This window comes from Microbacterium sp. AG157, assembly GCF_003385695.1.
Taxonomy (GTDB): Bacteria; Actinomycetota; Actinomycetes; order Actinomycetales; family Microbacteriaceae; genus Microbacterium; species Microbacterium testaceum.
Genome location: NZ_QRDK01000003.1, coordinates 629,803 through 721,273 on the forward strand (window position 1 = coordinate 629,803; position 91,471 = coordinate 721,273).

General features: G+C 68.2%; 86 protein-coding genes and 2 tRNA genes (1 of these 88 cut by a window edge). 49 read left to right on the forward strand and 39 right to left on the reverse strand.

Translation table 11 applies throughout. From position 1 onward, the window contains the following. A protein-coding gene (locus DEU35_RS12255) for a hypothetical protein (protein WP_056225083.1) crosses the window boundary here: on the forward strand, positions 1 to 283 show its final stretch. It extends 290 nt beyond the left edge of the window; only the last 283 of its 573 coding nucleotides appear in the window; its start codon lies beyond the left edge, outside the window; its stop codon occupies positions 281 to 283. After that, complete coding sequence (locus DEU35_RS12260) at positions 280 to 753, forward strand: aminoacyl-tRNA deacylase (RefSeq protein ID WP_103208536.1); 474 nt, start codon at positions 280 to 282, stop codon at positions 751 to 753. Before DEU35_RS12255 ends, DEU35_RS12260 begins: the two co-directional genes overlap by 4 nt. Positions 754 to 756: 3 nt before the next feature. Here DEU35_RS12260 and DEU35_RS12265 read toward each other — a convergent pair whose 3' ends face one another. Beyond that, positions 757 to 1,188 (reverse strand): NUDIX hydrolase, encoded by a 432-nt coding sequence (locus tag DEU35_RS12265; RefSeq protein WP_116239652.1) that lies wholly within the window; start codon positions 1,186 to 1,188, stop codon positions 757 to 759. Between the two features lie 76 nt (positions 1,189 to 1,264). Here DEU35_RS12265 and DEU35_RS12270 point away from each other — a divergent pair, with 76 nt between their 5' ends. After that, positions 1,265 to 2,527: an acyltransferase gene (locus DEU35_RS12270; RefSeq protein ID WP_116239653.1), complete on the forward strand. Its 1,263-nt coding sequence runs from the start codon at positions 1,265 to 1,267 to the stop codon at positions 2,525 to 2,527. Positions 2,528 to 2,587: 60 nt separating this feature from the next. Here DEU35_RS12270 and DEU35_RS12275 read toward each other — a convergent pair. The 9 genes from DEU35_RS12275 to dnaA all read right to left on the reverse strand — a co-directional run bounded on the left by DEU35_RS12275 (position 2,588) and on the right by dnaA (position 12,739). Next, a tRNA-Ala gene (locus DEU35_RS12275) sits at positions 2,588 to 2,660 on the reverse strand. Positions 2,661 to 2,672: 12 nt separating this feature from the next. After that, positions 2,673 to 2,746 (reverse strand) — tRNA-Ile (locus DEU35_RS12280). Positions 2,747 to 2,811: 65 nt separating this feature from the next. Further along, complete coding sequence (locus tag DEU35_RS12285) at positions 2,812 to 3,213, reverse strand: DUF3566 domain-containing protein (protein ID WP_103207439.1); 402 nt, start codon at positions 3,211 to 3,213, stop codon at positions 2,812 to 2,814. Then, positions 3,210 to 5,840 carry a DNA gyrase subunit A gene (gyrA, locus tag DEU35_RS12290; RefSeq protein WP_103207442.1) on the reverse strand — a complete coding sequence of 877 codons (2,631 nt, stop codon included), beginning with the start codon at positions 5,838 to 5,840 and terminating at the stop codon, positions 3,210 to 3,212. The genes DEU35_RS12285 and gyrA overlap by 4 nt, the downstream gene beginning before the upstream one ends. Positions 5,841 to 5,873: 33 nt before the next feature. After that, positions 5,874 to 7,913: a DNA topoisomerase (ATP-hydrolyzing) subunit B gene (gene gyrB, locus DEU35_RS12295; RefSeq protein WP_103207445.1), complete on the reverse strand. Its 2,040-nt coding sequence runs from the start codon at positions 7,911 to 7,913 to the stop codon at positions 5,874 to 5,876. Between the two features lie 119 nt (positions 7,914 to 8,032). Next, positions 8,033 to 8,521, reverse strand: coding sequence for a DUF721 domain-containing protein (locus DEU35_RS12300; protein ID WP_258873557.1), 489 nt, complete (start codon positions 8,519 to 8,521; stop codon positions 8,033 to 8,035). Then, a complete protein-coding gene (gene recF, locus DEU35_RS12305) occupies positions 8,514 to 9,668 on the reverse strand; it encodes a DNA replication/repair protein RecF (protein WP_103207450.1) in 1,155 nt (384 codons plus the stop codon). Before recF ends, DEU35_RS12300 begins: the two co-directional genes overlap by 8 nt. Before the next feature lie 47 nt (positions 9,669 to 9,715). Then, a complete protein-coding gene (dnaN, locus tag DEU35_RS12310; RefSeq protein ID WP_116239655.1) occupies positions 9,716 to 10,867 on the reverse strand; it encodes a DNA polymerase III subunit beta in 1,152 nt (383 codons plus the stop codon). A gap of 450 nt (positions 10,868 to 11,317) precedes the next feature. Beyond that, positions 11,318 to 12,739 carry a chromosomal replication initiator protein DnaA gene (dnaA, locus tag DEU35_RS12315; RefSeq protein ID WP_103207454.1) on the reverse strand — a complete coding sequence of 474 codons (1,422 nt, stop codon included), beginning with the start codon at positions 12,737 to 12,739 and terminating at the stop codon, positions 11,318 to 11,320. 295 nt (positions 12,740 to 13,034) lie between these two features. On the opposite strand from dnaA, the gene rpmH reads away from it, so the two are divergent. The 9 genes from rpmH to DEU35_RS12360 all read left to right on the forward strand — a co-directional run bounded on the left by rpmH (position 13,035) and on the right by DEU35_RS12360 (position 22,582). Then, on the forward strand, positions 13,035 to 13,172 hold the full coding sequence (rpmH, locus tag DEU35_RS12320; RefSeq protein WP_013584598.1) for a 50S ribosomal protein L34: 138 nt from the start codon (positions 13,035 to 13,037) through the stop codon (positions 13,170 to 13,172). An 8-nt stretch (positions 13,173 to 13,180) separates the two neighbouring features. Continuing rightward, a complete protein-coding gene (gene rnpA / locus DEU35_RS12325) occupies positions 13,181 to 13,519 on the forward strand; it encodes a ribonuclease P protein component (protein WP_116239656.1) in 339 nt (112 codons plus the stop codon). Next, positions 13,516 to 13,872 (forward strand): membrane protein insertion efficiency factor YidD, encoded by a 357-nt coding sequence (yidD, locus tag DEU35_RS12330; RefSeq protein WP_103207459.1) that lies wholly within the window; start codon positions 13,516 to 13,518, stop codon positions 13,870 to 13,872. The genes rnpA and yidD overlap by 4 nt, the downstream gene beginning before the upstream one ends. Before the next feature lie 2 nt (positions 13,873 to 13,874). Then, on the forward strand, positions 13,875 to 14,948 hold the full coding sequence (gene yidC, locus DEU35_RS12335) for a membrane protein insertase YidC (protein WP_180993417.1): 1,074 nt from the start codon (positions 13,875 to 13,877) through the stop codon (positions 14,946 to 14,948). A gap of 15 nt (positions 14,949 to 14,963) precedes the next feature. Beyond that, positions 14,964 to 15,467: a R3H domain-containing nucleic acid-binding protein gene (locus DEU35_RS12340; RefSeq protein WP_103207461.1), complete on the forward strand. Its 504-nt coding sequence runs from the start codon at positions 14,964 to 14,966 to the stop codon at positions 15,465 to 15,467. 8 nt (positions 15,468 to 15,475) lie between these two features. Further along, positions 15,476 to 16,105: a 16S rRNA (guanine(527)-N(7))-methyltransferase RsmG gene (gene rsmG, locus DEU35_RS12345; protein ID WP_103207464.1), complete on the forward strand. Its 630-nt coding sequence runs from the start codon at positions 15,476 to 15,478 to the stop codon at positions 16,103 to 16,105. Between the two features lie 4,158 nt (positions 16,106 to 20,263). Then, positions 20,264 to 21,181 (forward strand): ParA family protein, encoded by a 918-nt coding sequence (locus tag DEU35_RS12350; RefSeq protein ID WP_103207467.1) that lies wholly within the window; start codon positions 20,264 to 20,266, stop codon positions 21,179 to 21,181. Continuing rightward, on the forward strand, positions 21,181 to 22,152 hold the full coding sequence (locus tag DEU35_RS12355; protein WP_103207470.1) for a ParB/RepB/Spo0J family partition protein: 972 nt from the start codon (positions 21,181 to 21,183) through the stop codon (positions 22,150 to 22,152). The genes DEU35_RS12350 and DEU35_RS12355 overlap by 1 nt, the downstream gene beginning before the upstream one ends. 79 nt (positions 22,153 to 22,231) lie before the next feature. Next, complete coding sequence (locus tag DEU35_RS12360; RefSeq protein ID WP_103207473.1) at positions 22,232 to 22,582, forward strand: tryptophan synthase subunit alpha; 351 nt, start codon at positions 22,232 to 22,234, stop codon at positions 22,580 to 22,582. 267 nt (positions 22,583 to 22,849) lie between these two features. Here DEU35_RS12360 and trxA read toward each other — a convergent pair whose 3' ends face one another. The 4 genes from trxA to DEU35_RS12380 all read right to left on the reverse strand — a co-directional run bounded on the left by trxA (position 22,850) and on the right by DEU35_RS12380 (position 28,137). Then, a complete protein-coding gene (trxA, locus tag DEU35_RS12365) occupies positions 22,850 to 23,173 on the reverse strand; it encodes a thioredoxin (RefSeq protein ID WP_103207476.1) in 324 nt (107 codons plus the stop codon). A gap of 62 nt (positions 23,174 to 23,235) precedes the next feature. Continuing rightward, positions 23,236 to 24,222 carry a thioredoxin-disulfide reductase gene (gene trxB, locus DEU35_RS12370; protein WP_103207479.1) on the reverse strand — a complete coding sequence of 329 codons (987 nt, stop codon included), beginning with the start codon at positions 24,220 to 24,222 and terminating at the stop codon, positions 23,236 to 23,238. A gap of 73 nt (positions 24,223 to 24,295) precedes the next feature. After that, positions 24,296 to 25,894, reverse strand: a complete 1,599-nt coding sequence (murJ, locus tag DEU35_RS12375) for a murein biosynthesis integral membrane protein MurJ (RefSeq protein WP_116239657.1) — start codon at positions 25,892 to 25,894, stop codon at positions 24,296 to 24,298. Next, positions 25,891 to 28,137: a DUF6049 family protein gene (locus tag DEU35_RS12380; protein WP_141377068.1), complete on the reverse strand. Its 2,247-nt coding sequence runs from the start codon at positions 28,135 to 28,137 to the stop codon at positions 25,891 to 25,893. The genes murJ and DEU35_RS12380 overlap by 4 nt, the downstream gene beginning before the upstream one ends. 107 nt (positions 28,138 to 28,244) lie before the next feature. Here DEU35_RS12380 and DEU35_RS12385 point away from each other — a divergent pair, with 107 nt between their 5' ends. Both DEU35_RS12385 and DEU35_RS12390 read left to right on the forward strand, forming a co-directional pair. Then, positions 28,245 to 29,759 carry a methyltransferase gene (locus tag DEU35_RS12385; RefSeq protein WP_116239658.1) on the forward strand — a complete coding sequence of 505 codons (1,515 nt, stop codon included), beginning with the start codon at positions 28,245 to 28,247 and terminating at the stop codon, positions 29,757 to 29,759. A gap of 49 nt (positions 29,760 to 29,808) precedes the next feature. Then, a complete protein-coding gene (locus tag DEU35_RS12390) occupies positions 29,809 to 31,236 on the forward strand; it encodes a CCA tRNA nucleotidyltransferase (protein WP_103207491.1) in 1,428 nt (475 codons plus the stop codon). A gap of 262 nt (positions 31,237 to 31,498) precedes the next feature. On the opposite strand, the gene DEU35_RS12395 is transcribed toward DEU35_RS12390, so the two are convergent. After that, positions 31,499 to 32,533: an NAD(P)-dependent alcohol dehydrogenase gene (locus tag DEU35_RS12395; protein WP_103207494.1), complete on the reverse strand. Its 1,035-nt coding sequence runs from the start codon at positions 32,531 to 32,533 to the stop codon at positions 31,499 to 31,501. A gap of 112 nt (positions 32,534 to 32,645) precedes the next feature. Between DEU35_RS12395 and DEU35_RS12400 the strand changes: the two genes are divergently transcribed. The 5 genes from DEU35_RS12400 to DEU35_RS12420 all read left to right on the forward strand — a co-directional run bounded on the left by DEU35_RS12400 (position 32,646) and on the right by DEU35_RS12420 (position 37,553). Continuing rightward, complete coding sequence (locus DEU35_RS12400) at positions 32,646 to 33,206, forward strand: hypothetical protein (protein ID WP_116239659.1); 561 nt, start codon at positions 32,646 to 32,648, stop codon at positions 33,204 to 33,206. A gap of 137 nt (positions 33,207 to 33,343) precedes the next feature. Then, on the forward strand, positions 33,344 to 34,630 hold the full coding sequence (locus tag DEU35_RS12405) for a helix-turn-helix domain-containing protein (RefSeq protein WP_116239660.1): 1,287 nt from the start codon (positions 33,344 to 33,346) through the stop codon (positions 34,628 to 34,630). A 79-nt stretch (positions 34,631 to 34,709) separates the two neighbouring features. Beyond that, positions 34,710 to 35,234, forward strand: coding sequence for a hypothetical protein (locus DEU35_RS12410; protein WP_103207503.1), 525 nt, complete (start codon positions 34,710 to 34,712; stop codon positions 35,232 to 35,234). Between the two features lie 259 nt (positions 35,235 to 35,493). Then, positions 35,494 to 37,044 (forward strand): aldehyde dehydrogenase family protein, encoded by a 1,551-nt coding sequence (locus tag DEU35_RS12415; RefSeq protein ID WP_103207506.1) that lies wholly within the window; start codon positions 35,494 to 35,496, stop codon positions 37,042 to 37,044. A gap of 116 nt (positions 37,045 to 37,160) precedes the next feature. Further along, the gene (locus DEU35_RS12420; protein ID WP_116239661.1) at positions 37,161 to 37,553 is read left to right on the forward strand and encodes a DUF779 domain-containing protein; all 393 of its coding nucleotides are present in this window, start codon (positions 37,161 to 37,163) and stop codon (positions 37,551 to 37,553) included. A 352-nt stretch (positions 37,554 to 37,905) separates the two neighbouring features. Here DEU35_RS12420 and DEU35_RS12425 read toward each other — a convergent pair whose 3' ends face one another. From DEU35_RS12425 to DEU35_RS12440, 4 genes are read right to left on the reverse strand one after another with little or no spacing between them, the layout of a single operon-like run. Beyond that, entirely contained in the window at positions 37,906 to 38,511 is a 606-nt protein-coding gene (locus tag DEU35_RS12425) for a response regulator transcription factor (RefSeq protein WP_103208540.1), read from the reverse strand. Continuing rightward, positions 38,508 to 39,617, reverse strand: a complete 1,110-nt coding sequence (locus tag DEU35_RS12430; protein WP_116239732.1) for a sensor histidine kinase — start codon at positions 39,615 to 39,617, stop codon at positions 38,508 to 38,510. Before DEU35_RS12430 ends, DEU35_RS12425 begins: the two co-directional genes overlap by 4 nt. A gap of 19 nt (positions 39,618 to 39,636) precedes the next feature. Then, a complete protein-coding gene (locus tag DEU35_RS12435) occupies positions 39,637 to 40,434 on the reverse strand; it encodes an ABC transporter permease (RefSeq protein ID WP_116239662.1) in 798 nt (265 codons plus the stop codon). Further along, positions 40,431 to 41,366, reverse strand: a complete 936-nt coding sequence (locus DEU35_RS12440; protein ID WP_116239663.1) for an ABC transporter ATP-binding protein — start codon at positions 41,364 to 41,366, stop codon at positions 40,431 to 40,433. The genes DEU35_RS12435 and DEU35_RS12440 overlap by 4 nt, the downstream gene beginning before the upstream one ends. Before the next feature lie 164 nt (positions 41,367 to 41,530). Here DEU35_RS12440 and DEU35_RS12445 point away from each other — a divergent pair, with 164 nt between their 5' ends. Genes DEU35_RS12445 through DEU35_RS12455 form a run of 3 tightly spaced genes read left to right on the forward strand, consistent with a single transcriptional unit; the run spans position 41,531 to position 44,135 of the window. Beyond that, positions 41,531 to 41,821: a type VII secretion target gene (locus DEU35_RS12445; protein ID WP_116239664.1), complete on the forward strand. Its 291-nt coding sequence runs from the start codon at positions 41,531 to 41,533 to the stop codon at positions 41,819 to 41,821. Further along, entirely contained in the window at positions 41,818 to 43,581 is a 1,764-nt protein-coding gene (locus DEU35_RS12450; protein WP_147301869.1) for an alpha/beta hydrolase, read from the forward strand. The genes DEU35_RS12445 and DEU35_RS12450 overlap by 4 nt, the downstream gene beginning before the upstream one ends. A gap of 17 nt (positions 43,582 to 43,598) precedes the next feature. Further along, positions 43,599 to 44,135: a hypothetical protein gene (locus DEU35_RS12455; protein ID WP_103207520.1), complete on the forward strand. Its 537-nt coding sequence runs from the start codon at positions 43,599 to 43,601 to the stop codon at positions 44,133 to 44,135. Here the strand turns inward: DEU35_RS12455 and DEU35_RS12460 are convergent. After that, the gene (locus tag DEU35_RS12460; RefSeq protein WP_116239667.1) at positions 44,113 to 44,943 is read right to left on the reverse strand and encodes a bifunctional 2-polyprenyl-6-hydroxyphenol methylase/3-demethylubiquinol 3-O-methyltransferase UbiG; all 831 of its coding nucleotides are present in this window, start codon (positions 44,941 to 44,943) and stop codon (positions 44,113 to 44,115) included. The genes DEU35_RS12455 and DEU35_RS12460 overlap by 23 nt on opposite strands. 101 nt (positions 44,944 to 45,044) lie before the next feature. Here DEU35_RS12460 and DEU35_RS12465 point away from each other — a divergent pair, with 101 nt between their 5' ends. Both DEU35_RS12465 and DEU35_RS12470 read left to right on the forward strand, forming a co-directional pair. Further along, positions 45,045 to 45,986: a RimK family alpha-L-glutamate ligase gene (locus DEU35_RS12465; RefSeq protein WP_103207524.1), complete on the forward strand. Its 942-nt coding sequence runs from the start codon at positions 45,045 to 45,047 to the stop codon at positions 45,984 to 45,986. Beyond that, on the forward strand, positions 45,979 to 47,292 hold the full coding sequence (locus tag DEU35_RS12470) for an O-acetylhomoserine aminocarboxypropyltransferase/cysteine synthase family protein (RefSeq protein ID WP_103207527.1): 1,314 nt from the start codon (positions 45,979 to 45,981) through the stop codon (positions 47,290 to 47,292). The genes DEU35_RS12465 and DEU35_RS12470 overlap by 8 nt, the downstream gene beginning before the upstream one ends. A gap of 548 nt (positions 47,293 to 47,840) precedes the next feature. Here the strand turns inward: DEU35_RS12470 and DEU35_RS12475 are convergent. After that, the gene (locus tag DEU35_RS12475; RefSeq protein ID WP_220340852.1) at positions 47,841 to 48,902 is read right to left on the reverse strand and encodes an LLM class flavin-dependent oxidoreductase; all 1,062 of its coding nucleotides are present in this window, start codon (positions 48,900 to 48,902) and stop codon (positions 47,841 to 47,843) included. A gap of 123 nt (positions 48,903 to 49,025) precedes the next feature. On the opposite strand from DEU35_RS12475, the gene sfnG reads away from it, so the two are divergent. The 7 genes from sfnG (at position 49,026) to DEU35_RS12510 (ending at position 59,862) form a co-directional block, all read left to right on the forward strand. After that, a complete protein-coding gene (gene sfnG / locus DEU35_RS12480; RefSeq protein ID WP_116239668.1) occupies positions 49,026 to 50,159 on the forward strand; it encodes a dimethylsulfone monooxygenase SfnG in 1,134 nt (377 codons plus the stop codon). A 159-nt stretch (positions 50,160 to 50,318) separates the two neighbouring features. Further along, positions 50,319 to 53,423, forward strand: coding sequence for a M14 family zinc carboxypeptidase (locus tag DEU35_RS12485; protein WP_116239669.1), 3,105 nt, complete (start codon positions 50,319 to 50,321; stop codon positions 53,421 to 53,423). Positions 53,424 to 53,485: 62 nt separating this feature from the next. After that, a complete protein-coding gene (locus tag DEU35_RS12490; RefSeq protein WP_116239670.1) occupies positions 53,486 to 54,100 on the forward strand; it encodes a hypothetical protein in 615 nt (204 codons plus the stop codon). Between the two features lie 163 nt (positions 54,101 to 54,263). Beyond that, positions 54,264 to 55,895, forward strand: a complete 1,632-nt coding sequence (locus DEU35_RS12495; RefSeq protein ID WP_103207535.1) for an ABC transporter substrate-binding protein — start codon at positions 54,264 to 54,266, stop codon at positions 55,893 to 55,895. 121 nt (positions 55,896 to 56,016) lie between these two features. Beyond that, positions 56,017 to 57,090 carry an ABC transporter permease gene (locus DEU35_RS12500; RefSeq protein WP_103207537.1) on the forward strand — a complete coding sequence of 358 codons (1,074 nt, stop codon included), beginning with the start codon at positions 56,017 to 56,019 and terminating at the stop codon, positions 57,088 to 57,090. Position 57,091: 1 nt separating this feature from the next. After that, entirely contained in the window at positions 57,092 to 58,174 is a 1,083-nt protein-coding gene (locus DEU35_RS12505; protein WP_103207539.1) for an ABC transporter permease, read from the forward strand. Next, complete coding sequence (locus DEU35_RS12510; RefSeq protein ID WP_103207541.1) at positions 58,171 to 59,862, forward strand: ABC transporter ATP-binding protein; 1,692 nt, start codon at positions 58,171 to 58,173, stop codon at positions 59,860 to 59,862. Before DEU35_RS12505 ends, DEU35_RS12510 begins: the two co-directional genes overlap by 4 nt. A gap of 51 nt (positions 59,863 to 59,913) precedes the next feature. Here the strand turns inward: DEU35_RS12510 and DEU35_RS12515 are convergent, their stop codons facing one another. Both DEU35_RS12515 and DEU35_RS12520 read right to left on the reverse strand, forming a co-directional pair. After that, on the reverse strand, positions 59,914 to 61,014 hold the full coding sequence (locus DEU35_RS12515; protein WP_116239671.1) for a hypothetical protein: 1,101 nt from the start codon (positions 61,012 to 61,014) through the stop codon (positions 59,914 to 59,916). After that, positions 61,011 to 62,165 carry a hypothetical protein gene (locus DEU35_RS12520; RefSeq protein WP_116239672.1) on the reverse strand — a complete coding sequence of 385 codons (1,155 nt, stop codon included), beginning with the start codon at positions 62,163 to 62,165 and terminating at the stop codon, positions 61,011 to 61,013. Before DEU35_RS12520 ends, DEU35_RS12515 begins: the two co-directional genes overlap by 4 nt. Positions 62,166 to 62,355: 190 nt before the next feature. Here DEU35_RS12520 and rpsF point away from each other — a divergent pair, with 190 nt between their 5' ends. The 10 genes from rpsF to DEU35_RS12570 all read left to right on the forward strand — a co-directional run bounded on the left by rpsF (position 62,356) and on the right by DEU35_RS12570 (position 69,883). Next, positions 62,356 to 62,748 carry a 30S ribosomal protein S6 gene (gene rpsF / locus DEU35_RS12525; protein ID WP_058622540.1) on the forward strand — a complete coding sequence of 131 codons (393 nt, stop codon included), beginning with the start codon at positions 62,356 to 62,358 and terminating at the stop codon, positions 62,746 to 62,748. Positions 62,749 to 62,753: 5 nt separating this feature from the next. Further along, a complete protein-coding gene (locus DEU35_RS12530; protein WP_116239673.1) occupies positions 62,754 to 63,278 on the forward strand; it encodes a single-stranded DNA-binding protein in 525 nt (174 codons plus the stop codon). Between the two features lie 101 nt (positions 63,279 to 63,379). Continuing rightward, on the forward strand, positions 63,380 to 63,634 hold the full coding sequence (rpsR, locus tag DEU35_RS12535) for a 30S ribosomal protein S18 (RefSeq protein WP_055832386.1): 255 nt from the start codon (positions 63,380 to 63,382) through the stop codon (positions 63,632 to 63,634). 10 nt (positions 63,635 to 63,644) lie between these two features. Beyond that, the gene (gene rplI, locus DEU35_RS12540; RefSeq protein WP_103207550.1) at positions 63,645 to 64,097 is read left to right on the forward strand and encodes a 50S ribosomal protein L9; all 453 of its coding nucleotides are present in this window, start codon (positions 63,645 to 63,647) and stop codon (positions 64,095 to 64,097) included. 101 nt (positions 64,098 to 64,198) lie between these two features. After that, positions 64,199 to 65,569 carry an adenosylhomocysteinase gene (locus DEU35_RS12545; RefSeq protein WP_220340853.1) on the forward strand — a complete coding sequence of 457 codons (1,371 nt, stop codon included), beginning with the start codon at positions 64,199 to 64,201 and terminating at the stop codon, positions 65,567 to 65,569. Continuing rightward, positions 65,566 to 66,870, forward strand: a complete 1,305-nt coding sequence (locus DEU35_RS12550; RefSeq protein ID WP_371861610.1) for an amidohydrolase family protein — start codon at positions 65,566 to 65,568, stop codon at positions 66,868 to 66,870. The genes DEU35_RS12545 and DEU35_RS12550 overlap by 4 nt, the downstream gene beginning before the upstream one ends. Continuing rightward, positions 66,860 to 67,291 (forward strand): cupin domain-containing protein, encoded by a 432-nt coding sequence (locus DEU35_RS12555; RefSeq protein ID WP_103207552.1) that lies wholly within the window; start codon positions 66,860 to 66,862, stop codon positions 67,289 to 67,291. The genes DEU35_RS12550 and DEU35_RS12555 overlap by 11 nt, the downstream gene beginning before the upstream one ends. A 114-nt stretch (positions 67,292 to 67,405) precedes the next feature. After that, positions 67,406 to 68,272 carry an ABC transporter substrate-binding protein gene (locus DEU35_RS12560; protein WP_258873558.1) on the forward strand — a complete coding sequence of 289 codons (867 nt, stop codon included), beginning with the start codon at positions 67,406 to 67,408 and terminating at the stop codon, positions 68,270 to 68,272. Positions 68,273 to 68,276: 4 nt separating this feature from the next. Further along, entirely contained in the window at positions 68,277 to 69,143 is an 867-nt protein-coding gene (locus DEU35_RS12565; protein ID WP_116239675.1) for an amino acid ABC transporter permease, read from the forward strand. Then, complete coding sequence (locus tag DEU35_RS12570; RefSeq protein ID WP_103207558.1) at positions 69,140 to 69,883, forward strand: amino acid ABC transporter ATP-binding protein; 744 nt, start codon at positions 69,140 to 69,142, stop codon at positions 69,881 to 69,883. Before DEU35_RS12565 ends, DEU35_RS12570 begins: the two co-directional genes overlap by 4 nt. Before the next feature lie 146 nt (positions 69,884 to 70,029). Here DEU35_RS12570 and DEU35_RS12575 read toward each other — a convergent pair whose 3' ends face one another. Together DEU35_RS12575 and DEU35_RS12580 are read right to left on the reverse strand one after the other, a co-directional pair. Next, positions 70,030 to 71,736, reverse strand: a complete 1,707-nt coding sequence (locus DEU35_RS12575) for a chaplin family protein (protein WP_116239676.1) — start codon at positions 71,734 to 71,736, stop codon at positions 70,030 to 70,032. 78 nt (positions 71,737 to 71,814) lie between these two features. Next, complete coding sequence (locus DEU35_RS12580) at positions 71,815 to 72,834, reverse strand: hypothetical protein (RefSeq protein ID WP_116239677.1); 1,020 nt, start codon at positions 72,832 to 72,834, stop codon at positions 71,815 to 71,817. 624 nt (positions 72,835 to 73,458) lie between these two features. Between DEU35_RS12580 and dnaB the strand changes: the two genes are divergently transcribed. Beyond that, entirely contained in the window at positions 73,459 to 74,826 is a 1,368-nt protein-coding gene (dnaB, locus tag DEU35_RS12585; RefSeq protein ID WP_103207564.1) for a replicative DNA helicase, read from the forward strand. A 180-nt stretch (positions 74,827 to 75,006) separates the two neighbouring features. On the opposite strand, the gene DEU35_RS12590 is transcribed toward dnaB, so the two are convergent. The 5 genes from DEU35_RS12590 to DEU35_RS12605 all read right to left on the reverse strand — a co-directional run bounded on the left by DEU35_RS12590 (position 75,007) and on the right by DEU35_RS12605 (position 78,181). Further along, entirely contained in the window at positions 75,007 to 75,291 is a 285-nt protein-coding gene (locus tag DEU35_RS12590; protein ID WP_116239678.1) for a WXG100 family type VII secretion target, read from the reverse strand. Next, the gene (locus DEU35_RS12595; protein ID WP_116239679.1) at positions 75,288 to 75,776 is read right to left on the reverse strand and encodes a hypothetical protein; all 489 of its coding nucleotides are present in this window, start codon (positions 75,774 to 75,776) and stop codon (positions 75,288 to 75,290) included. Before DEU35_RS12595 ends, DEU35_RS12590 begins: the two co-directional genes overlap by 4 nt. Next, entirely contained in the window at positions 75,773 to 77,011 is a 1,239-nt protein-coding gene (locus DEU35_RS12600; protein ID WP_147301870.1) for a putative T7SS-secreted protein, read from the reverse strand. The genes DEU35_RS12595 and DEU35_RS12600 overlap by 4 nt, the downstream gene beginning before the upstream one ends. Then, positions 77,008 to 77,352: a hypothetical protein gene (locus DEU35_RS17320; RefSeq protein ID WP_147301871.1), complete on the reverse strand. Its 345-nt coding sequence runs from the start codon at positions 77,350 to 77,352 to the stop codon at positions 77,008 to 77,010. Before DEU35_RS17320 ends, DEU35_RS12600 begins: the two co-directional genes overlap by 4 nt. 373 nt (positions 77,353 to 77,725) lie before the next feature. Then, positions 77,726 to 78,181, reverse strand: coding sequence for a VOC family protein (locus DEU35_RS12605; protein WP_116239681.1), 456 nt, complete (start codon positions 78,179 to 78,181; stop codon positions 77,726 to 77,728). Between the two features lie 98 nt (positions 78,182 to 78,279). Between DEU35_RS12605 and DEU35_RS12610 the strand changes: the two genes are divergently transcribed. Genes DEU35_RS12610 through DEU35_RS12620 form a run of 3 tightly spaced genes read left to right on the forward strand, consistent with a single transcriptional unit; the run spans position 78,280 to position 80,207 of the window. After that, entirely contained in the window at positions 78,280 to 79,266 is a 987-nt protein-coding gene (locus tag DEU35_RS12610; RefSeq protein WP_116239682.1) for a YafY family protein, read from the forward strand. Between the two features lie 4 nt (positions 79,267 to 79,270). After that, complete coding sequence (locus tag DEU35_RS12615; RefSeq protein ID WP_115916530.1) at positions 79,271 to 79,834, forward strand: dihydrofolate reductase family protein; 564 nt, start codon at positions 79,271 to 79,273, stop codon at positions 79,832 to 79,834. 34 nt (positions 79,835 to 79,868) lie between these two features. After that, on the forward strand, positions 79,869 to 80,207 hold the full coding sequence (locus DEU35_RS12620) for a hypothetical protein (protein ID WP_147301872.1): 339 nt from the start codon (positions 79,869 to 79,871) through the stop codon (positions 80,205 to 80,207). Here DEU35_RS12620 and DEU35_RS12625 read toward each other — a convergent pair. After that, the gene (locus DEU35_RS12625) at positions 80,204 to 80,674 is read right to left on the reverse strand and encodes a hypothetical protein (protein WP_147301873.1); all 471 of its coding nucleotides are present in this window, start codon (positions 80,672 to 80,674) and stop codon (positions 80,204 to 80,206) included. The genes DEU35_RS12620 and DEU35_RS12625 overlap by 4 nt on opposite strands. Before the next feature lie 135 nt (positions 80,675 to 80,809). Beyond that, on the reverse strand, positions 80,810 to 81,886 hold the full coding sequence (locus tag DEU35_RS12630; protein WP_116239685.1) for an alkene reductase: 1,077 nt from the start codon (positions 81,884 to 81,886) through the stop codon (positions 80,810 to 80,812). A gap of 301 nt (positions 81,887 to 82,187) precedes the next feature. Here DEU35_RS12630 and DEU35_RS17460 point away from each other — a divergent pair, with 301 nt between their 5' ends. Both DEU35_RS17460 and DEU35_RS17465 read left to right on the forward strand, forming a co-directional pair. Then, positions 82,188 to 82,574, forward strand: a complete 387-nt coding sequence (locus tag DEU35_RS17460) for a hypothetical protein (RefSeq protein WP_258027899.1) — start codon at positions 82,188 to 82,190, stop codon at positions 82,572 to 82,574. Position 82,575: 1 nt separating this feature from the next. Beyond that, on the forward strand, positions 82,576 to 82,797 hold the full coding sequence (locus DEU35_RS17465) for a helix-turn-helix transcriptional regulator (protein ID WP_258027900.1): 222 nt from the start codon (positions 82,576 to 82,578) through the stop codon (positions 82,795 to 82,797). A 39-nt stretch (positions 82,798 to 82,836) separates the two neighbouring features. On the opposite strand, the gene DEU35_RS12640 is transcribed toward DEU35_RS17465, so the two are convergent. From DEU35_RS12640 to DEU35_RS12665, 6 genes are all read right to left on the reverse strand, one after another. Further along, entirely contained in the window at positions 82,837 to 83,451 is a 615-nt protein-coding gene (locus tag DEU35_RS12640; RefSeq protein WP_146035538.1) for a hypothetical protein, read from the reverse strand. A 280-nt stretch (positions 83,452 to 83,731) separates the two neighbouring features. Then, the gene (locus DEU35_RS12645; RefSeq protein ID WP_116239686.1) at positions 83,732 to 85,288 is read right to left on the reverse strand and encodes a gamma-glutamyltransferase family protein; all 1,557 of its coding nucleotides are present in this window, start codon (positions 85,286 to 85,288) and stop codon (positions 83,732 to 83,734) included. Between the two features lie 37 nt (positions 85,289 to 85,325). Then, a complete protein-coding gene (locus DEU35_RS12650; protein ID WP_116239687.1) occupies positions 85,326 to 86,093 on the reverse strand; it encodes an amino acid ABC transporter ATP-binding protein in 768 nt (255 codons plus the stop codon). Beyond that, positions 86,090 to 86,896: an amino acid ABC transporter permease gene (locus DEU35_RS12655; RefSeq protein ID WP_116239688.1), complete on the reverse strand. Its 807-nt coding sequence runs from the start codon at positions 86,894 to 86,896 to the stop codon at positions 86,090 to 86,092. The genes DEU35_RS12650 and DEU35_RS12655 overlap by 4 nt, the downstream gene beginning before the upstream one ends. 2 nt (positions 86,897 to 86,898) lie before the next feature. After that, on the reverse strand, positions 86,899 to 87,765 hold the full coding sequence (locus tag DEU35_RS12660) for an ABC transporter substrate-binding protein (RefSeq protein ID WP_116239689.1): 867 nt from the start codon (positions 87,763 to 87,765) through the stop codon (positions 86,899 to 86,901). Between the two features lie 162 nt (positions 87,766 to 87,927). Continuing rightward, positions 87,928 to 88,569, reverse strand: coding sequence for a TetR/AcrR family transcriptional regulator (locus DEU35_RS12665; protein WP_103207608.1), 642 nt, complete (start codon positions 88,567 to 88,569; stop codon positions 87,928 to 87,930). A 138-nt stretch (positions 88,570 to 88,707) separates the two neighbouring features. On the opposite strand from DEU35_RS12665, the gene pdxH reads away from it, so the two are divergent. Then, positions 88,708 to 89,349: a pyridoxamine 5'-phosphate oxidase gene (gene pdxH, locus DEU35_RS12670; RefSeq protein ID WP_103207610.1), complete on the forward strand. Its 642-nt coding sequence runs from the start codon at positions 88,708 to 88,710 to the stop codon at positions 89,347 to 89,349. A 122-nt stretch (positions 89,350 to 89,471) separates the two neighbouring features. Continuing rightward, on the forward strand, positions 89,472 to 90,632 hold the full coding sequence (locus DEU35_RS12675; protein ID WP_116239690.1) for a GTPase family protein: 1,161 nt from the start codon (positions 89,472 to 89,474) through the stop codon (positions 90,630 to 90,632). Between the two features lie 85 nt (positions 90,633 to 90,717). Here the strand turns inward: DEU35_RS12675 and DEU35_RS17205 are convergent. Next, the coding region (locus DEU35_RS17205) for an LPXTG cell wall anchor domain-containing protein (RefSeq protein ID WP_181904643.1) at positions 90,718 to 91,471 on the reverse strand (754 nt) is incomplete at its 5' end.

Here is a 91,471-nt window from a genome sequence, read left to right on the forward strand (position 1 = left end):
GGATGCCGCGGGCGACACCCGCGACCGTCTCGCGAAGGGTCGTGGCTTCGAGCTCGACACGCACAAGTACGCCAAGCGTGCCGAGAAGTACGGCAAGCAGGCGTCGAAGCGTCTCGCCAAGAAGCTTCCCTCGCAGCACGACGGCATCGGCGCCGGTGGCGTCATCGCCATCATCCTCGGCGTGGTCGCCGCTGCCGGCGTCGCGTACGCCGCGTGGCAGACACTGCGTGCCGACGATGAGCTGTGGGTGGCGGACGACCCGCTGCGCGCACCCGACGCGTGAGCGATCCCACCATCAGAGTCAGAGAGGCCGCGCGAGAGCGCGGCCTCTCCGTCGATATCCGCGAGCGTCCCCCCGCATCGAGCCTCGACGAGGCGGCCGAGCTGCTCGGCATCCCCTCTGCATCCATTGTGAAGACGCTGGTGGTCAAGCGGTCCGACGACACGTACCTGTTCGCTCTCGTGCCCGGTGACCGTGCCATCTCCTGGCCCAAGCTGCGTGCGGTGGTCGGGGTCAACAAGCTGCGCCTCCCGGAGCCCGAGCTGGCCCTCTCCGCCACCGGCTACGAGCGAGGCACCATCGTCCCCATCGGGAGCAGCACCGACTGGCCCGTGTACGCCGACGAGCGCATCGTCGGAACGCGGATCGCCATGGGAGCCGGCGCGCACGGCTACAGTCTGTTCGTCGATGCTGACGATCTCATCGCCGCGTACGACGCAACGGTCGCCGACATCACGGCAGAGCGAGCCTGACGTTCAGGAGCCGAGGAGGCCGGCCATCCGCAGGGCGACGTCGACCAGCTGAACGCGACGAAGTTTACGGGTCGCCCCGAGGGTGAACCACTCCGCTCGGTCGGTGGATCCGTCGGTCTCGAATCGCAGATGCCCGCCCACGACCCGGGCGCGGTAGACGATCCGCAATGCGTGGAGGGCACCCGTGGCCCCGTCGGCGAGCCGTGCCTGCGCGGGGATCACTCGGGAATGGATGCCGAGCAGCTCGTCGACGACGACGCGAAAGCCCGTCTCCTCGCGCACCTCGCGGCGTACCGCCTGCGCGGGGTCTTCACCGTCCTCGAGGCCGCCGCCGGGCAGGGTCCACGCTCCCCGTCGTCCGTCGATCCAGTGAGCGAGCAGCACACGGTCGTCGGCGTCGGTCACGACGGCGTACGCGGCCACGCGCATGTCCATGACCAGACTCTAGCGAGCGTGTTCATCCGCGTGTCGGAGGTGACGCGAAGCGCCCGGCACCCGCCACGATGGTGGCATGCGCACAGAGCTTCTTCCGACGACCTCCGACGTCTCGCGCCGCGATCTCACACTGGATCTCGCCCGCGTCACGGCGGTGTGTTTCGTCGTCATCGTTCACCTGCTGCAGGTGGGGGTGGGGTGGGGCCCCGACGGCTCCCTCATCACGTCTCGGCCCGCGGAGATGCAGCCCTGGTTCGACGCCGCCACCTGGTTCGGCCAGATCATGCCGTTGTTCTTCGTCGTCGGCGGATTCGCTTCTGCGGCCGGATGGGCGACGTGGCGGAGTCGTGGAGGTGACGCGCGCGGGTTCGTCCGCTCTCGCACGCTTCGGCTGGCGCAGCCGGCTCTGCCCCTGTTCGTCTTCGTCGCTGTCGTCCTGGTCGCCGCCGCCGCGATCGGGGTGGATCCGTCGCTGGTCGACGCCGCCGTGGTCGGCGTCGGGATGCCGCTGTGGTTCCTGGCGGCGTACCTCCTGTGCCAGGCGGTCGTGCCTCTCGCCGCTCGCTGGCACGAGAGGGCCCCTCGCGGCACTCTCGTGATGCTTCTGGCCGCAGTGGTTGCGGTCGACGCCGTGCGATTCCTGTCCGGGATCGAGGAACTGGGCTACCTCAACCTGCTCTTCGTCTGGCCGCTCATCCAGCAGCTGGGATTCTGGTACCGCGACGGGTGGTTCGATCGCCGCTCGGCTGTATCTCTCCTGGCCCTCGCGACCGCCTGTTACCTCGTGGTCGGCGCCGTGGTCGTGTGGGGGCCCTACTCCGACAACATGCTGGCGAATCTCAACCCGCCCACTCTTCCCCTCGTGCTGTTCGGTCTCGCTCAGGCGTGTCTGCTGCGTCTGGCGAAGCCCGCGCTCACCGTGCTCATGCGCACGCGCCTCGCGCAGGGGGTGGTGTTCGCGATCGGATCCCGCCTGATGACGGTGTACCTGTGGCACCTGCCCGTCATCCTCATCATCTCGGGGATCGCCCTGCTCATCCCCGGCGCAGCTCCCGCGCCCGCGAGCCCGCAGTGGTGGGCAACGCGCCCCCTGGTCTTCCTGGCGACGGCGATCGTGCTCGGATTGCTCTCGCTGATCCTGATCCGATTCGAGGCGCTGGGCGACCTTCCGCCGGCACCGGGATCGGTCATCCTGGCGATCGCGTGGTTCTGCGCATTCCTCCCGCCCTTCGCCGTGACGCTGCAGGGGATGAACACGGTGCTCGCGGTCGGCGGGGCGGTCCTGTACACGGCATCCGTCGTTCTGCTCCGAAGAGGGCGGCGGCGACGCGCCTCGTGAGAGCGACGGCGGAAAAGAAGAAGAGCCGGTCCCGATGGACCGGCTCTTCTTTCTCGATTGTGGAGCCTAGGAGATTCGAACTCCTGACATCCTGCTTGCAAAGCAGGCGCTCTACCAGCTGAGCTAAGGCCCCGCGAGGGAGGGGTGGGGCTACCAGGACTTGAACCTGGGACCTCTTCATTATCAGTGAAGCGCTCTAACCGCCTGAGCTATAGCCCCGTCTCGCTGACGTGATGTCAACCTCGAAGACTTTACCGGACTTGCAAGGTTTTGACGAATCGACGTCAGTTCGAGGTGAACCCGACGAGCAGGCCGCCGGTGACCTTGACCGCGAGGTTGTAGATACCCGCCATCACGGCGCCGAGCACCGTCACGATGACGAGGTTGAGGATCGCGATGATCGCCGCGAACGCCATGACCTGGGGCAGACCGACGTACTGCGAGAGGGTCGCGCCGCCGTCGGTGAAGCTGGTGAAGAACTCATCGAGCTTGGTCAGCAAGGTCGCCGACACCACCAGGTAGATCAGGAAGTACGACACGACCGTCACGATGGCCAGGGCCACCGCGGCAAGGAACGACAGCTTCACCGCCGACCAGAAGTCGATGTACACCAGTCGCAGGCGGACCTGCTTGGCGGGGGTCTTGTGAGTCGACTTCTTGGCGAGCTTGTCGGCTACCGTGCTCATGCGTCAGTACTTTCCTCGGGGGTCTCGGAAGAGGAGGCGTCGGCCTCGTCCGCGGGGGAAGCGGCGGGCTCCGTGGTCGTCTCCGTCGTCTCGGTCAGGTTCCGCTCTGCGTTTCGAGCGATGGCGATGATCCTGTCATCACCTCCGGCTCGTGCGAACACGACACCCATCGTGTCGCGTCCCTTGGCGGGTACCTCGGCCACGGCAGAGCGTACCACCTTGCCACTGGCAAGAACCACGAGGACCTCATCGCCTTCCGACACCATCATTCCGCCCGCGAGCACGCCGCGATCGTCGGTCAGGCGGGCCACCTTAATGCCCAGACCACCTCGGTTCTGCATCCGGTACTCGGTGACGGCGGTGCGCTTGGCGTAGCCGCCCTCGGTCACGACGAAGACGAACTCGTCGTCCTTGGCGACGGATGCCGAGAGCAGGCTGTCCCCCTCGCGGAAGTCCATGCCCTTCACGCCCGAGGTCGACCGCCCCATCGGGCGCAGCGCGCTGTCGGTGGCGGAGAAGCGCAGCGACTGTCCGAGCCGGCTGATGAGGAGGATGTCGTCACCCTCGTCGACCAGCATCGCGCTGACAAGCTCGTCGGCGCTGCCCTGCTCGGCCTCGTCGCCCTCCTCGGCGACCTGTCCGCGGAGCTTGATCGCGATCACCCCGCCCTGGCGGTTGGTGTCGTACTCGTCGAGACGGGTCTTCTTCACGAGACCGTTCCGGGTCGCGAGCACGAGGTAGGTCGCGACGCTGTAGTCGCGGATGTCGAGAATCTGCGCGATCTCTTCGTCGGGCTGGAGGGCGAGCAGGTTCGCGACGTGCTGACCCTTGGCATCGCGGCCCGCCTCGGGCACCTCATAGGCCTTCGAGCGGTAGACCCGGCCCTTGTTCGTGAAGAACAGCAGCCAGTGGTGCGTCGTGGTGACGAAGAAGTGCTCGACCACGTCGTCGGCGCGCAGCTGCGCACCCTTCACGCCTTTGCCACCGCGGTGCTGCGAACGGTAGTTGTCGCTGCGCGTGCGCTTGATGTAGCCGTCGCGGGTGACCGTGACCACCATCTCTTCTTCGGCGATGAGGTCCTCGATCGACACGTCGCCGTCGAATCCGTGGAGGATCTCGGTGCGACGGTCGTCACCGAAGCGGTCGGTGATGGCCGTGAGCTCGTCGCGGATGATGGTGCGCTGGCGAGCGGGGGTGGCGAGGATGTCGTTGTAGTCCGCGATACGGGCCTCGAGCTCGGTGGCCTCGTCGACGATCTTCTGGCGCTCGAGGGCCGCGAGTCGACGCAGCTGCATATCGAGAATGGCCTGCGCCTGGATGTCGTCGATGTCGAGGAGCTTCTGCAGTCCCTCGTTGGCATCCTGGGCCGTGGGCGAGCGACGGATGAGCGCGATGACCTCATCGAGGGCGTCGAGCGCCTTCAGGTAGCCGCGCAGGATGTGCATGCGCTCTTCGGCCTTGCGGAGGCGGTACTGCGTGCGCCGCACGATGACCTCGACCTGGTGGTCGATCCACAGGCTGATGAAACCGTCGAGAGACAGCGTGCGAGGCACCCCGTCGACGATCGCGAGCATGTTCGCGCCGAAGTTCTCCTGCAGCTGCGTGTGCTTGTACAGGTTGTTCAGCACGACCTTGGCGACGGCGTCGCGCTTGAGCACGACGACCAGACGCTGACCGGTGCGGCCCGAGCTCTCGTCGCGGATGTCGGCGACCCCGGTGATCTTGCCCTCGCGGGCGAGGTCGCCGATCTTGACGGCGACGTTGTCGGGATTCACCTGGTACGGCAGCTCGGTGATCACGAGGCACGTGCGGCCCTGGATCTCCTCGATGTTGACGACCGCCCGCATCGTGATGGAGCCTCGGCCGGTGCGGTACGCGTCCTTGATGCCGCGGGTGCCGAGGATCTGCGCGCGCGTCGGGAAGTCGGGGCCGGGAATGCGCTCCATGAGCGCTTCGAGCAGCTCCTCGCGCGTGGCATCGGGGTTCTCGAGGGCCCAGAGGGCACCGGACGAGACCTCGCGCAGGTTGTGCGGGGGGATGTTCGTGGCCATGCCGACCGCGATGCCGACCGAGCCGTTGACGAGCAGGTTCGGGAAGCGCGCGGGCAGGACCGTCGGCTCCTGGGTCTGACCGTCGTAGTTGTCCTGGAAGTCGACGGTCTCTTCCTCGATGTCGCGCACCATCTCGAGCGCGAGGGGAGCCATCTTCGTCTCGGTGTATCGCGGGGCTGCGGCGCCCTGATTGCCGGGCGAACCGAAGTTCCCCTGTCCGAGAGCGAGGGGGTAGCGCAGCGACCAAGGCTGCACGAGGCGCACGAGGGCGTCGTAGATGGGGGCGTCACCGTGCGGGTGGTAGTGACCCATCACCTCGCCGACGACACGGGCGCACTTCGAGAACGACTTGTCGGGGCGGAAGCCGCCGTCGTACATGCCGTAGATCACGCGGCGGTGCACGGGCTTGAGACCGTCGCGCACGTCGGGCAGAGCACGCCCGACGATGACGCTCATCGCGTAGTCGAGGTAGCTCCGCTGCATCTCGAGCTGGAGGTCGACCTGGTCGATCTTGCCGTGGTCGTGCGCCGGCTCGCCGCGGACGTCGTCGGATTCGGGCGTGATGTCGTCAGCCATGTCTTCTCAGTTCCGTGAATGCGTCGTGCGAGATCAGATGTCGAGGAAGCGGACGTCTTTGGCGTTGCGCTGGATGAAGCTGCGTCGCGACTCGACGTCTTCGCCCATGAGCACCGAGAAGATCTCGTCGGCCGCGGCGGCGTCGTCGATCGTGACCTGCTTCAGCGTGCGCGTCTGCGGGTCCATCGTGGTCTCCCACAGCTCGTGGTCGTTCATCTCGCCGAGACCCTTGTAGCGCTGGATGCCGTTGTCCTTGGGGATCCGGCGACCCGAGGCCTGACCATCGACGAGCATCGCGTCGCGCTCGCGGTCGCTGTACGCGTACTCGTGGGGGTGGTTCGACCACTTCAGGCGGTACAGGGGCGGCTGAGCGAGGTAGACGTACCCGGCCTCGATGAGCCCGCGCATGTAGCGGAACAGCAGCGTCAGCAGCAGTGTCGTGATGTGCTGACCGTCGACGTCGGCATCGGCCATCAGCACGATCTTGTGGTACCGCGCCTTGGCCATGTCGAAGTCTTCGCCGATACCCGTGCCGAAGGCCTGGATCATCGCCTGGACTTCTTTGTTCCCCAGAGCGCGGTCGAGACGCGCGCGCTCGACGTTCAGGATCTTGCCGCGCAGTGCCAGGATCGCCTGCGTGTGCGGATCGCGACCCTGCACCGCGGAGCCACCGGCGGAATCACCCTCGACGAGGAAGATCTCGCTGATCGAGGGATCCTTCGAGGTGCAGTCCTTCAGCTTGTCGGGCATCGCGGCCGACTCGAACACGCTCTTACGACGGGCGGTCTCGCGCGCCTTGCGCGCGGCGAGGCGCGCGGTCGCGGCGTCGATCGCCTTGCGGATGATGTTCTTGGCCTGACCCGGATTGCGGTCGAACCAATCGCCGAGCTTGTCGCCCACGACCTTCTGCACGTACGCGCGCGCCTCGGTGTTGCCGAGTTTGGTCTTGGTCTGCCCCTCGAACTGCGGCTCCGACAGCTTGACCGAGATGACCGCGGTGAGACCCTCGCGGATGTCGTCGCCGGTGAGGTTGTCGTCCTTCTCTTTGAGGAGGTTGTTCGCGCGGGCGTAACGGTTCACGAGCGTCGTCAGCGCGGCGCGGAAACCCTCTTCGTGCGTTCCGCCCTCGTGCGTGTTGATGGTGTTCGCATAGGTGAACACGTTCTCGGTGTAGGCCGTCGTCCACTGCATCGCGAGTTCGAGGGCGATCTTGCGATCGGTGTCCTCGGACTCGACCTCGATGATCTCGTCGTTGACCACGTCGGCCTTGCGCACACGGTTCAGGTGCTCGACATAGTCGACGAGACCTCGCTCGTAGAGGAACGTGTCGTGGCGGGCCTCGGTGACCTCTGCGCCCGGCTCACCCTCGGTGACCACGGACTGGGCGCGTTCGTCGCGGAGGCCGATGCGCAGACCCTTGTTGAGGAACGCCATCTGCTGGAAGCGCGTACGCAGCGTGTCGTAGTCGAAGTCGATGGTGTCGAAGATCGTGGCATCCGGCCAGAACGTGATCGTCGTTCCCGTCGCGTCGCTCTCCTCGTCTTTCGAGAGAGGAGCGAGCGGCACGCCGCCGTCGCGGAACGATTGACGCCACACGTGCCCCTGGCGGCGCACCTCGACGTCGAGGCGCGTGGAGAGGGCATTCACGACGGATGAGCCCACGCCGTGCAGACCGCCCGAGACCGCGTATCCGCCGCCGCCGAACTTTCCGCCGGCGTGCAGCACGGTCAGCACGACCTCGACGGTCGACTTGCCCTCGGTGCGGTGCATGTCGACCGGGATGCCACGGCCGTTGTCGACCACGCGCACGGCGCCGTCGCTGAGGATCGTGACCTGGATCGTGTCGCAGTACCCGGCCAGCGCCTCGTCGACGGAGTTGTCGACGATCTCTTGCACGAGGTGATGCAGCCCGCGCTCACCCGTGGAGCCGATGTACATACCGGGACGCTTGCGAACAGCCTCGAGGCCCTCGAGTACCTGAATGGCGTCCGCCCCGTACTCGTTGGGAACCTTTTTGGTCGCGGCGGGGACTTCGGGTTCCTCGGAAACGCTGTCGGGGTTTTCGGACGTCATGTGTACGCGCGCTCCAGATCGATTCGTCGGAACCTCCATCCTATCGCGGACGGGCTCTCGAAATGGCGTGTACGCCCCTACGCGGCGATAAATCGTGTCGAGCCGGGATCGACCATGACTCAGCCGTAGGTATCGCGCGGACCGCGGCCTGGAACGGCTCTGGGCCCCCATTTCCAGGAGGGAACGTCCGGGCCCACGAACCGGATCGCTTCGACACCGGCCTCGGGAAAGCGTCGGAGGATCTCCGAGAGGATCTGCGCGCGCATGAACTGCAGCTGCTTCGCCCACGCGGTCGAATCGGCCTGAATGGTGAGTGTGCCGTTCTCGAGGGCGACGGGACGCGTGTGCGCGGCGGTGTCCGCCCCGGCGACCTGATCCCACGTACGCACGAGATCTTCGCGGGAGAGCTGGGGCTCCCACCCCGCCGACTGCGTCAGCGCCGAGATCACATCGCCCAGACCGCGCGGGTCGCGGCCCGGGCTGAATGGAGCGTTCTCGCCGTCGTCCGCCCGACGACGACGCTTCTTCTTGCGGTACGGAGAGGGCTCGAGCCCACGAAGCCGCAAGTAGGTCGACATCGTTTCGGGGATCTCGGCGTCATCACTCACCGCGGGGCTCCTCGATGCGGCCCGCCTCGACGCGGACGACGTGTGCCCGCAGGACATCGGGGACATCTTCTTCGACGGCCGAGGTGACGATGACCTGCTCGTAGCCACCGGCCAGCTCGGCCAGTCGGGTGCGACGGCCGGCGTCGAGCTCGGCGAACACATCGTCGAGGATGAGAACCGGGTCGCCCAGACGAGACTCGGCGCGAAGGAGTTCGGCGGATGCCAGGCGCAGAGCGAGCGCCACCGACCATGACTCCCCGTGCGAGGCGTAACCCTTGACCGGCAGACCCCGAACGCGCAGCACCAGATCATCGCGGTGCGGGCCCACGAGGGTCAGACCGCGCTCGAGCTCGGCCGAACGCTTCGCCGCGAGGGCTGCTCGGAACTGATCGGCCAGGGGCTCGCTCGATCGCGCGCCATCGACGGCATCCCCCTCTTCGGGGTCGCCGCCGCCCACCGAGAGCGCCCACGACAACCGCGGCTCGTGGTCGGCGCCGGCGATCGCCGCGTAGGCCGCGGCCACGGGATCGGAGAGGTCGGATGCCAACGCGCTCCGCGCCTCGATCACCTCGGTGCCCAGAGCGACGAGCTTCTCATCCCAGACGTCGAGCGTGCGAAGCGCTTCGCCGCGGAGTCCCCGGGCGCGCGCCGACTTCAACAGAGCGCTGCGCTGACGCAGAACACGGTCGTAGTCGCCGATCACCCCGGCCATGCGAGGGGTGCGCTGGACGATGAGCTGATCGGCGAACCGGCGGCGGGCGGAGGGGTCGCCCCGCACGATCTGCAGGTCTTCGGGCGCGAAGAGGACCACCTGCGCGTACCGCGGCAGTTCGGAGGTACGGACGTTGACGCCGTTCACACGAGCCTTGTTCGCGCCCTGGCGGTTGAGCTGCAACTCGAGCAGCACGCTGCGCTCACCGTGCGTGAGCCGCGCGCGCACGATCGCGGCATCCGTCCCGTCTCTGACCAGGGGTGCATCGTTCGAGACACGATGCGAGCCGAGAGTCGCGAGGTAGGCGATGGCTTCGACGAGGTTCGTCTTGCCCTGCCCGTTGCGGCCGACGAAGACATTCGCCCCCGAGGAGAGCTCGACGTCGGCTTCCGCGTAATTGCGGAAGTCCTTCAGTCCGAGCTGCTCCACGATCACCGAGTCAGACTACCCGCCGCCTCCGACACGGCAGCATGCGGTGCCGGTCAGCGCAACAGCAGGTTGGGTTGCAAGAGGTACTTGAACGTGCCCTCGCCGCCCTTCTCAACCGAGGTCTGGGGCGTGACCAGCACGGGGCTGAGCTTGTTCGCGTTGTCGCTCGAGGTGAAGGTGATTCGCGTGAACTCGCTGCGCACGGCACCGAGCGACTCGATGAGGTACTGCGGGTTGAGACCCAGCGTGACCTCATCGCCCACGAGCGTCGCGTCGACCGACTCCGTCGCCCGAGCCTGCTCGGTGCCGGCGGCGTCCATCGAGACGCCGTCGGGGCCGAACGTGAAACGCAAGGGCGCGGAACGGTCGAGCACGAGCGCGACACGGCGGACCGCCTCGACGAGCTCGGCGGTGTTGACCACGCTGTGGTGTTCGGTCTGCGCGGGGAAGAGTCGGCGCACGGGCGGGAAGTTGCCCTTGATGAGCAACGACGTGACGGTCTTGTTGCCCGACGAGAACGCGATGATCTCGCGGTCGCCCGAGCCCGAGAAGGCGATGGAGATGTCGCCGCTGTGAGCGAAGGTCTTGCCGACTTCCTGCAGCGTACGCGCGGGCACGAGAGCGGACGTGGTCTCATCGGATGCCACGGCTCCGCCGTCCCACGGGATCTCGCGGAGCGCGACGCGGTAGCGGTCGGTAGCGACCAGGCTCAAGCGGGTGCCGGAGACCTCGAGCTGCACGCCGGTGAGGACGGGGGTCACGTCGTCGCGCGAGGCCGCGAACGCGACCTGTGCGATCGCCGTGGCGAACTCGTCGGCGTGGACGAGACCGGATTCGCCGGTGACCTCGGGGATCGCCGGGTACTCCTGAACGGGCATGGAGGCGAGCGTGAAGCGCGCGGAGCCGCAGGTCAACAGGATGCCACCGTCGTCGTCGACCGTGATCTGGATCGGAGCGTTGGGCAGACGGCTCGCAATGTCGCTGAGGAGTCGGCCGTGCACCAGGATCGTGCCGGGCTCGTCGACGGTCGCCTCGATCGTCGTGCGCGCGGAAGCCTCGTAATCGAAGGCGGCCAGGGTCAATCCCTGTTCGTTGGCCTCGATGAGCACACCGGCCAGGATCGGCTGCGGGTTTCGCTGGGGCAGGAGCTTGACCACGAACGAGACGGCTTCGCTGAACACATCGCGATTGACGTGGAACTTCACGGGTGCTCCCTTGACGGCGGGTATGGCTTACCCATGCTAGTGCCCCCTTGCGGCGACGCCCGCCGAGCGACGTCCCCACGGCAAGGTCATCGAATCTCTCTTAACAAAGAACTTGGATCTTCATCTTGTTAACAGCTGTGGAGAGTGTGGATAACTTGCGACACGCTTGTTAACAGCAGGGAACCAGGGGTCTGTTAACTGTGGACGAGCTGCGGAGAGCCTGTCGAGTTAACGACGGGTGTCGCGAGCGCCTTCGGCTGTTCCTCCACAGTGTTAACGCCTGAGTGCACAGATCATCCCGAGGAAAATCGAGTTATCCACAGGTTTTCCACACTGTGTAGAACCCCCTCCAAAACCCCCTGTGTACGGCCTTATATGCCCGATCAGGCGCGGAAAAAGAGAAAGGGGCTCGAACCACGGTCGTGGTCGAGCCCCTCGGGGAACGGGTGCTCAGCGCATACGGCCGAGCTGACTGGTGATCTCCGACACCTGGTTGAAGATCGACCGACGCTCCTTCATGAGGTCGCTGATCTTCTTGTACGCGTACATCACCGTCGTGTGGTCTCGGTTGCCGAACAGCTGGCCGATCTTCGGGAGCGACAGACTCGTGCGCTCACGGCAGAGGTACATCGCGATCTGACGCGCGGTGGCCACCGCCTGCGAGCGGCTCGAACCGTAGAGGTCGTCGACCGACAGCTTGAAGTACTGCGCGGTCGCCGTGATGATGTCCGTCGGCGAGATCACGTTCGCGTCGTCCTGGTCGATGATGTCTCGCAGGACAGTCTGCGCGAGCGACATGTCGAGCGTCGATCGATTCAGACTGGCGAACGCGGAGACACGGATGAGGGCGCCTTCGAGCTCGCGGATGTTCGACGAGACGACCGTGGCGATGTACTCGAGCACGTCGTCGGGAATGAGAAGTCGTTCGCTCTGCGCCTTCTTGCGAAGGATCGCGATGCGCGTTTCGAGGTCGGGCGCCTGGACGTCGGTGATCAGACCCCACTCGAAGCGGCTGCGCATACGGTCTTCGAACCCGGTCAGCTGCTTCGGCGGCAGATCGCTCGTGATGACCACCTGCTTGTCGTGGTCGTGCAGCGTGTTGAACGTGTGGAAGAAGGCTTCCTGCGTCTCGGCGCGACCCTGCAGGAACTGGATGTCGTCGATCAACAGGATGTCGACGTCGCGATAGCGCGCCTGGAAGGCCGATCCCCGATTGTTGGCGATCGAGTTGATGAAGTCGTTCGTGAACTCTTCGCTCGAGACATAACGGACCCGGATGCCGGCGTACATGCTCGCGGCATAGTCGCCGATCGCGTGGAGGAGGTGCGTCTTGCCGAGGCCTGAGTCGCCGTAGATGAACAGAGGGTTGTACGCCTTGGCCGGCGCCTCGGCGACCGCGACCGCCGCGGCGTGCGCGAAACGGTTGGACTGACCGATGACGAAATTGTCGAAGGTGTACTTCGGGTTGAGGCGTGTGTCGTTCCGCGACGCCGGGACGATCGGCTCGGGCGCCTGCTCACTCGCCGGCGAATGCACGGGTGCCGCCTGCGGGCGCTCTTCGCGCGGGGCGGCGGAGGAGCTGCGCTGCGTCTCGATCACATCGGGGTTCACGACGACGCGGAACGTCCCGATCTGAGGGTCTTCTCCTTGCACCTGCGCCAGCGCCTCGAGGATCGGCGCCCGCATGCGCTTGTTGAACTGCGCGGCGGTGAGGTCGTTCGGGACGTCGAGGTAGAGGGTTCCGCCCATCACGCCCTGCGGGACAGCGAGGTTCAGAAAACCGTGTAGCTGCGGGGTGACGCGATCATCGGTGAGAAGCTGGTCCAGCACGGATGACCAGACGGGCACATCCGGTGCTTCGTGCAGAGACATAGCCCCTCCGGGATCTTGACGCGACGGGTGATCGACGTGTCGCGTCGAACCTGTGGATAACTTCCGGGGCCACGCTAGTTCGCGGCCCTGTCGGAGCAAAATCCACTGTAGGACTCGGTCGCGTGTCTTTGCCACGCTTGTGGACAACGCCTGGGGATAATGGGCGGTCGCGGTTTCGGTTTGAGTTAACGCCCCGCGCGACGTAGCCTTAGTCGGTTGACTTATGCCTATACGGCAGTCCCGACCCCCGTCCCCGGCAGAAGAGCATCGGGCGACATCACCTCCGGAGTGACCCATGAGCAAGCGCACCTTCCAGCCCAACAACCGTCGTCGTGCCAAGAAGCACGGCTTCCGCGCCCGCATGCGTACGCGTGCCGGCCGTGGCATCCTGGCCGCACGTCGCGCCAAGGGCCGCACCGAGCTCTCCGCCTGACGGACCCGGTGCTCGCGAAGCCGAACCGACTCACTCGCGGATCGGACTACAAAGCCACGGTCCGACGGGGTACTCGCTGTGCCGGAGCGCACACCGTGACGTACGTCGGGATCTCGGCTCAGACCGACTCGCCCCGGTTCGGCTTCATCGTGAGTCGCCAGGTCGGCTCCGCGGTCACCCGCAATACCATTCGCCGCCGCCTCAAAGCGGTGTGCGCCGAGGCGCTCCCGTCTGTTCGAGGGGGCGCCTCGATCGTCATCCGCGCACTGCCGTCGGCAGCGACCGTCGACTATTCGACGCTTCGTGCCGAAGTGGTGCGATGCCTCGAGCGAAAAGCATCGGTATGAGTTCTTCTACTCTCCCGACCTCGTCCACGGGGACCGGACGGCTCACTGTCGACGGCGTCGTGGCATCCGTGCCGCTCCTCCCCCGCAATACGGGGCTGGCACTGCTGCACGCGTATCGAGCGACGATCTCGCACGTCTACGGCGACGTGTGCAAGTACTACCCGTCCTGCTCCGCCTATTCGGTGGGTGCCGTACAGCAGCATGGACTCGTGAAGGGTATCGCGCTCACCGCGGCCCGTCTCGCACGCTGTCATCCCTGGGCTCAGGGTGGCATCGACGACGTCCGTCCTCATCGGGCCTTCCGCCACGAACTCACTCGGCACGGATTCGTCGTGCCCTCCCGAAAGGACTGATCGTGCAATTCGATCTCATTGGGACCATCCTCTGGCCACTGAAGTGGGTGGTCGAACTCGTGCTGGTGGGGTGGCACGCTCTCTTCACGGCGTTGGGCATGGCCCCCGCGGCCGGCCTCACCTGGGTGCTGTCGATCGTCGGCCTGGTACTCATCGTGCGCGCCGCTCTGATCCCGCTCTTCGTGAAGCAGATCAAGAGCCAGCGCAAGATGATGGAGATCGCCCCTGAGCTGCGCAAGGTGCAGGAGAAGTACAAGGGCAAGCGCGACCAGCTCTCCCGCGAGGCGATGAGCCGCGAGACCATGGCGCTGTACAAGAAGCACGGTACGACGCCGGTTTCGAGCTGCCTGCCCCTTCTGGTGCAGATGCCGATCTTCTTCGCCCTCTTCAGCGTGTTGAACGACGTGTCGAAACACGCCGCCAGCGGCATCGGCGGCGTGGGTCTGCTCACGCCGGAGCTCACGACCGAGTTCTACGACGCACGCCTTTTCGACGTGGCATCCATGCACGTCAACCTCGTGACGGCGTGGGGCCAGTCGGACGGCCAGGTGACCGTCGCGATCCTGCTGACGCTCGTCGTACTCATGATCGGCTCGCAGTTCTTCACTCAGCTGCAGATCATCTCGAAGAACCTGTCGCCCGAGGCCAAGACCGGTCAGGCGTACCAGATGCAGAAGATCATGCTGTACATCCTGCCGCTGGCCTTCATCTTCTCGGGTGTGTTCTTCCCGCTCGGTGTCGTCATCTACTGGTTCGTCAGCAACCTGTGGACGATGGTCCAGCAGTTCGTGGTCATTCGCGAGATGCCGACTCCCGGTTCCGACGCGGCGAAGGCGCGGGAAGAGCGCTTGGCGCGGAAGGGCAAGGCCATCGATTCGTCGGGCAAGGTCGTGCCCATCGAGAAGTACCGCGCCGAGCAGCAGCGGCTCCTCGAAGAGACCGAGAAGGCCCGTGCGGCCCAGCCCAAGCGTCAGCAGCCGGTCGGCAAGCAGCGGGCGAAGAAGCAGCAGTCCACGAAGAACACCGGTGCCGCGGGCGGATCCGCCGGCACAGCCGGCTCCGCACCCGCCTCCTGAGAACCGGAGATCACGATGACGACATCCGATCAGATCGCACCCGAGCACACGGCTGCCACGGTGGAGCAGCTCGAGCAGGAAGGCGATATCGCCGCCGACTACCTCGAGGGTCTTCTCGACATCGCCGACATCGACGGTGACCTCGCTATGGACGTGCGCGCAGGCCGCGCGTACGTCTCGGTCGAGGCCGAAGATGCAGCCGCACTGTCGACGCTGTCGCACCCCGACACCGTGCAGGCACTCCAGGAGCTCACGCGTCTTGCGGTGCAGAATTCGACGGGCCGATTCTCGCGGCTCATTCTCGATATCGGTGGCTCCCGTGATGCGCGTCAGCGCCAGCTCGAGAACCTCGTCGACCGGGCGATCGCGCGTCTCGACGAGGGTGCGTCGCAGGCGTCGCTCCCGGCGATGTCGAGCTACGAACGCAAGCTGGTGCACGACATCGCGGCCGATCGCGGCTTCTCGTCCGAATCGTTCGGTGAGGGCGCTGACCGTCACACCGTGCTTCGCCGCGGCTGAGTCTCCGGATGCCGGAACAGCTCGAGGCAGAGCCGAGTGCAGCGCTGACGCTGTTCGGCGACAACATCGAGAAGGCCCGTCGCTTCACCGAGAACCTGGCCCTGTACGGGGAGCAGCGCGGTCTCATCGGCCCGCTCGAGGTCCCGCGACTCTGGACGCGTCACATTCTCAACAGTGCGATCGCTGCGCCGTACTTCGCGGGTCGCGCGGTCGACGTGGGCTCGGGCGCCGGGCTGCCCGGGCTCGTGCTGGCCATCGCGCGGCCGGACGTCGAGTGGACGCTCATCGAACCGATGGAGCGTCGCACGGCCTGGTTGTCGGAGCAGGTCGGTGAGCTCGAGCTCGAGAACGTGACCGTTGCACGCATGCGCGGCGAGGAGTGGAGCGAGGGGCGTGTGTTCGATGTCGCGACAGCGCGCGCTGTGAGCGCGCTGCGGACTCTGCTTCCGTTCACCGCTCCCCTGGTGCGTCCCGGCGGGCGTCTCGTCTTCCTGAAGGGCGCCAATGTCGGAGCGGAGGTCGAGGCGGCCGCGAAGCAGGTGCGCAAGTACGGCCTCACCGATGTATCGATCGAGGTCGTCGGCGAGGGCGTGCTCGACGAGCCAACGCGGGTCTTCCTCGCCACGCTCGGTCGCTGAGTGACGCATGTGCACATACGGCATGCGCTTTGGCGCTTTATCTATGTTTTTCCTATGCACGTGAAAGTTCTCTACTCGTGGGTGGAAACGTCGCTGACGTCGATCTCAGCAACCTTCAGAGCATCGAGAACAGCACCGCGCAGCACGCGAGGGTGACGCGGTCGACCGGAGTGGGTCGTGGCGCCCGGTCGCGTTGTCTCGATGTGCGGCGCGGGGTGCAGTGCCGAACGGGAGCTCGGTAGGGAGTGCCGTCGTGAGATGGCGGTAGAGGCTGCGATCGACGCGTGACCAGATGGCTCGCGCATCGGCGGCACCGATGCTGTCTGCTTCGGTGCCGTGACGTCTCGGTCGTCGAATTCGGGGCGTCGAAAGACCTCGGCGCGACCGTCGGAATGTGACGCTGGCGTGGCGGGAGGGCGTTTCGGGCTCCGCAGGTTCGTTCGCTGGCGATGAGTGATGTGTGCGGTCCGCGCCGTTCAGGTGACGTGTACGGTCCGGCCGGCCGGCCCGGGAGCACGTGCCGGGTTTGCAGGACCTGAGTTTCACGTGAAACGGTTTCGCGGCAGTTGCATCCCGGGGGGGCTCGGGCGCTGCGATACGCCGGGGGGGCGGCCACGACGGACGTTCTCTGGCCACGCGTCGAACGGGTGGGCTGAACGACGATTGTCGTCTCGTCACCGAAGCCCTCGGCCGGTACCCGCGGAGGTCGCTGGCCTTCGGCTCCCAGCGTGATCGGGTTCGTTCGGCGTGGCTCCTTCGCGCGTCAGCGAGCGCTGGCGCGTCGCATCAGGAACGACCGCCGCGACGAAAGCAATGCACCCGCGAGCGCTCTCGCGTCCGACAGCGAGTCTGGGACGCGCGAAGATCCCGGGAGTTCACGTGTGCGTAGGCATAGACGTCCACGTGATCCGCACGCACGTCGAGCCCTGTTCGGGGGTAAGAGAGACCGACGGTTCTCCCCCACTCGCACAGCGGTCGCCTCCCATAGCGCGCTCAAGAGCGCACACGTCCGCAGGGTGAGAGACGCTCCTGCACGACGTGCCCGGTACGTACTCGCGATCCTGGGAACCACGGGGGTGGGCAGCTCTCGCAACGATCACGGCGCATATCGGGCCGTGTCGCGCGTCGGGTCCCCTGCCGGGCACTGAGCCGACCGCCCGGGTGCTTGGTGGCGGGGTGCCGGATTCGCACGACACAGTCACTGTTCCAGCGTCTGCGGGGCGGGGTGACGTCGTGCTCGACCCGCGACCAGGGGCGTACGGACAGCACCGATACGCGATCGTCGAGCGGCTCATCTGAGTGAGCCGGCTGGTGGGTGGCGGCGCTCTCCGTTCCGTCTGATGTCGGCGGTGACAGTCGCATCAGATCGGTCCTATGCACGGGGTGACTGAGATCTTCCCGTTGGCCACATTCAGCGTCGGGCGCCCGCATGGAAGGCCGCCCCCCGACGCGGCTGAGACGGGGCCCTTGGATGGTCGGACTGCTCGTCGTGGTGAGGCCCGGGTGTTCTCTTGCGGTTCGCCTCGTACGGCGGGGAACTCTCAATCGTCGCCCCTGCTTCTACTCCCCTGCTGGCTGATGGCCCACCTGCCGCACGATCCTCGCGGCGTTTTCACCTCGGTACGCCGCTTGGTTTCACGTGAAACGTCGCGTTGATCCTGCGGGCGATGATTTGCGCAGGTGGTGCGTTCTAGGCCGGCGGAGAAGTCGTGGGTCGACACTGCTCGGATCGTGGGTGCTCCGTGCCCGTTGAGGCGGAGCTTGCGCGATCAATTGCGTCGGGAACCGATGCAGAGCGACGGCAATCTGAGCCGGTTTGGTGAGGCATTTGTTTCACGTGAAACAGTCGGGTCGTCTGGGGTGGCGACGTGTTCGTCGGTGGTTGCTGAAGGGTGAGCACGCAGCGTCGGACTCTGGGGTTACGCCGACATGGAGAGATGCCCGCCGTGTGCCCTAGCGGTCACGAACTCACGGTCACTGTCGCTAGATAGGTGGCGGACAGTCGGCCTTTGGGTACTCTTCCTACGGGTCGGGAACACTCGCCTATGTATCATCCGCCACAGGTGTCGCATTCATATAGGTATCTCGATACCGCGCGAGCGATTGAAGGCGGCGCGTGGCTAGTTCCTCGCTACCCACCTGCTGACGGTCGCGGAGTGCGACACCGCGAGCGGACGCGGTGGCGCCTGAGGAAAGCTGATGAGGGTTTCACGTGAAACACCGCTGCGAAGCGAGGCACTGGGCGATGTCGCGACGTATGTCTCGGGTGGTCCGCCGCTGTGGTGCGACCCCCGGCCACTCCGATTACCCAGAGATTCCTAGCTTGTCCGTCTACATAAGTAGACGGTCAGTGCCCCGACGGGCGCGATGCGGACAGCGAGAGGGCGGCGTACTAGCTCGGGTTTCGCCCGATGGGAGCTTCGTGCGCTGGGAGTGAGTGTGCGTCACCTCACGGTGGGCGGGGGCGGCGCACTAGCTCGGTTTCGCCCGATGGGAGCTTCGTGCGCTGGGAGTGAGTGTGCGTCACCTCACGGTGGGCGGGGGCGGCGTACATCGGCGTGGCCAACCGTCGGTGAAGCGGGACTCCCCCCGCACCTCGAGGCGCGAGTCAATGGAGCTCATCACCAGTGAACGGCACCGTTTCACGTGGAACACGCGTCCGCGTGAGGCTAAGACCTGCACGCCAGCTCCACCTTGACGGGAGAGATGGATAGCAGACCGGCGCCCAAGAAGGGTCTGACGCTGTGTGACATGGAGGGGCCTATCCGGCTCCACGCACGGCAGGCATGTAGCGAGCGGCCTCAGCCGTGGTCATCGGGGCCATCCGCCTTCTACGCCACGATGCAGAAGACTGCGATGTTTCCGACCGGCCGGCGCCGAGGTGTTGGCGATCAGCTGTTCGCACTGATTCGCAGTCGAAACCGTCTCGACCGCGGGGATGTGTCGGGTGGAAGTCACGACGACCCACTGTCATCGCGCGCATTGATCTGTCCCTCAGGGTCCCACGCTGGCTGATGGCCACGAGCCTTCTAGACGGACCGCGAAAAAATGCGCTCCTGTTTGCGGAGGAGGACGCATCAGCGCTGTTCCCCTGCGTCCGATGACCGAAGCGTGCGAGATCGCGGCAGGTGAGGCCCGGGATACACAGCCGATCACCGTTCCGGTCCGGCTCTCGTGGCGAGCACCTTCTCTTCCCGACACCTCCGACTGCTGGGCGAGGGTGAACGTACGCTGAGCAGGGTGACATCGTGAACTGCCAGGCGTCCACGGTACGACGACACATTGGAGACAGCCGCATCCGAACGGACGCCTACTGTCTCCCGAGACCTCGACAGCTTGCGCTCAACCTTTTCGATGAGGGTGTCGAGTGCCGTCGGGTCCTGCGGGAGTCCCCAGTCGCTCTTTGGGGTCCAAAGTCGAGTGCCGCTCTCCCCGGCGCTCGTCCACCGAAACGCGGGCAAACGTGATCCGAAGCCGGTCGGGACGAGACGAGACGCAGGGCGCGGGTGCAGCTGAACCGTCGGAGTGTGTCCTCCCCAGGTTCCTCGACTGTCGAGAGGCTGCTCGATCGTGACTCCCGTCTACTGTTGTGAAGCCTGGGACCTACTCTCTGTACCTCGACGGAGACGCGGATGGACGCGCACGGGAAGCGGCCTCTCGCTCTCCCCCGGCGCCTGGCAATTACCGCCCAAGTGCATCTCGTGACTAGACCCGACGCGACTTCAGGACATCGGCACGATCGCCAAGGAGGAATCCAATGCCCCGTCACGAACGTTTCACGTGAAACGCCGGCGATTATGGGGACGCCGTGCAGGGACCCTTCGGGGCGTTGAGGCCACTCAGATGTGAGCGCGGAGCCGCACAGAGCTGGAATCGGAGCCGTCGGAGGACGGACGTGCGTACGCTCACCGTCTGCCTGTTTCACGTGAAACGTGAATGACCACAGGCGCGTGTGGCAGCGCGTCGTCGCCCTCGGTGCGCTTCGCTGGCCGCCTGATGGTGGAGCGCAGGAACTCCCTGCAACGAGCTGGGCGCTCGAGAAGGCCGGGTGAGCCACGATCGACAAGCTTCGAATACACAGCCACGCCAGCGGTCCATCATGAGCGGGCCAGAGCGCGGGTAGACTGAGCGGGTTGCCGAGGGAGAGGTGCGTTTCACGTGAAACAGTCCGATGAGGCGCCCGCGTCGACGTCGTTCGACGACTCCCCCATCGCTCGGGAGATCGCGAATCTCTCGGCGCGCCGGCGCACCCTGGAAGAGGCGACCGTGGAGCTGTCGGGTCGCACCCGCGTGTTCACGGTCTCGAACCAGAAGGGCGGGGTGGGTAAGACCACGACCGCCGTTAACATCGCAGCGGCCCTGGTGTCGGTGGGAGCTCGTGTTCTCGTCGTCGACCTCGACCCACAGGGCAACGCGTCCACGGCACTGGGTGTCGCACACAACGCGGACACCCCCAGCGTGTACGACGTCCTCATCGATGAGTTTCCTCTCGCGGACATCATTCAGACCAGTCCGGAGTCCCCGAAGCTGCTGTGCGCACCCAGCACGATCCATCTCGCCGGGGCCGAGATCGAACTGGTATCGCAGGTCGCTCGTGAGCACCGCCTCCGTGGGGCTCTGCGCGACTATCTCGACATCGAGGGCAACCACCTCGATTTCGTCATCATCGACTGCCCTCCCTCCCTCGGCCTTCTGACGATCAACGCATTCACCGCAGCAGACGAAGTGCTCATACCTATCCAGTGCGAGTACTACGCGCTCGAGGGCCTCAGTCAGCTTCTCGGCAGCGTGCAGATGATTCAGAAGCATCTGAACCCCGGTCTTCACGTGTCGACGATCCTGCTGACCATGTATGACGGTCGCACGCGGTTGGCCCAGCAGGTCGCCGAGGAAGTTCGCTCGCACTTCACCGACGAGGTCCTGAACACCGTCATCCCTCGATCCGTGCGCGTCTCTGAAGCGCCGAGCTTCGGGCAGACCGTCATCGCGTACGATGGCCAATCAGCGGGCGCCATCGCCTATCGCGAGGCCGCGGTCGAGATCGTCGCTCGCGACACCACCAAGAAGGGTTCCTGATGGCTAAGAGGACCGGTCTGGGCCGCGGTATCGGCGCCCTCATCCCCACCATGGAGCCGTCCGAGGCGCGTCCCGTTGACGTCTTCTTTCCCGACGGCAACACGAAGAGTTCGGACGCTGCCGCGGAAACCGCCGCTCCGGAGTCGTCCGACGACAACCTCGTCACCGTCCCCGGTGCGCGGCTCGTTCACATCGACCCGAAGTCGATCGTTCCCAACCCACGCCAACCACGCACGAACTTCGACGCGGACGACCTCGCGGAGCTCGTCCACTCCGTCCGTGAGTTCGGAGTCCTGCAGCCGGTCGTCGTCCGGGATAAGGGCGATGGCACGTTCGAGCTGATCATGGGCGAGCGTCGCACCCGCGCCTCGCGCGAGGCGGGACTCGAGACGATTCCTGCCGTTGTCCGCGAGACGGATGATGAGTACCTGCTCCGCGATGCTCTGCTCGAGAACCTTCACCGCTCGCAGCTGAATCCGCTGGAAGAAGCCTCCGCCTATCAGCAGCTGCTGGAGGACTTCGGTATCACGCAGGAGGAGCTCGCAACGCGCATCGGCCGCTCCCGCCCCCAGATCAGCAACACCATTCGCCTGCTCAAGCTACCGGTCGCTGTGCAGCAGCGCGTCGCCGCGGGTGTCCTGAGCGCTGGACATGCTCGTGCCATCCTCTCGTTGGATGACCCCAAAGAGATGCAGAAGCTCGCCGACAAGATCGTCAACGAAGATCTCTCCGTGCGGGCGGCCGAAGCCGCCGCGAAGATGCCGGGCGTCGCCCCCCTCCGCCAGAAGCCCAAGGCAGGATCGCAGCGATCGGGTCTGGATGCCATCGCCAATCGGCTCGGGGATCGCTTCGATACGAAGGTGCGCGTTTCGCTGAGCGCAAAAAAAGGCCAGATCAGCATCGATTTCGCGAGTATTCAGGATCTGAATCGCATCCTCGCCACCCTGGGTGAAGAGGGATACACCGGCTGAGAGGCCTGCCGCTGATGAGCGTCTCCCGGGCAGCGAGCGACTTTCGAGGCCTGGTGTCGGTCCCTCGACGTAACCTGGAATGGTGACAGCGAACGACGACACTCCCCGCCGTCGCGCCAGCCTTGAGCTACTGCGCGCGGAGGCCTCCGACGAACTCGCGGTCCTCATCCACGAGCGCCTGCGCGGTGGAGAAGACCCGTGGGACTTCATGGAGGATCTTCCGAGCGTCGACGAACTGGTCGTGCTCATCCTGCGGGCTGACAACATCTCGGAGAATGGCGGCGTCCGACCGACCCGCGCGCGCAACTACCGCGTGCTCCGACAGATCGCTCTCGACTACCCCGCCCTCACGAAGGCTGTGTGGCGCATTCTGGGCGAAGAAGAGCCACACCGCCGCTGGGACGCCAGCGTTCGTCTCGACGTCTCCTGAGGGGCGCTCACGGTCCCTCAGAGACATTCGTGCCTCTTCTCGTACCACGGGCGCTGTCTTCCCTCCCGGGCCCCGACTCCGCGGTTCATTCGAGGTCATGGCGCAACGGCTTCGACAGCGGGGGGAGCCCCCGCGCTCCGGCGTTCGACGCCGCCCTGCACACGTCGTCAGAGGCGGCCATCCCTGTGATCGTCGTGACGAGCCCGGCACCCACAACGCAAACGTCCCCGGCACCATACGGCACCGGGGACGTTCACACGGCAGGTCTTAGCCGAGGAAAGCGGCGAGATCCTGCTCGAGGGCGTACTTGGGCTTCGCGCCGATGATGGTCGTCTTGACCTCACCGCCGTGGAAGACCTTCATCGCGGGGATGGAGGTGATCTGGTACTTCATCGCGAGGTCGGGGTTCTCGTCGACGTTGAGCTTGAGGACGGTGATCTTGCCCGCGTTCTCGTTCTGGATCTCGTCGAGGACGGGAGCGACCATGCGGCACGGGCCGCACCACTCGGCCCAGAAGTCTACGAGAACGGGTCCGTCGGCCTGCAGGACGTCCTGCTCGAACGTTGCGGAGGTCGTCGCCTTGGCAGTCATTGCATTTCTCCTTAGATGAAAGCGTCAGTTCGTGAAAACGCCGGTGAGCGCGGTTTTGTTCCTCAGACGACCGCGGCGTCGGGGAGTCCCTCGATGGGGCTCTCGGCGACGGCGGGCTCGCCGGCCTCACCGCGCGCGGCGAGGAAGTGCTCCACGTCGAGAGCCGCGACCGTTCCGCTGCCCGCGGCCGTGATCGCCTGGCGGTAGGTCGGGTCGATGACGTCACCGGCGGCGAACACGCCGTCGACCGAGGTGCGCGACGAACGGCCGTCGACCCAGATGGTGCCCTGGTCGGTGAGCTGCAGCTTGTCGTGCACGAGGTGCGTGCGCGGGTCGTTGCCGATCGCGACGAACAGACCGTCGAGGGGCAGCTCACGGGTCGAGTCGTCGACGGTCGAGCGCAGACGCACGCCGTTGACCGCGTCCTCACCGAGGATCTCGTCGACGGCGCTGTTCCAGATGAACTCGATCTTGGGGTTCGCGAAGGCGCGCTCCTGCATGATCTTCGACGCGCGGAGCGAGTCCTTGCGGTGGATGATGTAGACCTTCGACGCGAACTTGGTCAGGAAGTTGGCCTCTTCCATCGCCGAGTCGCCACCGCCGACCACGGCGATCGTGCGGTCGCGGAAGAAGAAGCCGTCACACGTGGCACACCACGAGACCCCACGGCCGGAGAGGCGATCTTCCCCCTCGAGTCCGAGCTTGCGGTAGGCCGAGCCGGTCGCGTAGATGACCGAGACTGCTTCTTCGACCTTGCCGCTGCCGAGCGTGATCTTCTTGACGGGGCCGTCGAGCTCGAGCGACACGACGTCGTCGTATAGCACCTGGGCACCGAAGCGCTCGGCCTGCGCCTGCATCTTGGCCATGAGGTCGGGGCCCTGGATGCCGTCGGGGAACCCGGGGAAGTTCTCGACCTCGGTCGTGTTCATGAGGTCGCCGCCGGCTTCGACGGAGCTCGCGACGACGAGGGGCTCGAGGTTGGCTCGGGCAGCGTAGATGGCGGCCGTGTACCCGGCCGGGCCCGATCCGATGATGATGACGTGACGCACGGTTGCGCCTTCCTCTCGTTGATTCCGTCGGATGAAACCCATGGTAGCCGCGGGGTATTCCGCAGCCCCGGGGCTAGCGCTTGGGGAGGAACCGCCGACCGAGCGCGAGCGCCGGGGCGAGTTCGGGAGTGCGGAAGAGGGCCAGGATGCCGATGTACACGGCGAGGACGACGATGCCCAGCACCGCGGCGCCGGCGATTCCGGTCCCGACGCTGCTCGTCATCCATCCTTCGGGTCCGCCCAGAAGGAGCAGGGTCCCCCATCCGGCGGCGGCGGCGGGAATCGCAGCCAGGGCGAAGCGTCCGAGCGCGGGGAGCCACGAGCCCGTGCCGATGCCGGAGAGCCGTCGACGGAGCAGGATCGTCGCGACGATCACCTGCACGATGCTGGCGAAAGACTGGGTGAGGGCGACGCCGGCGGCGAGTTCCGAGCGGTCGAGGGCCGCGCCGGCCGCAAGGGCTCCCGCGGCGACCAGCACGCACTGCAGTAGCGTGAAGAAGAACGGGGTCCGCGTGTCGTTGTAGGCGTAGAACGTCCGCTGGATGACGAAGAGCACGGCGAGGGGCACGAGGGACACCAGGAAGCACCACAGCACGGGAGCCGCCGCGAGGGCTTGTTCGGGATTCTTGGTGAAGATCCGGCTCGCGGGAACGGCGGCCACGGCGAGGGCGGCGGTGGCCGCGACGATGAAGAACCCGAGCGTACGGATGCTGCGGGCGATGTCCGCACGCACGTCCTCGTCGCGTCCCGCGGTGGCGTGCTCGCTGAGCTGCGTGAAGTAGGGCGTCCCGATCGAAAGCACGATGATCGAATACGGGAGCATGAACAGCAGCCAGGCGTTCTGCGACGCGAAGATCGCGGGGTCGTTTCCGGACGCGCCGGAGAGGACGTTCGACTGCACGACCCCGGCGAGCTGACCGGCGACGACCATCAGGAAGGTCCAGCCGGCAAGCCGTCCGATGTGGCGGAGACCCACCCCTTTCCACCGGAAGTCGGGCCGGAGAGTGAGCCCTGCGCGGCGCCAGAAGAACATCAGCACGACCGTCTGCACGACGATCCCACCCGTCGCCGTGGCCGCGAGCAGGGTGATCATCGACGGGGTCCACGCGCCCACGTTCTCTTGCGGACCGCCGAACAGCAGGATGAACGCCCCGAAACCCGCGATCGACACGACGTTGTTGACGATCGGCGCCCACGTGTACGGGCCGAAGACGCGCCGGGCGTTGAGGATCTCGCCCAGCAGCGCGTACAGCCCGTAGAAGAAGATCTGCGGCAGGCACCAGTAGGCGAAAGCGGTCGAGAGCGCGAGCTGGTCCCCGGTGAATTTGCTCGCGTAGACCTGCACGAGGAGCGGGGCGGCGATCATCGCGAGAGCGGTGGCGCCCAGCAGACCGACGGTGCCCAGGGTGAACAGTTTGGAGATGAAGGCCTGTCCCCCATCGGCGTGCGCGGCGGCCTTCACGATCTGCGGGACGACCACGGCGGTCAACAGGCCGGTCGAGATGATCGCGTAGATGTTGTTCGGGAGCTGGTTCGCGACGGCGAAGGCGTCACCCGCTCTGCTCTGCGAACCGATGGCCGCGACGAGCACGATGGTGCGCAGCACCCCGCTCACGCGGGACGCGATGGTCCCGGCTCCGATGAGCACGCTGGCCCGTCCGATACTGCTCACGGGCGTGTCTCCTGCTCGGTTTCCGACGCGGTCGCGCGGGGTGTCTGGTCGTCGTGCTCGAAGTCCTCGGCGTCTTCCGCGGGGCTGCGCCCGTCGGCATCCGGATCTTTCAGGACGATCCCGTCCGCGGGCTCGTCGTCGTGAGGGGTCTGAGGTGCGGCTTCTTCGGCACGCAAGCGGCGTCGACGGGCGACCGTGCGCACCACTCCGAGGCTCAGGAAGCCGACGATGAGGGCGATGACCACCACGATGCCGATGTTCTCCCACTCGGCGCGCACCTCGACGTCGACCGCCTGAGGCGAACCGATCGGCACGCCCGTGGGGCTGAAGAGCTGCAGGTCGACGCTGACCTCGCCGTTGGCGATGCGGGCTTCGACGGGGACCTCGACGCGGGTGTTGGCGGAGGCCTGGGCGTCGATGGTCGTGTGGTCTTGGACGCGAAGCCGCACGTCGTTGGTGCGGACCGCCATGACGACGGTGATCGGCCAGGGCAGATCGTTGCGTACCCACGGCCGCAGCGGGGCGCTGGAGCTGACCAGGCGGAAGTCGGACGACAGGATGCCGACGGAGTCGAGCGTCGTGCGCGTGGCGTCGCGGTGGTCGGAGACGGCCTGGCGGGCGGCATCCCCCGTCCACGAGACGTTCGTGACCTGCAGGACCTCGGCGCGTTCGCGCCCGGTCAGGAGCTCGGGCTGGTCGAGGATCGAGGCGAAGCGGTCGATGCTCTGTTCGTCGCCGAGGAGGTTGCGGACCTCTTCGACACGGGCGGCGTCGACGGTCGGGGTGGTGAGGGAGACCTCGGATGCCGGGAGGGCAGCCACCGTACGCAGCGTCGAGGCCGTGAAGCCCGGCGCTGTCGCGGCGAGGCCGAGGGTCGCGCGCAGGCTCACACGAGAGCGGTCGGTGCCCCGGTCGAGGACGGCGAGCACCGGCTGGTCGCCGGTGGCGGCGCGTGCGATGGAGAGATACGCCTGGGCGGCCGCCAACGAGGCTCCGCGCCGGGTGCTGTCGTTCTGCCCCGCCGCGTCGGCGAGGGCGCGCGAGACCTCGGCGTCGTAGACCGGGGTGGACACCCCTCCGACGCGGGCGGAGGCCTGCCGGCCGCCGCCCGAGACGCTCGTCGACGGGATGAGGACGTGGGTGGGGTCATCGGTGCTGCCGAGGGCGCCCAGGGCGGCGACGGTGTCCGAACCCGCGGATCCGGTGGCAGGCCAGTAGACGTGGGGGGTGGCCACTCCGATGTCGAGCAGCGTCGACAGGGACGGGTAGGTCGGCTGGCCGGGCGTCGTGCTCGGGGCGGGTTCGGGAGTCGACACCGCCGAGACGGCCGGCGCCGGCTGCACGAAGTCGGCCGCGGTCATGTAGTTCTGCAGCGATGTGGGGGTCAGCGGGGCCGTCAGCCCGGCGTGCAGCTGAGCCGCGACGTCGGAGTCGCCGAACTGCAGGGCGAACCGGTCGTTGGGGAGGGCCATCAGACGCTGGAGCCACGACACCGCGGTGGGCGGGGCCGCGGAGCCGAGCACGCGGATCGCGGCGGGGATGGCGGGGTCGACCGCCAGGGTCGCGGCCGTACCGTCGACCGCGTCGAGCTGCGCCGAGAGCGCGCCGTCGACAGCGGTGAGCTCGGCCAGTTCGTTCGCCGTGAGCAGGCCGCGGGTGAGGGGGGCCGCCTTGATGGGCACGACGAGGGCGATCGGGGTCTGCGCGCCCGTCTCGGCGGGGACGACGACGACGCTGGGTGCGGTCAGTCCCCCGCTCGTCGCGAGCACCGGGTAGACCCCGGCGCCCCGGTTCGCGAGGGCCGGGTCGTTACCGAGCGCCGTGAGCGTCGTGGTGGATTGCGAGCCGGAGGCTGCGGCATCCAGGGTTCCCGTGGCGACCTGCTGGAGCGTCACGCCGGCGGCATCACCACTGAGCCATCGGTCTATCGCGGCGTCGTCGGCGAGAGGGGCGGCACCGAGGGACAGGGCCACGGGCCCCGCGGACGCCGGCGAGGTTCCGGCGGCGACGCTGACGACGACCGAGAGGGCTTCGCCGGGGCGCAGGATGCCGTTCGCCGCGGGAGCGGCGGTGAGCACCGACGGCGATGTCGAGGCGGATGGCGACGGGCTGGGCGTGGCCGCGGAGGCGGTCGTCACCGGCAGTGCGATGCCCGCGACGATGGCCCCGGCGGCCAGGGTCGCCAGGAGCCGGCGCGTGAGGGAGCGCCGCGGCACGGGTGCGCCCGAAGGCTGGGAGGTCACGGTCATACGATCGTCGGTGGAACGAGGGGGCCTCGCACCGCCTGCGAGTCTAGGCCCGCGTACCTACAAGCCCCCCGATAGCCTCGCGCAGACGGTTGAATGGACCGGTGCTCCCCGAACCCGATCCCCAGCTGTGCCAGGCCCTCGCCGACGACCTCCGCGCGGCGGGCTACACGAGCGCCGCCCTCCGCGACGCGTGGGGGACACAGGCCGACGACGCCGTCGCCCGCGGGCTCCGTCGACCCGCTACCCGGGCCCTGGGCGATCGCGGCGACGCCCTCGCCGTGCTGGGCCGCCTGTGGGGGCTCGGGCTGCCCGTCCCCCGCGGTGACGCCGAGGCGGCTCTTCCCACCCTGCGCGTCGACGGGGCTGCGGCCCTCGGTCTGTTGGAGATCTCGGGGGATGCCGTGACCCCGGCGGTGCTCGTGAGGCCCCAGGCCTTCGCCGACGACGAGGGCGAGGTCGAATGGTGGATCGCCAGCGACCTCGATGAAGCAGCCCTCGAGGGTCCTCTTCCCGAGGACCATGTGCTCGGCGTCGGCGGGGCGTCGCAGACGCTCGCGCGCCTTCAGCTCACCCGTCGCGCGCGCTCTGCCCTCGACATCGGCACGGGCTGCGGCATCCAGGCCCTTCGACTCCGCCGGCTCGTCGATCGCGTCGTCGCGACGGACATCTCCGAGCGCGCCCTGCGCTTCACCCGCCTCAACGCCCTCGTGAACGGGGTGGACGGGATCGAGACCCGCCTGGGCTCCCTGTTCGAGCCCGTCGCCGGTGAGACCTTCGACCGAGTGGCATCCAATCCCCCGTTCGTCATCACGCCGCGGGTCGCGGGGGTGCCCGCGTACGAGTACCGCGACGGGGGGATGGAGGGCGACTCGCTCGTCGCATCGGTCATCTCGGGTGTCGGGGAGCACCTCGCGCCCGGCGCGGTGGCGCAATCGCTCGGCAACTGGGAGTACCGCTGGGGCGAGTCGGGGCTCGACCGCGTGCGGGGATGGGTCGGACCGTCGCTCGACGCGTGGGTGATCGAGCGCGAGGTGCTCGACCCCCTCGCCTACGCCGAGCTGTGGGTGCGCGACGGCGGCACGGTGCCCGGCACTCCCGCCTACGCGCGTCTGATCGACGCCTGGCTCGACGATTTCGCCCGACGCGGAGTCACGGGCGTCGGCTTCGGGTACGTGCTGCTGCGTCGACCTCTCGCCGGTGGACCCACGCTCGCGCGCTACGAGCGCGTCTCGGGCGGCGGGGAATCGGCGCTCGGGCCGCACCTGTCGGCATCCCTCGCCGCGCACGACCGTGCGGCCCTGCTCGACGACGAGGACGTGGCCGCGAGCGTGCTGCGCGTCGCCCCCGACGTCACCGAGGCGCGTCATCACCGCCCGGGTGAGGAGGACCCCTCGGTCATCGAGCTGCGTCAGGGCGGCGGCTTCGCGCGCACGCTCGAGGTCGACCCGGGTCTGGCGGCGCTCGTCGGCGCCTGCGACGGTGACCTGCCGGTGGGCTCCCTCGTCGATGCGATCGCGCAGTTGATGGAGGTGGATGCCGCGGCCCTGCGCGCTGATCTGCTGCCGCGCGTGCGCGAGCTGCTGGTGACGGGCTTCTTGGGTTTCGCCGACGATTGATCCGGCCCCCGCTCGGTGGCGTTCCGCGGCCCCGGATAGGCTCGAAGGCATGCTGAACATGGCTGAGGGTCTCGCGCGCCTCGAGGAGCTCGCCGCGCATCCCGTGGTCGCCACGCTCGCTCGCGTGTTCGCCGAGGCCGGTCGTGATCTGGCCATCGTGGGGGGTCCCGTGCGCGACGCTCTGCTCGGCCGCGTCACCCACGACTTCGATTTCACGACCGACGCCCGCCCCGACGAGATCCTCGCGCTGGTGAAGCCCGTCTCGTCGGTGCAGTGGGATGTGGGCCGGGCCTTCGGCACGATCGGCGCCCGGGTGAAGGGCGAACAGGTCGAGATCACCACCTACCGCGCGGACAGCTACGACGGCGTCACCCGCAAGCCCACCGTCGAGTTCGGCGACACGCTCGAGGCCGACCTGAGCCGCCGCGACTTCACGGTCAACGCGATGGCTCTCCGGGTTCCGGCCCGCACCCTCGTCGACCCCACCGGCGGCGTCGAAGACCTGGTCGCGGGGCGCCTGCGCACCCCCATCGACCCGGCCGTGAGCTTCGGCGACGACCCGCTGCGCATGCTGCGCGGGGCTCGCTTCTCGTCTCAGCTCGACTTCGCCGTCGACCCCGACACCCTCGACGCCATCCGCGAGCTGCGCGGTTCGCTGCAGATCGTCAGCCCCGAGCGGGTGCAGGCGGAACTCGTACGGCTGCTGCAGACCGATGACCCCGTGCGCGGCATCCGGGTGCTCGTCGAGACCGGACTGATCGAGGAGTTCCTGCCCGAGGTGCCCGCGCTGCGCCTCGAGGTCGACGAGCACCACCACCACAAAGACGTCTACGAGCACTCGCTCACGGTGCTGCGCCAGGCGATCGCGCTCGAGAAGCAGCGTCACCCGGATGCCGCACCCGACGTGCCCCTGCGCCTGGCAGCGCTGCTGCACGACATCGGCAAGCCCGCCACTCGTCGCCTCGAAGCGGGCGGTGGAGTGACGTTCCACCACCACGACATCAAGGGCGCGCGCATGGCGCGCAAGCGTCTGCAGGCCCTGCGTTTCGACGCCGCGACCACGACCGTGGTCTCGCGCCTCGTCGAGCTCCACCTGCGCTTCTTCGGCTACGCCGAGGGAGCGTGGACGGATGCCGCGGTCCGCCGCTACGTGCGCGATGCGGGCGACGAGCTCGAACGTCTGCACATCCTCACGCGTGCCGACGTGACCACCCGCAACAAGCGGAAGGCCCAGCGCCTGGCATCCGCGTACGACGACATCGAGGCCCGCATCGCGGCGCTCCGCGAGCAGGAGGAGATTGACTCGATCCGCCCCGAGCTCGACGGCAACCGCATTCAAGAGGTGCTGGGGCTGAGGCCTGGTCGCGAGGTGGGCGAGGCGTATCGCTTCCTGCTCGACCTGCGACTCGACGAGGGCGTGCTCGGCGAGGACGAAGCCGAGAAGCGCCTGCGGGAATGGTGGGCGGCGCGGGGCTGAACCGGGGCCAGGCTTCCCGCCGGTGGGCGGGACCGTCGCGCGGAGTTCGTCGGTGACACGCCGACGATGACACGCCGACGGTGACGGGCCGTCGGCGGCGGGCCGGGCGCGCGCTCCACACGACGGTACGGGGTGGGGCGGCCTCGTAGGGCGTTGTTCGTGGCCCCGGGGCGTTCTGTGTGGCCCCGGGGCCATTGGCGAGAGAGAGGGGCGGCGTCATCGGGTTGCTCGAAGGTCGGATGCCACCCCCTCACTGCCCGCGTCAGGGCACGACGACCGCGCGCCCCCGGACCTCCCCCTTGTGCAGCTTCCCGTATGCCTCGACGGCGCCGTCGAAGCCGTAGCGCTCCACGTGCACGCCGACCGCGCCGCTGCGGGCGAGATCGAGCACCTCGATGAGTTCGCTGCGGGTGCCCCAGTACGGAGCGCGGACAGCCGCGCCCATCGGTGTCGAGAAGAAACCGGCGGGGAGGATGCCGCCGCCGATGCCCACGATGTGGATGAAGCTGTCCATTCCCGCGACCGCACGGGCAAGGTCGATCGTCGGCTGGACGCCGACGAAGTCGAAGACAGCGGTCGCACCGAGGCCGTTCGTCAGTTCCTTGATGCGCTCGGCCGCATGCTCGTCGGAGGTGACCGTGTGGTGCGCGCCCACCTCGCGGGCCAGTGCCAGCTTGTCTTCGCCCAGGTCGACCGCGATGACCGTCGCCTGCGTGATCGCGCGGAGGATCTGGACGCCGACGTGACCGAGGCCTCCGACACCGATCACGACCGCTGTGGCACCCGGGTACAACTTCTCCTTCGCCGCGACGATGGCGTGGTACGGCGTGAGGCCGGCATCCGTGAGCGAGACGGTCTCGACCGGGTCGAGGTCGCCGAGGGGCGCGAGGTGACGCGGATCGTCGACGATCACGTACTCGGCCATGGCTCCGGGGCTGCCCAGTCCTGGAGGCGTGATGCCCATCTCGGCCGCGTAGGGGCAATAGTTCTCGGCCCCCTGGGCGCAGGCATGGCAGCGGCCGCAGCCCCACGGTCCGTAGATCGCGTACGCCGCGCCGATCTCGACGCCTTCGACACCTTCGCCGAGTTCGTCGACGACACCCGCTCCCTCATGACCCAGCGTGAGAGGGAGTCCGTAGGTGTACTGGTCTTCGGGCAGGTCCATGACGAACCAGTCCGAGTGGCACAGGCCGGCCGCGGTGACCTTCAGGCGCACCTGGCCGGGACCCGCGTGGGGCTCATCGATGTCGACGACCTCGGGGCCTTTGCCGATCTCGCGATACTGCACTGCCTTCATGGCATCCCTTTCTCTCGTTCTTTCCACCGTGGGGCGCGTCCTCTGTGTTTCCTGTGGGGGTTGACGGCGTTTTCGGGACATCGGGAACGGTTCTCATCGGCAGGCTGGGGCAATGGATGCCACGGACTGCGTGTTTCACGCCCGGGTCGGTCTCGCGCAGGGCACGTCGGCGCTCGTGCCGATGAGCGACCTCGCCGGAATCGCGCCCGAGGCCTATCGAGACGCCTTCGCAAAGTACGACGACACCGCCGAGCGGCGCCGGCTGCGCGACACCGTCATTCCCGGCCTCGACCGGACGTGGACAGAGGTCGTCTTCCTCTCCCCCGTGCACCCGCACGCGATCTGGCAGGCGTGGCTCGAGATCCGGGGCCGTGAGAGGCCCCCAGTGGAGTTCTGGGCCATTCCGGCCGCTGACCTTCCCGATGGCTGTGTCGTGCTGGACCGCACGCTCACCGCCACGGGTGAACCCATCGACCCGCGTGAGGTCCTGCCGTTCGATCGTGCGTCCCATCGAGCGGCACTGACGACGACCCCGCAGAATCGCGCCTGGCTCGAGGATTGCGCGCGCCGAGGGGTGAGCGGGGCCTGGTTCCACGGCATCCCGCATGTCCTGGCTCCGGGGTCCGTCCCGCTCGACCGCGCTCGTGTCGTGTCCTGGGAGGTCGCGCCGTAGCGGGGTGTCTTTCGCGCACTGGGGCGCTCGCTGACCGCCCCGGTGCACGGACTGCGCCCCGGTCGATTCGACCCTCCCGATCGCGGACCACCCGACCTACACTGGGACCCACCTCCGTCACCGCCGATGGGAGTCCCGTGCCCTCTCCATGGTCGCGACCGGCCGTTTCCCCCGAGACCTCGGGGCTGCTGATCGCGCGTGCTCACGACGAGCTCCTCGCCGGCAATGACGACCGGCGCCTCGATGACGTGCGGCCTCTCGTGCAGGAGTCGTGGCGGAGGTCGCTGGCATCCCTCGTCGGGCCCGAAGGTCTTCCGCCGCTCGATCTGCCCAGCGGTGAGCTGGAGGCGTACCGCCGCGCTCACCCGCTCGCGGGGGTCATGGACATGGTTCGCTCGTTGCTCCTGCCCGGCACCGCGGAGGAATCAGGAGTGGTCGTGGCGGTGGGCGACGCCGCGGGCCGCCTGCTGTGGGTCGAGGGCGATCGTCATATCCGCGCCCTGACCGGCGATATGGGGTTCGTGGCAGGGGCGAACTGGGCGGAGGATGCCGTGGGCACCTCGGCCCCGGGCACGGCCCTGACTCTCGACAGGTCGGTGCAGATCCGTGGCGCGGAGCACTTCAACCGGCTCGTGCAGCCCTGGTCGTGTACCGCGGCTCCCGTGCACGACCCCGAGACGCACCGACTGCTCGGCGTGATCGACGTCACCGGAGGACCCGAGGCCGTGACGCCCCAGGCTCATCTGCTGGTGGATGCCACGGCTCGCGCGATCGAGAGCGAGCTGCTCGTGGCGCGGCTGCGCGCGCAGCAGGCTCCTCCCCCGCGTCGACCCACGCCGGCGCGAGCCCTGCTGCGCATCCTGGGCCGGGACCGCGCCCTGCTGGAGGTGGGCGGTGCGTCCGTCGAGCTCAGCGCGCGCCACGCGGAGATCCTGCTGCTGCTCGCCGTGCACCGCGAGGGTCTGTCGGCCGAGGCCCTGAGCGAGGCGGTGTATGGTCACGCCGCCGTCGAGACGCTGCGGCCCGAGATGGTGCGGTTGCGGCGCGCGCTCGTTCCGGTGGCTCCGCGCCTCGTCCCCTCGTCGCGGCCGTATCGGCTGCCCGCGGGCCTCGAGACCGACGCTCAGCACGTGCTGTCGCTGCTCGACCGCGGCGCACACCGGGTGGCGCTCGCCGCCTACGCCGGTCCGGTACTGCCCGACTCCGAGGCTCCGGGCGTGGTCGAGGTGCGCGAGTCGGTGCGCTCGACGCTGCGTGAGGCGCTCATCGCCGAGGCGGGTGTCGACGTGCTGCTCGCCTACGCCGAGACCGCCGACGCGCGCGACGACGAGGAGGTTCTGCGACTGTGCCTGGAGCTCGTGCCCGCTCGCTCGCCGAAGCGCGCGGGTCTCGTGGCGCGGCTGGAGCGCCTCGAACGCGGGTGACACTCCGTACTCCCCCGGCAGCACCAGGGGATTTCCCGAGAGCGTCCGCGATGTCGGAGGCCCTCGTTACTCTGAACATATGGACGAAAACGCGCTCGACATCTTCTCGGCAGCTCGCGCCCGTCGCGACGTGGGGCGTATCCGCGAGGCCCTCGCCGAGGTCAAGGCGGGCGACGTCGCCCGCGTCATCGTTCGTTCGCCCCGGTACGGCCTGTACGCGCTCGAGGGCACCGTGCGCATCGGCGTGGGCGGGCAGCCGCTGGTCGGCGACGTCATCCTGGCCACGAGCGCCGAGATCCAGCGCATCGACCTCGGTATCGAGGCCCCGCAGCCCGCGCTCGAGGCCGAGGTGGTCGACCCCTCGACCCTCCCCCACGGCACCCCCGTGCGGGTCACCTTCGTCACCCCGACCCACCAGACCTTCGCGCTGACGGGTCCTATCACGGCCGGTAACGACCGCTTCCTTCTCGTCGGCAGCTGGATCGTGGCCGACGACCGCACCATCGCGCCGCGCGTGCAGAGCATCGAGCGCCTCGACGACGTCGACCTGCACGAGGTCAACGTGCCTCCGCTGCGGTCGGTGCTGGCCGACGCCGACGCCTAGTCTTCGACGCACAGAACGGACGCCACGGCCTCGGGGTCGTGGCATCCGTCGTTTCGCGGGGCGTGGTGAGGCTGCGAGATCACGTGATCTCGTCGACATCACCCGTCTTGTCGTGTGTTCTCATCCAGGTCACGTGATCTCGCGCCCCCCGCGGCCGTGACGACCTCCGTGCAACCCGATGCAACCTCCTCCGGCGTACCGTCGGCGCATCGCCGCTCGTAGCCGACGCGGCGACTCATGACCGTCGAAGGAGACACGCATGACCATCGTCGAAGAAGGCGTCTCGAGCGTCTATGCCGCCCCCGGAACCCGCGGGGCCGTCGCCGAGTATCGCTCGCGGTACGGGCACTACATCGGCGGCGAGTGGGTCGAACCGCACAGCGGCGAGTACTTCGAGAACATCACCCCCGTCACCGGAAAGCCGTTCTGCGAGGTCGGTCGCGGCGACGCGCACGACATCGATCGAGCGGTGGATGCCGGGTGGAAGGCGTTCGCGTCGTGGAAGAAGACCACGCCGGCCGAGCGCAGCGTCATCCTGAACAAGATCGCCGACCGGATCGAGGAGAACCTCGAGAAAATCGCCGTCGCCGAGACGTGGGAGAACGGCAAGCCGGTCCGCGAGACCCTCGCGGCCGACATTCCGCTCACCGTCGACCACTTCCGCTACTTCGCGGGCGTGCTGCGTGCGCAGGAGGGCTCGCTCAGCCAGCTCGACGAGAACACGGTGGCGTACCACTTCAATGAGCCGCTCGGCGTGGTGGGCCAGATCATCCCGTGGAACTTCCCGATCCTCATGGCCGCGTGGAAGCTGGCCCCCGCCCTGGCCGCAGGCAACTGCGTCGTGATCAAGCCGGCCGAGCAGACTCCGGCATCCCTTCTCTTCTTGTTCGACATCATCGGCGACCTGCTCCCCGCGGGCGTGGTGAACATCGTCAACGGCTTCGGCATCGAGGCGGGTGCTCCGCTCGCCCAGCACAAGCGGATCCGCAAGATCGCCTTCACGGGTGAGACCACGACCGGCCGCCTGATCATGCAGTACGCCTCGCAGAACCTCATCCCGGTGACGCTCGAGCTCGGCGGCAAGAGCCCCAATGTGTTCTTCGAAGACGTGGCCCTGCGCAGCGACGATGCCTACTACGACAAGGCTCTCGAGGGTTTCACGATGTTCGCGCTGAACCAGGGCGAGGTCTGCACGTGCCCTTCGCGTTCGCTGATCCAGCGATCGATCTACGACCAGTTCCTGGGCGACGGCCTCGAGCGCGTGAAGAAGGTGCGTCAGGGCAATCCGCTCGACCCCGAGACGATGATCGGCGCGCAGGCCTCGAACGACCAGCTCGAGAAGATCCTGTCGTACATCGACATCGGCACGCAGGGCGGCGCGAAGCTGCTCACGGGCGGCGAGCGGGTCGACCTCGGTGGTGACCTGTCGGAGGGCTACTACGTCGCGCCGACCGTGTTCGAGGGCACGAACGACATGCGGATCTTCCAGGAGGAGATCTTCGGACCGGTTCTGTCGGTCACCTCGTTCGACGACTTCGACGACGCGATCTCGATCGCCAACGACACGCTGTACGGCCTGGGCGCCGGTGTCTGGAGCCGCAGCGGCGACACGGCGTACCGCGCCGGCCGGGCCATCGAGGCGGGACGTGTGTGGACGAACACCTACCACCAGTACCCCGCGCACGCGGCGTTCGGCGGGTACAAGCAGTCGGGCATCGGCCGGGAGAACCACCTCAAGATGCTCGATCACTACCAGCAGACGAAGAACCTGCTCGTGTCGTACGCCGACGGGGCGATGGGCTTCTTCTGAGTCGCAGCGGCGCCGGGGCTTTCGGGCCTCGGCGCCGCCTCGCCATGTCCCACAAATGGTCGTCTGAGCATCCCCCAGACGACCGAAAGTGGGACATCGTTCGAAAGGAACGGGACATGGCCGAGTTCTCTCGCGTCGATGTGACGGATGCCGCGGCCGCGCTGCTGCGCGAGCTGACGGCCACGCACGGGCCGCTGATGTTCCACCAGTCCGGCGGGTGCTGCGATGGCAGCTCCCCCATGTGTTACCCCGTGGGCATGTTCCTCACGGGGCCTAGCGACGTGCACCTCGGCGACATCGCAGCGGGTCTCGACGACCCGATCGAGGTCTACATGTCGGAGTCGCAATTCGAGTACTGGAAGTTCACGCACCTGACGATCGACGTCGTCCCCGGTCGTGGCGCGGGCTTCTCGGTCGAGGGACCGACGGGCATGCGCTTCCTCATCCGCTCCCGGATGCTGACGGAGGAGGAGGCGGAGGCGTTCGGGGTGGGCACTCCGTCCGGATGAGGCTCGCCCGCCAGCGCTTGTCACGCAGGGCCGTCACCGAGGCAAGGGTCAGGACGAGAACCGGGACGGCGAGCACCGCGTCTGGAACGAGGTAGGACACCAGAAACCCCGTTGCCGAAGCGCAAGCCACCGCGATCCAGTAGGTGGAATGCCGAGCCGGGTCGATGAGGTATCCCCAGCCCATTCCGAGCAGAGCCGCGAAGACGGTGACGATAAGACTGAGGTCGGGGGTCTCGTGCACGTGGATTCTCCAGGTCCGTGGAGAGGTCAATGTGGCATACCGTGTCCGTCCTCGGCGGGAGAATCACCTTCGGACGGACGGTATTCACCCGTCCTGTCGCGGCCCGGTCCACTAGAGCCACCCCCGCTCCACCGCCACCCGCACGGCATCCGCCCGATTCCGCCCGCCGGTCTTGCCGATCGCGCTCGAGAGATGGTTCTTCACGGTGCCCTCCGACAGGTGCACGGTGCGGGCGATGTCGGCGATCGAGCCGCCGTCGCGCGCCGCGGCGAGCACGTCGGTCTCGCGTTCGGTCAGGGGCGAGTCGCCCTGAGCCAGCGACTCCGCCGCGAGCTGCGGATCGACCACGCGCAGCCCCTGCGACACCCGCCGCACGGCATCGGCGAGCTCGGCCGCGGGGGTGTCCTTCACGACGAACCCCGAGGCTCCGGCCTGCATGGCCCGCGCCAGGTACCCGGGGCGTCCGAAGGTCGTGACGATGAGAGCGCGGCATCCGGGAACCTCCGAACGCAGGAGGGATGCCGCGGCGATCCCGTCGATTCCCGGCATTTCGATGTCGATGAGAGCGACGTCGGCGTTCGACGCCCGCGCGGCCTCGACGACCTCGTCTCCGCGCCCGACCTGGGCGACGACCTCGATGTCGGGCTCGAGTCCGAGCAGAGCGGCGAGGGCGCCCCGCACGAGAGCCTGATCGTCGGCGATGAGCAGTCGGATCACCACGCCACCTTCACTCTGAATCCGCCGAGGTCGCTGCGGCCGATCGTCAGCCGTGCCCCCGAACTCTCGACACGTTCCCGAAGCCCGGTGAGACCCGAACCGGTGGATGCCGTGGACGCCGGGCCGCACCCATCGTCGGCGATCTCGATCGACCGGCCGTCTAGGCGCACCCGGCATGCCGTCGCTCCGGAGTGGCGCACGACGTTGGTCACGGCCTCCCGCACCACCCACCCGGCGAGCTCGCGCCGGTCGACGGGAATCTGATCGGTGGAGCCGGGGAGGTCGGCGGAGACCCCCGCGCTCTCGAGGGCTGCTCGCGCCGCTGCGAGCTCGCCGCTGATGCTCACCCCGCGGTAGCCGTGGACGGTCGCGCGCACGTCGGCCAGGGCACCGCGGGAGAGGCTCTCGATCTGGGCGATCTCGTCGCGGGCGGCCGGGGAGCCGGCATCCATCAGTCTTCCCGCCAGCTCGGCCTTGACCGTGATCACCGTCAGCGAATGACCGAGGATGTCGTGCACGTCGCGGGCCACGCGGCTGCGCTCGCGTTCTGCGGCGAGCTCGGCGATCTGCTCTTGCGCCGAGCGGAGGCGTTCGAGGGTCGAGATGTTCTCGATGAAGCTGTGCATCATGATCGAGATCGAAAGGATGATCGCCGAGTTCACGACGTTCGACAACGGGTCGGCGCCCATCACCTCGCCCACGACGAATGACAGGGCACTCAGCGCCGGGATGAAGAGCCAGGTGGTCTTCCTCCCCATCGCGGAGACGGCGAAGGCGACGCCGACGAAGGTCCACATCCAGCGGATGTCGGCGCCGAGCCAGGGCAACAGGGTGAGGGTGAGAGCGAACAGCACCAGCGGCGGCGCCAGCCGGCGGATGCGCGATGCGGTGACGCGGGCGTACGGGACGGTTGCCATGAACACGGCAGCGAACAGGACCACGATCGCGGTGCCGACGAGGCGACCCGCGACGCTCGGACCCTCCCAGAGCTCGACGAGCACGGGGAACGTCCAGATCAACGAGATCGACGCCCCGATGAACCAGCCGCGTCGGAACGGACGGCGGCCCGGAACGCGGGTGCGTTCCGGGCCGGTCGTCGTGCTCACGTCGTTCACCCTAGGCGCGTCAGCCGCGACGTGTGTCGCGACGGAAGAAGTACACGGTTCCGGCGACGAACACCACGAGCCAGACCACCGCGTTGATCAGGGCGCCGAGGTCGAATCCGTCACCAGTCAGGGGCGAACGGGCGAGCTCGCCGATGCCGTACACCGGCGTCAGCTTGCCGATGACCTGCAGGAAGTCGGGCATCGACGACAGGGGGAAGAACAACCCGCCGAGGAACGACAGCAGCACCACCGCGAGGCTCGTGATCTGCGCCGCGTTCTCGCCCGGCACCATGTACCCGACCATCAGGCCGAGGGTGGTGAAGACGGCTCCGGCGAGCACCCACGCCGCGAGGCCCGTGACGATCCACTGCACCGGGGCGAGCTGCACGCCCGCGCCGGCGGCCACCGCGTAGGTCGCGATGACCGCGATCAGGCCGAACATCATGCCCGCGAGCATCTTGACGACGACGTTCGAGATGGGGTTGAGAGGGGTGAGCCGCAGCTGCCGCGACCAGCCCTGTGCGCGCTCGACCGCGACCGACGCCCCGGTCTGGGTCGCCGACATCATGGTTCCGTACATCGCCATCGAGACCATGATGTACGCGGCCACCGACACTCCCCCGGCCGCCAGCGGCGTATCCGTCAGCGGGACGTCGAGGGTTTGGAACCCGACGATGAAGAACATCAGCACGGGGAACGCGACGGTGAAGAAGATGCTGCGCGGATTGCGCAGCTTGCGCACCAGTTCGATGCGCAGATAGGTCAGTGTGAAGCCGCCCATGGCGGGGAGCGGGCGGTCGAGGGCGATGGCGGTCATCGGAGTGCTCCAGTCGAGACGAGGTCGGATGCCGAGGGCTCGGCGGTGAGCGTCAGGAACACGCTCTCGAGGTTCTGAGCGGTGATCTCCAGATCACGCGCCGCGGTCGTGGTGAGCAGGTGACGGGCGAGGGCGTCCGAGTCCCGCGTGTGCACGGAGACGCGCTCGCCGTTGGCCTCGACCGAATCGACGCCGGGCAGAGCCGCGAGCGCCGTGAGGTCGGCATCCGCAAGCGTCGCCTGGACGACTCGTCCCGAGACGAGGTTCTTGATCTCGGTGGTGCTGCCGTCGGCCACGATCTGCCCGCCTCGCATGAGCACGATGCGGTCGGCGTACTCGTCGGCCTCGTCGAGATAGTGCGTGGCGAACATCACGGTGCGTCCGCGCGCGGCATCGGCTCGAATCGCGCTCCAGAACGAGCGGCGCGCCTCGACGTCCATGCCGGTGGTGGGCTCGTCGAGGATCAGCAGCGCCGGGTCGCTCACGAGCGCCATCGCGAAGCGCAGCCGCTGCTGCTCGCCGCCCGAGCACAGGCCCACCTTGCGGCGGGCGAGATTCCGGATGCCGGCACGCTCGAGCGCCTCGTCGACGGGACGCTTCTCGGCGAACAGGCTCGCCGTGAGCTCCACCGTTTCTCTCACGGTCAGGTCTTTCAGCAGTCCGCCCGACTGGAGGACGGCGGAGACGAGACCGCGGGCGACGGCGCCGCGAGCGGTGTGACCGAACACCTCGATGCTGCCGGCGTCGGGGTTCGTGAGGCCGAGGATCATGTCGATCGTGGTGGTCTTGCCCGCGCCGTTCGGGCCGAGGAAGGCCACGATCTCGCCCGGTCGGACGGTGAGGTCGACGCCGCGCACGGCGTGGACGGAGCCGAAGCTCTTGACGACGCCCCGCGCGTCGATCGCGGCGGGGAGGGGGGTGGTGGAGGTCATGTGTTCATGCTGGCCCCGGGTGGTTCGCGGCACATCCATCGCCCGTCACCATTCGGGGGTGACGTTCGTCATGGGTGGGTGACCGGGTGAACTTCGCCCGGGTTGCGGGCGGGATCTGTGGATAACTTCCGAGGCCCTCCGCCGAGTTCGTCTACCTTTCCGGCATGCGCGAGATCTCGGTTGACTCAGAGAGACTGCGTCGCACGGCACAGGTCGTCGACATCACCGTCCAGCGCGCCGAGAGCGAGACCGCGGTCCCCGACTCCCGCAACCTCGGTCACGCCGAACTGGGCGCGGCCGTGGGCGACTTCGTGCAGGCACTGACGGGCGGGTGGACCGAGGTGGTCGCGCAGACGGATGACGTGGCATCCGGTCTTCGGGACTCCGCCGAGGTGTACGAGAGGGCGGATGCCAAGGCCGAAGCGACCGTGAAGGCGCTCAAGGAGGGGCTGTGAGCGGTCTGGGCGCGGCGTCGGTGGCTCAGGACCTGGTTCCGGGTTCGGTTGAGGCGGCGTACGAGGCCGCTCATCTCGCGTCGGGACGAAGCCGTGTGGCGGGGACGACGGCCGAGGAACTCCGGTGGCAGCGCGAAATCGACGGCTGGAGGGGCGAGGGAGCTGACGCGTACGCCGCCCGCATGGCGGCCGTGGCGCAGCGGTGGACGGAGATCGGCGACGGGGCGGCTTCGATCGTCGAGCCGATGCGCACCTACGCCCTGGCGCTGCGCAGGGCGCAGACCCTCGCGGCGGAGGCGATCGAAGGGTGGGCGTTCGCAGAGTCACTGCCGGAAGATGCCGCCGACGGAGCCCCGTTCACCTCCTTCGCTCGGGGGTGGCCGGTCTTCGCGACTGACGCTCGACACCGCGGCGCTGCTCCGACGACCCGCGCAGAAGCGAGGTCTCGCGCCGAGGCGATGCTCGCGGACGCCCGCGCCGATGTGCGCACAGCGGGCACCGCCGCGGCCGCGGCGGTCCGCGCCGCGATCGACGCGGTGAGGGCGCGCGGCGCGACGTGGGCCGCTGTCGGCACGCAACTCGGCGTGGCCACACTGACGTGGGACCGTGTGCTGTCGGTGCTGCGCTCGCTCGACGGTGCCGCGCTCGCCGCGCTGCTACAAGCCCGGCCCGACCTGGTCACCCGGCTGTCGCAGATCGCCCCGAGCGAGGTGGCGCCCTGGTGGCGCGAGCTGAGCGCTTCGCAGCAGGACGCGCTGATCGCGACGGCCCCCGGCGTGATCGGCAACCTCGGTGGCGTCGCCTACGCCGCACGCGACCGGGCGAACCGCATCGTGCTCGCGCAGGCGCTGAAGGAGGCGCAGAACAGTCCGTTGGACGAGTCGGAGCAGGTGGCGGCTTTGAAGGCGCTGGATCGTGCGTCGAAGGGCAACACGCTCGCCTCACTGGTGCTGGACCGGCCGCCGTTGGCGCAGGTGGCGGTGGGGGATTTGGATGCCGCGGAGCATGTGAGTGTGATTGTGCCGGGGATGGGGACGACACTTGCCAACGACATCGAAAGTTATGTGAGGTTTGCCGGCGCGTTCAGGGCTGAACAGGCACAGCTAGCGCAGGTGGATCCCTCCAGCATCGCGGTTGTGGCATGGATTGGGTACCACCCACCCATGCCGGACAGTAATGCCCTTGAGGTCGCGGGAGATGCCAGGGCCGAGGTCGGAGCATCTGCACTCGCGCATGACCTTCAGGCCATCCGCGCATCTGCTGTCGGTCGCGCAAGTGCGGATCTTTCCGTCATCGCGCACTCCTACGGCACGGACGTCGCTACGCTTGCGCTCAAGCGCGCGGAGGCCGATCATCTTGTTCTTCTGGGCTCTGCGGGGATTGCTCCCCAGGTCGGAAACGCCTCTGACCTGAACGTGCCAGAGGGGCAGGTCTTTGCGTCTCAAGCTCGACTCGACGGGTGGGCTCCGTTGGGCCAGGCCCTCTCGCACCGCACCGACCCGACCTTGCCGGAGTTCGGCGCGAAAGTCTTCTCATCTGAGGCGGCTCAGGTTGGCGGGCGGGAGCTCTTCGCTGTGGGGAAGCACGGCCCTTTCGGCACCGAGTCGCAGCTCAACGCCAGCTATCTGACGAGTAACACCACCGCCGTTTTTAATGCCGCCCTGGCGGCGATGGGAGACGACGATCGTCTTGTTATGGGCGGGACACCGGAGGACAGAATCATCAGGGACGGCGAGAAATGGGAGGGCGGTCCGTTTTGACTCCGAGGAAGTGGACCTTGTTCGCGGTCACCGTGTGCGCTGTTTCTGTGACGTTCAGTGGTTGTGCGTCTGCGGAGCACACGGACGGGGAGCTCGCGACGCCAGATGCTGTTTCGGACGAGGGGGCTGTTCTGTACTCCGCTGCGCAGCATGTGATCGGGGTCGACGGATGGTCCTTACAAAAGCAATGGTTTTCCTGCGGTCTGGAGGATGGAATAGCTGAGGTTCAACTTCGCCTGGACTCTCAGCTCACTGCCACCCTCTCGGACACGCCAGAAAACCTCGCGATACGTGTGCAAGAAAAGTGGTCGACCTTGGGCGTCGACGCGACACTGACTGTGAACACGGACTTGGATCCGACCCGTTACATCGTCTCCGATCCGCCGTTTCTCGCCGGGACGCATAAGGATGGCGCGATCACTGACCTCTGGGTCGGCACAGGACTCGCCAACTTCGGCTACGTCAGTCCGTGCGTTCCGGGCGACATCTTCGAGCTCCAGCCGTCGCGGACTTTCTCGCCCGCACCGACCCTCACGCCACCTTCGTCGCCCTGATCGTGTAGCTCAGCGGCACGACCGACGGCTGCTCGGTCAACGCGAACTCGCCATCGGAGCGCTGGGTCATGCGGCCGGGCAGAGCCTCCCACGGCACACTGTCGTGCTCAACCAGCGTGTCGAGTCGCAGGCCGCGCTCGAGCAGGGCCGTGACGATCTCGCCGAGACCGTGGTTCCACTCGTACGTCCGCGTCGATTTCAGGGGCGCGGCCACCTCGACGTAGGTGCTGTCGTCGTCCCACTCCAGCGGAGCGGACTGCTCGAAGTAGGGGAACGCGAGGGACAGCCCTGGCAGATCCTCGTTCATCGCCCACAGGACGGGGTGCCCCTCGCGGATGTGCAGCGTGCCGCCCGGAGCGAGCAGGTCGGCGACGACCCCCGCCCACTCGGTGATCGACGGCAGCCAGCACAGGGCACCGATCCCCGTGTAGACGAGGTCGAACTCTCCGCGGGGCAGGGCGTTCGCGGCATCCCGAACATCCGACCGGACGAAATCGACCTCGACGCCCGCCTCGGCGGCGAGCCGGCGGGCCTCGGCGACGGCGTTCTCGGAGAAGTCGAGTCCGGTCACCTTGGCGCCGAGTCGGGCCAGGGAAAGAGTGTCGGTGCCGATGTGGCACTGCAGGTGCGCTGTTCGCTTTCCCGAGATGTCGCCGAGTAGCGGCCGGTCGAAACGCACCACGTCCGACAGGGCGTCGAGGTCTTCGACGTAGCGCTGAATCCCGTAGCCCGATCCATCCCGGGCCGCGTGCAGTGTCGCGCGCTCGTCCCAGTTGGCGCGGTTGGCGTCGATGTAGTCGGAGGTCATGGCATCCCTTTCCGAGAATCGAGCCTACGGATGCCGTGACCCGGTGTCGCTTCGTGACGCGGAGTGGGCGCGATGTCGGAGCTGCGGGTTAGCCTGGCGGCATGTCGGGCAAGGTCTATGTCATTCACGAGAACCCCCAGTGGATTCCGCCGTTCGAGGCGGCGTTCGAGGCGGAAGGCGTGCCGTTCGAGGAATGGCTGCTCACCGACGGATCTATCGACTTGTCGATCGAGCCTCCCGAGGGCGTGTTCTGGTCGCGGTTGAGCGCATCGGCGCACACGCGCGACCACGCGCACAGCAAGGAATACGGCCGTGCCGTGCTGCGGTGGCTCGCGTCGTGGGGGCGCACCGTGATCAACGGTGCAGACGTGCTCGAGCTCGAGGTGAGCAAGGTCGCCCAGCATGCCGCCCTGCGTCATGCCGGCATCGACGTTCCGCGCACGGTCGCCGTGTTCGGCGCCGACGACCTGGTCGCCAAGGCACGAGACTTCGGAGAGCCCTTCATCAGCAAGCACAACCAGGGCGGTAAAGGCCTCGGCGTGCGGCGCTGGGAGACCGTCGACGAGTTCGCGGCGTGGGTCGACAGCCCCGACTTCGAGCCCTCCCCCGACGGCATCACACTTCTTCAGGAGTTGTTGGTCGCTCGGGCGCCGTTCATCACGCGCGCGGAGTTCGTCGCCGGCGAGTTCGTCTACGCCGTGCGCGTCGACACCAGCGCCGGCAGCTTCGAGCTGTGCCCCGCCGAGGCGTGCGCGGTCCCGGGCGCCGATGGCGTCGAGCCCGAGCCGCTGTTCCGGCGTCGCGACGACGTCGATCCCGTCCTCATCGATCAGTACCTTGCTTTCCTCGCGGCCGAGGGCGTGGGTATCGCCGGCATCGAGTTCATCGAGACGCGCGACGGCCGCACCGTCACCTACGACGTGAACACGAACACGAACTACAACCCCGACGTCGAGGCCACCGCGCCCCGCTCCGGACCGCGCGAGATCGCTCGCTGGCTCGGTTCGCTGCTCCCGCGGGAAGTGGTCGGTTCGCGTGGCTGAGGCCGCTCCCCCGCACTCCGAGTGGGACGGCTTCGGCTTCGCCACGCGACAGGTGCACGCCGGCGAGGTCGAAGACCTCACGCACGGCTCGCGCATCACGCCGGTGCACCTGTCGGCCGCCTACCGGTTCGACTCGTTCCAAGAGGCGACCGATCGGTTCGCCGGCGCGGACCTGGGCCACCTGTACTCGCGGAACGCGAACCCCACCAACCAGGTGGCGGAGGCCCGTCTGGCCTCTCTCGAGGGAGGGGCGGGGGCCATCGTCGTCGGCTCGGGCCAGGCGGCGATCACCATGGCGCTGCTCGGTCTGGCGGGGAGCGGCGAGCACATCGTCTCGACCGCGAGCATCTACAGCGGCACCCGTGTGCTCTTCGACCGCACCTTCGCTCGCATGGGCGTCACCGTCGAGTACGTCTGGGACCCGGCCGACGAGGCGGAGTGGGACGCTCTCATCCGCCCCGAGACCAAGGCGATCTTCACCGAGACCCTGCCGAACCCCAAGAACGACGTCGTCGACATCGACGCCGTCGCTCGGGTGGCGCGGCGCCACGGCATCCCGCTGGTCGTCGACAACACCATCGCGACGCCGTTCCTCATCCGCCCGATCGAGCACGGGGCCGACATCGTCGTCCACTCGGCGACGAAGTTCCTCTCGGGGCACGGCGCGAACCTCGCGGGAGCGGTGGTCGACGGCGGCACGTTCGACTGGGTGGCATCCGACCGCTCCTATCCTGCGCTGACCGGCACCGCGATCGCCGGGCATGCCTCGTTCGTCGAGGCGTTCGGGCCGCGCGCGTTCGAGCTGTCGCTGCGGTTCGGCATCGCGAACGACATCGGACCCGCGCTCTCGCCGCTGAACGGCTTCCTCCTGCAGCAGGGCATGGAGACCCTGTCGGTGCGGATGCGGCAGCACCTCGCCACGGCACGGACGATCGCCGAGTGGCTCGAGGATCACGCGGCGGTCGAGAGCGTCGACTTCGCCGGTCTGCCCTCTCACCCGCAGCACGCATTGGCTGTGCGCGATTACGGCGGTCTGTCGGGCTCGGTGTTCTCATTCACCGTGCGCGGCGGACGCGACGCGGCGGAGCGCTTCTTCGACGCCCTCCGCCTCTTCAGTCGCATGACGAACATCGGCGACACCCGGTCGATGGCGCTGCACCCGGCGACGACGACCCACCTGGGCTTCACGCAAGAGACGCGCGACCGCCTCGGCATCGGCGATGGCCTCATCCGCCTGTCGATCGGGCTGGAGGATGCGGAAGACCTGATCGCCGATCTCGAGCAGGCCCTCCGCGCGGTGGCGTAGATCGCACGGTCACGCGGGTGACGGCATCCATCCGTCTGCCCCGTTGAGTGTCCACAACATCCGGAGAGTTTCGGAATCCGTCCGGGTTTCTTGGACACTCAACAGGCGTGCGGCCATCCCCGACGGTGCCCTTTCCCCTCGAGTGTCCGAAACACCCGGCGAAGGCGTCGGCGCGCTCGGAGTCTTTTGGATACTCACATGCCCGGCGGCCTGGTGTCGGCCCGGCGTGCCGACGCACGGGCGTGCCGACGCACCGGCGTGCCGACGCACGGGCGCGCCGACGCACGGGCGCGCCGACGCACGGGCGCGCCGACGTGCGGGTGCGGGGTGCCGACGCACGGGGTGCGGGCGTGTCGGCATCGCCCGCCGAGCAGAGCCCGGGCAGGGACGGTGCCTCCACCGGGTTGAGTGTCCAAAACACCCGGAGGTTTTTCGAATCCGTCCGGGTGTTTTGGACACTCAACAGGGGGTGCGCAGACCCGGACCCGGCCCGCGCCAGGCCCCGCCGCCCGACCTGCGCCGGACGTTCGCGCCGTAACGCCCCCGCGTCAGGCGTCGCGCTGCGCCTCGAGGCGGCGCACCCGCGGGATGACCTCGGCCGCGAAGCGCTGCATCTCGGGAAGATGCGGTGAGAACTGCAGCAGCAGGGTCGAGACGCCGACGTTCGCGAACTCCACGATGCGTTCCGCCACCTGATCGGGCGTTCCGACGAGGTTCGGGCGAAGGCCGCGGTTCGATACCGAGTACTCCTTGAGGTCGACCTGGGTGTCGAGCTTCGACTTGCTCACGAAGTCCTGGTACGAGCCGTACGCGGCTCCCCCGCGCACGTCGGTGATGCGATCGATCTCGGCCTGGGCCTCGTCCTCGGTGTCACGCACGATCGCGTAGGCGGCCATACCGAAAGCCTCGAAGGGCGTCGCCCCGGCCTCGGCGCGGCGGCGGCGCATGTCGGCGACCTTCGTCTCGAGCTCCTCGAGAGTTCCGCCGTGCGTGAGATAGGCGTCGGCGAAGCGCGTGATCGCGGTGCGGCCGGCCTCGCTCTCGCCGCCGGCATAGAGGCGCGGCTGCACCTGCGGCTTCGGCTCGGTGTAGGTGCCCTCGGTGCGGTAGTACTCGCCCTCGTAGGCGAACGGCGTCTGAGACCACAGGCCGCGCAGCACCTCGACCCACTCGATCGTGCGGGCGTAACGGTCGTCGTGGGCACTGAAGAGACCCTCGTACTGTTTCGCCTCTTCCGCCCACCACGCCGATACGACGTTGAGCGTGAACCGCCCACCGCTGATCTCGTCGATCGTCGCGGCCTGCTTCGCCGTGTGGAAGGGGTTGTGGAAGCCGGGACGCACGGCGGTCATGAGCTCGAGGGACGAGGTCACGGCAGCGAGTCCCGCGGTGACCGCCCAGGCGTCGAGCGACGGCGCTTCGACACCCTTGATGTCGTTGAGGTTGAGTTCGGGGATGAGTGTCAGGTCGAACCCGCCCTCTTCCGCGGCCCGCGCGATATCGGCGATGTGGGCGAAAGACACGGGAGTCTGCTCGTCGTCGACGTTGCGCAGCCAACCGCCGAAGATGGGGGTCCAGTAGCCGAAACGCACGCGCTGGGGGGAGGTCATGGCTCCATCCTCACCCGGAGCGCGTCGCCCGGCGTCATGCGACGAAACTGTCCGTCATGTGACGTTGACCGATGAGCCGAGCAGTGCGAAGTTTGCCGGGTTCCGATCCGCGAGGAGGACCCCATGACCGATTCCACTCCCACCCACGAGCCCCTGAAGTTCGCGTATTGGGTGCCCAACGTCAGCGGTGGCCTCGTCATCAGCTCGATCGAGCAGCGGACGGACTGGGACTACGACTACAACGTGAAGCTCGCTCGCACGGCGGAGCGCGTCGGATTCGAGTACGCCCTGAGCCAGGTGCGGTACGCGTCCAGCTACGGCGCCGCGCAGCAGCATGAGTCGACGTCCATCAGTCTGGCCCTCCTTCTGGCCACCGAGAAGCTGAAGGTCATCGCCGCCATCCACCCCGGGATCTGGCATCCGGCCGTCTTGGCGAAGTTCATCAATACGGCCGATCAGTTCTCGCACGGGCGAGCCGCGGTCAACGTCGTGAGCGGGTGGTTCAAGGACGAGTACACCGACCTGGGTCTCGAGTGGCTCGAGCACGACGAGCGCTACGAGCGGGCGGCGGAGTTCATTCAGGTGCTTCGCGGCCTGTGGACGCAGGAGAAGTTCTCGTTCCACGGCAAGTATTACGACATCACCGACTTCACGCTGCGGCCGTTCCCGTACGAGGTGCCGGGCCGGGCGCACCCCGACATCTTCCAGGGGGGCAACTCCACCGCGGCGCGTTTCAACGGCGGCGCCTTCTCGGACTGGTACTTCTCGAACGGCAAGGACTTCGACGGGTTCACCGAGCAGTACGACGACGTCACGCGCGTGGCCGCCGAGCACGGCCGGCGCACTCGCTTCGGCCTGAACGGGTTCGTCATCCAGCGCGACAGCCGTGCCGAGGCCGAGGACCAGCTGCGCGAGATCATCGCCCACGCCGACTCGGGCGCGGTAGAGGGCTTCCGCAAGAGCGTGCAGGAGGCGGGCAACGCGACCGCCGACAAAAAGGGCATGTGGGCGGACTCCAGCGTCGACGACCTCGTGCAATACAACGACGGTTTCCGCACGCAACTCTTCGGCGATGCGCAGCAGATCGCCGAGCGCATCATCGAGTACAAGAAGCGCGGCGTCGACCTGTTCCTGCTCGGGTTCCTGCACTTTCAGGAGGAGTTGGAGCAGTTCGGTGAGACGGTCATCCCGATCGTGCGCGAGTTGGAGGCGGATCTCGCCAAAACGGGTGATCCGCTCAGCGTGGCAGCGCGTTGAGGCTCATGCCGCAAACGGAATGAACACGATCGGCGTCATATCGTCATAACTCTGTAACAGGTAATCCATAGGTTGTTCTCAGGATCAAGTTCCGGTCCTGCCCCCCACCGATCGCGCGGGAAGCTCCATGCCGCGCGAGCGCAACCTGATGGAGAACCCGTGCAGAGACGCATTCTCGCGGGCACGGTCGTCGGCGGCATCGCCATGACGACCGTGTTCGCCGCCGCCCCGGTCTCGGCCGCGATCGCCCCACCGCCGCTGAGCGTGGTGCGACCGGCCTCGCCGCTGATCGACATGCCGACGGCCTACCCGGTGCAGCCCGACCTCAAGATCTTTCCCGACAACCCCGACGACAAGTCGATCGCCCGCGGAGTGCGCCCGTACGACGAGATCGCCCCGTTCCTGAACACGCTGATGGATGCCAGCGACCGCGTCTCCGCGCAGGTCGTGGGCACCTCGGCTCAGGGGCGCGACATCTATCTGGTCACTCTGACCACCCCGGAGACGACCGACCAGACTCGCCAGCAGAGCGTCTGGCGAGACCTCATCAAGGCCGACCCGGTCGCCGCCGCCGCCGACGCGACGCTGCAGTCCGGTTACAAGGTGCCGATGTGGTTCAACGGCAACATCCACGGCAACGAGTGGGAGGGAACCGACGCGACCCTCAACTACATCGAAGACCTCGCCACGAGCACCGACCCGGCCACGACCGAGATGCTCACCGACCACCGCATCTACTTCACGGTCACCAACAACCCCGACGGGCGGGCCCTGGGCCAGCGCGGAACGGCCAACGGCTACGATCCGAACCGCGACTTCATCACGGGCGCGACCGCCGAGGCATCCATCGTCCGCGACCTGGCCAGCGTGATCCAGCCGACCTATTTCATCGATCTGCACGGCTACACGAACGTGCTCCAGGTCGAGCCGTGCGGCCCGCCGCACGGCGAGAACTACGAGTACGACCTCTTCGTGCCCCACGCCTACGCGACCGCGCTCGAGATCGAGGAGGCCGTGACCGCAGCGAACATCCCGGGCAACACCTATTACGACCCGGCCTCCGGCGGGGTCACCTCCACCAACACCGGATACATCAACATCCCCTTCCGCGACCAGCGCTCGGGGTGGGATGACTGGCCCCCGATCTTCGCCCCGCAGTACGTGGCCTACCAGGGCGCGATCACGAACACCGTCGAGCTCCCCCTCGGTCGTACCGGCGACCAGCCCGCTCGCGCGAAAGTGAACATCGAGGTCGCCGAGGTCGTCATCGACACCGTCGTGGAGTACGTCGACACCCACAGCGACGCCCTGCTCGACAACCAGATCGAGATCTTCCGTCGCGGAACGGCAGGCGAGCCCAGCCGCGAGATCCCGGCCGACGTCGCCCCGAGCGACCTCGCTCCGGGCGTGCCGACGGAGTGGACGGACATCTGGGACGAAACCGATGTGTACAACGCCGACTTCCCGCGCGCCTACGTCATTCCCGTCGGCGCGGGCCAGCGCTCCGAGTCCGACGCCCAGACCCTCGTGCAGCAGCTGCTCGTGAACGGCGTCCGGGTCGACCGCATGACCTCCGGCGCGCGCATCGACGGTACGGACTACCCCGCCGGCTCGTTCTACGTCGACATGCACCAGCCGCTTCGCGGCCTGGCCAACGTGCTCCTGGCCGACGGGTCGGACATCTCCGACCGAGTGCCGAACATGTACGACATCTCGGCGTGGAGTCTCGCGCTGCTCTGGGGTGCGGACGTCGTGCGCGTGGGTGAGACGACGGACCCCGCCCCGACCACCGCGGTCGAGCGGGTCACCACGGCTCCGCTGACCGGCATGGTTCCCGACGGTTCCGGCTACCTCACCTTCGAGCCGCGCGGCGTCGCCGACTGGCAGGCCGTGAACGCGCTCCTCGCTGAGGGTGTCGCCCTGTCGCAACTGCCCGACGGAACCATCGTCGTGGGCGCGGACGAGGCATCGCGCACCGCCGCCCGAGGGGCCGCGGCCGTCTTCGGCGTCGACTTCGTCCTGAGCGACGGACGCGCCCTCCGCGACGGCGAGAGCACGGCACTGGCGCCCGCGAAGGTCGGGTACGTCGGTGACGCCGGCGACCGAGACGCCCTGATCAAGCTGGGTTTCTCGAGCCCCGTCGCGGTGTCTGCCGCGGGTGTCACCTCCGGAGACGTCGACCTCGGCGCCATCGACGTGCTCTACATCGGCACGGGCATGAGTTTCTCGCAGGCGCAGTCCACGGGCGCCGAGAAGGTGCGCGCGTACATCGCCGCGGGCAAGCCGGTCGTGGGTCGCGGCACGGCAGCCGCCGCGTTCGTCAGCACCTACATCACACCGCTCGCCGCCGTCTCGGGAACGAGCGGGTCGAACGGTATCGCCCGGGTCGAGACGCCCGCTGACGGAATCCTCGGCGACTATCCGCAGGACACCGCCTTCGGCTCCTCGTTCGCCTGGTTCCCCACCCTCGCCTCGGGTGTCACCGCCGAGCAGCGCTATGCGGTCACCGACACCTTCGTCTCGGGTCACTGGCGCGCGTCGCAGGGACGATCGATCCAGGATGCCGCCGGCCAGGCGTCGGCGGTCTCGCTCACGGGTGCGTCCGGTTCGCGGGCGTTCGTGTTCGGCACCTCGCCCACCTACCGTGCGCACCCCGTGGGAGCGTTCAGCGACATCGCTCGCGCGGTGTTCTGGGCGGCCGGGCAGGGAACCCCGGTGGTGCCTCCGCCCTCTGTGATCGAGGAGGACCTCACCGATGACACCCGCGGGACCGTGACCGTGCCCGAGACGGCCGTCGCGGGGCAGACGATCACCGTCGAGCTGGGAGCCGACCTCACCGCCGATGATCCCTACGCGGTGCTGTTCCCGGGTTCTGTGGCGGTCGAGTTCGACGAGGTCACCGCGACCTCGGCGACGCTCACCTTGCCGGGCGATCTGGCACTCGGGGATCTGCGCATCGCGGTGCTGCGGTCGGACGAGCCGGCGCCCAGCGCCGCGCGCGTCGCCGCACTCGCGGCCGACGACACGCTCTTCGGATGGGACGACCTCGTCGTGGTCGCCGCCGCCGCGGAGCCGATCTCGACGCCGAGCTCGGACCCGACGGACGCTCCGGTCCCCGCTCCGGCCGGGAACGCCCCGCGTGATCTGGCCACCACGGGTGCGCCCGACGTGTCGTCGCTCGGTTGGCTGGCGCTCGCCGCGGGCATGATCGGTGCAGGCCTGGTCGTCATCGGCCGCGTGCGTTCGACGAGCAGCACGCAGTGACACCCGTCCGGGGAGGGGCACCCGCCCCTCCCCGGACTCCCCCACCCCCTGGAGCTCCACCCATGACCGATCCGACTCGCCCCCTCGACACCGATCCGAACGACGCATCCGCACCCCCCGCGAACCGCAGTCGCCGTCGCGCCGCCGTCGCGATCGGGGTGCTCCTCATCGCGGCAGGCATCGCCCTGGCCATCTGGGCCATCGCGACAGCGTCTCGCGCCCCCGAGGGACAGAGCGTCCCGGTGACCGCGCCCCCGGCGACCGACGCCGCGACCCCCGCGCAGACGACGGTCGCCCCCAGCGCCGCGCCGTCGGCGACCGCGGCGGCCGAGCCCTCGGCATCCGTCGCCCCTGCCGCTCCCGCTCCGCCCGCGGCCGACGCTCCGGTCATCTCGTCGTTCGCGGTGCAGCCCGAGGCGGCGATGTGCCCCGACGAGCGCGACAGCGTCGTTCCGCTGACCTTCTCGTGGCGATCCGAAGGTGCCGACCGCGCCTGGATCGGCGTGAACACGAGCGACGCGTCCGTCCAGCCGACGGCGGAGGTCGCCACCAGCACCGACGGATTCACCTCGGTGTCGTTCGCGTGCCGCGACGCCGACCAGGTGTTCACGCTCACGGTCCAGGGCGCGGGCGGCACGGTGAGCAGCACGATCGCGGTCGCGAGAGAGCTCGGGTGACGAGCCCCTGACGCGTCAGCGCGGTGAGACTCCGTCGCATCGCGCTCGAGTTTCGGTCTCGTAAATATGCGCGCGATGTCTTTGTGAGCGGCGGAAATCGGACTTAGATGTCCGAAGGACTGCGGCGTCTGTCGCAATCGACACTTCACAGCAGAGGTAAAACATGACACTGCACAACAGTGGACGCGGCCGTCTCGGCCTCGCTCTCGGCGCTCTCGGCGCGTCGGCCCTCGTTCTGGCGGGCTGCACGACCACGACCGGGGGCGGCTCCTCGGACGGCGGATCGACCGACCCGCTCGTCATCGGCACCACCGACAAGATCACCTCGATCGACCCGGCCGGCTCGTACGACAACGGCTCGTTCGCCGTCATGACGCAGATCTACCCCTTCCTCATGAACAGCCAGTACGGCACGTCCGAGGTCACTCCCGACATCGCCGAGTCGGCCGAGTTCACCTCGCCGACCGAGTACACGGTCAAGCTCAAGTCCGGCCTGAAGTTCGCGAACGGCCACGACCTGACGTCGTCCGACGTGAAGTTCTCGTTCGACCGCCAGGTCGCCATCAACGACCCGAACGGCCCCGCATCGCTGCTGGGCAACCTCGACAGCGTCGCCACTCCCGACGACACCACCGTCGTCTTCACCCTCAAGAACGGCAACGACCAGGTCTGGCCCCAGATCCTGTCGAGCCCCGCCGCGCCGATCGTCGACGAAGAGGTCTTCTCGGCCACCGCCGTCACCTCCGACGACACCATCGTCGAGGGCAAGGCCTTCGCCGGTCAGTACACGATCGACTCGTACAAGCCCAACGAGCTCATCTCGTACAAGCCGTACGCCGACTACATGGGGTCCCTCCCCAAGGCTGCCAACGGTGGCATCTCGACCAAGTACTACGCCGACTCGTCGAACCTCAAGCTCGACGTGCAGTCGGGTGCGATCGACGTGGCCTACCGCAGCCTCAGTGCGACCGACGTCGCCGACCTGCAGAAGGACGACGCGGTCAAGGTCGTCGACGGCCCCGGCGGAGAGATCCGCTACATCGTCTTCAACTTCGACACCATGCCCTACGGCACGAAGACGGCCGACGCCGACCCCGCCAAGTCGCTCGCGATCCGCCAGGCCGCGGCCGACCTCGTCGACCGCCAGGCCATCGCGACCGACGTGTACAAGGACACCTACTCGCCGCTGTACTCCTACGTTCCGCAGGGTCTCGCGGGCGCCAACGAGGCGCTCAAGGACATGTACGGCGACGGCAACGGCAAGCCCGATGCCGCCAAGGCCAAGGCGACTCTCGAGGCCGCCGGTCTCACGACGCCCGTCACGCTGAACCTTCAGTACAACGGCGACCACTACGGCCCCTCGTCGGGCGACGAGTACGCCGCGGTCAAGGCGCAGCTCGAGAAGGACGGCCTGTTCACGGTCAACCTCGCTCAGACCGAGTGGGTGCAGTACACGAAGGACCGCAAGGCCGACGCGTACCCCGCGTACCAGCTCGGCTGGTTCCCCGACTACTCGGATGCCGACAACTACCTCACCCCGTTCTTTTCGAAGGACAACTTCCTGCTGAACCACTACGACAACGCCGAGGTCCAGAAGCTGCTCGTCGACCAGGCGACGCAGACCGACAAGACCACGCGCGAGTCGGAGATCGGCGAGATCCAGGACAAGGTGGCCGCCGATCTGTCGACGCTGCCGCTGCTCCAGGGCAAGCAGGTCGCGATCGTGGGCTCGAGCGTCGAGGGCGCCGTCCTCGACGGGTCGTTCAAGTTCCGTTACGCACCGCTGCACAAGTAAGACCGAATCGGCGCCTCGCGCGATTCCGCACGCTCAACGACCGAGGGTCACGTACCCTCGGTCGTTGGGCGAGAGCGGTGCGACGAGGCGCCGTTCCCCCTTCGAGTGAGGTCTCTCCCGTATGGTCACCGCCGTCGACGCTGCCGACATCGCCAAACCCGTCGCCCCCAGGGGCGGAGGACTGTGGCGCTACATCCTGGTCCGTCTGCTCCTGATCATCCCGACGGTGTTCATCCTCGTCACCGTGGTGTTCGTGCTCATGCGCATCACGGGCGACCCGATCACCGCCGCCCTCGGCGGCCGCCTTCCGCCTGATCAGCTCGCGGAGCGCATCGCCCAGGCCGGCTACGACCGCCCGTTGATCGTGCAGTACTTCGAGTACATCGGCGGGATCCTCCGCGGCGACTTCGGCACGACGCTGACCGACAACCGTCCGGTGATCGAGATCCTGCTGCAGTACGGATCCGCCACTCTCGAGCTCGCGATCTACGCGCTCTTCGTGGCGCTGCTCATCGGCATCCCGTTCGGCCTGCTCGCCGCCTACAAGCGCGACCGCTGGCCCGACGCGACCCTGCGCATCGGTGCGATCCTCGGGTATGCGACGCCGATCTTCTTCGTCGGTCTGCTCCTGAAGCTCGTCTTCTCGGTGTGGCTGAGCGTCCTGCCGGTCGCCGGGCGCGCGAGCACCCGCACCGAACTGAAGTTCGCGTCGATCGAGAACCCCACCGGCATCTACCTGCTCGATGCGATCCGTCTCGGCGACGGCGCTGCCGCGGGCGACGTGCTGATCCACGCGATCCTGCCCGGTGTGGCTCTCGGCATCCTGACCGCGGGAATCTTCCTCCGTCTGGTCCGCACCAACGTCATCGGCACCCTGGGTGCGCAGTACGTCACCTCGGCGCGTTCGCGCGGCGTGGGGGAGTACCGTCTGGTCACCAAGCACGCCTACCGCCCCGCGCTCATCCCGATCATCACGGTCATCGGTCTGCAGATCGCTCTGCTGCTGTCGGGCGCCGTGCTGACCGAGACCACCTTCGAGTGGAAGGGCCTCGGCTTCATGCTCAGCGAGTACCTGAAGGCGCGCGACTTCGTCGCCGTCCAGGGCATCGTCGTGATCATCGCCGTGCTCGTCGCCTTCACCAACTTCCTGGTCGACGTCATCGCGGCGATCATCGACCCGCGAGTGAGGTACTGACATGTCGGATGCCGCGACCCCCACCCTCTCCGACGACAGCGTGACCGTGCGCAAGGTGCCCCTGCGCGACCGCCTGCCGGTGATCTCGCACCTTCGCCGCAGCGTCGGCCTGCAGCGCACCATGCTGGTGCTCGGCCTCGTCATCACCGCCGTCTTCCTCCTGACAGCTTTGTTCGCCCCGCTGCTCGCGCCGTACGGGTTCGCGCAGCAGGAGGCGGACGGCGTCAAGTTCGGCACGCAGCAGGCGCCCAGCGCGATGAACCTGCTCGGCACGACCGTCGGCGGATACGACGTGCTCTCGCGCGTGATCTGGGGAGCGCAGACCGCGCTGCTCGTGATCCTGTGCGCGATCGCGTTCTCGATCTTCCTCGGCATCTTCCTGGGGCTCGTCGGCGGCTACTTCGGGGGCTGGCTCGACCGCATCCTCGTGGTGCTGTGCGACGCGATCTACGCCTTCCCCTCGCTGCTGCTCGCGATCGTCATGTCGATCGCGATCACGAAGGGCCAGTCGACGCTCTGGGGCGGCATCCTCGCCACCGCCATCTCGATCACGGTGGTCTTCGTTCCGCAGTACTTCCGCGTGATCCGCGCCGAGGTGGTGCGCGTCAAGGCCGAGCCGTTCGTCGAGTCGGCGCGCGTGATCGGCGTGCCGACCGGTCGGATCCTGCTCCGCCACGTGCTGCGCAACTCGACACGCTCACTGCCGGTCGTCGTGACCCTCAACGCCTCCGAGGCGCTGCTGACCCTCGCGGGTCTCGGCTTCCTCGGTTTCGGCATCGAGGCCACCGCCGCCGCCGAGTGGGGTTACGACCTCAACCGTTCGGTGAGCGACGTCACCAGTGGCATCTGGTGGACCGCCATCCCGCCGGGAGTCGCGATCGTGCTCGCCGTGCTCGGCATCACCCTCGTCGGCGAGAGCCTCAACGACCTGAGCGACCCGCGTCTGCGCACCCGCCGCCGCGCCGGTCGCGCGCCCGCCCCGGTCACCGCGGTCGATCCGTCGACGGCTCCCGCCGCGGCTCGCGCCACGGCCGATCCCGCCGGGCCCCCGGCATCCGCCCCCTCCGATGGGAGCCCCTCATGACCGGCACCACCGCCCCCGTCGCCCGGATCGACGACCTGCGCGTCACCTTCGCCACCGACGGTGAGCCGGTCTCGGCGATCAACGGGATCTCGCTCGAAGCCCATGCCGGCGAAGTGCTCGCGATCGTCGGCGAGTCGGGCTCGGGCAAGACCGTCACCGCGAACACGCTGCTGGGGCTGCTGCCCGAGACGGCGACGCTTTCGGGCGCGGTGATCGTGCGCGGCCGCGACGGCGACCAGACCGATATCGTGCACGCGACCCGCGCGCAGCTGCGTGCCATGCGCGGGCGCGACGCCGCGATGGTGTTCCAGGAGCCCTCGACCGCGTTGAACCCGGTCTACACCGTGGGCTGGCAGATCGCCGAGGGCCTGCGCGCCCACGAGAAGCTGTCGAAGGCCGAGGCGAAGGTCAAGGCCGTCGACATCCTGCGACGTGTCGGCATCCCCGATCCCGAGAAGCGCGTCGACGACTATCCGCACCAGTTCTCGGGCGGGCAGAAGCAGCGCGTCGTCATCGCGATGGCGCTCGTGCTCAATGCCGGGCTCATCATCGCCGACGAGCCGACCACGGCTCTCGACGTGACGGTGCAGGCCGAGATCCTCGATCTGCTGCGCACGTGTCGCGACGAGTTCGGCGCGACGATCGTGCTCATCACCCACAACATGGGCGTCGTGGCCGACCTCGCCGACCGCGTGATCGTGATGTACCGCGGTGACATCGTCGAGCAGGCTCCGGTGCGCGAGCTGTTCGCCGCCCCGCGGCAGGCGTACACGCGCGAGCTGCTGGCCGCCGTGCCGCACGTCGGCCGCGGCAAGAGCGCTCGTCAGTCTCTCGAGACCGCGGCACCGACCTCGCCGCCCGAGGGCAGCCTGGTCGTCGCCGAGAAGGTCGAGATCGGGTACCCGGGCCGCTTCGGTTCATCGGGGGTCGTCGCCGTGAAGGGCGTCGACTTCTGGATCGGGCCGGGCGAGGTGCTCGGCCTGGTGGGCGAATCGGGCTCGGGCAAGACGACGATCGGTCGCGCGATGGTCGGGCTGACCTCCGTCGTCGGCGGGTCGCTGAAGGTGCTCGGCACCGAGATGCGCGGCGCGAAGCCCCGCGCGCTCGCCAAGACCCGCCCCGACATCGGGTTCGTCTTCCAAGACCCGGCCACGAGCTTCAACCCGTTGCTCACGATCGCGGAGTGCATCGCCGAGCCGCTCGTCGTGCACCGTCGCGTCTCGGGAGCCCGCGCGGCGCGCACTCGCGTGAACGAACTCCTGGATGCCGTGCAGCTGCCGACCGCGTTCGGCGACCGCTACCCGCATGAGCTGTCGGGCGGTCAGCGCCAGCGCGCCTCGCTCGCCCGCGCCCTCGCGCTCGACCCCAAGCTGCTGATCGCCGACGAGCCGACGTCGGCGCTCGACGTGTCGGTGCAGGCGCGCGTGCTGCAGCTGTTCGCGCAGCTGCAAGCGGAGTTCGGCTTCGCGTGTCTGTTCATCAGTCACGACCTGGCCGTCGTCGACGAGGTCGCCGACCGCGTCGTCGTGCTGCAGCAGGGTGTGATCCGCGAGCAGGGCACGACCGTCCAGGTGCTCACCGAGCCGCGCGACGACTACACCAAGCGCCTGCTGGTGTCGCTGCCCGTGCCCGACCCGGTCGAGCAGCAGAGCCGTCGTGAGCTCTGGCGGTCGACCCGGGGGGTCTGACCGCAGCGGCCGTGTTCCCGGGCCCGCCCCGTGCGGGCTCGGGGGCGGCGTTCACCGTCCGAACGCGAGCGACAGCATCCAGAATCCGCCGAAGACGACCAGCACCGCGACGGATATCCACGGGATTCCGCGCTTGAGCCGCCGCCCCTCGCGGGCGACGCCGGCGGGCGGCGGGGTGAGCAACGGCACGCTCCGAGCTGCGGCGCCGGATGCCGCGGTGCCCGTGGCGGCGGCCCCCGACGACGAATCCCCGAGCCGCTCGTCGCGCCACCGCGCCCACTGTGCGAGCTTCTCGTCGATCGCGTCGACGGTGGCGAACAACCATCGCCAGGTGGCGGGGTCGAGGGTCGACAGGTCGCGCTTGGCGTAGAGGAACAGCCAGTCGTCGACGATCTCGACGTCGAGCGCCGCGGCGTTGTCGACGAACCGCGCCATGACGTCGGGGGTGAACAGGTACAGCGCATCGCGTTCGTACCCCTCCGGGCAGTACAGCGCGAAATGCCTGTCGAAATCGCCCTCGAGGCTCAGCCGCTGGTCGCGGCCGAACGTGATCGGCAGGTTCGAGCCGCCGAACAGACCGTTGTTGCCCACGGCATCCAGCACGATATGGGGGAGCGGGGTGTCGAGCCGCAGCGCGACGTAGCCCCAGCGGTGCGTCTGCTTGCTCTTTCCCGACCCGGTCTCGTACGTGTAGTTGGCCACCTCGAGAGAGCGCGACTGCTCGCGCCGCATCACGTCGTGCAACTCCTGGTTGCGGCCGAGATCGAAGATCATGCCCGGGCGTCGGGGGTGGGAGAATCCCGGATGCCATGTCATGCCGTTCGCGCTCGCGAAGAGGCTCAGCCGGTAGCGGCGTGCCGCGGCCCCGCCGACCCCGCGGATGATCGCCCAGGCCAGGAATCCGACGATGGCGAGGACGAGCACGAAGGGCAGGAGCGCGACGGGATTGCCGCTGCCGCGCGCGAACGCGTTCGTGACGATCGTCGCCAGCGTCGGGACGACGATGAGTGCGCCCACGATCCCCACGAACGCGAACACGATGATCGTGAACGCACGGCTCCGCAGCATGCCTTTCTCGCGCAGGGCCTTGCTGAAGGCGCGGACCTTCGCGCGATCGATCGGCTGGGTCAGGGCGGTGGTGTCGACGGTCATGACGACTGCGCCAAGAAGATGAGGAAGCCGACCCCGAAGAGCACGATCGGGACGACGACGAAGGCCCCCGCGACGACGAGCAGCGCGATGAGCCACGCGTTGCTGCGCTTCAATCGCTGGCCCGCAGGCGCGACCCCGACGGGTGCGGGGGTGAACGCGAGGGGAGCAGGTGCAGGTGCAGCTGCCGGACTCGCGGATGCCGCCGCCCCGGGCAGGGTCGGCAGAGCCGTGGGGGCACTCGCCCGCAGCGTGTCGTCGCGCCACCGCCCCCACTGATCGAGCTTGTCGATCAGGGCCGAGACGACCGCGAACGCCCAGGCCCACCGGGTCGGGTCGAGGGTCGAGAGCTCGTCGGGGGAGTAGAGGAACATCCAGTCGTCGACGATCTCGACTTCGAGCGCCGAGGCGTTGTCGACGAATCGCGCCATGACGTCGGGCGTGAAGAGGTAGAGCGCGTCGCGCTCGTAGCCCGCGGGGCACGACAGGTGGAAGTACCTGTCGAAGTCGCCCTCGAGGCTCAGGCGCTGCCCCCGCTCCCACACGCCGAGTTTCACGCCGTTGCCCACGGCATCCAGAACGATATGAGGAAGAGGCACGTCGAGCCGGATCGCGATGTATCCCCACCGCGAGGTGTGCGTGTTCTTGCCGTCGCTCGTCGTGTACGCGTAGTTGCCGATCTCGACGAACCGCGGCTCACTCCCGCGCAGGATGTCGTAGCCGGTGCGGTCGCCGCCGATTCCGAACAGCACTCCGGGCAGCGGGGGAGCGGGCACCGAGGGGACGTACTCCATGCCCACGTCGCGGCTGAATCCCGCGAGGCGCCAGCGGCGGTCCTCCTGGGTGCGCTGGGCCTTCTGACCGAGGAACCACGCCAGAGCCAGCCCGCCCAGACCCAGCGCGATCGGAAAGAGGAACAGGATGCCGAGGATGAACGACCCCTCGCGAAGGAACGGCGACAGCACGGCGGCGAGCACGACGATGACGACCCCCACACCGCCGATCAGCGCGAACGCCACCGCGTACGCCGCGACGGCGGCGCCCGTACCCGGGAGGCGTCCGGCGCTGCGCAGCTGCGCGGTGAACGTCTTCGCGGCCCGCGGGTCGGGCGGCGTCAGCAACGCCCGTGCGTCGAATGGTCGGATCCCTGCCATGCGGCCCCCCGCCGTCGTCTGGTCACGTCCACGCTACCGATGTCGGATTCCGCGGGGCCACCGGCATCCGTTAGACTACGAAGGTTGTCCGGCTGCGCCCATGCGCGTGTAACCCCGTGACGACGTGCTACACACCCTCCTGCTGCCGGGAAATGCCCGTCAGCCGTTCTAGTCCGAAGGAGGTGGGTTAGTGACGCACCAGTACGAACTCATGGTCATCTTCGATCCCGAGGTCGACGAGCGCCAGGTCGCTCCGAAGCTCGACGGATTCCTCAAGGTCATCACGGCCGATGGGGGAACCATCGACAAGATCGACATCTGGGGCCGCCGTCGTCTCGCCTACGAGATCCGCAAGAAGAACGAGGGCATCTACGCCGTCGTCAACTTCGTCGCGACCAGCGAGGCCACGAACGAGCTCGACCGTCAGCTGAAGCTGAACGAGCAGATCATGCGCACCAAGGTCCTCCGTGCCGAAGAGGCGATCGCTCAGGTCGCCGCCGAGGCCAAGCGCTCCGAGGAGAAGGCCGCCCGCAAGGCTGCCGCTCCCCGCAAGGTCGAGTCCGCCGAGAAGGCTGCGAAGTAACGACGATGGCCGGCGAAACCGTCATCACCGTTGTGGGCAACCTCACGGCCGACCCCGAGCTGCGGTACACGCAGAACGGGCTGCCGGTCGCGAACTTCACCATCGCGTCGACTCCCCGCACGTTCGACCGTCAGGCGAACGAGTGGAAAGACGGCGAGGCGCTGTTCCTGCGCGCCTCGGTGTGGCGCGAATTCGCCGAGCACGTCGCCGGTTCGCTGACGAAGGGCAGCCGTGTCATCGCGACCGGTCGCCTGAAGCAGCGTTCCTACCAGGACCGCGAGGGCAACAACCGCACCTCCATCGAACTCGAAGTCGATGAGATCGGCCCCTCGCTCCACTACGCGACCGCCCAGGTCACCCGAGCCGCCGGTGGCGGTAACGGTGGCGGCGGTGGCGGTCAGCGCGCGCAGGTGCAGCAGTCGAACGACGAGCCGTGGTCGACCCCCGGCTCGAACAACGGCGGCGGCAACAACAGCGGCGCTGACGCGTGGAGCACTCCCGGCTCCTACGGCGACGACACCCCGTTCTGATCTTCGCCCCGCTCTCGAGCGAGACGACCCCCGAAATTCCGGATGCCATGCCCCGGTCCTCGTGACCGGAACGGCGTCCGAACCACACGAAAGAAGGAAGCATGGCTGGAAAGGCCACTGGCGACCGCCGCAAGCCGCGGAAGGGTGCGAAGAACGCAGCCCCCGCGAAGGCGATCCGCGTCGGCGTCATCGACTACAAGGACGTCCCCACCCTCCGCAAGTTCATCTCGGAGCGCGGCAAGATCCGCGCCCGTCGTATCACCGGTGTCTCCGTGCAGGAGCAGCGTCTGATCGCCCGCGCCATCAAGAACGCGCGCGAGATGGCTCTTCTGCCCTACGCCGGCGCCGGCCGCTAAGGAGCACCCGATGGCAAAGCTGATTCTCACGAATGAGGTCACCGGGCTCGGTAGCGCCGGTGATGTTGTCGAGGTCAAGAACGGGTACGCCCGTAACTACCTCATCCCGCAGGGCTTCGCCGTGTCGTGGAGCCGTGGTGGCGAGAAGCAGGTCGCGTCGATCCGCGCTGCTCGCGAGTCCCGCGCGATCCACGACCACGAAGACGCCGTGGCCCTGAAGAACTCGCTCGAGTCGAACACCGTCAAGCTCGCCGTCAAGGCCGGCAACGAGGGTCGCCTCTTCGGTTCGGTCAAGCCCGCCGATGTCGCCGACGCCGTCAAGGCCGCCGGTCTCGGTGAGCTCGACAAGCGCAAGATCCAGATCACCTCGGCGATCAAGTCGGTCGGCGAGCACGAGGCGACCGTTCGCCTGCGTGACGACGTCACCGCCGTGATCACCCTCCAGGTGGTCGCCGCGAAGTAATTCGCGACGCACGATCCGGCCCCGCTCCTGCTTCGGCAGGGCGGGGCCGTTTCGTGTGCGGGGGAGCGAGGGCGGGACGCCGTGACCCTAGGCTGAGTGCCGTGACCGACCCTCGCGCACCCGAGCGCATCGTCCGGCGCTTCGCGCGCGCGTCGAACCTCATGATCGCCGGACGCCCGTTCGCGGCGACCGGGGTCGGCGCCGATGCCCTGACGCAGCTGCTGGCCCGGCTCGGTGGCATCCCGAGCCCGTCTCCGACGCCGGGGCGCGTCGAGTTCGACCTGGATGCCGAGCTCGTGCTGCTCGACGGAGAGCCGCTGCCCCAACGCGGCGACGCCGCCGGGCGCATCGCGTTCGCCCGCGAGCACATGCCCGTGGCCGTGGCCCTCGCCGAGAGGCTCGATCTGACCGGCCTGCGGGTGGGCGTGGCCATGGTGCTCGAACCGAAGACCGCGGTGCTGTCGCTCCTGCTGCGCGAGCGGGGGGCCGCGGTGTCGGTGTACGCGCACCCCGACGAGGCCGACGTCGCGGTCGCAGATGAGCTCCGAGCTCGCGGTTTCGCCGTGACGGCCGACCCGGGGCTCGCGGGCGCCGCGGAGCGCGCGGCGGCGCTGACCTTCCTCCGCGCGGGACTCGACGTGCTGCTCGACGACGGCGCGCACCTCATCCGCCTCGCGCACGAAGACGACCCGGCGTTGGTCGACGGGTGGATCGGCGCGTGCGAAGAGACGACGAGCGGCCTCACGCCCCTTCGTCGGATGCAGGATGCCGGCACCCTCCGCTGCGCCGTGATGGCCGTCAATGACGCGCGCACCAAGACGATGTTCGACAACCGCTATGGCACGGGACAGTCGTGTGTGTTCGCGATCGCCGATCTGCTCGAGGAGCGGGGGATCGCACTCACCGATCAGCCCGCGCTCGTGCTGGGCTACGGGCCCGTCGGCCGGGGAGTCGCCGTGCACCTGCGCGCGCTCGGGGCCGAGGTGCGCGTTGCCGAGACCGACCCCGTGCGGGCGCTCGAGGCACGGCACGACGGATTCGCCACCGGCCGGGCGGTCGAGCTGGCCGGGGGAGCGCTGGTGGTCTCGGCGACCGGCGTCCCCGCGACGGCGACACCCGAGATCGCCGCTGTCGCGCGCGTGATCGCGGTCGCCGGAGGAGTTCCGGGCGAAGTGTCGGGCAGCGGCGATGCGCTCGTTCTCGGGGGAGGGGGAGCGGTGAACATCACCGCCGCCGAGGGCAACCCGATCGAGATCATGGACCTGTCGTTCGCGGTGCAGCTCGCGGCCCTGGGCGAGCTGCTGAGTCGGCGGCCCGGGCCCGGCGTGCACGCCCTCGGAACCGACATCGACGACCTCGTCGCCCGGACCGCGCTGGCCGTGCGGGGCGCCGACATCGACCCGCCGCGCGCGCTCGACCTCGACGGCGTCGATGACTGGCGTTCGCCGCGCTACCGGGAGTCGCGCTCGTGAACGTCGTGCTGTACTCGGCGTCGCTCGTCGTCCCCGTGACCGCACCCCCCATCCCCGGCGGGGCGATCGCGGTGGCGGGCGGTCGCATCCGCCACGTCGGCGACCGCGAGTGGGTGCGCCACGAGCTGCGCGCGCGCGGCATCGCCTTCGACGAGGTGCACTGGCCGGGGGTGCTGACGCCGGGGCTCGTGAACGCGCACGCGCACCTGCAATACACGGGCATGGCCGAGGTGGGGCGCGGCTCGTACGCCGGATTCGACGACTGGGACGACGCGTTCACCCCGGTCTATCGCGCCGGTCACGACTGGGCGGCGGATGCCAGGGCCGGGGCGCTCGCGATGATCGCCGCCGGCACGACGGCGGTGGCCGACATCGTCACCGACGTCGAGGCGGCCTCGGCGCTGCACGACGCTCGCCTGCACGGCATCACCTACTGGGAGGTGATGAGCTGGACGAACGCGGCGTGGGCCGAGCGCGGTCGAGCAGAGGTGGAGGCGCGGCTCGACGCGATGCCCTCACCCCCGGGCACGGGGCTGTCGCCGCACGCGCCGTACTCCCTCGACGTCGAGCCGCTGCTCGAGATCCCCGACATCGTGCGCGAGCGGGGGAGCCGGCTGCACCTGCACCTCGGCGAAGCGGCCTTCGAGCGCGAGCACGGTGAGGCCGTGCCCTGGCAACTGCACCGACCAGCGAGTTTCCGCGCGTTGCGCGACGAGGGCTTCGGCACGGGGGCGACGGAGTTCGTCGACGAGCTCGGTGTGCTGGGCCCCGACTGCCACATCGCGCACGGCGTCTACATGACCGCCCGCGATCGGGCGATCCTGCGGGCGCGAGGCACGTCGGTGGCCCTCTGCCCGCGCTCGAACGCGGTCATCGGGCTCGACGAGCCGCCGGTCGCGGCGTACCTGCTCGAGGGCAACGCGCTCGCCGTGGGCACTGACTCGCTGGCATCCAGCCCCTCGCTCGATCTGCTGGCCGACGTGTCGGCGCTGCACCGGCTGGCGCGGGCGCAGGGCTACGCGAACCGCGACCTCTCGGAGCTGCTGCTGCGCGCGGCGACCCTCGGTGGAGCGCACGCCATGGGGCTCGACACGGGCCCCGCCCGCACCGGGTACCTCGCCGTGGGCGCGGTGGCGGATCTGGCGTTCTTCGACGTGCCGGTGTCGCAGGTCGATGACACCATCGAGCACCTCGTCGTCGCCGGCGAGGGGAGCGCGGCCGCGACCTTCATCGACGGCGAGGTGCGCTCGGCATCCGCCGCCTTCACCCGAGAGACCGGAGTATCCGCCGATGACCGTTGAGCGTCCCGCCACCGCCGTCCTGCTCGATCTCGAACCGCACGCCGAGGGCGGCTGGTTCCGGCGCATGTGGACGGGCGGCGTCGAGGTCGAGACCCCCGGGGGCACGCGGCCCGCGGCCACCTGCATCCACTACCTGCTGACCCCGGGGGAAGAGAGCGCCTGGCACGTCGTGACCAGCGACGAAGTGTGGCTCTGGCACGGGCCGGGCACGCTCGAGCTGTCGCTCGGGGGAGACGGCGAACAGCCCGGTACCGCGCGCACGGTCACCCTCGGGCCCGATCTCGCCGCCGGTCACGTGCTGCAGCACACGGTGCCCGCGGGCGTCTGGCAGGCGGCCCGACCGGCGGGCGACACCGAGGTCGTGGTCAGTTGCGTGGTCTCTCCCGGCTTCAGCTTCGCCGACTGGCGCCTCGCCGAGTAGCCGCGTCCCGTGTCGCCAGGTTTCACCGGCGACATCCCCTGAAACATGCGCTCGGTACGCTGTGCACATCACAGCACTCCGGGGATGACCCCGATACGTCCACGAGGAGACATCGTGACCGCTTCCGCACGCCTGCGCCGCGTCGCCGCCCTGACCGCCGTCGCCGCCGCCACGGTCGTCACCCTGACGGCCTGCGCCTTCGCCCCCACCGGATCCGACGCCGGTTCCGCCCCCGCGACCGAGGGCGCCCTGCAGACCGTCGCCGCGGGCAAGCTCACCATCGCCACCGGCGAGCCCGCCTTCTCGCCGTGGGTCGAGAACGACGACCCCGCGTCGTGCGAGGGCTTCGAGGCCGCCGTCTCGTGCGCCGTCGCCGAGAAGCTCGGCTTCTCGAAGGACGACATCGTGTGGGTCCGCTCGAACTTCGACAGCGCGATCGCCCCCGGCCCGAAGGACTGGGACATGAACGTGCAGCAGTTCTCGATCACCGACCAGCGCAAGCAGGCCGTCGACTTCTCGTCGCCGTACTACACGACCACCCAGGCGGTCGTCACCACGGGCACCTCTCCCGCCGCGTCCGCCACGACGGTCGCCGAGCTGAAGAACATCCCCGTGGGCGTCATGAGCGCCACCACCAGCTACCAGGTGGCCGCCGACCAGCTCGGCACCGGCAAGCTCAGCGTCTTCAACTCGAACGACGACGCCGTCGCCGCCCTGCAGTCGGGCCAGGTCGACGCGATCGTCGTCGACCTGCCGACCGCGTTCTACCTCGCCGGGGCCGTTCTCGACAACGGCAAGGTCGTGGGTCAGCTGCCCGACTCCTCGGCCGGCGGCGACGAGCTCGCCTACGTGCTGCCCAAGGGCTCGGCGCTGACCACTCCCGTCAGCGACGCGGTCGACGCGCTCAAGGCCGACGGCACGCTCGACGAGCTGCAGCAGAAGTGGCTCGGCGGCACCTCCGCCGCCCCCGTGCTGAAGTAACTCCGTGGCATCCACCTCTTCCGACACCGCGTGGCGGCCGAGCGAGCTCGAACTCGGGCGGCGCGCCACGCGGCGTCAGCAGTCGACGAAGTCGGTGCTGATCGCCCTGGTCAGCTCGGTCGTCTTCGTCGTGGTCGTCGGGTGGGCGATCCTGTCGAGCCCCGGCTGGGAAGACGTGCGCCGCAGCTTCTTCGACCTCGACATCGCGCTCAAGAGCTTCCCCTCGATCCTCGCGGGGCTGTGGGTCAACATCCAGGTGCTCATCGTCGCCGCGCTCGCCGTGGCCGTGCTCGGGACGACCCTCGCGGTGCTGCGGTCGCTGCGGGGGCCGGTGTTCTTTCCCCTGCGCGCCCTGGCTACGATCTACACCGACCTGTTCCGCGGCATCCCCCTGCTGATCGTGCTGTACCTGGTGGGCTTCGGTCTGCCGGCCCTGGGTGTCTTCGGGCGCGTGCCGGTCGTGCTGTGGGGAACCATCGCGATCGTGCTGACCTACTCGGCGTACATCGCCGAGGTGCTGCGTGCGGGCATGGAGGCCGTGCACCCCTCGCAGCGGGTCGCGGCCCGCTCGATGGGTCTGACGCACGGGCAGACGCTGCGGATCGTCGTCATCCCCCAGGGCGTGCGCAAGGTCGTGCCGGCGCTCATGAACGACTTCGTGTCGATGCAGAAAGACGTCGGCCTCATCTCGGTGCTCGGAGCGGTGGATGCCGTGCGCGCGGCGCAGATCTCGGCGGCGGAGTACTACAACTTCACGCCGTACATCGTCGCGGCGCTGTTGTTCGTGGCCATGGCGCTGCCGATGATCCGCCTCACCGACTACGTGTCGGCGCGGTTGGCGAAGCGCGAGCAGATGGGCGGGATCGTATGAGCGTGCTCGACGTCCGCGGGGTGCGGAAAGCCTTCGGCGACCACGTCGTGCTCGACGGCATCGACCTCGAGCTCGCCAAGCACGAGGTCGTCGTGCTGATCGGCGCCTCGGGCTCGGGCAAGTCGACGCTGCTGCGCACCATCAACCTCATCGAGCGCGTCGACGACGGCCAGATCCTGCTCAACGGCGACGATCTGACCGACCCGACGATCGACCAGGACTCCGCCCGGTCGCGCATCGGCGTGGTGTTCCAGCACTTCAACCTGTTCCCGCACCTGCGCGTCATCGACAACGTGACGTTGGCCGCGCGGAAAGTGCACGGGATGCCGAAGGCCGAGGCCTACGCGCGCGGCACCGAACTGCTCGAGCAGTTGGGCCTGGGCGCGAAGGCGCGGGAGTTCCCCGACCGGTTGTCGGGCGGCCAGCAGCAGCGCGTCGCGATCGTGCGCGCCGTGATGACCGACCCCGAGCTGCTGCTGCTCGACGAGATCACCTCGGCCCTCGACCCGCAGTTGGTCGGAGAGGTGCTCGACCTGGTGCGGGTACTGCGCGACCGCGGCTCGACCATGCTCATGGCCACGCACGAGATGTCGTTCGCGCGCGAGGTGGCCGACCGCATCGTGTTCATGAAGGGCGGCCGGATCGTCGAGCAGGGCACTCCCGCCCAGATCCTCGACGCCCCGCAGCAGCCCGAGACGATCGCGTTCCTCGAGCGCGAGCGGCGGGGTGGGGTGCTGTAGCGGGTCGGGCGCCCTCCGGCGCCCTCTGCCCACGGTGTACACCGGGTGCCCCGCGCGTTCGGTGCCGTCCCGGGCACGCCGCGACACCGGATGCCGGCCCGAGGGCGTGGCATCCGGTGTCGCGTTCTGTGGGCGAACGCTCCGGGTCAGGCGACCGAGCGGCGGCGACGCAGCAGCAGACCGGCTCCGAGGAGCAGGGTCAGCAGGCCGGCGATGCCGAGCCCGGCGGCCATCGAGCCGTCCGTTCCCGTCACGGCGAGGGCGCCGCGAGCGTTGTTCGCTCCGGTGGCAGCGAGGGCGTTGACCGAGCCGACCGAGGCGAGCGAGCCGGTCACGGTGACAGTGCCGTTGGTGCCGTTCGTTCCGTCAGTGCCGTTCGATCCCGGGGTTCCGGGCGTTCCGGGGGTTCCGGGCGTTCCGGGGGTGCCGGGCGTTCCCGGGGTGCCCGGGGTACCGGGCGTTCCCGGGGTTCCGGGCGTGGTGGGCGTTCCGGTGGTGGAGTCGGTGGTGGTGCTGTCACCGATCACCGAGACCGCGTTGCCGCCGATGGTGACGGGGATGGTGATCGGCAGACCGATGATGTTGCCGCCGCCGATGCTGCCCGTGCCGTCGGTGCTGGTGCCGCCGGTCGAGCCGGTGGTGCCGCCGGTGGTGGTGGCGTTCTCGGAGGTACTGTCGCCGATGCCCGAGACGGCGTTGCCGCCGATGGTGACGGGGGCGTTGATGGGCAGGCCGATGATGTTGCCGCCGACGATGCCGTCGGTGCCGTCGGTGCTGGTGTTACCCGTTCCGCCAGTGGTGGTGCCGCCGGTGGTGTCAGCGCCGTCGGTGACGCTGTCGCCGATGCCCGAGACGGCGTTGCCGCCGATGGTGACGGGGATGCCGACCGGGAGGCCGATGATGTTGCCGCCGCCGATGGCGTCGGTTCCGTCGGTGGAGGCGTTGCCGGTGCCGGTCGAGCCGGTGGTGCCGCCGGTGGTGTCAGCGCCGTCGGTGACGCTGTCGCCGATTCCCGAGACGGCGTTGCCGCCGACTGTGACGGGCACGCCCACCGGGAGGCCGATGACGTTACCGCCGCCGATGGCGTCGGTGCCGTCGGTGAGGCTGCCGCCGGTCGAGCCGGAGCCGGCCGTGGTGCCGCCGGTGGTGTCGGCGTCGTTCGAGGCGCTGTCACCGATCACCGAGACGGCGTTTCCGCCGACGGTGACGGGCAGGCCGATCGGGGCGTCGACGACGTTGCCGCCGAGGATCCCGTCGGTGCCGTCGGTGACGGTGCCGCCGCCGGTCGAGCCCGAGGTGCTGCCGCCGGTGGTGGCCGCATCGTCGGTGCTGCTGTCGCCGATCACCGAGACCACGTTGCCGCCGACCGTGACCGGAGCCTCGATCGAGATGACGCCCTGGTTGCCGCCGGCGACGCTGTCGCTGCCGTCGGTGCTGCTGCCAGCCGCGGGAGCGGCAGCTTCGGTCGCAGGCGCCGAGGTGCCGGCATCCGTGCTGTTGCTGTCTCCGACGAGCGAGACGGCGTTGCCGCCGACCGTCACGGGAACGTTGACCGACACGAGCCCCTGGTTGCCCGAGCCCACGCCGTCGCTGCCATCGGTGATGGTGACGGGTGCGGGAGCGGGGGCAGCGGGAGCGGAGGTGTCGGCACCGTCGCTGCTGCTGTCTCCGAGCACCGAGACGGCGTTGCCGCCGACGGTGACCGGGAGGTTCACCGAGACACCGACCTGGTCGCCCGAGAGCAGACCGTCGACGCCCGAGGTGTCTGCGGCATTGGCGATGCCGGCTCCGAGGACGGCGAGGCCGCCTCCGACGAGCGTGCCCAGAAGGACACGCGAGTAGATCTTGCGCATGAGAGTTTCTCCTGTAGATGAATGAGGGTGCGCGTCAGCGCGGGGTCGTCTGCCGTGCGATGCACGGTGCGACCGTCCTCAGTCAGGAGAGACGTCGGTACCGAAGACCGGGGTGCCAGGCAGGTCGTCGTCGACGATGGTGCGGCGGTCGAGAAGAAGCGGGGCGGCGAAGAGCTTGCCGCCGTCGGCGGTGGCGGCGTTCGCGCCCCCCGCGCCGGAGTTTCCGGATGCCGACGAGCTCGAGCCCGTGCTCGCTCCCAGGACTCCGGCGAGGTCGTCGTCGCCCGGCGGGGTGGAGGGGGCGCCCTGCGCGGCCGCGACGGCGACGGAGACCACGCCGGTCGCGGTGGCGTCGAACAGCGTCGCCGCCCCGCCCGAGGGGGCCGTGCGGGACGACGACGGAGCGGGGGAGGGATCCGCCGACAGGATGCCGGCGACGACCGCTGTCGCACCGTCCGCGGCCTCGGCCGAGAGGGGTTCGGCGGGCACGATGCCCGGGATCGGGGTGGCGGTGTCACCACCCGGAGCCGTCGGAACGCCCGGGGTCACGGGGATCACGGGGGAGATCGGGGGGAGGGTGCCGACGATCACGGGGAGCGCGGAATCGACCGCGTCGGTGACTCCCGAGATGAGCTCGTCGAGCCCGACGGTGTGCACGACGTCTCCGACGACGGGGACCGCCTGAACGGTTTCGACGACGGGGGTGACGACGTCACCGACGACCCCTGAACCGGCGACGTCGGTGACCACGTCTCCCACGGTGTCCACGGTGTCGCCGACGGTCGAATCCGCTGTCGAGACGACCTCGGAGACGGTTGCCGTGGTGGTCGTGACGACCTCGGCCGCGGGGGCGGGTGCCACGTCGGTGACGACCTGGGTCACGGGAGCGACCGTCTCGGTGACGTGCTCGACCGTGGGAGAGACGACGGTGCCGACGACCTCGTCGACGGTGTCGGTGACCTGGTTGACCGTCGAGCCGACGGCGCCGAGCAGGCCACCCGAGCCGTCGTCGGCGGAAGCGGGAGAGGCTGAAAGGGCAACGGAGAGAGCTGCTGCTCCGAGGGCGGTGGACGCGCCGATGAGGAGCAGCCGCAGCATGCGCGGTGCCCCCCGACCGGACGCGTTCTCCATGATTCGCCCCCCAAAGGTGAATCTCCGAAACTCTTGGGCGGCGACGCTACGCCCGTCTTCACCCGGGTGAAAGGGGGTTGGTGAAATCTAAGTAGTTTTCGGGAGACCGCCAGATGACGGGCGACACGCCGGACGGTGAAGAAAAACTTGACAGCGGGGGCTCCGGGTCGGTACGCCATCGGCGAGTTATCCCCCGAGTTGTACACATGTGCATGCCCCTAGCAGCAACCTTCAACGTTCACTTCACACGGGATTTCCCCAGGAAAACTGTGGATAGATAAATGCCAGGTCAGCGGCGTAAACACGCCCGATATTCCCATCCATCCACCGAGTTCTCCACAGCACTTGTGCACAGAGATGGCGGCGTTTCCCGCAGTCTGTCCACAGAGTTATCCACAGGCTCGTTTGCGTGTGGGGAGAGTGGTATCTAGCGTGGGTGCAGCCCCTCGGGCAGCCCTTTCACCGTGCCGTCCGCGTCAACGTCGGAACTTGGTGATCTGATGCTGCCGAGGCCGCCCCGAGCCCCGTTTCCGCGAACGCTTCATGCGCGCGCGAGGCCCGGCTAGGGGTGCCCGAACTGAAGGAGAGCCCGTGTCGATCGCCGATATCGCCGAAGAACGTCTCGGAAAAGCGCCGCGCCCCGAGCGCACGCCCCCGCACGACACGCTGGCCGAGCAGAGCGCGTTGGGCGGCATGCTGCTGTCGAAAGACGCCGTCGCCGATGTGATCGAAAGTCTCCGCGGTCCCGACTTTTACGTGCCCAAGCACGAGCTGATCTTCGAGGCCATCCTCACCCTCTACTCGCACGGTGAGCCCACCGACGTGGTGGCCGTCACCGACGAGCTCATCAAGACGGGCGAGCTGCAGCGCGCCGGGGGAGCGGACTACCTGCACACGCTCACCTCGATCGTGCCGACCGCCGCAAATGCGGGCTACTACGCCTCAATCGTCGCCGAGCGCGCGATGCTCCGCCGCCTCGTCGAGGCCGGCACGCGCATCGTGCAGATGGGCTACGCCGGCGAGGGCGACCCGGTCGAGCTCGTCAACAGCGCCCAGGCCGAGATCTACAACGTCTCGGGCGACGACAGCGCCGAGGACTACATCCCCCTGACGACGGCGGTGGATGCCGCGGTCGAAGAGATCGAGGCCGCTCGCGGACGCGACGGGTCGATGACGGGCATCCCCACCGGCTTCGCCGGTCTCGACCAGCTGACCAACGGTCTGCACCCGGGCCAGATGATCGTGCTCGCCGCGCGCCCCGCCATGGGTAAGTCGACGCTCGCGCTCGACTTCGCCCGCGCCGCCGCGATCAAGTCGAACGCCCCCTGCATCTTCTTCTCGCTCGAAATGGGGCGCAGCGAGATCGCCATGCGCCTGCTCAGCGCCGAGGGCCAGATTCCCCTGCAGAGCATGCGCAAGGGAACCCTCGACTCGCGCGACTGGACCACGGTGGCCTCCACCCGCGGTCGCATCAACGACGCGCCCCTCTACATCGACGACAGCCCCAACATGACGCTCGTCGAGATCCGCGCGAAGTGCCGTCGTCTCAAGCAGCGCGAGGGTCTCAAGATGGTCGTCATCGACTACCTGCAGCTGCTCACGAGCGGTAAGCGCGTCGAGTCGCGCCAGCAAGAGGTCAGTGAGTTCTCGCGCGCGCTGAAGCTGATGGCGAAAGAGCTGCAGGTTCCGGTCATCGCGCTATCGCAGCTGAACCGTGGCGCCGAGCAGCGCGCCGACAAGAAGCCGGCCCTGAGCGACCTGCGTGAGTCGGGCTCGATCGAGCAGGACGCCGACATGGTGGTGCTGCTGCACCGCGAGGCGGCGTATGAGAAGGACTCACCTCGTGCGGGCGAGGCGGACCTGATCGTGGCGAAGCACCGTAACGGTCCGACCGACACGATCACGGTCGCGTTTCAGGGGCATTATTCGCGGTTCACGGATATGGCGCCGGGGATGTGAAGACCTCGTCGGACGCGCCATAAGCGCGCCCCGGGACCGCGGCCGCTCGTCATCCTCGACATTGCATTCAGCCACTTCTCCTCCGCGCCGATCATCATTCTCGGAGCGGACGGGATGCCCTGGAGGCGGCGACTCCCACTTGAGGAGCGACCTGTCCGCGGGTTGACGGAGCAGCCCTGCTCAGGCCCAGAGCGACCGCACCGCCTGTTCGGCTTGGCGGAGTGAGTCGCCAGCGGATGCAGCAACGATGTTGGTATTGCTGAGTACGCCATGAAATCCGCGCATGCAGGCGCTCCATGCGTTCTGCGCCTCGTCGTACGCGTCGCGCGCTTCACCACTCCAGGAAGAACGCAACGTGTCCGCCTTGCGTTCGAGCGCATCGAGCTCGGCCCCGATGGCATTCGTTGCTACCCGAAGCGAGACCAGTAGGGCTTCGTGGCGATCGCTGTCGAACGAGATGGTCATGGTGTTGGCGTGGTGAGGTTCAGCTCGCGGAGGGCGTAGCGGTCGTGGACCGTCAGCGTGTGAAAGTAATGCACGAAGATCTCGCCGGCCTCGTCCGCAGTAAACACTTCGTCTGGGTAGACGAGGGCGTGGGCCGTCCCGTCGAGGAAGTCGATCGTCACGGGCGGTTCGCCGTCGCGCGGTCCACCATGACCGACGGTGTAGAGCCGCTCTGTTCCGTCCTGCTCCAGGCGTCGCCACTCGACGGTCATGGCATCGGCGGTTCCGGCCGCCTGTAGAAACACACTTGGCAGTGACTCGCGGGTTACGTCCCAGATGTCCTGGCCGTCTGGCAGCCTCGATAGGGAGAACGTCGAACGGCCCGACTTGCCCAGGAGAGACACCATCCGCTGCAAGTTGTCTTCGTACGACCGCGGACCATTGATGAGGTTCGCGAACGAGGCTCCGTTGATCTCGTAGACGAACGTGGGCTTGTCGTTACTCATGGCACTCGCTTCAGGTAGACACTGGTTACTCTAATAATTTCGCCGTCGACCTTCACGATCGCGGGATTTGCTTCAGACACCAGACCGTCGAACTCGCGCTGCCCGGCTGTTCTCATTGCGCCGCCGCTCTTCACCTCGATTGCTGTGTACGTTCCATCGTCGTTTCTGAAGAAGCCGTCGAAGTATCTGGTGTGGTCCGAGCCCTCTATACGGGCGGCGGTTCGCTCCGTTTTGACTTCGACGCCGAACTCCTCCTGAATCTCGTCGATTCCCTGCTTCTCCTTGTCGACCCAGGGCTTCACCTCTTGATCGGATGTAAAGCGACCCTTCGCGTCGCGTCCAGGTAACGGGCGAACCGCGCTGTCGCCGGTTGCGTGCTGGGCGACGTTCATGATTCCCATGCCGGTAGCGGCCGCGCCGGCGACAGCCGCGGTGATGCCCGCTCCAACGGCCGCCCCTCCGGGGACAATTCCCACACCGGTGGCGGCGACCGGTAGCCCCCCAACGGCCAGCGCGCCCCCGCCGGCCATGAGACCGATTCCGCCGAGAATCTCGAGGATGGTCTCAGGGTGTTCGATGAGTGCGTTAGCAACCGACGCCGTCCCATTGACCAGATTGGTGAGAGTGTCGACCTGAGTCGTGATCGCGAGCTGGACGACCATCTGCGTCATGGCCGATGCGACCTGCCACGGATCCGGAGCAGGAGGCGCGATGTCCGCAGCCGCTCGGATTGTGTCCGCTGCTTGAGCTCCAGCCGAGGAAACTTCCTGGCGTGCGTAGGTGAGGAGTGCGATTGCTTCCGCGCGCAGAGATGCACCCGCATCGGCCGGTGGTGGTTCGATGGTGACGTTGCTGCCGTAGAACTGATTGCTCCGAGGCTTTGGAGCTAGGGACTCGACCGTCCGCACGCGGGCGGTTTCCCACATGTCGATCGCGTCACCAGCTTTGCCCTGCGCCCACCCGAGCATCGTCGCGTAGTTCTCCAACGCGTCCGCCGAGGTCATCATCATCTGCGCGTTCTTCAACCACGCGCTCGTGACCGCTGACAACCGAGAAGCAAAGAGGTCGGCGGCCTCGCCGGCCCAACTCTCAGGCGGGCTCACCTGTCCAAGCTCCTCGGCGGCCATCCGGGCCGTTTCAGCGCGAGACCGCCAATTAACAGCTGCATCTGTCAGCGCTGCGACCGACCCGGGGATGAGAACGAGCGCGTCTGTGGTCTGGCCCAATTCGGTCATGGACGCATGAGTCCCTCGCTAGCAGCTGCCGCTCGAGGCACCGCATCTTGATCCGCCTTCTCGTAAAGGGAAGCGCTGCCGCGCAAACGAGTGACGACCTCTTGGAGCGCGCGCACCTGCTCCGACCAGGATGACGAGGCTTTTGCCTGCAGGCCAGCAGCAGCGGCAGCGAGATCGGCGTGACCGACGTCGCCATCGAGACCGCTTACCCCGCCGGCGGCGACCTCGGCGCGAATCGCGTCAATCTTCTCCGCAACTGGCCGCAATGCGTCTGGATCCACTGAGAATTTGCTCAAGCTGTCACCCCCGAAGAGATCAACAACGGTACCTCGGGTCAGCATGGGTCGGTAGGGTGCGGCTGGAGCCTGCGTGGTCGCGTCAATGATGCACACCATTACATCGACGACAGCCCCACATGACGCTGGTGGAGATTCGTGCGAAGTGCCGTCGCCTGAAGCATGAATCTGCTCGCCCGGATCCGCTTACGGCCTATCCGTGGTGTGGCCCAGCTCGCACGGGTGCATCTTGCCGCGTTCACCAGGAGCAAGACAAGGCAACCGTGCTGGGCATCCAACCCCAACCCAGCGTCAGGCCCGGCTCAAATTCTTCGGGCCAACCTCTGAGTCCGGTTGCTGTGCAGCACGCTTATGTTGTTTAGGACCCTGAGGCGAAGCGGTCGCGACCCGCAATCGAACGCCGTCGCGACCGCCCACCTCAGTCCGCGACGACCGAAACGCTCCACGTCACGCCAAACTGGTCGGTCAGCATGCCGAAGCCGGCGCTCCAGGCCGAGGCGGCGAGGGGCTCGACGACCGTGGCATCCACTGCGAGGGTGTCCCAGTAGCCCTGAAGCTCCTCGAGGGTGGGGGTGCTGATCGAGACGAACACCGCCTGGTCGGTCACTGTCGTACTGTTCTCGCGATGCGTCGCTCCGTCACCGGCAATGCCGCCCTCGGTGCGGCTGGGGATGTCGTAACCCATGATGCGGAAGCCGTTCTCGCCGGCAACCAGGCCGAAGACGACCTTGTCGGAGCCGGGGATCTCGGCCGGCGTGCCGAAGTCGGCGTAGGTGTTGACGACGAGGTGGCCGCCGAAGACGGACTGGTAGAACTCGAGCGCCTGGCGGGCATCGCCGCGGAAATTCAGGTGGGTGGTGGTCTGCACGGGCATGTCTGCTCCTCGATTAATGGGCCGGGATCGGCTTGTGAGATCACGGTCCCACCCGTATAGGTCGGTTTCTGTCCTAGACCGCGAGTACCGTCGGATGCATGGCCACGACGTCGCGATTGCTCACCCTGCTGTCGCTCTTGCAGGCGCGGCGGGACTGGCCGGGGTCGGTGTTGGCATCGCGGCTGGATGTCAGCGATCGCACGGTGCGGCGCGACATCGATCGTCTGCGCGAGATGGGCTACCGGATCGAGACGACGATGGGCCCCGACGGGGGATACCGCCTCGACGCGGGCGCCGAGATGCCGCCGCTGCTTTTCGACGACGATCAGGCGCTCGCGGTGGCGATCGCTCTGCGCGCGGCGCCCGCATTGGGTGCGGACATCGGCGAGGCGGCGGTGCGCGCTCTCGCGACCATGCGGCAGGTGCTGCCGTCGCGGCTGCGGCATCGGCTCGACGCTGTGGAGGTGACGACGGTGGGCCGCCCGGGGGAAGCGCCGGTTGCTGCTGTTCCGCTCGACGTGCTGCTGACGCTGGCGCAGGCGGTGCGCGACCGGGTCACCCTGCGCTTCGACTACATGCCGAGGGGCGAGGGAGAGGCTCAGCCTCGGCGGATCGAGCCGCACCACCTCGTGACCTCGGATGGCCGGTGGTACCTGCTCGGGTGGGATCTCGAGCGGGAGGACTGGCGGCTCTTCTCGGCGGATCGCGTGCGCCCCCGGGTGCCGCGTGGGGCGCCGTTCGTGCTGCGGGTCGTGCCGGGCGGGGACGTGAACGCGTTTGTCGCCGCGCGGTTCAAGGGGGCGGACTCGAATGAGTGGCCCTGCCGCGGGACGGTGTTGTTGCACGCGCCGGTGCGGGACGTACTGCCGTTCGCGGGCGACGGCACGGTCACCGCTGTCGACGACGAGCAGTGCACCCTTGAGGTCGGGTCGTGGTCGTGGGGTGCGCTCGCCGCGTCGTTCGGGAGGTTCGAGGTGGCGATGGAGGTCGTCGGGCCGCCGGAGCTGGCGAAGGCCTTCGCGGTGCAGGCCGCGCGCTTTGCGGCGGCGGGCTCTTCCGCGGGGGAGCCCCGGCGAGGAAGCTAGCGGCATGACACAGCCCCTCCGCTACGCCATCAACGTCACCCTCGACGGTTGCGTCCATCACGAAGCGGGCCTGCCGCCGGACGAGCAGTCCATGGCGTTCTGGACCGACGAGCTGCGCCGCTCCGACACCCTCCTCTACGGCCGTGCCACTTACGAGCTGATGGAGGGCGCGTGGCGTCGACCGGAGTCGGGGGAGTGGCCGGACTGGATGGATGCCAGTGAGGTCGCATTCTCGGAGGTCATGGATCCGATGCGGAAGGTCGTGGCATCCGGGACTCTCGACAGCGTCGACTGGAACGCCGAACTGGTCCGGGGCGATCTTATTGAGGCCGTTCGGCGGCTCAAGGGGGAACCGGGGCGAGGGGTTTCGGTCGGTGGCGTGAGGCTGCCGGCGACACTCGCGGCGCACGGGCTCATCGATGAGTACACGTTCGTCGTTCATCCGGTGATTGCGGGCCGGGGGCCTCGGCTGCTCGACGGCGTCGACCTGAGGCTCGAGCTGATCGAGCGGCGAGAGTTCCGGTCGGGCGCCGTCGTGCAAAGGTTCCGGCCAGCGGAGCAAGATTGAGCATCGACGAGAGGAGCGGATTCGGATGCGATGGGTGAGCTTCACCGACCGTTACGGGGCGCAGCAACACGATGACATCACGCTCGACCGCCTCAGTGAACTGTTGCCGACGATCGCCGTCTATGACGGGGACGACGAGCACCGGAGCATTTCGGTGTCGGACTCGGACGCGTGGAATCTCGAGTTCTATCCGCATCGGGTGCTCTTCGAGAACAGCGAGGTCGGCGGTGAAGAAGTCGGGAGTCTGCGGGGGCTGAGCGAGAAAGAACGTCTCGACATTGCCGACGAGTTCATACGGGGCGATTTCGCGGCGTTGCGGGCGCGGCCGTGGGGGCGCCGAGGGGCGGTAGTCGCCACGAGCCCGGTGAATTAGCGCGCGCGCCGGAAGCGGCGAATCGTGCCCAACTGCCCCAGATCGAAACGGCGCAGCGCCGCGGCCGCCCTTTGAGACACGAGAAGGTCCGCTTCCCCCTCGACGTGGGAGAAGTCGTCGACGCCGAAGGTTCCCGTCACGTCGAAACAGACAAGCTCAGGAAGCTGTTTGCCCTCGAACGCCCCGAGCTCCTGCATCTGCGGGTCGAACGACAGGCTGAATTCACGCTCGCGCAGACCGCGCAGCGGACGCAGCTGCTCGGCGAGCGGGGGCGTTGCGAAGTAGATCCCGTACGTCGTGGTGAAGTCGGGGATGGGCAGCTCGTAGAGCGTCAGGTCGATGCGAAGGAACGGCTTGAGGCCGTGCCGGAGAGAGGCCGGGTCGTGGTCGAGCTCGACATCGTCCCCGAAGCCGAACGGCACTTCGAGCGAGACGACGTAGGAGCGCGGGCCGAAAGGACGCATCACGGTCTCACCCGACCATTGGATTGAGCGTGTCGGCCGCCGGTCCTCATGCGGTCAGGCTAACGGAGAGGTGTTCGCGGTGGACATACGAACGGGGCGGCGTCACTTTCGCGACGTCGCCCCGTTGGCATCCGAGATTCAGGCCTGCAGGAACGGGTAGTCCGTGTACCCGCGCTCGCCGCCGCCGTAGACGGAGGCCTGGTCGACGTCGTTCTCGTCGGCGCCCTGCTCCCAGCGCGTGACGAGGTCGGGGTTGGCGATGGCGGGGCGGCCGACGGCGACCAGGTCGGCGATGTCGTCCTTCACGACCGAGACGGCCTCGTCGCGCGTGGTGACGCTCGAGAAGCCGCTGTTGATGATGAGGGTGCCGCCGAAGGTGCGGCGCAGGTCCTGGATGAGGTCGCCGGCGGGGTCGGCGTGCAGCACGCTCAGGTAGGCGAGGCCCAGGGGAGCGAGGCCCGACACGAGCGCCTCGTAGGTGGCGCGGGTCTCGGCGTCGTCCTTCTCCCACACGTCCTGGATGTTGTGCGCGGGCGAGATGCGGATGCCGACGCGCGTGGCGCCAACCTCGGCCACGACGGCCTGCGCGACCTCGATGACGAAGCGAGCGCGGGCCTCGGGCGATCCGCCGTAGGCGTCGGTGCGCTGGTTCGAGGCGGGGGAGAGGAACTCGTGCAGCAGGTAGCCGTTCGCGGAGTGCAGCTCGACGCCGTCGAACCCGGCATCCACGGCCTTGCGGGCGGCGGCGACGAATTCGTCGCGCACGGTGGCGAGCTCGGCGGTCTCGAGCGCGTGCGGCACGGCGTAGGCGACCTTCGTGCCGTCGGCGAGGCGCGTGTCGCCCTCGATGGCGATCGCCGAGGGGGCGACGATGCGGTCGGTGCCGGTGATCTCGGGGTGCGTGACGCGTCCGCCGTTCATGAGCTGCATGAAGACGGTGCCGCCCTCGGCGTGCACGGCGTCGGCGACCTTGGCCCAGCCCGCGGCCTGAGCGTGGGTCACGATGCCGGGCTGACCCGGGTACGCGCGCGACTCGTCGCTCGGGAAGACACCCTCGGTGACCAGCAGGCCGATGCCTGCGCGCTGCGCGTAGTACTTCGCGACGATCGGGCCGGGGACTCCGTCGGCGCCGGCGCGCAGGCGGGTCATCGGGGCGAGCGAGACGCGGTTGCGGACGCCGATCTCTCCGACGGTGGTGGGGGCGAACAGGCTCATGGGTGTCCTTTCGTGGGGGAACAGGGCCGTGGCTGGCCAACCCGCGGTGCGCAACAGGTATTCCGCACGCGCAGGGTCACGGCGTGTCGAGGGGCACGCGAGTGTGCGTCTGGTCGTTCGCCCGGGTTGGGGCCGCAGAACAACGCCTTCCATCCGCAGCCCACGGGGGCCGGGGTCTGTGTGTCGCTGGGCGGGTGTGGCGCGGCCGTCAGGGTGCATCGGAGAGGCAATAGCTTGCAAATGTCGGGTTGATACGACATCGTGGAATGACAAGCACGATTGACATTCGAGGGGATGCTCCATGAAACGCTTTGCACCTGTGGTGATTCTGGCCACCGGAATCGCCCTGATCGCCGTCCTTTTCGGCGTGGGGGAGGCCATCCGCGCAGAGTGGTTGCGGTACGCCGCTTTCGCTGTCATCCCCGCGGCGGGACTCGCCATCGTGGCCGTACGGAAGAAGCGAGAAACCGCGACCCGGTCTTTTGCGGAGGAGGGGATCGAAGCCGATGTGGATCGCAAAGCGCGGGCATCGGCTTTCCGAGATGTGCTGGTCGCGGCACCGATTCTTCTCCTCGCTGCGGTCCTGCTGGCAGACATCGCGGGCTGGGTTTGGCTCGCGGGTCTGTTGTTCATCGCCCTCGGCGACTACTGGATCCGCATCGCCGCGACTCGGCCGAGGAGAGCATGAGGTGAAGACCCTCAACACCGTGCGAGCCACTCGCCGAGAGCGTGGGCTCACCCAGGAGGCCCTCGCCGCCCTCTGCCTTGTCTCTCGGCAGACCATCGTGTCGCTCGAGGCTGGTCAACATGATCCTTCTCTGGTTCTCGCCCTTCGCATCAGCGAAGCGCTCGGCACCTCCGTCCACGATGTATTCCGTCTCAACGACGAAGCCGGGCATCGTGTCCTCTAACACGATGCCCGGCTCGGACGGCTACCTACGAAATCGTGCTCAGGTGACGCAGGCGTACTGCGGTTCGTCCCGAGCGCGGTTCAGATAGATGCGGAATTCGCCCTTGCATTTTCCATTGTGCGCAAGAGCGACCGCGGCAATCGTCAATGCAGCGGTGATCGCGGCGCAGCTGACCCATCCCACGGCCGGGATCGCGCACGCGGCGAGCCCGATAGCGGCAGCGCCCCCACTGATGACCAGATCTTGATCGAACTGGTTCAGATCCAGATAAGGGCCGTGCTGGTTTGAGCCGCCAGCCAGCATCGGCACGATGGCTCCGTCGTCGTGCAGCTCCACGGTGTAATCCATCGTGTATCCGGTGGGTACGCCCTCGCCCTGGGGCGTGAGTTCGAACGAGTACCGGGTGACCCCGTCCTGCTCGGTGACGGTCCGGGGCAGATCGCTGGCAACGAGGGATTCGATCTCCGCTTCCCATTCCGCTCGCGTGGCTCCGACGGACTCGAGCACGGTCCCACCTGAGCGTGTCAGCGTCGCCGGTGATGGCTCGATTTCCGAGGGGGACGCCGCGGTTGCAGGAGCCGCTGACAGGAAAGAGGCGACGAGGACGGTGAGTATTGCGCCACCCGAAACGGATAGCAATGATTTCTTTTTCATGAATGTTCTTTCACTTCGGTCTCAATAGATACATGTTGCGAACAGCCCGGGGGCGGATTCACGATTCTTCACCGTATGTGAGGGGGCCGCGATGCGTAAGTGACGTTCGCGATCCGGCTCTTGAGTGCATCTCGTCTGATTGCGCCGCTGCAGGCGCGGTGGCGGTGGTCGTCACGCCACTATGGATCTGTTTCCCGTTGCCGTCACTGTCGCTATCTGTCCCCGACCCACGCTCGACTGTGGTCTCGGTCGTTGACAGCGACAGACGGGGGCGCCCGCGTCAGGCCCCATACCCCCGCACGCTTGCCGCACCGTCCGAGCGCGGGTCGCTGCCCGCATCCAGGCCACCGTCGGCCCCCACGATGACAAGATTCGCGTGCCCGACGAGCTCGTCGGCATCCGGAGTCTCGATGATGTGCAGCCGCGTCTCGGCGAGCGAATCGCGGGCGGGCGCGGCGAGGTTTCCCTCGACGTAAATGTCGGAGGGGGTGTCGCCGTCGCGCTGCGGGCCCACGATGGCGCGCGGCGCCGACACCGCCTCTTGAGCGGTGGCTCCCGCCATCGCCCGCAGTAGGGTCTGGGCGTGGATCTGCGGCTGACCCTGTCCGCCCATCGTCGCCGAGACGAAGCGCAGGCCGCGCTCGTCGTCGACCATGACCGGCATGAGGGTGTGGAGCGGGCGCTTCCCGGGGGCGAGGGCGTTCGGCGACGCCGGGTCGAGCGAGAAGCCCGTGCCGCGGTTGTGCAGCAGGATGCCGGTGGAGGGCTCCACGACGGCGGCTCCGAACGCGTGGTAGACGCTCTGGATGAGCGAGACCGACCACCCCGACGAGTCCGACGCCGCGATGCCGACCGTGTCGCCGCGGGGGCGACGGAAGCCCGGCAGCACCGGCTCGTCGCCGCGCGCCGATGCATCACCGTCGAGCAGCTCGCTGACGTCGCCCGAGGTGACCCGCGGGTCGGCGAGCAGTTCGTCGCGCACGAGGTTGGCGGCGAAGAAGCGCTCCATCATGCGGCCGAAGTCCGCGCCCAGGGGGTCGGCGATGCCGTGCCGTTCCAGTTCGCGCAACACGCGCAGCAGCACGAAGCCGTGCGTGTTGGGCGGGCTCGTCAGCACGCGATACGCGCCGAACGAGGTGGTCAGCGGCTCGACGACCTCGGGGTGGAAGAGCAGCAGGTCGGCCGCGCCGATGCGCGAGCCGAGGCGCGCCAGGCCGTCGACGAAACCGGCGGTGAGCTCGCCGTCGTACAGGGCCGCCGCCCCGCCGTCGCGGATCGCCTCGAGGGTGCGGGCGAGCACCGGCTGCACGAGGGCATCGCCCTGCGCGGGCAGGCCCTCGGCGAGGAACGTGTCGCGGAACCCCGCGTCGAACCCGATCGCGGCCTCTTCTTCGCGGAAGGCGGCGGCGAGCGAGCGCGACACCGGCACGCCCTCGCGCGCGGCAGTCACGGCATCCGTGAAGATCTCCTCCCAGCCGAGCTGACCGCCCATGCGCCGCAGTACCTCCCACCCGCGGACCGCCCCCGGTACCGTCACCGTGTCGATGCCCCGATACGGCAGCACCTCACCGTGCGCTTCGCGCATCGCCGCGCGATCGACAGCGGATGCCGCGGGGCCCGACGCGTTCACGCAGCGCGTGCGTCCCGAGGGGTCGCGGACCAGGGCGATCAGGTCGCCGCCGATGCTGACGTTGTGCGGATAGACCACGCTGAGGGTGGCCGCGGCCGCGAGGGCGGCATCGATCGCGTTGCCACCGCGGGCGAACGCTCGCTCGGCGGAGCGGGTGGCGTCGGCGTGCGGGGTGGCGATGGCGCCGGTCAGGGGCGTGCGAGACATGGGTGTTCCTCGGTGGATCGTGCGGGGAGGGAGAGGGTCAGAGGATCTTCGAGAGAAACGCCTGCGTGCGCGGGTGCGCGGGCGCGGCGAACAGCTGGCTGGGCGGGGCGACCTCGACGATGGCTCCGGCATCCATCACCACGACGCGATCGGCCACCTCGCGGGCGAAGCCCATCTCGTGCGTGACCACGACCATGGTCATGTGGTCGGCGGCGAGCTCGCGCATGACGTCGAGCACCTCGCCGATCATCTCGGGATCGAGGGCGCTGGTCGGCTCGTCGAACAGCATCAGGCGGGGCTTCATCGCGAGCGCCCGGGCGATCGCGACGCGCTGCTGCTGACCGCCCGAGAGCTTGCTCGGCCGTGCATCGCTCTTGTCGGCCAACCCCACGCGTTCGAGCAGCGCCTGCGCCTGCGCGACGGCCTCACCCTTGGCGATCCCGCGTACGCGGACGGGGGCGTGCCAGATGTTCTCGAGCGCCGTCATGTGCGGGAAGAGGTTGAAGTGCTGAAAGACGAAGCCGATCTCCTGCCGCTGCTGCCGGAGGGCCGACTTGGTGGCGGGAACGCGTCGACCGTTCGGCGCGATCCGGTAGCCCATCGGCTGGCCCGCGACCGTGAGGTCGCCGCCGTCGATGCTCTCGAGGCCGTTCATCGTGCGGAGGAACGTCGTCTTGCCGGCACCCGAGGGACCGACGAGCACGACGACCTCGCCCGGCTGCACGTCCAACGACACGTTGTCGAGCACCTGGCGCCCGCCGAGTTCGCGGGTGACGTTCTTCGCGCTGACGAGGGGATCGGTCATTTCAGGACTCCCGAGTCGGAGAGGGTGGTGACGGGGGTGAGGGGCGCCGACCGACGACCCCCGAACAACCGCTGCCACGGAGACGCCGTGGTGACGATGCCGACGCGGGCGTTGAGCTTCTTCTCGATCGCGCTCTGGATGATCGTCCAGATCGTGGTGAGGGCGAGGTAGTAGATCGCGACGACCGCGAAGATCTCGAAGGTGCGGAAACTCGCGGCGCTGATGCTCTGGGTGACCAGGAACATCTCCGAGACGCCGATGACGCTCAAGATCGACGTGCTCTTCATGAGCCCGTTGAACGAGTTGCCCAGCGGGGGAACCATCAGCCGCAGCGACTGGGGCAGGATGATCCACCGCATCGCCGACATCCCCGACATGCCCAGCGCCTGCGCCGCCTCGGTCTGACCGACCGGCACCGAGTCGAGGCCGGCGCGGATGATCTCGGAGATGTACGCGCTTTCGTTCATGATGAGCCCGACGATCGCCGCCTGGATCGCGGCTTTGACCAGGATGCCGCCGAGGTCGACGTCTTGGAATCGGAACACGTTCGCCGCGGCGAAGCCCGTGTAGATGATCACGAGCTGCACGAGCAGCGGGGTACCGCGGATCAGCCAGATGTAGAGGCTCGCGATCACGCGCAGCGGTGCGAATGCCGACCGCCGCATCAGCGCGATCACCAGGCCGACCACGAGCGCCCCGGCCATCGCGAGCACCGAGATGAGCACCGTCAGCGCGAGACCTTGCAGGAAGGGTGCGCCCGGGGTGAGCAGGTTCTTCCAGAAGAAGCCCCAGTCGAAGTTCACCGTCAGTTGCTTCCGCTGTAGGCGAGGGACTCCTGCCCCCACGTGCTGAGAATCTTGGTGTAGTCACCCGTCGAGACGATGTCGTCGAACGCCTTCTGGATGCCGTCGTGCAGCGCGGTGTTGTCCTTGAGGGTGGCCGCGCCGATGTCGATCGCGTCGGTCGGGTCGCCCACCATCTCGATGCCTGCGGTGCCCTGCTTCTGGTAGTACCCGATGAGCTCTGCCGCGTCGAGGTACGCGTCGAGCTGTCCGCTGACCAGCTGCTGGAACCCGACGGTGGCCTGGTTGTTCGTGCTGATGTCGAGCGGCTTCTTGTTCTCGGAGGTGCACGCGGTGGACTGCTTCTCGGCGAGATCCTGCGCCGTGGTGCCGACCGTCACCATGACCTTCTTGCCGCAGAGCGAGTCGTCGAGACCGGTGATGCCGGCATCCGATCCCTGCTTCACCGCGACCCCCGTGGCGGAGGTGAGGTACGGCACGAAGTCGACGACCTCTTTGCGTTCGGGCTTGATGTAGAGCGAGGCCATGATGACGTCGCACTGCTTGGCCTGCAGGCTCGGGATGAGCGCCGAGAAGTCGACGGTCACGAAGTCGGGGGTGAGACCCAGACGACCCGCGACGGCCTTGGCCAGGTCGATCTCGCTGCCGACGAGGTTTCCGGATTCATCGGTGGTGATGTTGGGCGGAGAGCCCAGGTTCGTGGTGCAGATCGACAGCGTGTCGGCCGACCGCAGGGCGGTGGGTGCGACGGTGGCGATAGCGGATGCCGTGTCGGCTGCCGGAGCCGGGCTCGACGAGCACGCTGACAGGCCGAGAGCGGCGAGGCCGGCGACCGCGGCGACTGCGGCGATGCGAGTGGTGGTGTGCATGAAATCTCCGTCGATGCTCGATGCTCCGTCACCTCGGGCGTGACGTGCGGAGCAGGCTATCAAGTGATAGGTAATGCGTCTATCAATTGATAGAGGGCGCGTGTTGCGCCCGCATTTCGCGCCGAAGTCGACCCCGAGAAGAGTCAGGGGAGGCGGCGGAGATTACAGCGAGAAGGAGACCGCGCCGTCGAGGCGGGACTGCGTCGCCGAACGCACCTCGTCGAGACGGAAGGGATCGACGAGCACCGCGCGGAGAATGAAGTCCGACACCTGCAGAGGTCGGTGGGCGACCGGCGCCGACGCATTCGTCTCGCGCTCGCGCATTCCTTCGAATTGCAGACCGGTGATCGCGCGCTGGACGAACTCGGCGTCCGCGTCCATGAATTCACCCGCCTGGATGCCGCTCGCCACGAGCGCCCGAACCTCTTCGTGGAAGCGTGCGATCGACAGGCGCTGGCTCTCGAACTCCGGCTCGGTGAAGATCGCATCGCTGTAATAGCCGCGCGCGTCGTAGGGGAGCGTCAAATAATCGTGCGAACTGATCGTCAGGAAGTAGTGGAAACGCTCCGCCCACGAGGCGTCGAGGGCGCGCGCCTCCTGCAGGCGGCCGAAGGTCTGCGCGAGGTCGGCGTCGACGAGCTCCGACAGAATGACGTGCTTCGCGGAGAAGTGGTAGAACAACGACGGCTGTCGGATGCCGACGGCATCCGCGATCTCTCTCGTGGTGGTGCCGTAGTACCCGTGCCGGCCGAAGAGGCGGGCGGCGTGCACGAGGATCTGCTGCCGCGTTCCCCCCTCTTCCATGCGGCGATTCTATCGGCCGCTAGGTCCGGGCCCCGGACGGGAGTGTCTTCGAGGGCCGATATGTCCCTGTGCCTGTCGACGTGGTCACCGCCGCGCAGTCATACGCTGGGGTCCCAGCCACCCACCGGAGGACCCGCGATGACCGAGAACCCCCTTGCCCACCGGCTCGACTACACGCTCGCCGAGCTGGATGACGACGCCCTCTCGGCCTCACCTTTCGAGCTGCTGCAGCAGTGGCTGACGGATGCCACGGACCAGCCCGAGCCGAACGCGATGGTCGTGTCGACGGTGGATGCCGAGGGCCGGCCCACCTCGCGCACGGTTCTGCTGCGCGGGATCGACGACGACGGGGCGCTCGTCTTCTTCACCAACCGGCAGTCGCGGAAGGGCCGCGCGCTCGCCGGGAACCCGGCGGTGTCGATCCTGTTCCCCTGGTACGCGCTGCAGCGACAGGTCATCGTGCTCGGTACGGCCACGCCGCTGCCGCCGGAGCGCGACGACGCGTACTTCGCCTCGCGGCCGCGCGGCTCGCAACTGTCGGCGTGGGCGAGCCGCCAGTCGGAGCCCGTGGCATCCCGAGCCGCTCTCGAAGAGCACATGGCCGAGGTCACCGCCCGGTTCGCCGACGATGAGGTCGTGCCGCGGCCACCGCACTGGGGCGGATACCGGGTCGAGCCGCGCGAGATCGAGTTCTGGCAGGGCCGGCGGTCGCGACTGCACGATCGGGTCGTGTTCACGCGGGATGACGACGGGTGGGTGGGGTCGCGGCGGCAGCCGTGACCTGTACCGGGTCGTCGCGCAAGGGGCGCTCCCGAAAGTCCCTCGTGCCGCCCGGCCCCGTAGATTCGATCCATCCCGCACACGCGGGTCGCGACGCGAATCATCGGGGGTAGGGCCAGATCATGGCGAAGAAGAACACCGACGCGCGTCAGCTCGACGACAAGGCGTTCGTCCAGGCGACGTCCGAGGCGAAGTCGCGGTACGGCCGGTTCAACCTCGCGATCGTCGGCGCTTCGGGCGTGGGCAAGTCGTCGCTGGTCAACGCGGTGTTCGGGCGCGACTGGGCGAAGGTCGGACGCGGCTTGCCGGTCACGCGCGGCGTGCACTTCTACAGCGACGACTCGCTCGGTATCTGGGACGTCGAGGGGTTCGAGATCGGCTCGCCCGTTCCGCCGGATCAGCAGCTGCGCACCCACCTCGACGCGATCGCCGCCCACCCCGGCGACCACCAGATCTCGGTCGTCTGGTACTGCGTGCGGGCCGCCGACGATCGGCTGACCCCGGCCGACATCGCGATGATCCGCGAGCTCGACGAGCGGGGGCTGCCGGTGATCCTGGTGTTGACGAAGGTCGGCTGGATCAAGAACCCCCTCACCGGGCACCAGGGCATCGCTAAAGATCTGGAGGCGTTCGTCGAGTGGCTCAACGACCCCGTCGACCCGAACACCGGGGAGCGACTGCGCATCCCCTACCGGCAGGTCGTCCTCACCTCGACCCGCGACAAGAACGGGAAGGGCAAGGGGCACGGCCTCGGTGACCTTGTCACGCAGACCCTCGAGCTCGCCCCCGAGCGCGACAAGGACGCCTTTCGCATCGCACAGCGACTCAACCTCCCGTGGAAGAGGGAGATGGCGCGGCCGATCATCGCCGCGGCGGCCGCGGCCGCAGCGGGGGCTGCGACCGTTCCGCTTCCTGTCTCGGATGCTGTCACGCTGGCGCCGATCCAGCTGACGATGATGGGCCGGATCGCCGCGATCTACGACCTCGAGGTCAAGACGATGCTCTCGGCCGGCGCGCTCGCGCAGTTCGGCGTGCAGGTCGCGGGGCGGGCGCTCGCGACGAGCTTCCTCAAGCTCATCCCCGGTGCCGGGATCGTCGTGAACGCGGCGGTCGCGGGTGCGTTAACGGCGGCGACGGGCGAGAGCTGGCTGAAGATCTGCGAGCTGCTGCACACCGGCAAGATCGACGTGCGCAAGCTCGACCAGGAGTGGGCGAAGTACGCGCCCAGCTTCATGGACGTGGCACGCAAGCTCGTGGAGCGGCGCGTCACGAAGAAGAGCTGAGAGACACGTCGAGCGGGGACGCGCCCGACCCGACAAAGAACGATGCCCGCCCCGGAGGGGGCGGGCATCGTCTCTTTAGCGACGCTCAGTTGTGAACGCGGCGGCGCTTTCCGTACAGGAAGATGCCCGCGCCAGCCATGAGCGCGAGGGCTCCGGCACCGACGAGAGGCATCACGTCGGCGCTACCGGTCACGGCCAGCTTCGACCCGGACGCGACACTCGACGAGCCGCCGACGGGGGCGGCACTCGACCCGTTGCCCGCGGGAGCGGGGGTCGGGGTCGGGGTCGGGGTCGGGGTCGGGGTCGGGGTCGGCGTGACGGCGGCGGGGAGGGTGAAGGACACGGTCTGTTCGCCGCGGCCTGCGCCTCCGGTGACCTGGTTGGCGGTGATGGTCTGTGCGACCGGGGCGTCAGCGGGGTAGGTGCCGGTGGTGGACCACTGTCCGTTGACGACGACGGCGGCGGTGGTGCCGGGGATGCGGTTGCCGTTGGCGTCGAGGACGTTGACGGTGGAGCCGTCGGTGCCGGTGCCGGTGAAGGTCACGGTGCGCGAGTCGACGGTCTGGCCGTTGGTGGGCGCGGTGACGGTGAAGTTGCCGACGGGGGTCACGGCGGGGAGGGTGAAGGACACGGTCTGTTCGCCGCGGCCTGCGCCTCCGGTGACCTGGTTGGCGGTGATGGTCTGTGCGACCGGGGCGTCAGCGGGGTAGGTGCCGGTGGTGGACCACTGTCCGTTGACGACGACGGCGGCGGTGGTGCCGGGGATGCGGTTGCCGTTGGCGTCGAGGACGTTGACGGTGGAGCCGTCGGTGCCGGTGCCGGTGAAGGTCACGGTGCGG

Bases quoted from the DNA above. Each gene is read 5' to 3' on its own strand.
- DEU35_RS12265 (WP_116239652.1), bottom strand. From the start codon at position 1,188: ATGGACATGCGCGTGGCCGCGTACGCCGTCGTGACCGACGCCGACGAC.
- DEU35_RS12270 (WP_116239653.1), top strand. From the start codon at position 1,265: ATGCGCACAGAGCTTCTTCCGACGACCTCCGACGTCTCGCGCCGCGAT.
- DEU35_RS12285 (WP_103207439.1), bottom strand. From the start codon at position 3,213: ATGAGCACGGTAGCCGACAAGCTCGCCAAGAAGTCGACTCACAAGACC.
- gyrA (WP_103207442.1), bottom strand. From the start codon at position 5,840: ATGGCTGACGACATCACGCCCGAATCCGACGACGTCCGCGGCGAGCCG.
- gyrB (WP_103207445.1), bottom strand. From the start codon at position 7,913: ATGACGTCCGAAAACCCCGACAGCGTTTCCGAGGAACCCGAAGTCCCC.
- dnaA (WP_103207454.1), bottom strand. From the start codon at position 12,739: ATGTCTCTGCACGAAGCACCGGATGTGCCCGTCTGGTCATCCGTGCTG.
- rpmH (WP_013584598.1), top strand. From the start codon at position 13,035: ATGAGCAAGCGCACCTTCCAGCCCAACAACCGTCGTCGTGCCAAGAAG.
- yidD (WP_103207459.1), top strand. From the start codon at position 13,516: ATGAGTTCTTCTACTCTCCCGACCTCGTCCACGGGGACCGGACGGCTC.
- DEU35_RS12340 (WP_103207461.1), top strand. From the start codon at position 14,964: ATGACGACATCCGATCAGATCGCACCCGAGCACACGGCTGCCACGGTG.
- rsmG (WP_103207464.1), top strand. From the start codon at position 15,476: ATGCCGGAACAGCTCGAGGCAGAGCCGAGTGCAGCGCTGACGCTGTTC.
- DEU35_RS12355 (WP_103207470.1), top strand. From the start codon at position 21,181: ATGGCTAAGAGGACCGGTCTGGGCCGCGGTATCGGCGCCCTCATCCCC.
- DEU35_RS12360 (WP_103207473.1), top strand. From the start codon at position 22,232: ATGGTGACAGCGAACGACGACACTCCCCGCCGTCGCGCCAGCCTTGAG.
- trxA (WP_103207476.1), bottom strand. From the start codon at position 23,173: ATGACTGCCAAGGCGACGACCTCCGCAACGTTCGAGCAGGACGTCCTG.
- DEU35_RS12390 (WP_103207491.1), top strand. From the start codon at position 29,809: ATGCTGAACATGGCTGAGGGTCTCGCGCGCCTCGAGGAGCTCGCCGCG.
- DEU35_RS12395 (WP_103207494.1), bottom strand. From the start codon at position 32,533: ATGAAGGCAGTGCAGTATCGCGAGATCGGCAAAGGCCCCGAGGTCGTC.
- DEU35_RS12400 (WP_116239659.1), top strand. From the start codon at position 32,646: ATGGATGCCACGGACTGCGTGTTTCACGCCCGGGTCGGTCTCGCGCAG.
- DEU35_RS12410 (WP_103207503.1), top strand. From the start codon at position 34,710: ATGGACGAAAACGCGCTCGACATCTTCTCGGCAGCTCGCGCCCGTCGC.
- DEU35_RS12415 (WP_103207506.1), top strand. From the start codon at position 35,494: ATGACCATCGTCGAAGAAGGCGTCTCGAGCGTCTATGCCGCCCCCGGA.
- DEU35_RS12420 (WP_116239661.1), top strand. From the start codon at position 37,161: ATGGCCGAGTTCTCTCGCGTCGATGTGACGGATGCCGCGGCCGCGCTG.
- DEU35_RS12435 (WP_116239662.1), bottom strand. From the start codon at position 40,434: ATGACCGCCATCGCCCTCGACCGCCCGCTCCCCGCCATGGGCGGCTTC.
- DEU35_RS12440 (WP_116239663.1), bottom strand. From the start codon at position 41,366: ATGACCTCCACCACCCCCCTCCCCGCCGCGATCGACGCGCGGGGCGTC.
- DEU35_RS12445 (WP_116239664.1), top strand. From the start codon at position 41,531: ATGCGCGAGATCTCGGTTGACTCAGAGAGACTGCGTCGCACGGCACAG.
- DEU35_RS12460 (WP_116239667.1), bottom strand. From the start codon at position 44,943: ATGACCTCCGACTACATCGACGCCAACCGCGCCAACTGGGACGAGCGC.
- DEU35_RS12465 (WP_103207524.1), top strand. From the start codon at position 45,045: ATGTCGGGCAAGGTCTATGTCATTCACGAGAACCCCCAGTGGATTCCG.
- DEU35_RS12475 (WP_220340852.1), bottom strand. From the start codon at position 48,902: ATGACCTCCCCCCAGCGCGTGCGTTTCGGCTACTGGACCCCCATCTTC.
- sfnG (WP_116239668.1), top strand. From the start codon at position 49,026: ATGACCGATTCCACTCCCACCCACGAGCCCCTGAAGTTCGCGTATTGG.
- DEU35_RS12490 (WP_116239670.1), top strand. From the start codon at position 53,486: ATGACCGATCCGACTCGCCCCCTCGACACCGATCCGAACGACGCATCC.
- DEU35_RS12495 (WP_103207535.1), top strand. From the start codon at position 54,264: ATGACACTGCACAACAGTGGACGCGGCCGTCTCGGCCTCGCTCTCGGC.
- DEU35_RS12500 (WP_103207537.1), top strand. From the start codon at position 56,017: ATGGTCACCGCCGTCGACGCTGCCGACATCGCCAAACCCGTCGCCCCC.
- DEU35_RS12505 (WP_103207539.1), top strand. From the start codon at position 57,092: ATGTCGGATGCCGCGACCCCCACCCTCTCCGACGACAGCGTGACCGTG.
- DEU35_RS12510 (WP_103207541.1), top strand. From the start codon at position 58,171: ATGACCGGCACCACCGCCCCCGTCGCCCGGATCGACGACCTGCGCGTC.
- DEU35_RS12515 (WP_116239671.1), bottom strand. From the start codon at position 61,014: ATGACCGTCGACACCACCGCCCTGACCCAGCCGATCGATCGCGCGAAG.
- DEU35_RS12520 (WP_116239672.1), bottom strand. From the start codon at position 62,165: ATGGCAGGGATCCGACCATTCGACGCACGGGCGTTGCTGACGCCGCCC.
- DEU35_RS12530 (WP_116239673.1), top strand. From the start codon at position 62,754: ATGGCCGGCGAAACCGTCATCACCGTTGTGGGCAACCTCACGGCCGAC.
- rpsR (WP_055832386.1), top strand. From the start codon at position 63,380: ATGGCTGGAAAGGCCACTGGCGACCGCCGCAAGCCGCGGAAGGGTGCG.
- rplI (WP_103207550.1), top strand. From the start codon at position 63,645: ATGGCAAAGCTGATTCTCACGAATGAGGTCACCGGGCTCGGTAGCGCC.
- DEU35_RS12555 (WP_103207552.1), top strand. From the start codon at position 66,860: ATGACCGTTGAGCGTCCCGCCACCGCCGTCCTGCTCGATCTCGAACCG.
- DEU35_RS12570 (WP_103207558.1), top strand. From the start codon at position 69,140: ATGAGCGTGCTCGACGTCCGCGGGGTGCGGAAAGCCTTCGGCGACCAC.
- DEU35_RS12575 (WP_116239676.1), bottom strand. From the start codon at position 71,736: ATGCGCAAGATCTACTCGCGTGTCCTTCTGGGCACGCTCGTCGGAGGC.
- DEU35_RS12580 (WP_116239677.1), bottom strand. From the start codon at position 72,834: ATGCTGCGGCTGCTCCTCATCGGCGCGTCCACCGCCCTCGGAGCAGCA.
- DEU35_RS12590 (WP_116239678.1), bottom strand. From the start codon at position 75,291: ATGACCATCTCGTTCGACAGCGATCGCCACGAAGCCCTACTGGTCTCG.
- DEU35_RS12595 (WP_116239679.1), bottom strand. From the start codon at position 75,776: ATGAGTAACGACAAGCCCACGTTCGTCTACGAGATCAACGGAGCCTCG.
- DEU35_RS12600 (WP_147301870.1), bottom strand. From the start codon at position 77,011: ATGACCGAATTGGGCCAGACCACAGACGCGCTCGTTCTCATCCCCGGG.
- DEU35_RS17320 (WP_147301871.1), bottom strand. From the start codon at position 77,352: ATGCTGACCCGAGGTACCGTTGTTGATCTCTTCGGGGGTGACAGCTTG.
- DEU35_RS12605 (WP_116239681.1), bottom strand. From the start codon at position 78,181: ATGCCCGTGCAGACCACCACCCACCTGAATTTCCGCGGCGATGCCCGC.
- DEU35_RS12610 (WP_116239682.1), top strand. From the start codon at position 78,280: ATGGCCACGACGTCGCGATTGCTCACCCTGCTGTCGCTCTTGCAGGCG.
- DEU35_RS12615 (WP_115916530.1), top strand. From the start codon at position 79,271: ATGACACAGCCCCTCCGCTACGCCATCAACGTCACCCTCGACGGTTGC.
- DEU35_RS12630 (WP_116239685.1), bottom strand. From the start codon at position 81,886: ATGAGCCTGTTCGCCCCCACCACCGTCGGAGAGATCGGCGTCCGCAAC.
- DEU35_RS17460 (WP_258027899.1), top strand. From the start codon at position 82,188: ATGAAACGCTTTGCACCTGTGGTGATTCTGGCCACCGGAATCGCCCTG.
- DEU35_RS12640 (WP_146035538.1), bottom strand. From the start codon at position 83,451: ATGAAAAAGAAATCATTGCTATCCGTTTCGGGTGGCGCAATACTCACC.
- DEU35_RS12645 (WP_116239686.1), bottom strand. From the start codon at position 85,288: ATGTCTCGCACGCCCCTGACCGGCGCCATCGCCACCCCGCACGCCGAC.
- DEU35_RS12650 (WP_116239687.1), bottom strand. From the start codon at position 86,093: ATGACCGATCCCCTCGTCAGCGCGAAGAACGTCACCCGCGAACTCGGC.
- DEU35_RS12660 (WP_116239689.1), bottom strand. From the start codon at position 87,765: ATGCACACCACCACTCGCATCGCCGCAGTCGCCGCGGTCGCCGGCCTC.
- DEU35_RS12665 (WP_103207608.1), bottom strand. From the start codon at position 88,569: ATGGAAGAGGGGGGAACGCGGCAGCAGATCCTCGTGCACGCCGCCCGC.
- pdxH (WP_103207610.1), top strand. From the start codon at position 88,708: ATGACCGAGAACCCCCTTGCCCACCGGCTCGACTACACGCTCGCCGAG.
- DEU35_RS12675 (WP_116239690.1), top strand. From the start codon at position 89,472: ATGGCGAAGAAGAACACCGACGCGCGTCAGCTCGACGACAAGGCGTTC.